This is a genomic window from Sphingobium abikonense NBRC 16140 (genome assembly GCF_001598335.1).
GTDB classification, from domain to species: domain Bacteria; phylum Pseudomonadota; class Alphaproteobacteria; order Sphingomonadales; family Sphingomonadaceae; genus Sphingobium; species Sphingobium abikonense.
On record NZ_BCYT01000008.1, the window covers coordinates 1 to 112492 of the forward strand.

111 protein-coding genes and 3 tRNA genes (1 of these 114 cut by a window edge) are annotated in these 112492 nt (G+C 63.8%); 72 read left to right on the forward strand and 42 right to left on the reverse strand.

All coding sequences use genetic code 11. The features are described 5' to 3' along the window. The first annotated feature begins 168 nt into the window (after window positions 1–168). The gene (wecB, locus tag SAB01S_RS10690) at window positions 169–1281 is read left to right on the forward strand and encodes a non-hydrolyzing UDP-N-acetylglucosamine 2-epimerase (RefSeq protein ID WP_062733122.1); all 1113 of its coding nucleotides are present in this window, start codon (window positions 169–171) and stop codon (window positions 1279–1281) included. Between the two features lie 38 nt (window positions 1282–1319). Here the strand turns inward: wecB and purQ are convergent, their stop codons facing one another. The 6 genes from purQ to sppA all read right to left on the reverse strand — a co-directional run bounded on the left by purQ (window position 1320) and on the right by sppA (window position 8594). Further along, window positions 1320–1994 (reverse strand): phosphoribosylformylglycinamidine synthase subunit PurQ, encoded by a 675-nt coding sequence (gene purQ / locus SAB01S_RS10695; protein WP_062733019.1) that lies wholly within the window; start codon window positions 1992–1994, stop codon window positions 1320–1322. A 3-nt stretch (window positions 1995–1997) separates the two neighbouring features. Continuing rightward, window positions 1998–2231 (reverse strand): phosphoribosylformylglycinamidine synthase subunit PurS, encoded by a 234-nt coding sequence (purS, locus tag SAB01S_RS10700; protein WP_021224554.1) that lies wholly within the window; start codon window positions 2229–2231, stop codon window positions 1998–2000. A gap of 126 nt (window positions 2232–2357) precedes the next feature. Next, window positions 2358–4409, reverse strand: coding sequence for a GumC family protein (locus SAB01S_RS10705; RefSeq protein WP_245646463.1), 2052 nt, complete (start codon window positions 4407–4409; stop codon window positions 2358–2360). A gap of 74 nt (window positions 4410–4483) precedes the next feature. After that, window positions 4484–5185, reverse strand: a complete 702-nt coding sequence (locus tag SAB01S_RS10710; RefSeq protein ID WP_157078331.1) for a polysaccharide biosynthesis/export family protein — start codon at window positions 5183–5185, stop codon at window positions 4484–4486. A gap of 123 nt (window positions 5186–5308) precedes the next feature. After that, window positions 5309–6604, reverse strand: a complete 1296-nt coding sequence (wecC, locus tag SAB01S_RS10715) for a UDP-N-acetyl-D-mannosamine dehydrogenase (RefSeq protein WP_031297373.1) — start codon at window positions 6602–6604, stop codon at window positions 5309–5311. 106 nt (window positions 6605–6710) lie between these two features. Further along, entirely contained in the window at window positions 6711–8594 is a 1884-nt protein-coding gene (gene sppA / locus SAB01S_RS10720) for a signal peptide peptidase SppA (RefSeq protein ID WP_062733020.1), read from the reverse strand. Window positions 8595–8763: 169 nt separating this feature from the next. Between sppA and gpmA the strand changes: the two genes are divergently transcribed. The 8 genes from gpmA (at window position 8764) to SAB01S_RS10760 (ending at window position 16602) form a co-directional block, all read left to right on the forward strand. Beyond that, window positions 8764–9450 (forward strand): 2,3-diphosphoglycerate-dependent phosphoglycerate mutase, encoded by a 687-nt coding sequence (gpmA, locus tag SAB01S_RS10725; protein WP_062733125.1) that lies wholly within the window; start codon window positions 8764–8766, stop codon window positions 9448–9450. A gap of 90 nt (window positions 9451–9540) precedes the next feature. Then, a complete protein-coding gene (gene purE / locus SAB01S_RS10730) occupies window positions 9541–10026 on the forward strand; it encodes a 5-(carboxyamino)imidazole ribonucleotide mutase (protein ID WP_021224560.1) in 486 nt (161 codons plus the stop codon). 22 nt (window positions 10027–10048) lie between these two features. Beyond that, complete coding sequence (locus SAB01S_RS10735; protein WP_062733021.1) at window positions 10049–11119, forward strand: 5-(carboxyamino)imidazole ribonucleotide synthase; 1071 nt, start codon at window positions 10049–10051, stop codon at window positions 11117–11119. Continuing rightward, a complete protein-coding gene (locus SAB01S_RS10740; RefSeq protein WP_062733022.1) occupies window positions 11116–11604 on the forward strand; it encodes a dihydrofolate reductase in 489 nt (162 codons plus the stop codon). Before SAB01S_RS10735 ends, SAB01S_RS10740 begins: the two co-directional genes overlap by 4 nt. 61 nt (window positions 11605–11665) lie before the next feature. Then, the gene (ribF, locus tag SAB01S_RS10745) at window positions 11666–12592 is read left to right on the forward strand and encodes a riboflavin biosynthesis protein RibF (RefSeq protein ID WP_062733023.1); all 927 of its coding nucleotides are present in this window, start codon (window positions 11666–11668) and stop codon (window positions 12590–12592) included. 163 nt (window positions 12593–12755) lie between these two features. After that, complete coding sequence (ileS, locus tag SAB01S_RS10750) at window positions 12756–15683, forward strand: isoleucine--tRNA ligase (protein ID WP_062733024.1); 2928 nt, start codon at window positions 12756–12758, stop codon at window positions 15681–15683. After that, a complete protein-coding gene (lspA, locus tag SAB01S_RS10755) occupies window positions 15680–16192 on the forward strand; it encodes a signal peptidase II (RefSeq protein WP_062733025.1) in 513 nt (170 codons plus the stop codon). Before ileS ends, lspA begins: the two co-directional genes overlap by 4 nt. Further along, complete coding sequence (locus tag SAB01S_RS10760; protein WP_021224566.1) at window positions 16189–16602, forward strand: DUF3035 domain-containing protein; 414 nt, start codon at window positions 16189–16191, stop codon at window positions 16600–16602. Before lspA ends, SAB01S_RS10760 begins: the two co-directional genes overlap by 4 nt. 4 nt (window positions 16603–16606) lie before the next feature. Here the strand turns inward: SAB01S_RS10760 and SAB01S_RS10765 are convergent, their stop codons facing one another. The 6 genes from SAB01S_RS10765 to SAB01S_RS10790 form a co-directional block, all read right to left on the reverse strand. Continuing rightward, entirely contained in the window at window positions 16607–18097 is a 1491-nt protein-coding gene (locus SAB01S_RS10765) for a DUF4403 family protein (RefSeq protein ID WP_062733026.1), read from the reverse strand. 96 nt (window positions 18098–18193) lie between these two features. Next, window positions 18194–20113 (reverse strand): 1-deoxy-D-xylulose-5-phosphate synthase, encoded by a 1920-nt coding sequence (gene dxs, locus SAB01S_RS10770; protein WP_062733027.1) that lies wholly within the window; start codon window positions 20111–20113, stop codon window positions 18194–18196. Between the two features lie 60 nt (window positions 20114–20173). After that, complete coding sequence (locus SAB01S_RS10775) at window positions 20174–20638, reverse strand: Fur family transcriptional regulator (protein WP_062733028.1); 465 nt, start codon at window positions 20636–20638, stop codon at window positions 20174–20176. A 47-nt stretch (window positions 20639–20685) separates the two neighbouring features. Beyond that, window positions 20686–21012, reverse strand: coding sequence for a DUF423 domain-containing protein (locus SAB01S_RS10780; RefSeq protein WP_062733029.1), 327 nt, complete (start codon window positions 21010–21012; stop codon window positions 20686–20688). Continuing rightward, window positions 21009–22799 (reverse strand): cation:proton antiporter domain-containing protein, encoded by a 1791-nt coding sequence (locus SAB01S_RS10785; RefSeq protein WP_062733030.1) that lies wholly within the window; start codon window positions 22797–22799, stop codon window positions 21009–21011. The genes SAB01S_RS10780 and SAB01S_RS10785 overlap by 4 nt, the downstream gene beginning before the upstream one ends. Further along, entirely contained in the window at window positions 22799–23221 is a 423-nt protein-coding gene (locus tag SAB01S_RS10790) for an iron-sulfur cluster assembly scaffold protein (RefSeq protein ID WP_062733126.1), read from the reverse strand. Before SAB01S_RS10790 ends, SAB01S_RS10785 begins: the two co-directional genes overlap by 1 nt. A 109-nt stretch (window positions 23222–23330) precedes the next feature. On the opposite strand from SAB01S_RS10790, the gene SAB01S_RS10795 reads away from it, so the two are divergent. Together SAB01S_RS10795 and SAB01S_RS10800 are read left to right on the forward strand one after the other, a co-directional pair. After that, window positions 23331–23786 carry a YaiI/YqxD family protein gene (locus tag SAB01S_RS10795; RefSeq protein WP_062733031.1) on the forward strand — a complete coding sequence of 152 codons (456 nt, stop codon included), beginning with the start codon at window positions 23331–23333 and terminating at the stop codon, window positions 23784–23786. After that, a complete protein-coding gene (locus tag SAB01S_RS10800) occupies window positions 23786–24973 on the forward strand; it encodes a BaiN/RdsA family NAD(P)/FAD-dependent oxidoreductase (protein WP_062733032.1) in 1188 nt (395 codons plus the stop codon). The genes SAB01S_RS10795 and SAB01S_RS10800 overlap by 1 nt, the downstream gene beginning before the upstream one ends. 18 nt (window positions 24974–24991) lie before the next feature. On the opposite strand, the gene SAB01S_RS10805 is transcribed toward SAB01S_RS10800, so the two are convergent. After that, entirely contained in the window at window positions 24992–26689 is a 1698-nt protein-coding gene (locus SAB01S_RS10805; RefSeq protein WP_062733033.1) for an ATP-binding protein, read from the reverse strand. A 137-nt stretch (window positions 26690–26826) separates the two neighbouring features. Beyond that, window positions 26827–28881 carry a transglycosylase domain-containing protein gene (locus SAB01S_RS10810; RefSeq protein WP_062733034.1) on the reverse strand — a complete coding sequence of 685 codons (2055 nt, stop codon included), beginning with the start codon at window positions 28879–28881 and terminating at the stop codon, window positions 26827–26829. A 108-nt stretch (window positions 28882–28989) separates the two neighbouring features. On the opposite strand from SAB01S_RS10810, the gene SAB01S_RS10815 reads away from it, so the two are divergent. Continuing rightward, complete coding sequence (locus SAB01S_RS10815; protein ID WP_062733127.1) at window positions 28990–29187, forward strand: hypothetical protein; 198 nt, start codon at window positions 28990–28992, stop codon at window positions 29185–29187. 26 nt (window positions 29188–29213) lie between these two features. Here the strand turns inward: SAB01S_RS10815 and SAB01S_RS10820 are convergent, their stop codons facing one another. Next, on the reverse strand, window positions 29214–30524 hold the full coding sequence (locus SAB01S_RS10820; protein ID WP_062733035.1) for an MFS transporter: 1311 nt from the start codon (window positions 30522–30524) through the stop codon (window positions 29214–29216). A gap of 155 nt (window positions 30525–30679) precedes the next feature. Between SAB01S_RS10820 and pgsA the strand changes: the two genes are divergently transcribed. From pgsA to SAB01S_RS18475, 4 genes are all read left to right on the forward strand, one after another. Beyond that, window positions 30680–31243 (forward strand): CDP-diacylglycerol--glycerol-3-phosphate 3-phosphatidyltransferase, encoded by a 564-nt coding sequence (gene pgsA, locus SAB01S_RS10825; protein ID WP_021224579.1) that lies wholly within the window; start codon window positions 30680–30682, stop codon window positions 31241–31243. A gap of 5 nt (window positions 31244–31248) precedes the next feature. After that, on the forward strand, window positions 31249–31509 hold the full coding sequence (gene moaD, locus SAB01S_RS10830; protein ID WP_062733128.1) for a molybdopterin converting factor subunit 1: 261 nt from the start codon (window positions 31249–31251) through the stop codon (window positions 31507–31509). After that, window positions 31506–31949, forward strand: coding sequence for a molybdenum cofactor biosynthesis protein MoaE (locus tag SAB01S_RS10835; RefSeq protein WP_062733036.1), 444 nt, complete (start codon window positions 31506–31508; stop codon window positions 31947–31949). Before moaD ends, SAB01S_RS10835 begins: the two co-directional genes overlap by 4 nt. An 80-nt stretch (window positions 31950–32029) precedes the next feature. Beyond that, window positions 32030–32578: a hypothetical protein gene (locus SAB01S_RS18475; protein WP_031297380.1), complete on the forward strand. Its 549-nt coding sequence runs from the start codon at window positions 32030–32032 to the stop codon at window positions 32576–32578. A 71-nt stretch (window positions 32579–32649) separates the two neighbouring features. Here the strand turns inward: SAB01S_RS18475 and SAB01S_RS10840 are convergent, their stop codons facing one another. Then, window positions 32650–33579, reverse strand: coding sequence for a hydrogen peroxide-inducible genes activator (locus tag SAB01S_RS10840; RefSeq protein WP_062733037.1), 930 nt, complete (start codon window positions 33577–33579; stop codon window positions 32650–32652). Between the two features lie 39 nt (window positions 33580–33618). After that, window positions 33619–34392 (reverse strand): sulfite exporter TauE/SafE family protein, encoded by a 774-nt coding sequence (locus SAB01S_RS10845; RefSeq protein WP_062733129.1) that lies wholly within the window; start codon window positions 34390–34392, stop codon window positions 33619–33621. A gap of 166 nt (window positions 34393–34558) precedes the next feature. Here SAB01S_RS10845 and epsC point away from each other — a divergent pair, with 166 nt between their 5' ends. The 11 genes from epsC (at window position 34559) to SAB01S_RS10900 (ending at window position 45158) form a co-directional block, all read left to right on the forward strand. Next, window positions 34559–35272: a serine O-acetyltransferase EpsC gene (gene epsC, locus SAB01S_RS10850; RefSeq protein WP_062733038.1), complete on the forward strand. Its 714-nt coding sequence runs from the start codon at window positions 34559–34561 to the stop codon at window positions 35270–35272. After that, window positions 35272–35610: a DUF2794 domain-containing protein gene (locus SAB01S_RS10855; RefSeq protein ID WP_062733039.1), complete on the forward strand. Its 339-nt coding sequence runs from the start codon at window positions 35272–35274 to the stop codon at window positions 35608–35610. The genes epsC and SAB01S_RS10855 overlap by 1 nt, the downstream gene beginning before the upstream one ends. A gap of 70 nt (window positions 35611–35680) precedes the next feature. Further along, the gene (gene uvrC, locus SAB01S_RS10860) at window positions 35681–37594 is read left to right on the forward strand and encodes an excinuclease ABC subunit UvrC (protein ID WP_062733040.1); all 1914 of its coding nucleotides are present in this window, start codon (window positions 35681–35683) and stop codon (window positions 37592–37594) included. A 327-nt stretch (window positions 37595–37921) separates the two neighbouring features. After that, window positions 37922–39280 carry an NAD-dependent succinate-semialdehyde dehydrogenase gene (locus tag SAB01S_RS10865; RefSeq protein WP_062733041.1) on the forward strand — a complete coding sequence of 453 codons (1359 nt, stop codon included), beginning with the start codon at window positions 37922–37924 and terminating at the stop codon, window positions 39278–39280. A gap of 53 nt (window positions 39281–39333) precedes the next feature. Next, window positions 39334–40068, forward strand: coding sequence for a DNA repair protein RecO (gene recO, locus SAB01S_RS10870; RefSeq protein WP_062733042.1), 735 nt, complete (start codon window positions 39334–39336; stop codon window positions 40066–40068). A 50-nt stretch (window positions 40069–40118) separates the two neighbouring features. Continuing rightward, window positions 40119–41162, forward strand: a complete 1044-nt coding sequence (gene leuB, locus SAB01S_RS10875; RefSeq protein WP_062733043.1) for a 3-isopropylmalate dehydrogenase — start codon at window positions 40119–40121, stop codon at window positions 41160–41162. An 81-nt stretch (window positions 41163–41243) separates the two neighbouring features. Next, window positions 41244–41666: a hypothetical protein gene (locus SAB01S_RS10880; protein WP_245646459.1), complete on the forward strand. Its 423-nt coding sequence runs from the start codon at window positions 41244–41246 to the stop codon at window positions 41664–41666. Window positions 41667–41727: 61 nt separating this feature from the next. Continuing rightward, window positions 41728–42726 (forward strand): threonine dehydratase, encoded by a 999-nt coding sequence (locus SAB01S_RS10885; protein WP_062733044.1) that lies wholly within the window; start codon window positions 41728–41730, stop codon window positions 42724–42726. Next, entirely contained in the window at window positions 42723–43931 is a 1209-nt protein-coding gene (locus SAB01S_RS10890; RefSeq protein ID WP_062733045.1) for a trans-sulfuration enzyme family protein, read from the forward strand. Before SAB01S_RS10885 ends, SAB01S_RS10890 begins: the two co-directional genes overlap by 4 nt. A 31-nt stretch (window positions 43932–43962) precedes the next feature. Beyond that, window positions 43963–44370, forward strand: coding sequence for a Co2+/Mg2+ efflux facilitator ApaG/CorD (gene apaG / locus SAB01S_RS10895; RefSeq protein WP_021225699.1), 408 nt, complete (start codon window positions 43963–43965; stop codon window positions 44368–44370). Then, window positions 44367–45158, forward strand: coding sequence for a LysR family transcriptional regulator (locus SAB01S_RS10900; RefSeq protein WP_062733046.1), 792 nt, complete (start codon window positions 44367–44369; stop codon window positions 45156–45158). Before apaG ends, SAB01S_RS10900 begins: the two co-directional genes overlap by 4 nt. 8 nt (window positions 45159–45166) lie before the next feature. Here the strand turns inward: SAB01S_RS10900 and SAB01S_RS10905 are convergent, their stop codons facing one another. From SAB01S_RS10905 to SAB01S_RS10915, 3 genes are all read right to left on the reverse strand, one after another. Beyond that, window positions 45167–45850, reverse strand: coding sequence for a DUF2490 domain-containing protein (locus tag SAB01S_RS10905; RefSeq protein WP_062733047.1), 684 nt, complete (start codon window positions 45848–45850; stop codon window positions 45167–45169). A gap of 92 nt (window positions 45851–45942) precedes the next feature. Beyond that, window positions 45943–47571: an alpha-D-glucose phosphate-specific phosphoglucomutase gene (locus SAB01S_RS10910; protein WP_062733048.1), complete on the reverse strand. Its 1629-nt coding sequence runs from the start codon at window positions 47569–47571 to the stop codon at window positions 45943–45945. A gap of 69 nt (window positions 47572–47640) precedes the next feature. Continuing rightward, window positions 47641–48312 (reverse strand): spermidine synthase, encoded by a 672-nt coding sequence (locus SAB01S_RS10915; RefSeq protein WP_062733131.1) that lies wholly within the window; start codon window positions 48310–48312, stop codon window positions 47641–47643. Window positions 48313–48479: 167 nt separating this feature from the next. On the opposite strand from SAB01S_RS10915, the gene SAB01S_RS10920 reads away from it, so the two are divergent. Then, a complete protein-coding gene (locus SAB01S_RS10920; RefSeq protein ID WP_031297935.1) occupies window positions 48480–48938 on the forward strand; it encodes a hypothetical protein in 459 nt (152 codons plus the stop codon). Here the strand turns inward: SAB01S_RS10920 and SAB01S_RS10925 are convergent. From SAB01S_RS10925 to SAB01S_RS10970, 10 genes are all read right to left on the reverse strand, one after another. After that, the gene (locus SAB01S_RS10925) at window positions 48914–50707 is read right to left on the reverse strand and encodes a hypothetical protein (RefSeq protein WP_062733049.1); all 1794 of its coding nucleotides are present in this window, start codon (window positions 50705–50707) and stop codon (window positions 48914–48916) included. The two genes, SAB01S_RS10920 and SAB01S_RS10925, sit on opposite strands and share 25 nt — an antisense overlap. Next, entirely contained in the window at window positions 50704–52803 is a 2100-nt protein-coding gene (locus SAB01S_RS10930) for a hypothetical protein (protein WP_062733050.1), read from the reverse strand. The genes SAB01S_RS10925 and SAB01S_RS10930 overlap by 4 nt, the downstream gene beginning before the upstream one ends. Next, entirely contained in the window at window positions 52800–53945 is a 1146-nt protein-coding gene (locus tag SAB01S_RS10935) for a BatA domain-containing protein (protein WP_062733051.1), read from the reverse strand. Before SAB01S_RS10935 ends, SAB01S_RS10930 begins: the two co-directional genes overlap by 4 nt. Window positions 53946–53950: 5 nt before the next feature. Beyond that, the gene (locus SAB01S_RS10940) at window positions 53951–54838 is read right to left on the reverse strand and encodes a DUF58 domain-containing protein (protein WP_062733052.1); all 888 of its coding nucleotides are present in this window, start codon (window positions 54836–54838) and stop codon (window positions 53951–53953) included. Between the two features lie 11 nt (window positions 54839–54849). After that, window positions 54850–55839 (reverse strand): AAA family ATPase, encoded by a 990-nt coding sequence (locus tag SAB01S_RS10945; RefSeq protein WP_062733053.1) that lies wholly within the window; start codon window positions 55837–55839, stop codon window positions 54850–54852. 37 nt (window positions 55840–55876) lie between these two features. After that, window positions 55877–56575, reverse strand: a complete 699-nt coding sequence (locus tag SAB01S_RS10950; RefSeq protein WP_062733054.1) for a DUF4159 domain-containing protein — start codon at window positions 56573–56575, stop codon at window positions 55877–55879. A gap of 16 nt (window positions 56576–56591) precedes the next feature. Then, window positions 56592–57926 (reverse strand): TldD/PmbA family protein, encoded by a 1335-nt coding sequence (locus SAB01S_RS10955; RefSeq protein ID WP_021225711.1) that lies wholly within the window; start codon window positions 57924–57926, stop codon window positions 56592–56594. A 21-nt stretch (window positions 57927–57947) separates the two neighbouring features. Further along, window positions 57948–59582 carry a TldD/PmbA family protein gene (locus SAB01S_RS10960; RefSeq protein ID WP_062733055.1) on the reverse strand — a complete coding sequence of 545 codons (1635 nt, stop codon included), beginning with the start codon at window positions 59580–59582 and terminating at the stop codon, window positions 57948–57950. Between the two features lie 269 nt (window positions 59583–59851). Then, window positions 59852–59928, reverse strand: a tRNA-Pro gene (locus SAB01S_RS10965). 108 nt (window positions 59929–60036) lie between these two features. After that, window positions 60037–60312: a JAB domain-containing protein gene (locus tag SAB01S_RS10970; RefSeq protein WP_245646460.1), complete on the reverse strand. Its 276-nt coding sequence runs from the start codon at window positions 60310–60312 to the stop codon at window positions 60037–60039. A gap of 184 nt (window positions 60313–60496) precedes the next feature. Between SAB01S_RS10970 and thyA the strand changes: the two genes are divergently transcribed. From thyA to SAB01S_RS10990, 4 genes are all read left to right on the forward strand, one after another. Then, window positions 60497–61444, forward strand: a complete 948-nt coding sequence (thyA, locus tag SAB01S_RS10975; protein WP_370309218.1) for a thymidylate synthase — start codon at window positions 60497–60499, stop codon at window positions 61442–61444. 120 nt (window positions 61445–61564) lie between these two features. Further along, entirely contained in the window at window positions 61565–62854 is a 1290-nt protein-coding gene (locus SAB01S_RS10980) for a 3-methyl-2-oxobutanoate dehydrogenase (2-methylpropanoyl-transferring) subunit alpha (RefSeq protein WP_062733058.1), read from the forward strand. 71 nt (window positions 62855–62925) lie between these two features. Further along, window positions 62926–63930 carry an alpha-ketoacid dehydrogenase subunit beta gene (locus SAB01S_RS10985; protein ID WP_062733132.1) on the forward strand — a complete coding sequence of 335 codons (1005 nt, stop codon included), beginning with the start codon at window positions 62926–62928 and terminating at the stop codon, window positions 63928–63930. A gap of 4 nt (window positions 63931–63934) precedes the next feature. Then, entirely contained in the window at window positions 63935–65200 is a 1266-nt protein-coding gene (locus tag SAB01S_RS10990) for a dihydrolipoamide acetyltransferase family protein (protein WP_062733059.1), read from the forward strand. 16 nt (window positions 65201–65216) lie between these two features. Here SAB01S_RS10990 and SAB01S_RS10995 read toward each other — a convergent pair whose 3' ends face one another. Together SAB01S_RS10995 and SAB01S_RS11000 are read right to left on the reverse strand one after the other, a co-directional pair. Beyond that, window positions 65217–65963 carry a class I SAM-dependent methyltransferase gene (locus tag SAB01S_RS10995; RefSeq protein ID WP_062733060.1) on the reverse strand — a complete coding sequence of 249 codons (747 nt, stop codon included), beginning with the start codon at window positions 65961–65963 and terminating at the stop codon, window positions 65217–65219. A gap of 66 nt (window positions 65964–66029) precedes the next feature. Continuing rightward, the gene (locus tag SAB01S_RS11000) at window positions 66030–66509 is read right to left on the reverse strand and encodes a hypothetical protein (RefSeq protein ID WP_062733061.1); all 480 of its coding nucleotides are present in this window, start codon (window positions 66507–66509) and stop codon (window positions 66030–66032) included. A gap of 145 nt (window positions 66510–66654) precedes the next feature. Here SAB01S_RS11000 and SAB01S_RS11005 point away from each other — a divergent pair, with 145 nt between their 5' ends. The 3 genes from SAB01S_RS11005 (at window position 66655) to SAB01S_RS11015 (ending at window position 68105) form a co-directional block, all read left to right on the forward strand. Then, on the forward strand, window positions 66655–67824 hold the full coding sequence (locus SAB01S_RS11005) for an AI-2E family transporter (RefSeq protein WP_370034159.1): 1170 nt from the start codon (window positions 66655–66657) through the stop codon (window positions 67822–67824). 41 nt (window positions 67825–67865) lie between these two features. After that, window positions 67866–67942 (forward strand) — tRNA-Asp (locus SAB01S_RS11010). A gap of 86 nt (window positions 67943–68028) precedes the next feature. Then, window positions 68029–68105, forward strand: a tRNA-Asp gene (locus SAB01S_RS11015). A 20-nt stretch (window positions 68106–68125) separates the two neighbouring features. On the opposite strand, the gene SAB01S_RS11020 is transcribed toward SAB01S_RS11015, so the two are convergent. The 4 genes from SAB01S_RS11020 to SAB01S_RS18480 form a co-directional block, all read right to left on the reverse strand. Then, a complete protein-coding gene (locus tag SAB01S_RS11020; RefSeq protein ID WP_062733062.1) occupies window positions 68126–68368 on the reverse strand; it encodes a DUF2842 domain-containing protein in 243 nt (80 codons plus the stop codon). Further along, window positions 68365–68952 (reverse strand): 5-formyltetrahydrofolate cyclo-ligase, encoded by a 588-nt coding sequence (locus SAB01S_RS11025; RefSeq protein ID WP_062733133.1) that lies wholly within the window; start codon window positions 68950–68952, stop codon window positions 68365–68367. Before SAB01S_RS11025 ends, SAB01S_RS11020 begins: the two co-directional genes overlap by 4 nt. 198 nt (window positions 68953–69150) lie before the next feature. Next, a complete protein-coding gene (locus tag SAB01S_RS11030; protein WP_021225724.1) occupies window positions 69151–69486 on the reverse strand; it encodes a cell division protein ZapA in 336 nt (111 codons plus the stop codon). Further along, window positions 69479–69670, reverse strand: coding sequence for a hypothetical protein (locus tag SAB01S_RS18480; protein WP_157078332.1), 192 nt, complete (start codon window positions 69668–69670; stop codon window positions 69479–69481). The genes SAB01S_RS11030 and SAB01S_RS18480 overlap by 8 nt, the downstream gene beginning before the upstream one ends. 182 nt (window positions 69671–69852) lie before the next feature. Here SAB01S_RS18480 and tkt point away from each other — a divergent pair, with 182 nt between their 5' ends. From tkt to SAB01S_RS11045, 3 genes are all read left to right on the forward strand, one after another. Next, on the forward strand, window positions 69853–71820 hold the full coding sequence (tkt, locus tag SAB01S_RS11035) for a transketolase (protein WP_062733063.1): 1968 nt from the start codon (window positions 69853–69855) through the stop codon (window positions 71818–71820). Window positions 71821–71850: 30 nt separating this feature from the next. Next, window positions 71851–72861, forward strand: coding sequence for a type I glyceraldehyde-3-phosphate dehydrogenase (gap, locus tag SAB01S_RS11040; protein WP_021225727.1), 1011 nt, complete (start codon window positions 71851–71853; stop codon window positions 72859–72861). An 82-nt stretch (window positions 72862–72943) separates the two neighbouring features. Continuing rightward, window positions 72944–74146, forward strand: coding sequence for a phosphoglycerate kinase (locus tag SAB01S_RS11045; protein ID WP_062733134.1), 1203 nt, complete (start codon window positions 72944–72946; stop codon window positions 74144–74146). Window positions 74147–74160: 14 nt separating this feature from the next. Here the strand turns inward: SAB01S_RS11045 and SAB01S_RS11050 are convergent, their stop codons facing one another. Together SAB01S_RS11050 and SAB01S_RS11055 are read right to left on the reverse strand one after the other, a co-directional pair. After that, window positions 74161–75360 carry an MFS transporter gene (locus SAB01S_RS11050; protein WP_062733064.1) on the reverse strand — a complete coding sequence of 400 codons (1200 nt, stop codon included), beginning with the start codon at window positions 75358–75360 and terminating at the stop codon, window positions 74161–74163. A gap of 70 nt (window positions 75361–75430) precedes the next feature. After that, entirely contained in the window at window positions 75431–75928 is a 498-nt protein-coding gene (locus tag SAB01S_RS11055) for a TlpA family protein disulfide reductase (protein ID WP_439646670.1), read from the reverse strand. Window positions 75929–76147: 219 nt separating this feature from the next. Here SAB01S_RS11055 and SAB01S_RS11060 point away from each other — a divergent pair, with 219 nt between their 5' ends. Next, complete coding sequence (locus tag SAB01S_RS11060) at window positions 76148–77053, forward strand: fructose bisphosphate aldolase (RefSeq protein ID WP_062733065.1); 906 nt, start codon at window positions 76148–76150, stop codon at window positions 77051–77053. A 43-nt stretch (window positions 77054–77096) separates the two neighbouring features. Here SAB01S_RS11060 and SAB01S_RS11065 read toward each other — a convergent pair whose 3' ends face one another. Further along, complete coding sequence (locus SAB01S_RS11065) at window positions 77097–78224, reverse strand: DmpA family aminopeptidase (RefSeq protein WP_062733066.1); 1128 nt, start codon at window positions 78222–78224, stop codon at window positions 77097–77099. A 99-nt stretch (window positions 78225–78323) separates the two neighbouring features. On the opposite strand from SAB01S_RS11065, the gene thiE reads away from it, so the two are divergent. From thiE to SAB01S_RS11205, 29 genes are all read left to right on the forward strand, one after another. Next, a complete protein-coding gene (gene thiE / locus SAB01S_RS11070; RefSeq protein WP_062733067.1) occupies window positions 78324–79034 on the forward strand; it encodes a thiamine phosphate synthase in 711 nt (236 codons plus the stop codon). A 15-nt stretch (window positions 79035–79049) separates the two neighbouring features. Next, the gene (locus tag SAB01S_RS11075; protein ID WP_062733068.1) at window positions 79050–79820 is read left to right on the forward strand and encodes an SDR family oxidoreductase; all 771 of its coding nucleotides are present in this window, start codon (window positions 79050–79052) and stop codon (window positions 79818–79820) included. A gap of 59 nt (window positions 79821–79879) precedes the next feature. Further along, a complete protein-coding gene (locus SAB01S_RS11080; protein ID WP_062733136.1) occupies window positions 79880–80971 on the forward strand; it encodes a L,D-transpeptidase family protein in 1092 nt (363 codons plus the stop codon). Next, window positions 80968–81546: a M23 family metallopeptidase gene (locus SAB01S_RS11085; protein ID WP_062733069.1), complete on the forward strand. Its 579-nt coding sequence runs from the start codon at window positions 80968–80970 to the stop codon at window positions 81544–81546. The genes SAB01S_RS11080 and SAB01S_RS11085 overlap by 4 nt, the downstream gene beginning before the upstream one ends. 134 nt (window positions 81547–81680) lie before the next feature. After that, entirely contained in the window at window positions 81681–82244 is a 564-nt protein-coding gene (efp, locus tag SAB01S_RS11090) for an elongation factor P (RefSeq protein ID WP_021225738.1), read from the forward strand. Window positions 82245–82261: 17 nt separating this feature from the next. Further along, window positions 82262–82594, forward strand: coding sequence for a hypothetical protein (locus tag SAB01S_RS11095; protein WP_245646461.1), 333 nt, complete (start codon window positions 82262–82264; stop codon window positions 82592–82594). Between the two features lie 40 nt (window positions 82595–82634). Then, complete coding sequence (locus SAB01S_RS11100; protein WP_021225740.1) at window positions 82635–83450, forward strand: inositol monophosphatase family protein; 816 nt, start codon at window positions 82635–82637, stop codon at window positions 83448–83450. Window positions 83451–83576: 126 nt separating this feature from the next. After that, complete coding sequence (locus tag SAB01S_RS11105) at window positions 83577–83951, forward strand: NADH-quinone oxidoreductase subunit A (RefSeq protein WP_031297954.1); 375 nt, start codon at window positions 83577–83579, stop codon at window positions 83949–83951. Next, window positions 83942–84496 carry a NuoB/complex I 20 kDa subunit family protein gene (locus SAB01S_RS11110; RefSeq protein WP_031297956.1) on the forward strand — a complete coding sequence of 185 codons (555 nt, stop codon included), beginning with the start codon at window positions 83942–83944 and terminating at the stop codon, window positions 84494–84496. The genes SAB01S_RS11105 and SAB01S_RS11110 overlap by 10 nt, the downstream gene beginning before the upstream one ends. Window position 84497: 1 nt before the next feature. After that, a complete protein-coding gene (locus SAB01S_RS11115; RefSeq protein ID WP_062733071.1) occupies window positions 84498–85334 on the forward strand; it encodes an NADH-quinone oxidoreductase subunit C in 837 nt (278 codons plus the stop codon). After that, a complete protein-coding gene (locus tag SAB01S_RS11120) occupies window positions 85334–86569 on the forward strand; it encodes an NADH-quinone oxidoreductase subunit D (protein WP_062733072.1) in 1236 nt (411 codons plus the stop codon). Before SAB01S_RS11115 ends, SAB01S_RS11120 begins: the two co-directional genes overlap by 1 nt. Continuing rightward, complete coding sequence (locus tag SAB01S_RS11125; protein ID WP_062733073.1) at window positions 86569–86811, forward strand: hypothetical protein; 243 nt, start codon at window positions 86569–86571, stop codon at window positions 86809–86811. The genes SAB01S_RS11120 and SAB01S_RS11125 overlap by 1 nt, the downstream gene beginning before the upstream one ends. Next, complete coding sequence (gene nuoE / locus SAB01S_RS11130) at window positions 86811–87491, forward strand: NADH-quinone oxidoreductase subunit NuoE (protein ID WP_062733074.1); 681 nt, start codon at window positions 86811–86813, stop codon at window positions 87489–87491. The genes SAB01S_RS11125 and nuoE overlap by 1 nt, the downstream gene beginning before the upstream one ends. Then, window positions 87488–87637, forward strand: a complete 150-nt coding sequence (locus SAB01S_RS18655) for a hypothetical protein (protein WP_169802565.1) — start codon at window positions 87488–87490, stop codon at window positions 87635–87637. Before nuoE ends, SAB01S_RS18655 begins: the two co-directional genes overlap by 4 nt. Beyond that, window positions 87637–88974, forward strand: coding sequence for an NADH-quinone oxidoreductase subunit NuoF (gene nuoF, locus SAB01S_RS11135; RefSeq protein WP_009821726.1), 1338 nt, complete (start codon window positions 87637–87639; stop codon window positions 88972–88974). The genes SAB01S_RS18655 and nuoF overlap by 1 nt, the downstream gene beginning before the upstream one ends. Continuing rightward, window positions 88971–89339, forward strand: coding sequence for a hypothetical protein (locus SAB01S_RS11140; RefSeq protein WP_062733075.1), 369 nt, complete (start codon window positions 88971–88973; stop codon window positions 89337–89339). Before nuoF ends, SAB01S_RS11140 begins: the two co-directional genes overlap by 4 nt. A gap of 222 nt (window positions 89340–89561) precedes the next feature. Beyond that, on the forward strand, window positions 89562–90110 hold the full coding sequence (locus SAB01S_RS18485; RefSeq protein ID WP_157078333.1) for a hypothetical protein: 549 nt from the start codon (window positions 89562–89564) through the stop codon (window positions 90108–90110). Further along, entirely contained in the window at window positions 90110–92116 is a 2007-nt protein-coding gene (gene nuoG / locus SAB01S_RS11150) for an NADH-quinone oxidoreductase subunit NuoG (RefSeq protein WP_062733077.1), read from the forward strand. The genes SAB01S_RS18485 and nuoG overlap by 1 nt, the downstream gene beginning before the upstream one ends. 112 nt (window positions 92117–92228) lie before the next feature. Beyond that, on the forward strand, window positions 92229–93278 hold the full coding sequence (gene nuoH, locus SAB01S_RS11155; protein ID WP_062733078.1) for an NADH-quinone oxidoreductase subunit NuoH: 1050 nt from the start codon (window positions 92229–92231) through the stop codon (window positions 93276–93278). Then, window positions 93275–93760: an NADH-quinone oxidoreductase subunit NuoI gene (gene nuoI, locus SAB01S_RS11160; protein ID WP_062733079.1), complete on the forward strand. Its 486-nt coding sequence runs from the start codon at window positions 93275–93277 to the stop codon at window positions 93758–93760. Before nuoH ends, nuoI begins: the two co-directional genes overlap by 4 nt. A 223-nt stretch (window positions 93761–93983) precedes the next feature. Next, on the forward strand, window positions 93984–94595 hold the full coding sequence (locus SAB01S_RS11165; RefSeq protein ID WP_021225751.1) for an NADH-quinone oxidoreductase subunit J: 612 nt from the start codon (window positions 93984–93986) through the stop codon (window positions 94593–94595). Continuing rightward, entirely contained in the window at window positions 94592–94897 is a 306-nt protein-coding gene (nuoK, locus tag SAB01S_RS11170) for an NADH-quinone oxidoreductase subunit NuoK (protein ID WP_009821720.1), read from the forward strand. Before SAB01S_RS11165 ends, nuoK begins: the two co-directional genes overlap by 4 nt. A gap of 8 nt (window positions 94898–94905) precedes the next feature. Continuing rightward, the gene (gene nuoL, locus SAB01S_RS11175) at window positions 94906–96999 is read left to right on the forward strand and encodes an NADH-quinone oxidoreductase subunit L (protein ID WP_062733080.1); all 2094 of its coding nucleotides are present in this window, start codon (window positions 94906–94908) and stop codon (window positions 96997–96999) included. Next, window positions 96999–98552, forward strand: coding sequence for an NADH-quinone oxidoreductase subunit M (locus SAB01S_RS11180; protein ID WP_062733081.1), 1554 nt, complete (start codon window positions 96999–97001; stop codon window positions 98550–98552). Before nuoL ends, SAB01S_RS11180 begins: the two co-directional genes overlap by 1 nt. Continuing rightward, window positions 98552–99988 carry an NADH-quinone oxidoreductase subunit NuoN gene (nuoN, locus tag SAB01S_RS11185; protein WP_062733082.1) on the forward strand — a complete coding sequence of 479 codons (1437 nt, stop codon included), beginning with the start codon at window positions 98552–98554 and terminating at the stop codon, window positions 99986–99988. Before SAB01S_RS11180 ends, nuoN begins: the two co-directional genes overlap by 1 nt. 2 nt (window positions 99989–99990) lie before the next feature. Then, entirely contained in the window at window positions 99991–100692 is a 702-nt protein-coding gene (locus SAB01S_RS11190; RefSeq protein WP_083951301.1) for a biotin--[acetyl-CoA-carboxylase] ligase, read from the forward strand. A gap of 11 nt (window positions 100693–100703) precedes the next feature. After that, window positions 100704–101486 carry a type III pantothenate kinase gene (locus SAB01S_RS11195; RefSeq protein ID WP_062733138.1) on the forward strand — a complete coding sequence of 261 codons (783 nt, stop codon included), beginning with the start codon at window positions 100704–100706 and terminating at the stop codon, window positions 101484–101486. Beyond that, complete coding sequence (locus SAB01S_RS11200) at window positions 101483–103120, forward strand: ribonuclease J (protein WP_062733083.1); 1638 nt, start codon at window positions 101483–101485, stop codon at window positions 103118–103120. Before SAB01S_RS11195 ends, SAB01S_RS11200 begins: the two co-directional genes overlap by 4 nt. A gap of 9 nt (window positions 103121–103129) precedes the next feature. After that, window positions 103130–103399 carry a DUF1467 family protein gene (locus SAB01S_RS11205; RefSeq protein WP_062733084.1) on the forward strand — a complete coding sequence of 90 codons (270 nt, stop codon included), beginning with the start codon at window positions 103130–103132 and terminating at the stop codon, window positions 103397–103399. 78 nt (window positions 103400–103477) lie between these two features. Here SAB01S_RS11205 and SAB01S_RS11210 read toward each other — a convergent pair whose 3' ends face one another. Next, window positions 103478–106150, reverse strand: a complete 2673-nt coding sequence (locus SAB01S_RS11210; RefSeq protein ID WP_062733085.1) for a coiled-coil domain-containing protein — start codon at window positions 106148–106150, stop codon at window positions 103478–103480. A gap of 80 nt (window positions 106151–106230) precedes the next feature. On the opposite strand from SAB01S_RS11210, the gene SAB01S_RS11215 reads away from it, so the two are divergent. From SAB01S_RS11215 to SAB01S_RS11225, 3 genes are all read left to right on the forward strand, one after another. Beyond that, window positions 106231–106533 carry an Hpt domain-containing protein gene (locus tag SAB01S_RS11215; protein WP_021225760.1) on the forward strand — a complete coding sequence of 101 codons (303 nt, stop codon included), beginning with the start codon at window positions 106231–106233 and terminating at the stop codon, window positions 106531–106533. Window positions 106534–106605: 72 nt separating this feature from the next. Continuing rightward, window positions 106606–107772 carry a hypothetical protein gene (locus tag SAB01S_RS11220; RefSeq protein ID WP_062733086.1) on the forward strand — a complete coding sequence of 389 codons (1167 nt, stop codon included), beginning with the start codon at window positions 106606–106608 and terminating at the stop codon, window positions 107770–107772. A gap of 55 nt (window positions 107773–107827) precedes the next feature. Then, complete coding sequence (locus SAB01S_RS11225) at window positions 107828–109201, forward strand: sensor histidine kinase (RefSeq protein ID WP_062733087.1); 1374 nt, start codon at window positions 107828–107830, stop codon at window positions 109199–109201. A 72-nt stretch (window positions 109202–109273) separates the two neighbouring features. Here SAB01S_RS11225 and SAB01S_RS11230 read toward each other — a convergent pair whose 3' ends face one another. Next, on the reverse strand, window positions 109274–110560 hold the full coding sequence (locus tag SAB01S_RS11230) for a citrate synthase (RefSeq protein ID WP_021225763.1): 1287 nt from the start codon (window positions 110558–110560) through the stop codon (window positions 109274–109276). A gap of 20 nt (window positions 110561–110580) precedes the next feature. Beyond that, complete coding sequence (gene gltX / locus SAB01S_RS11235) at window positions 110581–112038, reverse strand: glutamate--tRNA ligase (protein ID WP_062733139.1); 1458 nt, start codon at window positions 112036–112038, stop codon at window positions 110581–110583. 49 nt (window positions 112039–112087) lie between these two features. On the opposite strand from gltX, the gene SAB01S_RS11240 reads away from it, so the two are divergent. After that, on the forward strand, window positions 112088–112492 hold the beginning of the coding sequence (locus SAB01S_RS11240; RefSeq protein ID WP_083951303.1) for a ComEC/Rec2 family competence protein. Its footprint extends 1737 nt past the window's final position; only the first 405 of its 2142 coding nucleotides appear in the window; it begins with the start codon at window positions 112088–112090; its stop codon lies beyond the right edge, outside the window.

Sequence of the window (112492 nt, forward strand, 5' to 3'; positions counted from 1 at the left end):
GCGATCTTCCCCGCTCCACCCTTGAGAATAAGCCCGTGCGGCGCGACAGTCCCATAGCGTGTCGCCCGTGCCGCTTGCTGCATTGCAGCGCGGAAATACACAAGATGTTCAGCGGCTGTATACCAATTTCTGCGACAGGCGGTGCAGGACATGATGAGGGAGCGTGATGTGAAGGTGGCCATTGTGTTCGGGACGCGGCCCGAAGCGATCAAGATGTTCCCCGTCGTCCATGCACTGCAAAGACGCAAGGGCATCGATACGCGCGTGATCGTGACGGCGCAGCATCGCGGCTTGCTGGACCAGGTGCTGGAGATTGCGGGAATCGTGCCGGATATCGACCTGGACGTGATGGTGCCCAACCAGACGCTTGACGGGCTGACAGCGAAGCTGATCGTCGAACTTGGCAAGGCGTTCGACGCGGAAAAACCCGACCGGGTGGTGGTGCATGGCGACACGCTGACGACGATGGTGGCGAGCCTGGCGGCCTATTATCGCAAGATTCCGGTCGCGCATGTCGAAGCGGGGCTGCGCAGCGGCGACATTCATCATCCTTGGCCCGAAGAGGTGAACCGGCGGGTCGTCGCCTGCATCGCCGACATGAATTTCGCGCCGACGCAGGCCGCGGCGGATGCGTTGCGGAAGGAAAGTCGCGATCCCGCCTCCATCCATGTGACCGGCAATACGGTGATCGACGCGTTGCTGGCGACGCGCGACCGGGTGCGCGACATGCCCGCCATGGCGCGGGGGCTGGACGAACTGGCGGCGCGCTTTGCAGGCAAGCGGATCGTTGCAGTGACGACGCACCGGCGCGAGAATTTCGGCGGCGGCATGGAATCGATCGCCGGCGCGATCGCCGACATCGCCGCGCGGCCGGATGTGGCGGTGATCTTTCCGGTTCATCCCAATCCCAATGTCCGGCCGGTCATGGATGCCGTGCTGGGCGACCTGCCCAATGTGGCGATGATCGAGCCGCTGGATTATCCGCATTTCGTACGGCTGATGGACATGAGCCATCTGGTGCTGACCGATAGTGGTGGGGTGCAGGAGGAAGCGCCCTCACTCGGCAAGCCGGTGCTGGTCATGCGCGAGACGACCGAGCGGCCCGAGGGCGTAGACGCCGGCACGGCGCGGCTGGTCGGCGCGGATCGCGAGCGGATCGTGCGCGAAGTGCTGGCGCTGCTGGACGATGACGCCGCCTATCAGGCGATGGCGCGGGCGCATAATCCGTTCGGCGACGGGAAAGCAGCCGAACGGATCGCGGCGGTGATCAGCGGGGCGTGATGGGGCGGCCGGGCCGATGCCCGGTCGCGAAATACACCTCAGGCGCGGGCCATCAGTCCTTCGACCAGGCCATCGAACAGGCGTTTCCCATCGGTAGAGCCATGGGCGGGTTCGATGACGCGTTCGGGGTGCGGCATCATGCCAAGCACATTGCCCGTTTCATTCAGGATGCCGGCGATGTTGCGGGCCGATCCGTTGATATTTTCCGCATAGCGCAGCGCGACGCGGCCTTCGCCCTCCAGCCGGTCGAGCGTGGCGTCGTCGGCGAAATAATTGCCGTCATGATGGGCGACCGGATAGTGGATCGTCTCGCCGGCGGCATAGCGGCTGGTAAAGGCGCTTTGCGCATTTTCGACTTTCAGCGGGACGTCGCGGCAGACGAAATGCCCGCCGGCATTGCGCAGCAGCGCGCCGGGCAGCAGGCCGCTTTCGGTCAGCACCTGAAAGCCGTTGCAGACGCCCAGGACAAATGCGCCGCGCGACGCCGCCTGCGCCACCGCCTGCATGACCGGCGAACGCGCGGCCATGGCGCCTGACCGCAGATAATCGCCATAGGAAAAGCCGCCGGGTACGCCGATGAGGTCGATGTCGGCGGGCAGATACGTGTCCCGATGCCAGATCATGGCAGGCTTGACGCCGGTGGCCGCTTCGAACGCCACCGCCAGGTCGCGGTCGCAATTGCTGCCGGGAAAGACGATGACGGCGCTTTTCATGGCTCAGGCGACCTTTTCGATGCGATAATTTTCGATTACCGTGTTGGCGAGCAGCTTGCGGCACATGGCGTCGATATCCTCGTCGCTCGTCCCGTCGGCCAGGTCGAGCTCGATGAGCTTGCCGGCGCGCACGTCATTGACGCCGCCAAAGCCCAGCCCTTCGAGCGCATGATGGATCGCCTTGCCCTGGGGATCGAGGACACCGCCCTTGAGGGTGACGAAGATGCGGGCTTTCATGGCGTGCTGCTCCTTGGGATCAAGCTGGGCCGCGCGGCGGGCGGCGGCCGATAATGCGGCACCCCCTAGGCCCGGCGCGCGCGCGAGGCAAGCCATTATGAGACGGGTGCCGAGCGAGGCGCGGGCCTAGTCGCCGCGATGATAATCATAGTCGAAGGCGCGCCCCTGCTGCTTGGTCAGGATGGCGCCGATGATGACGCCGCCGGTTCGGCGCAGCCGGTCGACCGCCGTGCGCAGCCCGCCATGATGGTTGCGGCCCCATTCGACCACCATTAGCGTCGTCTGCGCGCGGGTGGCGAGCAAAGGCGTGTCACCAAGGCCCAGAATCGGCGGCGCGTCGATCAGGATCGTGTCATAGCGATCGCGCACCGACGCCAGCAGATCGTCGAGCGCGGGGGTGGCCAGCAATTCGGTGGGGTTTGGCGGCACCGCGCCGCACGGCAGCAGCGAAACGCCGGGCACGCTGGTCGCGATGACCGCGTCGGCAGCGTTCGCCTGACCCGTCAGCACTTCGCTGATCCCCTTGCCGGGCGCGACGCGGAACAAGGCGTGCTGGACTGGGCGGCGCATGTCGCCGTCGACCACCAGAACCGTCTTGTCGAGCGCGGCCAGCGCGCGGGCGAGGGCGTTGAGGGTCAGCGACTTGCCTTCCCCTTCCTGCGCGCTGGTGACGAGGATGGAGCGCGGCAGCCCGCCGGTCGATGCAAGCAGCAGCGAGCGGGCGATGGGGGCGAAGACTTCGGACGGTTGTGGATTGTCGCCCGTCACCGGCACCGCGCCGAGCAGCGGGAGGTCGACCCGTTCCGCCAGCGTTTCGGCCGATGTCACCGCATCGTCGAAGGCGTGCCGCGCGCCCACCAGCAGCAGGCCGAGCACCAGCCCGCCGAGCGCGGCGAACAGCATCGTTTCCCCGACCTTGGGCGAGAAGGGGCTGTCGGGCGGGACCGCGCGGTCGAGCGGCTGGATGCGCCCTGCCTGAAAGCCGGCTTGCGAGGCCATGTCGCGATAGCGTTGGAGCAGGCTGTCGTGCAGCATGCGATAGGTTTCGACCGAGCGTTCATACATGCCCATCTGCACGCTGCGGCCGCGCGCGGCCTGCGCATCCTGCTCCACATCGGCGATCTCGTCGGCGATCTGCTTTTCGCCACGCCGGGCCACGTCATAATCCTGCCGCAGCGAGGCGCGGATGCGATTGGCCATCTGTTGCGCCTGATCGTCGAGCGCGGCGAGCCGGGCCCGTGCTTCGCGCATTTCCGGGTGCGCATCCTTGCGGAATTGCCGTTCTTCGACCAGCTCGGCCCGCGCCTGCGCCCGCTGCGCCATCAATTCCTGCATTGCGCCATTGCCGAGCACTTCGGGCAGGGTTTCGACCGAAGCGGCGCGCGCGCTTTCCCACCGCTTCTGCGCGGCGATGCGTTCGGCGAGCGCCTGGGCGCGCAGGCTGTTGAGCTGGGCCAGCCTGCTGTCTACTTCGGACCCTGAAGGGGCCGCCGGGCTGTTTGTCGAGGACGCCCCTTCCATGTCCGCGCCGAGTGGAATCGGGGCACCGTTGCGCGCGGCATAGACCGCCAGTTCGCGCTCGGCCCGTTCCAGATCGCGCCGCGCGCCGTCCAGTTCGCCCAGCAGGAAGCGCCGCGCCTGAACGCCGGACTGGAAGCCGCGCTTGAGGTCCGATCGGATCAGGCTGTCGGCATAGCCATTGGCGATGCGGGCCGAGAGCGCGGGATCGGCGCTGACGAAATGAATGCGGATGACGCGCGACTTGCCCGGCAGGTCGACTTCCAGATGGTCGCGCAGCAGGGTGATGGTCCGCTCCTCATCGGCCTGGCGCTGGCTCTGGCCGCCGGCGGCAAGTTTCGGGCGGCTGACGCCCATGCCATGGAAGAAAGCGGGCGTGCCGACCAGCGAAAGGCTGCGCGCGACCTCCTGCGCCAGCGCGCGGCTGCGCAGCACTTCGAGTTGCGTCTGCATGAGCGTTTCTATGTCGTCGGTGCGGGACGGCGTGGGCGCGCCGGAGCCAGCCGCGCCGGCGGGCACATCCTGCACCTCGACCGAGGCGGTGGCGCGATAGTCGGGCGTGGAAAGCAGGATGTAGAGCAGCGCCGCAAGCAGACACAGCGCCATGGTGACGAACAGGATGACCCGATGCCGGCGCAGCAGCAGCCCATAGTCCCGCATGCCACGCGTCAACCGCGCGCCAAGGCCCAGGCGTTCCGGGCGGTCGTGCAGAGGGGGCGTCGTGGCGGCCATGGTCAATCTCCGTCCAACGCGATGAAGCCGGCGGCAAGCGCGGGCGCGGCGATGAGCGCGCCGCCCAGGATCGCCTTGGCGCGCGACAGGCCGACGATCAGCTGATCGCCCGGCAGAATTTCAGGATCGGCCGCCTCGCCCTTGCGAATGGCGGCAAGGTCGAACATCGCCGCCTGCCGCTGGCCGTCGAGCCGGCGGATCACGACGATCTGGCGCATGTCGGCAAGGCGGGTCGGCCCCTTGCCCAGCGCAATCGCCTGCGACAGGGTGAGCCGCCCTTCGACCGGATAGAGGCCCGGTTCGCGGATTTCACCGTCCAGCGTGATGCGGCGGCCGACCGCTTTCTTGACGAACAGGCTGACCTGCGGCGAGACGAGATAGCGTTCGCCCAGACGCCCGGCGATGACGTCGGCGGCTTCGCTGGCGGACAGGCCCGCGACCGGCACCGCGCCGATCAGCGGCATGCGCACCATGCCCTGCGCATCGACGCGCGCATCCTCCAGCGACAGGTCGGGCTCGTGATAAACCTGAATGCGCAGCACGTCGTTGGGGGAAAGGCGATAGTCCATGCCGATAGCGGGCGGTGGAGGCATGATGGCATAGGCCTGCTCCCCGCGCGGGGCGTCCTCGACCGTGGCGCAGGCGGTGACGCTGCCCAGCAACAAGACGGCGATGATCGCGCGTGGCGCTGGCTGTCGCATCATGCCTTATGTCCCCCGTCGGCCGTTGCTTTCGCACGTGCAAAAAGGCCGTGCCTGGCGGGGGTTAGCGGCGGGGCAGGGCGATGGCAACCGCGCGCGCGACGGGGTGCGCCGTCGCGGCCCTGGTCATACCGCGATGCGCCCGCTGTTCGACGCTGCCTGCCGGCGGGGCTGATCGGGCCAGATTCCCCGCGTGTCATAGACAGCCTTGTCGGCGCGTTCGTCGACGGGGACGGATTTGAACATGTCATGATCGACCAGAATGACGAACACGCCACATTGTTCCAGAGCCGTATCGAGATCGATGAGGTCTGCGCCCGTGCCGGCAAATTCCATCGGCAGTTCCTGCGCATAGGGTTCGACCAGCTTGATGCGGCGGCCATAGCGGCGGGCGAGGCGGGCGGCGATCTTTACCGCCGGGCTTTCGCGGAAATCGTCGATATTCGCCTTGAAGGCAAGGCCGAGGCAGGCAATGTCCTGACCGGCATGATCGTCGATCAGGTCCGACGCCTTGGCCACGACATAATCGGTCTTGCCGTCATTCACTTCGCGCGCGGTGCGGATGATGCGGGCATTTTCGGGATCGCCATGGACGATGAACCAGGGATCGACCGCGATGCAATGACCGCCCACGCCCGGGCCGGGATTGAGGATGTTGACGCGCGGATGGCGGTTGGCGAGGCGGATCACTTCCCACACGTCAATGTCCATATTCTCGGCGATCACGGACAATTCATTGGCGAAGGCGATGTTGACGTCCCGGAAGCTGTTTTCGACCAGCTTGACCATTTCGGCCGCGCGCGCCGTCGTCGTGATGCAGGCGCCGCGCACGAACTGGCGGTAGAAGCCCAGCGCCTTGCGCGCGCAGCGGGGCGTGATGCCGCCGATGCAGCGATCATTGTCGATCAGCTCCACCAGGATGCGGCCGGGCAACACGCGTTCGGGGCAATAGGCGATGGCGACGTCGCCCTGCGCGCCCATGCCCGGCATCTTGAGGTCGGGGCGCAACTGCGCGAAAATGTCGCGCATCGCTTCGGTCGTGCCGACGGGCGAGGTGGATTCAAGGATGACGGTATCGCCGGCCTTGAGCACCGGGGCGACCGTGCGGGCGGCCTTGAGCACGTAGGAAATGTCGGGCGCGCGGTCCTCCGCCACGGGCGTCGGGACGGCTATGATGAAGACATCGCTTTCCTCCACCGTCAGGCTGGCGCGCAGATTGCCGCGTGCAACAACGCCCTGCACCAGGCCGTCGAGATCGACCTCCTCGATATGGACGCGGCCGGAATTGACGGTTTCCACGACATGGGGCGACACGTCGATGCCCACCACCTGGCACCCGCCGCGCGCGATGAGCGCCGCGGTCGGCAGGCCGATATAGCCCAGGCCGATGACGGAAACCTTCTGCTTGGTGTCGACGGGCATGGAGCGACAAGTCCCTTGTTCAGCGGCAATGATTAGCGGCTTTTGGCCGAAATTGCTGAAGAATTCGGTAATGGCGGGATGGGGCGGCCGCGCGCCGCCCCATCGGTCAGCGCCAGAGCGTCGCAAGCACCGCCATCAAGCCATGCTCATCTGCGGCCTGGCGCGGGTGCGGCGCGCCATAGCCGCGACATTCCAGGCAGTCCGCCCGCACGCCCGCGCCCGAAACCAGCCCGCGCACGTCGCTGACCGCCTGCAACGCCCAGCCGCGCTGGAGCCAGGCCTGACGCGCCAGCATGTCGCGCGGGGCCGTGGCGTCGTCGCTTTCCCGCTCAGCGAGGTCCTGCAACCATTCGGCCCATTTGTCGGGCTGTTTTTCGATGCGGAAGGCGCGGGCCTTTGCCGGGTCGATCTTCGCGCGGCGGGCCGCTTCGGCAATCGCGTCCTCCAGCCCGCCAAAGCGGTCGACCAGGCCCAACTGCCGTGCGGTGCCGCCATCCCAGACGCGGCCCTGCGCAATCTGGTCAATCTGCTCGGGCGTCTTCTTGCGGGATTTGGCGACCAGGCCGACGAAGCGGCGATAGATATCCTCGACCCCCAATTGCATGATCTGGTCGAATTCGGGCGTGGTGCCGCCCGCCAGATCGGGCTGGCCCGACAGGGGCGTGGTGCGCACGCCGTCGGTCGTGACGCCGATCTTCGCCAGCGCCCCTTCAAAACTGGGCAATATGCCGAATACCCCGATTGAGCCGGTGATAGTGTCCGGCTCGGCAAAGATGACGTCGCCTGGCGTCGATACCCAATAGCCGCCGCTCGCCGCGACATTGGCCATCGACACGACGACGGGCAGGCCATCCTCCTTCGCCTGCATGATGGCGCTGCGGATCTTTTCCGACGCCATGACCGAACCGCCCGGCGAATCGACGCGCACCACCAGCGCCTTCAGATTGCCCTTGTCGAGCGCGCTCAGCAGCAGGTCCGAAATCGTATCACCCGCAGCGGTGCCGGGGCCAGCTTCACCATCGACGATATCGCCCGCGACCGTCAGTACGCCGATCTGCCCGTCATTGGCCGGCGCGCGGGCCTTCACATAGGATCGCAGGTCGATGGCGGCAAAGCCGGTCGCATCGCCGGCGGCCGAATCCCCGGCGATATCGGCGACATGATCGGCAAAGGCGGTCGCGTCGCCCAGCTTGTCGACCAGCCCGGCGGCGAGCGAAGCCTTGGCAATATCACCATTGGTGGCGCGGGCGGCGGCGGCGGGATCGCCGGCATAAGCCGCGACTTTGGCGCGGGGACGGGCCTTGGACACATCATCCTGCCATTGCTGCCACAAGGCGTCGGCCAGCGCCTGATTGGCCTGGCGCGCTTCGGGCGATTGTTCGGTGCGGATGAAGGGTTCGACGAAGCTCTTATAGGTCCCGACGCGATAGACATGGGTGTTGACGCCCAGCTTGTCGATCAGCCCCTTGTAATAAAGGTTGGAGCCGCCCCGGCCCAGCAGCGCCACGCCGCCGAGCGGATCGGTCCAGATTTCGCTGGCATGGGCGGCGAGTTGATAGCTGTCGTCGCTGTAGAGCGTGGCATAGGCCAGCACGGGCTTTTTCGCCGCCCGCACGGCATCGAGCGCGGCGCCGATGCGGCCGAGCGCGACCTGTCCGCCGCCCATAAACCCGTCGAGGTTGAGCACCACCGCCTTGACCTTCGCATCGCCCTTCGCCGCTTCCAGCGCGGTGACGATGTCGGACAGTCGATATTCCTTCGACTCCGGCGCGCCGCCGCTCAGCAGCGCGGTCGGGCTGATTTCGGCGGGCTGTTCAACCACCGTGCCATTGAGTTCCAGCAGCAATGCGCCGGTGCTGACCGCCTTTGCCGGCTTGGGCGAATAGGAGAGGGCGGTATAGAGCGCGCCGAAGAAGAGCAGCAGGAACAGAAGGACGAGCCCGTCCTTGATCGCGACCAATATGCGCCATGCGCCCTTCACAAATGCCAAGTCGGCTGCTCCTTGAATGTCTGGACCCGCGATCCGTGCCTGTGGCGCTATCGCATCAACGCTCGCGCTGCAATGTGGGGCATGCGTCGCTCGCGACAAGCTTGCACGCGCGATTTTGCCCGTTATGGGAAAGCGCATCATTCGCCGCTATCGTGCAGGAGACGCGCCCATGCCCACCCTAGTCCTTATCCGCCATGGCCAGTCCGCCTGGAACCTGGAAAACCGCTTCACTGGATGGTGGGATGTGGACGTGACCGAAAAGGGCGTGGAAGAAGCCCGCGCGGCGGGTCGCCTGATGGCGGAAAAGGGGCTGGATTTCGACCAGTGCTACACGTCGCTCCAGACCCGCGCGATCAAGACTCTGAATCTTGCGCTGGAGGAAATGGGGCGGCTCTGGCTGCCGGTCGAGAAGGACTGGCGGCTTAATGAACGCCATTATGGTGGCCTCACTGGCCTTAACAAGGCGGAGACGGCGGAAAAACATGGCGAGGAGCAGGTGAAGATCTGGCGCCGCAGCTTCGACACTCCGCCGCCTGCAATGGAGGCGGGCAGTGCATTCGACCTGTCGGCCGACCGCCGCTACGCCGGCATCGACGTGCCGATGACCGAGAGCCTCAAGGACACGATCGCGCGCGTTCTGCCCTATTGGAACTCGGTGATCGCGCCGGACCTCAAGGCCGGCAAGCGCGTGCTGATTTCCGCCCATGGCAATTCGCTGCGCGCGCTGGTCAAGCATTTGTCGGGCATTTCCGACGACGAAATCACCGGTCTGGAAATCCCGACCGGCCAGCCGATCGTCTATGAGCTTGCCGACGACCTGACCGCCACCGACCGCTATTATCTGTCGGAGCGTTAAGTCGCGGCGTCCGCAAAGCACATTGCCCCCTGACGGTACGGCCGCTAAGGGGCTTTGCTTTCCGCGCCATCAGGGGACATCAGCACGGTCATGAGCGCTATCGACGTCGGCATCATCATGGGCTCCCGTTCCGATTGGGAGACGATGCGCCATGCGGCCGAGACGCTGGAGGCATTGGGCGTCGCGCATGAATGCAAGGTGGTGTCGGCGCATCGCACGCCCCAGCGGCTGTATGACTATGCCAGTGGCGCAGCGGCGCGGGGGCTGAAGGTCATCATCGCAGGCGCGGGCGGGGCAGCGCATCTGCCCGGCATGGCGGCGGCGATGACGCGCCTGCCGGTGCTGGGCGTGCCGGTCGAATCCAAGGCGCTCAAGGGCATGGATTCGCTGCTGTCCATCGTCCAGATGCCCGGCGGCATTCCGGTCGGCACGCTGGCGATCGGCAAGCCCGGCGCGATCAATGCGGGCCTGCTGGCGGCGGCGATCCTGGCGACCGGGGACGACGCGCTGGCGCAGCGGCTGGACGATTGGCGCGCGCGGCAGACGCAATCCGTCGCCGATACCGTCGAAGACTGACCCAAACCAGAACAGGACCGCCATGACGACCATCCCGCCCGGTTCCACCATCGGCATCCTTGGCGGCGGCCAGCTGGGCCGGATGATCGCCGTTGCCGCCGCGCAGCTGGGCTATCGCACCCATATTTTCGCGCCCGAAGACAGCGGGCCGGCGGCGGACGTATCGCCCAACTGGACGCGCGGCGCTTATGAGGATGCCGCAGCCCTGTCCGCCTTTGCCGACAGCGTCGATGTCGTCACCTACGAGTTTGAAAATATCGACCCGTCCGCCGTCGATACGCTGGCGCGGCACGGGCTGGTGCGGCCGGGCGCGCAGGCGCTGCGCGTGGCGCAGGACCGGCTGGCGGAAAAAAGGTTCGTCTGCGACCTGGGCGGACTGACCGCGCCCTTCGCGCCGGTCGAAAGCCTGGATGATCTGGAGGCAGCGATCGAGACGATCGGCAGCCGCGCGATCCTGAAGACCAATCGCATGGGCTATGATGGCAAGGGGCAGGCGCGCCTCTCCGAGCCGGGCGATGCGGTGGGCGCGTGGAATGCGATCGGCCGGCAGAGCGCGATCCTGGAAGGGTTCGTGACCTTTGCCGAGGAATTTTCCGTCATAATGGTGCGCGGCGCGGACGGCGCGGTGCGCTTCTGGGATTCGCCCGCCAATGTCCATGTGGACGGCATATTGTCGACATCGACCGCGCCGGCCGGGCCACTGATCGAGGGGCAGGTCGAACAGGCGCGCGCGCTGGCCAAGCAGGTGGCCGACGCGCTGGACTATGTCGGCGTGCTGACGCTGGAATTTTTCGCGAGCGCGGACGGCCCGGTCTTCAACGAAATGGCGCCGCGCGTTCATAATAGCGGGCACTGGACCATCGAGGGCGCGGTGACGAGCCAGTTCGAAAATCATGTGCGCGCCATTTGCGGCCTGCCGCTGGGCGACACGGGGCTGGTTGCCCCACGGGTCGAGATGCGCAACCTGATCGGCGACGATGTGGCGGCGTGGGGGGCGATATTGTCCGACCCGGCCAACCATTTGCACCTATATGGCAAGCATGAGGCGCGACCCGGCCGCAAGATGGGGCATGTGACGCGGCTGATGCTGTGAGCGAAATCACCCTGGTCCTCGCCCGCGCCGACAATGGCGTGATTGGCAGGGACGGCGACTTGCCCTGGCGGTTGCCGGCGGACCTCAAGCATTTCAAGGCGGTCACGGCCGGGCATCCGATGCTGATGGGACGCAGGACGTTCGACAGCCTGCCCGGATTGCTGCCGGGCCGCCGCCATATCGTGCTGACGCGCGACCGGGCGTGGCGGGCCGAGGGGGCGGAGGTCGCGCATGATGTCGAAAGCGCGCTGGCGCTGGCCGACGCAGCCACCGTCATGGTGATCGGGGGCGCGGAGATATATCGGCTGTTTCTGCCGATCGCCGATCGCATCGAACTGACCGAAGTGCATCTGAATGCGGAGGGTGACACCAGCATCGCCTATCCCGATGGTGCGGACTGGCGCGAAGTCGCGCGCGCGGATCATCCGGCGACAGGCGGGCGTCCGGCCTACAGTTTTGTGACCTTTCATCGGCGAACGCTGTGATGATGGGACGGCCCAAGCGGCTCCATTGCCAGTTTTTAGTCCTGTCCCTATAGCGCGGCGCATGGAGCGGCTTTCCAGCAGCGCCCCGGTCCCGCCGCATCTGCGCGGGAGCGTCATGGCGCTCGGCAATTTCGATGGCTTTCATGCCGGGCATCAGGCGGTGGTGGGCCGCGCGATCGCGTGCGCGCGAGCAGAGGGGCGGCCGGCGATCGTCGCGACATTCGATCCGCATCCCATGCGGCTGTTCCGGCCCGATGCGCCCAATTTCCGGCTGACGACGCTGGACCAGCGGGAGGGCTTGTTCGCCCGCGCCGGCGCGGATTCGATGATGATATTCGACTTCACGCCTGCATTGGCGGCGCTGGAGCCGGCCGACTATGTCCGGCTGCTGATCGAGGATATGGGCGTCGCGGCCGTCGTGACGGGCGAGGATTTCACCTTTGGCCGCGCGCGCAGCGGCACGATCGACAGTTTCGCGGCGCTGGGCCTGCCAGCGCAAGCGGTGGGGCCGGTCAGCGACGCGCAGGGCGTCATTTCCTCGACCCGCGTGCGCGAGGCGCTGCGCGCGGGCGACTGCGAGATTGCGTGCCGGCTGCTGACGCGCCCCTTCGCCATTCGCGGCGTGGTGCAGCATGGCGACAAGCTGGGCCGCACCATTGGCTTTCCCACCGCCAATATCGACATGGGGCCATATCTGCGACCGGCCTATGGCATTTACGCGGTGCGCGGCATCCTGCCCGACGGGCGAGTGCTGAACGGGGCGGCGAACCTGGGCATCCGCCCCAGTTTCGATCCGCCCAAGGAATTGCTGGAGCCGCATTTCTTCGACTTTGCCGAAAGCCTCTATGGCCAGGAGGTGGAGGTGCAATTGATCCGCTATTTGCATGGCGAGCGCAAATATGACGGGCTGGACGCGCTGACCGCCGGTATCGCGCAGGACTGCGCCGACGCGCGGCAAATCCTTGCGGGAACGCCCATGCTCGCGTAGGGCACGCTTTCCATTCACCCCGTTCGTCCTGAGTGGCCATTGAGCGAAGTCGAAATGGCGTATCGAAGGACTGGGCCTTGGCGCGAATGCTTCGATACGGGCCTTCGACAAGCTCAGTCCCAACTCAGCGCGAACGGTTTTGCGTTTTAGTGCCGGACCCATCATGACCGACCAGCCTGCCCAGAAAACCGAAGACTATAAGTCCACCGTATTCCTGCCCCAGACCGACTTTCCGATGAAGGCGGGGCTGGCGGCGAAGGAGCCGGCCATCGCCGCGCGGTGGGAGGCGATGGATCTCTATGGCAAGCTGCGCGAGAAGCGCGCGGGGCGCGAACGCTTCATTCTGCATGACGGCCCGCCCTACGCCAATGGCGACATCCATATGGGCCATGCGATGAACAAGGTGCTGAAGGACATCATCGTTCGCTCGCAATCCCTGCTCGGCAAGGATGCGCCCTATGTGCCCGGCTGGGACTGCCACGGCCTCCCGATCGAATGGAAGATCGAGGAAGAGTATCGCAAGAAGAAGCTGAACAAGGACGAGGTTCCCGCGCAGGAATTCCGCGCCCAGTGCCGCGCCTATGCCGACAAATGGGTCGACGTGCAGCGCGAGCAGTTCAAGCGGCTCGGCATCATGGGCGATTGGGAAGATCCCTATCTGACCATGAAGTTCGATGCCGAGGCGACCATCGTGGGCGAGTTGCTCAAGTTCGCGGTGAGCGGCCAGCTCTATCGCGGGGCCAAGCCGGTGATGTGGTCGCCGGTCGAGAAGACCGCGCTGGCCGAGGCGGAAGTCGAATATGAGGATGTCACCTCGACCCAGATCGACGTGGCGTTCGAGATCGTGGAAGCGCCCCATGCGCCGGAGCTGGTCGGCGCGCATGCGGTGATCTGGACGACGACGCCCTGGACGATCCCGGTGAACCAGGCTTTGGCTTATGGGCCGGAGATTGAATACGCAGTCGTCACCTATCCCAATTGTCGATTTCTGGTGGCGCGGGAGTTGGCCGCAGAATTTATCAACCGCATTGGTAGCGCGCCGCAGGGTGATCCGATTGCCCCCTTCCCGGAAGCGGACATGTGGGATGCAAAGCTCCATATTGTTAAGGGCTCCGACCTAGCCGGTGCCGTCGCGCGTCACCCGATGCACCATCTCGGCGGCTTCTTCGCCAAGCCCCGCCCCTTCCTCCCCGGTGATTTCGTCACGACCGATGCGGGCACCGGCCTGGTCCACATGGCCCCCGACCATGGTGAGGATGATTTTACGCTGTGCAAGGCGCATGGCATCAACCCCGTCTTCGCGGTCGAGGGCGATGGGAAATATCGCGCCGACTGGCTGTGGCTCGGCGGGCAGGGGAGTGTCATCAACCCCAAGTTCGTAAGCAAAGACGGACCGATCTGCACCGACCTGCGCGACGCGGGCGCGCTGCTCGCCGCGTCGGACGATTTCCGGCACAGCTATCCGCATAGCTGGCGGTCGAAGGCGAAGATCATCTTCCGCGCGACGCCGCAATGGTTCATTCCGATGGATGCACCCCAGAATGTCATGCCAGCGAAGGCTGGCATCTCAAGCGGCGGCGCACAAACGCCTGAGACCCCAGCCTCCGCTGGGGTGACGGCAACGGGTGGCAACGGCGCAACCCTCCGCGAAATCGCCCTCGACGCGATCGCCCACACCCGCTGGGTGCCCGAGCGGTCGACAAACCGCATCCGCTCCATGGTGGAGGGACGCCCGGACTGGGTCATCTCCCGCCAGCGCGCCTGGGGCGTGCCGATCGCGCTCTATGTTCATCGCAAGAGCGGCCACTATCTGGTTGATCCGGCGGTCAACGCTCGGATCGTCGAAGCCTTCAAGCAGGGCGGCGCAGACGCCTGGTTCGGCGCGGATCATCAGGCGCTGCTCGGACCCGACTATGACCTCGCCGACTACGAAGTCGTCAACGACATTCTAGACGTCTGGTTCGACAGCGGTTCGACCCACAGCTTCGTGGTCGAGGGCCGCTATGGCGAGGGAGCCCGCGCGGACCTCTATATCGAGGGGTCGGACCAGCATCGCGGCTGGTTCCAGTCGTCGCTGCTGGAAAGCTGCGGCACGCGCGGGCAGGCGCCTTACAAGGCGGTGCTGACTCACGGCTTCGCGCTCGACGGCACGGGCAAGAAAATGTCCAAGTCGCTCGGCAATGTGGTCGATCCGCTCAAGATCATGAGCGAGAGCGGGGCGGACATTTTGCGCGTCTGGGTCGCCAGTACTGACTATTTCGACGATGTGCGCATCGGCAAGGAAGTGCTGGCCGGGGCGTCGGACGCCTATCGCAAATTGCGCAATACATTCCGCTACATGCTCGGCGCTCTTTCCGACTATGATGAAGAGACGGAGGCGGTCAGCTATGGGGAGATGCCGGAACTGGAGCGCTATATGCTCCACCGGCTGGCCACGCTGGACGCGGAATTGCGTGCGGTGGTGGACAAGAGCCAGGGGAGTGACAGCTGGCTGGAATTCAGCCGCTACAGCCGGGCGATCTTCGATTTCGCCAATAGCGACCTCAGCGCCTTCTTCTTCGATATCCGCAAGGATTGCCTCTATTGCGATGCGAAGTCGGACCCCAAGCGCCGCGCCTATCGCACCTTGCTCGACACACTCTTCCATGCGCTGGTGCGCTATGTCGCGCCGATCATCCCCTTTACCGCCGAGGAAGTATGGCAAAGCCGTTTCCCAAGTGACGAGGACAGCGTGCATTTCCTCGAATGGCCGGAGGTCGATGCGCGCTGGATCGACACGGGGCTGGCGGACAAATGGACCGAGCTGCGCGACCAGCGCGAGCAGGTGAACGAGGCGATCGAGCCGCTGCGCCGCGACAAGATCGTCCGGTCCAGCCTGGACGCGGACGTGACCATGGGCGAATTGCTGCCGGTCGGCGACGTCGATTTCGCCGAGGTGGCGATCGTCGCGCGCGTGACCATGGGCGAGGGCGACGGCATCGTCGTGCGGCCGAGCGAGTGGCATAAATGCGGCCGCTGCTGGCGCAAGCTGCCAGAGGTGAGCGAAGACGGCACGCTGTGCGACCGTTGCGCCACGGTGCTGAGCGCATGAGCGCGGTCAATCACCGGCCGCTGGGCCTGACGGTCGCGATCGTAACGCTCGCGCTCGACCAGTTGATCAAATATACCGTGACCTATCCGCTTGCGCTGCAAAGCCGGGCGGATGAGGGCATCGACCTGCTGCCGTTCTTCCGCCTGCGCTGGCTGGAAAACAGGGGCGTGTCGATGGGCTTTTTCCACGCCGATACCGACGCGATGCGCTGGGCTTTGGTGGGCATGACCTTCCTCATCGCAACCTTCGTCGCGATATGGATGTGGCGGGAAAAGGCGCGGCAGGACGTCGCGGCGCTGGGCCTGGTGCTGGGCGGCGCGATCGGCAATATCGTCGATCGGGTGCGGCTGGGCTATGTCATTGATTATGCAGATTTGCATTTCGGCGAATGGCGGCCCTTCCTGATTTTCAACCTGGCGGACGCCGCCATCACCATCGGCGTGCTGATCCTGCTTGCACGGGCGTTGCTGCTGCGCGACAAGGGCGCAAAGACGGAGACTTTGAAGTGAAGCGTAAACTGATCCTCGCTGCCGGCCTGATCGCAACCCTGTCGGCCTGTGGCGGCGGCCGTGGCCTGATGGGGCGCGACCGTCCCGACGAATTCGCCGTGTCGCGTCAGGCGCCTCTTGTCGTGCCGCCTGATTTCGCGCTGGTTCCGCCCGCCCCCGGCACGCCGGCCGCCGCGTCGGTGGACGCCAGCCAGGAAGCGATGCAGGCGATGTTCGGCGGCCCGGCCCAGCGCAGCGCCGCCGAAAGCGGCACGCTGACCCAGGCCGGCCGCGCCGATGCCGCCGCCGGCATCCGATCGCAAGCGGGCGACCCCGACACGCAGGTCGTGAACAAGGGTAACACCACCCGCGACATCATCGCCGCGCCCGAAGGCGACGGGCAGGACGCCCGCGCGGCCGTTCCGCAATAATCGCTCAACGCGGCTGATAGAGGATCTGCGCCTTGCCGGTCGCCCGGACCGGCAGGTGCAATCCCCGGCCATAGGCGTGAATCTGGCCGATATCATAGCGGTCGGCCCTGGCACGGATGACGAAGTCGCCTGTCCGCTTATCGGCGATGGCGCGGCCGATCTTGCCATTCAACTCCGCAATGTCCTTGGCGAAATTCTGCCCCAGGGCGGCGGCGATCATGTCGGAAAAGCCCGGCGCCTGGGCGATGGCTAGGGCCGTGTCGCCGCCTGCTCCATCGGTGTCGCCAGTGATGACTGGATCGACGAAATCAATCCTGGGTGAATTGGGCGCGTTGACCGGCCGGGCCGCGAGCCAGATGCGGCCATGGGTGTCTTCACCATCCACGCGGGCGGCGATATCGACGCCAACGGCGATGCGGCCACCGGTCGCGCCATAACAGTCTATGTTGGAAAAACGCGCGCGCACGGAACCGATGCCGGGCAGGGTGAAGGGGCGTGCGGATCGCTTGTCGAGCGCCCGCTGAATCACCGGTTCCAATGTGCGATAGTCGGATGTGACCGGCAGATAGAGATGGAGTCCGTCCTTGATATCGGACCGGTCGAGCGAGGGAAGCGGCGTCGGTGACGGCCGCTTTGGCCGGGGGACGCCGACCAGCGTCTGCGTTACCGCCTCCAGCCCCAGGTCCAGCCGCAGCCTGCGCCCGTCCATGCGATAGCCGTTGTAGAAAATGCGTTTGGGGGCGACTCGCATCCAGACCGGCGGGTTGCGCCTGTTGAGTTCCAGGGTTGCAAATGCCTCTTGCCAGAGCGTTTCCGCCTTGGCGCGAAGGTTGAGTTGCGCCAGTTCGCGCGGCAGATCCCGTTCCAGGCGCGCGACGATGGGGCGCAGCTTCTCATCCGCCTCATCGGTGAAGCGAATGCGCTGGCCCAGAAAGTCGATGCCCGGCGGCGTCGTCCAGTCATAATGAAGGTCGATCTTGCCGGTGGGCGTCCAGTCGGGCCTGATGTCGAGCCGGATGCGCGCCTGCACCCGTGCCGTGCCGGTTGCGGTTTCCCCTTTCAATATGCCGGCGACATCGCGCGCGCTGATCCGGGCGTGGACGGGCAGGTCGGCGATGATAATTTGCCCGTCACCGCGCAAGGTGACTGGCCCGCGGGTGACTTCACCGATGATGGTGCAGCCGATGGGCGGCGTGACGTTCAATTCCTCGCCGAACACGCGCACTTTCTGGGGCGCGATGCAGCGTGGCTCGCGGCGGTTGATGGTCCAGAGCGTGCGCGGCACGCCCCTTTCAATCGCCTGGCGCAGCGCGTCGGCATCGGCATCTATGGGGACAGACAGGATGGATGTTTCGCGCGGGGCGGGGACGGGATCGGTCGCGCGCTGCGGCGCGAGATCGACGGGTTTTTGCTGACAGGCAGAGGCGAGTAAAAGCAGGGCGAGCGGCGTTCCGCGACGAAAGGACGGCCAAGCCGCCCGCAGAACGCTGTGCAATTGCCCCTTCTCCTCTCCTCTGGTCCGCGACGGCGCATGGCCGCCGCGGTGAGATCAGGACAATCGAGCGGTGATTTGGTTCCCGACTTGCTGGTGTCAGGCCCGCGCTTCGGCACCCACGCTGTTGTGGCGCAGCGCGGTCAGCACCGTGTCGATGATGGCGTCGGCGTCCAGACGGGCCATTGCATATTGTTTTTCCGGCTTGTCCTGATCCTGAAACAGGTCGGGCAGGCGCAAAGTACGTAGTTTCAGGCCATTGTCGATCAGGCCAAGGTCACTCGCCAGCGTCAGCACATGCGCGCCAAGGCCGCCCACCGCGCCTTCCTCGATCGTGACGGCGACGTCATGGCTGGTCAGCAGCTTGCGGATCAGCGCTTCGTCCAGCGGCTTGGCGAAGCGCAGGTCGGCCACGGTGGTGGACAGGCCCTTTGCCTCCAGCGCGTCGGCGGCCTTCAACGCTTCCTCAAGGCGAGTGCCAAGCGAGAGAATCGCGACCTGCCGCCCTTCGCGCACGACGCGGCCCTTGCCAATTTCCAGCGCCTGCGGCTGTTCCGGCAACGCGATGCCGGTGCCATTGCCACGCGGATAGCGCACGGCGATGGGGCCGCTGTCATGGATGGCGCAGGTGTGGACCATATGGACCAGCTCCGCCTCATCCGCCGCGGCCATCACCACCATGTTGGGCAAGGTGGCGAGATAGGTGACGTCAAAGCTGCCGGCATGGGTCGATCCGTCCGCGCCGACCAGGCCCGCGCGGTCGATGGCGAAGCGGACGGGCAGGTTCTGGATCGCCACGTCATGCACGACCTGGTCATAGGCGCGTTGCAGGAAGGTGGAATAGATGGCGCAGAAGGGGCGCATCCCCTGCGCCGCCAGCCCGGCGGCAAAGGTGACGGCATGCTGTTCGGCGATGCCGACGTCAAAGATGCGATCGGGGAAGGCGACCTGGAACTTGTCCAGCCCCGTGCCCGACGGCATGGCGGCGGTGATGGCGCAGACGGCGGGATCGCGCTGCGCCTCGGCGATCAGCGCCTGGGCAAAGACATTGGTGTAGCTGGGCGGGCCGGGCGGCGCCTTGTCCTGCGTGCCGGTGATGACGTCGAATTTCTGGACGCCATGATATTTGTCCGCCGCCGCCTCTGCCGGGGCATAGCCCTTGCCCTTTTGCGTGACGACATGGACGAGGCACGGCCCTTGGGCTGCGTCACGGACATTTTCGAGCACCGGAATCAACTGGTCGAGATTATGGCCGTCGATGGGGCCAACATAGTAGAAGCCCAGTTCCTCGAACAAGGTGCCGCCCATCGCCATGCCGCGCGCGAATTCGTCGGTCTTGCGCGCTGCGTTGTGGAGCGGACGGGGCAGCTTGCGCGCCAGTTTCTTGGCAAGGTCGCGCAGGCCCAGAAATTCGCGACTGGAGACGAGGCGGGCGAGATAGGCGGACAGGCCACCGACCGGCGGGGCGATCGACATGTCATTGTCGTTGAGGATGACGACCAGCCGGTTGCCCGCATCGCGCGCATTGTTCATCGCTTCATAGGCCATGCCCGCCGACATGGCGCCGTCGCCGATCACCGCGATCGCCTTGCCCGGCTTGTCCTGCATCTTGTTGGCGATGGCAAAGCCAAGCGCCGCGCTGATGGAGGTGGAGCTGTGCGCCGCGCCGAACGGATCATAATCGCTTTCCGCGCGCTTGGTGAAGCCGCTGAGGCCGCCGCTTTGCCGCAGGGTGCGGATGCGGTCGCGCCGGCCGGTCAGGATCTTGTGCGGATAGCATTGATGGCCAACGTCCCAGATGAGCTTGTCGTCGGGCGTATCGAACACATAATGGATCGCGGCGGTCAGTTCGACAACGCCCAGCCCCGATCCGAGGTGGCCGCCGGTGACGCCGACGGCAGCGATGGTTTCGGCGCGCAGTTCGTCGGCCAGCTGTCGCAGCTGTTCGGGTTTCAGCTTGCGCAGGTCGGCCGGCCAGACGACCTGGTCGAGCAGTGGAGTTTCGGGGCGATCAGTCATGATAAGGCATAGTCTCCGCTGCGCGCCCGGCCTTGCGCGGGCCGGGCGTCCTTGTCGTCATCAGGCCGCGCACTTGGCGCACAGGCCGAGGATTTCGATGACGGGGCGTTCAGGGTGAAATCCATCCTGCTGCGCGATGGCGCGCACCTGGCCCGTCACCTTGTCATCATCGACATGGGTCGCCTGCTTGCAATTGCGGCAGACCATGAAGATGCAGTCGTGGTGGCAGCCCGGATGGGCATTGGCGATATAGGCGTTGGCGCTTTCCACCCGCATCGCGACATTGTTGGTCACGAAGAGGTCGAGGATGCGATAGACGCTATTGGGCGCTACGCGCTTTCCGCGCGCCTTCGACACGGTGTCAGCAATGTCATAGGCCGAAGCAGGACGTTCCTCCGACGCCAGCGCATCGAAGATGGCGGCGCGCATCGGCGTCCATTGTTCATTCTGCGCCTCCAGCGTCGCGCGGGCGGCATCCGCCAGCTTCGCGCCGGTCGGTTCATGATGATGGTGGTGGTCGGCCATAGGGGTCCAATCTATGCGCAGGCGGCGGATCGGGCAAGGGCGGCGCGTCAGCGCTGCCCGAAGGTCCATGCGGCCCACAGCCAGGCCGCGATCATCAGCGTGCCGCCGATCGGAGTCACGGCGCCCAGCCAGCGCGGTCCGCCCAGCGCCATGATGTAGAGCGAGACGGCGAACACCGCCGCGCCCGCCAGCATCAGCGCAGCCGCGCCGCGCGCCGTGCCCATCACCGCAATCGCCGCGACGGCGTGAACCAGCTGATAAAGCCCGCCGGTGCGCAGCCAGTCGGCAGCCTTCGGGTCAGCCACGCCATGCGCCCCGAACGCGCCCGCGCCGATGGCGATTGCCGCCGAAAGACAGGCCAGTGCCCCGATCATGCGCCGTCTCCATCCCCGCGACTGAGCAGCCGCATGCCGTTGCCGGGCCGATACATCAGGTCCTTGGCCGCGAGCAACGTGCCATGTTCGATCTGGAGCGCCATGCGCTGATCGTCATTGTCCCGATATTGACGCTCCACTTCCTCCACCTCCTTGGGTGGGACGCCGAGCACCTCCATTGCCTGCACGCCCATGCAGATGGCCGATTCATAGACTTCGCGCACGACGCCGGCGAGGTCGATGTCCTTGAGCGCTAGCACCTGCCGACGGTCAAAGGCGCGGACCATGATCGCGGCCTGCGGGAAGGCTTCGGCAATGGGCTGGAGCGCGCGCGAATCGAGGCTGGGATCGTCGATGCAGAAGGCGATCAGCCGCGCTTCATCCGCGCCCGATCGGCGCAGCAGGTCGATGCGGGTGCCGTCGCCATAATAGACCTTCATGTCGAACTGGCTCGACACCTCGATCTGGGCGGGCTTCTTGTCGATCAGCACGACGCCAAAGCCATGGCCCATCAGCATCTGCGCAACGGTCTGGCCAAAGCGGCCATAGCCAACGATAATCGCCGATCCGCGCTGCGCATCTTCTGGCCCCGGCAGGTCGTGGCGCTCCTTGTCCCTGGCAAATTCGAAGCGGCGGGCAAACAGCATCAGGAATGGCGTCGTCGCCATCGAGAAAGTGACGATCGCGCTGAACAGGCTGGCCGCTTCGGGTGCGATCAGCAACGCATTTTGCGCCTGGGTGAACAGGACGAAGCCGAATTCACCGCCCTGGCTCAGCAATAGGCCCGCGCCCAGCGCCTGTTGCCAGGTCATGCCGAACAGGCGGGCGAGGCCGGTGATGATCGCCGCCTTCGTCGCGACCAGGATGGCGGCCATCGAGAGGACGAACAGCGGATTGGAAATGACGGCGCGCAGGTCCAGCACCATGCCAACGGCGAGGAAGAAAAGGCCGAGCAGGATCGAGCGGAAGGGTTCGACGTCGGCCTCTATCTCGTGCCGATAGGGCGAATCGGCCAGCATGACGCCGGCGACGAAGGCGCCCAGCGCGGTCGACAGGTGCAGCGCGTGCATCAGCGCGGCGGCGGCCAGCACGGTGAACAGGCCCACGGCGACGAACAGTTCGCGCTCGCCCATGCGCCCGACCAGCGAGAGGAGCGGGCGCAGGATGAAGCGGCCGGCCAGCACCAGCCCGGCGATGGCCGCGACGGTATAGCCCGCCATCACCCATCCGGGCGGGCCGCCGGCATCGGCCGGATTGCGCGAAAGGGCGGCAATGATGGTGATGAGCGGAACGATCGAAAGATCCTGGAACAGCAGGATCGAAAAGACCTTTTCACCGAAAGGCGAGTTGATGCGGCCGCTGGACTTGAGGCCCGGCAGCACCTGCGCGGTTGAGGAGAGGGCAAGCGGCAAGCCGAGCGCGATCGCCGCGCCCCAGGTAAAGCCGGTCGAATAGAAGATGATCGCGGTCAGCACGCAGCCGCAGGTGACGACCTGCGCCAGGCCGAGCGCGAAAATGTCGCGCTTCAGTCGCCACAGCCGCGCGGGGTGGAGTTCCAGCCCGACGAGGAACAGCAGCAGCACGATGCCGATTTCCGCGATGGCGAGTTTCGATTCGCCGCCACCCACCAGGCCAAGCCCCTGCGGCCCCACCAAAGCGCCTGCGACGAGATAGCCCAGCACCGCGCCAAGCCCGAAGCGGCGGAACAGCATGACAAAAGCGACGGCCGCGCCGAGCAGGATGACGCCTTCGCTCAGCAATATGTCGGTGGCGCTGGTCGTTTCCATCAGGCGTCCGCCATCCGTGCGGCTTCCGCGATCGCTTCAAAGCCCAGGCGAATGGAGGCGTGCCGTGCAGGATAGCCGCGCGCGGGCGCCAAAACCGCAAGGCCGGGCCAGAAATCCAGATCCTCGCTCTCTCCCGCCAGATAGGCTGTCAGCCGATCGCGCGCCTCTGTCAGTTCATCGGCCGTGAGGCCGATCGCCTGCGCGGCCATCAGCGCGGCCGATGCCTGCCCCAGGGCGCAGGCCTTGACGTCCAGGCCCAGCTGCTCGACCCGTCCATCGGCCATGCGCACGTCCGCCGTCACGCGCGAACCGCAGGTGGCCGACCGCTTCTCCACACTGGCCTGTGGGTCGGCCAGGCGCTGATGATGCGGAATGCTAGCGGCGAGCCGCAATATGTCTGTATTGTAGAGGGGGGCGCTCATGCCGCCGATGTAGGGCAGGAATGCGATTTGCGGAAGGCGCGGATGGGGGCCGCAACGAAATAAGCCGCCGCCATTGTTTCGCGGGGTCACGCGGCCTATCGCGGGCGGCATGCATATTCTGGTCGATGCCGATGCCTGCCCCGTCAAGGACGAGATCTACAAGGTCGCCTGGCGCCATGCGGTGCCGGTCACCATCGTCAGCAACAGCATCATCCGCGTGCCCGCGCATCCGCTGGTGGAACGGGTGGTGGTGAGCGATGGGTTCGATGCGGCGGACGACTGGATCGCGGAGCGGGCGGGCGCGGGGAGCATCTGCATCACCGCCGACATTCTGCTGGCGGACCGGTGTCTGAAGGCGGGGGCGCAGGTGATCGCGCCCAATGGCAAGCCCTTCACCACCAGTTCGATCGGCGCGGCGGTGGCGACGCGGGCGATCATGGCGGATTTGCGCGCGGGCGCGGTGGGCGATCCGGTCGGCGGGCCGCCGCCCTTTTCCAAAACGGACCGATCGCGATTCCTCTCGGCTCTGGACGAGGCGCTGGTGCGCCTGAAAAGGGGCCACTGATGGGGGGGCAAGCGGAACAGTCATGGGATGCGATCATCCTGGGCGCGGGCGCGGCTGGCATGATGTGCGCGGCGGTTGCGGGGCAGCGGGGACGCCGCGTGCTGCTGGTCGACCATGCCGATGCGCCGGGCAAGAAAATCCTGATTTCGGGCGGGGGGCGGTGCAATTTCACCAATATCCACACCGCCGCCGACCGCTATCTGTCGGGCAATCCGCATTTCGCCAAGTCCGCGCTGGGCCGATACAGCGCGCAGGATTTCCTGGCGCTGGTCGAACGCCATGGCATCGCCTGGCACGAAAAGACGCTGGGCCAGCTGTTCTGCGACGGATCGGCGCGGCAGATCGTGGCGATGTTGCAGTCCGAATGTGATGCCGGTGGCGTCACTATGTCACTGGGCATGGCCATGACGGATATCGACCATGGCGATGGCCAGTATCGCGTTCGCATGGGCGATCAGGAGCATCGTGCGCCCGCGCTTGTGCTGGCCACGGGTGGGCCGTCGATCCCCAAAATGGGCGCGAGCGGTTTCGCCTATGACGTGGCGCGGCATTTCGGCCTGTCGGTGGTTCAGCCGCGCCCGGCGCTGGTGCCCTTCACGCTGGGGCCGGACGACGCTCTGTTCCAGGCGTTGTCGGGCGTATCGGCGGATGTGAGCGTGCGATGGGGCAAGACCCGCTTTCGCGAAGCGGCGCTGTTCACGCATCGCGGCCTGTCGGGGCCGGCGATGCTCCAGATCAGCTCCTATTGGCAGCATCGCACGCCGATCCAGGTCGACTTCCTGCCGGATCGGGCCACGGACTGGCTGTTGGAGGAAAAGCGGGCGCGGCCGCGCATGCAGCTGCGCAAACTGCTGGCGCAGGCCCTGCCCGAACGGCTGGCCGATGCGCTGCTGGAGCGGGCCGGCGCGCAGGGCGAACTGGGCGCATTGAGCGACAAGGCGCTAAGGCAGTTGGGCGCGCGGCTGGCGGACTGGCCGTTCACGCCCACGGGGACGGAGGGCTATGCCAAGGCGGAGGTGACGGTGGGTGGCATCGCCACCGCCGGCCTGTCGTCACGGACGATGGAGGCAGCGAAAGTGCCGGGCCTGTACGCCATCGGCGAAGCCGTCGACGTGACCGGATGGCTGGGCGGCTATAATTTCCAGTGGGCCTGGGCGAGCGGCTGGGCGGCGGGCCAGGCCATCTGAGCCGGCCGCCGCGCACCGTCAGGCGCGCTGGGCGCGCGCGGCCGAGATACTGGCTTGCAGATGCGAGGGGCGGAAAGGCTTGGACAGGCGCACGATGTCGGGCGCGATCAGGTCGATGCCCTGATAGCCCGATATGATGAGCAGGGCGATATCCGGATGGTCGCAACGCAGCCGGATCGCCAGTTCCGCGCCGGTCATGCCGGGCATCACATAGTCGGTGACGACGATGTCGGGACGGTAGCCCGCATCGATCATGCTGAGCGCCAGTTCGGCATGATCGACATCGACGACATCATAGCCCATGTCCGCCAGCATGTCGCGCGTGCTGGCGCGAACCAGCGCATTATCGTCGACGAGGAGGAGCTTGCCGGTCTGGCGGCGTTCGGCCGCTTGCGGTTGATCGGGGTCGCCGGTGGTCGCGCGATCCTGATCCACTGGTAGCCATAGCAGGATGGAGGTGCCCGCGCCGGCTTCGCTTTCGATCTGGAGCGTGCCGCCCAGCTGGCCGGCAAGGCCGTGCGCCATCGACAGGCCCAGGCCATGACCCGCCGTCTTGGTCGTGAAAAATGGCTCCATCGCGGCCTTGCGCACATCGGGCGTCATGCCAACGCCCGTGTCGCGAATGGCGATGCGGACATAGTCGCCGGGAGCAAGCCCTGCAGGCGGCGACAGCCGCTCCGCCTCGATCATCAGCGATCCGCCGTTCGGCATGGCATCGCGGCTGTTGATCGCGAGGTTGAGGATGGCGAGTTCCAGCTGGTTTGCATCGGCGCGCACAGGGGGGAGGTCGGCGGGCAGATCGGTCGCCAGTGTAACGCGCGACCCAAGCGTGCTGGCGAGTAGCGCCTGCATCCCGGCCAGCAGGTCGGGCAGGTTCACCGCCGTGGGCGAAAGCGGCTGGCGACGGGCGAAGGTCAGCAGCCGCTGCACCAATATCTGCGCTGTCTCGGCCGCCTGCATCGCCATGCCGGCATGGCGGTCGATCGTTTCGGGCGTGCGTCGTGGCGAAAGGATAAGGTCCAGACCGGCGATGATCGGCGTCAGCAGGTTGTTGAAGTCATGCGCGACATGACCGGTGAGCTGGCCCATCACCTCCATCTTCTGAAGCTGACGCAGCATGTCCTGCGACTGTTCCAGTTCCTGCGTCCGCTCCTGCACCCGCTGGTCAAGCTGGTCGTTGAGCGATTCCAGCGCGGCGAACAGCCGGCCATTTTCCAGCGCTGTGGAAGCGGCGCGGGCCAGTGCCTCCAGCAGGGCAACCTCATTGTCCGTCGGTTCACCCTGTTCGGACCAATAGGCGCCGACCGCCGCCGTCGCTTCGCTGCGGCCGATCGGCACCATCACCATCGATCGCACGAAGGTCTGCTCATAAGCGGCGACGGGCACCCGCGGATCGTTGTATATGTCCGGGATGATAGCGGTTTCGCCATGGCGCATGGCCCAGCCCGATACGCAATTGCCGGCGGGAAAGCGCTGCCCCGACCAGAGCGGCGCCATCGAATCCTCCGCGACATAATGGCACAGGCCACCTTCGCGCAGGATGACCGCGATGCCGTCCGCCCCCACGGCGCGCCGGGCGAAGGCGCGCAGCACGTTGACGATCGCGTCGAGCGATCGCGCGCCGGCCAGTGCTTCCATGGCTTCTGCGGCGATCGTCCATCGCGCAGCCAGCGCCTTCTGCTCCGAACTGCGCACGCTCATCAGTTCCCTGGTCATGGGCTGCCCTCTTTCAAAGAGTCGGCAGCCCTTATATCATTGAAATTGCTTGAATGTGAAATCGGATAGGCGGCGGCGGACAGCACCGCAACTCCTCAAGTACCGGTTAACCACGCAAAACAGTGCGAAACCTTGGATCAGGGACCCTCGTCCTCGCTGGAAGGCTGGGTGCGCACGGTCGGCGGCGGGGGCGCATTGGCCGGCGGACCAGGGAGCGGTGGGTCGGACGGGATGCGCAGCTGATTCGGGCCAAGATTGACGGTCATGCCATCTTCATCCACGCCCAGCCCGACATTGCCGATACCGGTTTCCACTGTGATGTTTGCGATGGCGTTGACCAGATCGGCGTCCTGCGTCTCCTCCGGCGCATCCTCGACCGGTTCGTTGATCGCGCCGCTCATGAAATTGCGCCAGATGCGTGCGGGCACGCCGCCGCCCGCCGCGCCGCCGGGTAGCGGGGCATTGTCGTCATTGCCGATCCACACCGCCGTCACCAGCCCGCCGGCATAGCCCACGAAAATGGCGTCACGGCTGTCCTGCGTCGTCCCGGTCTTGCCAAAGGTGCTGGTGCGGAGCGCCGCGGCGCTGCCCGTGCCGCGATTGGCGGCGGAGGAGAGGAGATCGCGGATCATGGCGAGCTGATTTTCGCTGAACCGGCGCTGGCGTTGCATCAGGCGCGTGAACCAGCCTTCCTCCTCGGGCGGCAGGCCGTGGGCGACGACGGGGTAGGCGCCCGCCGCCACCGCCGCATAGGCTTCGGCCAGTTCGATGAGCGGGATTTCCGACGTGCCGAGCGCCAGGCTGAGATCCTCGGTCAGGGGTGCGGTAACGCCCAAGTCGCGCGCGACCTTGATGACATTGTCGACACCCACCTGCTGCGTCAGCCGCACCGCCGCGACATTGCTGGAGGCGGCGAAAGCCTGGCGCAGGGTGATGCGGCCGCGATATTTGCCGCCATGATTGGCGGGCCGATAGCTGCCGGAGGTGAAGGGCGTGTCGTCCACCATGTCGTCGGGCGTCATGCCTGCGCGGAAGGCGGCGAGATAGACGAACAGCTTGAAGGTCGATCCGGGCTGACGTCTGGCCTGCACCGCACGGTTGAAGCTGCTCTTCGCGTAATTCTTGCCGCCAACCATCGCGACGACGCTGCCGTCGGGCTTCATCGCGACGAGCGCAGCCTGCGCCTGGCCCAGCGGCGCGCGTCGCACCGCCGCTTCGGCCAGGCGCTGGATGCGCCAGTCGAGCGTGGTTTCGATTCGCTGTTCGCCATAGACCGCGCCGGCGCGGTCGCGCGCGATCGGCAGCACCCAGTCGGCGAAGTACGTGCCGCTGGTCGCGTCAGGATCATCATGGACGTCGAGCCGCGCGGGCCGCAGCCGGTTGCGCTCGGCCTGGGTCAGATAGCCCGCATCCACCATCGCCTGAGTCACCAGCGCTGCGCGCGCGCGTGCGCCGGCCAGATTGCCAGTGGGGGCTAGGCGCGACGGGGCCTTAAGCAGGCCGGCCAGCATCGCAGCCTGCGGCACGGTCAGCCGAGCGGGCACGCGATTGAAATAATGGCGCGCCGCCGCGCGCAATCCATAGACATTGTCGCCGAAATAGACGTTGGAGAGGTATCGCTCCATGATCTGGTCCTTGGTCAGCCAGACCTCCAGCCATAGCGCGATCAGCGCCTCGCGCGCCTTGCGGCCGAGCGTCCGGTCGCTCGACAGGAAAACGCCCTTGGCGAGTTGTTGCGTGATGGTGCTGCCGCCCTGCGACGCGCCATCGGACCACAGGTTATGCCACATCGCCCGCGCGATGCCGCGTGGGTCGATGCCCCAATGGGTGGGGAAGCGCCGATCCTCGATCGCCATGAACGCCTGGGGCACATGCGGCGGCAATTCGGTCATCGTTACCGGCGTATCGATGACGGCCCCGCGCCGCGCGATCAGATGACCATCGGCCGACATCAGGCTGATGCTGGGCGGGACGATGGGTTTCAATGATCGGGACAGCGGGGCAGTGATCGCCAGCCAGGCGACGAGGATCATCACCAATGCCAGCAACACCGCGAGTATCCAGCCGACAATCTGTATTCTTCGCCGCCAGGGGGTAGGCGGGGCAAAGGCGCTGGGCGGGCCGGCGCCAAAGGCGCGCGGCGGCAGCGGAGCCGGCTCGACGGGGCGGGTGTCGTTCATCGGTTCGCTCATGCTGTGTTATTCATACCATACAGTCAAGCCTGTCCCGTGACGGGACATTGGCAAATTGCCGTCACGAAGCCATGGCACAAATGGTAAATTATTCGTTAACGACGCATGATGCGAAACCGTCCTCTCGTCCTCACGACCGAATCGGCCCGCCACCCCTTCCGGCAGAGACTGCCCGCCCATGTGCTGCGCGTACGCGACGACGGCGCGCCGCCGACCCGCAAGCTGGCGGATGACGACAAGGACTGGAAATTGTTTGCGTTGAGCTTCTGCGCCTTTTTCACTGCCTTCTACAGCTTCATCTTCTGAAGCCTGGCGCGGCGGCTCTGCCCGCGTCAGTGACAAATCGGGTCGTCGCATGCCTTGTGCAGTTTCCAGGCCATCGCCGCGCAGGGCAGCGACAGGATGGCGACCAGCAGCAATTGCATCACCACCGACACGCCCGCGATGCTGAGGCCGATGGCACAGAGCGACCCGATCACCATGGCGCCGCTGTTGACGATGTTATTGGCGGCAACGGTCCGCGCCGCCTCGCATTTTTCGACCGTGGTGGTGAGGAATGCGTAGAGCGGCACCACGAACATGCCGCCAAAGGTCGCCACGCCCAGCAGGCAGAGAGAAAGCGGCAGCGCCAGCGGGTGCGCCATAAATTCCGACAGCGACAGCATCTGTCCGTTCGGCGCGGGCGCCCACAGGTCGCACACGATGTGGAAGGCGACGATGCACAGCCCCATGCCGATCACCGAGGCGGGGGCATATTTGGCCGACACATGCCCCTGCAACAGGCGGTTGATCGCAACCGACCCGATGGCGATGCCGATGGAAAATATGGCGAGGAACAGGCTGGCGACCGGCTTGTCGGCGGTCAGCACATTTTTCACCAGCGGGGGAAACTGGATGAACAGGATCGATCCGACTGCCCAGAACAGGCTGATCGCCATGATCGCCAGGAACAGGCGGCGGATATGCATGGTGCCGCGCACCAGCGCGATGGACGAGCGGATGATGTGAAAGTCGATCGGCTGCGCGTCCAGCATGGATGGCGCCGATGGCACCTGACGCCCGGCGATATAGCCGATCAGCGCGGTCGCAATGATGCAGATGGCGGCGACCTCGACCGGGATGAGGCCGGCCAATATGGTGCCCGCCAGGATTGCGATATAGGTGCCGGCCTCCACCAGTCCGGTCCCCCCTAGCACTTCATCCTCATGCAGATGCTGCGGCAGGATGGCATATTTGATCGGGCCGAAGAAGGTGGAATGGATGCCCATGGCGAACAGCGCCGCCAGCAACAGCGGGATCGCCAGCGTGTGGACCGTGATGCCGCTCCAGATCAGCGCCAGCCCGACCGCGCCCACGGTCATGATCGCGATTTCGGCCCCTTTCACCCAGCGGATGATGACCGCCTTGTCGCGCTGGTCGGCCAATTGGCCGGACAGGGCCGACAGCAGGAAGAAGGGGAGGATGAACAGGCCCGTCGCCAGCGCACTGAACCAGGTTTCCGACTTTTCGTCATTATAGACCTGATAGACGACGAACAGCACCATCGCGTTCTTGAACAGATTGTCGTTGAACGCGCCAAGCAGCTGAGTAACGAAAAGCGGCAGGAAACGGCGCTTGTTCAGGAGCCTGAGAGAGGCTTGCATGTATGGGGGATCTTCTTTCCCGTTAGCGACCGGGGCGGGGTCTAGCGGTTGGCGGCGTCCATGTCCAATGCTTGCGCCGCGTTGGCCGGGCGCGCCATTTTCGCGTGGCTTAGCTGCTGCTTGTGCGCAGCGCCGGACTGTGGCAGTCCGCGCCCATGCTGACGCTGCCCAACCTGCTGACGCTTTCGCGCATCCTGACCGTTCCGTTGCTCGTGGCGCTGCTGTGGCCGGCGGAACTGGGCGCGCGCTGGACGACCGGCTATACGCTGGCTTTCGCGCTCTACTGCCTGATGGGCATCACCGATTATTTCGACGGCTACCTGGCCCGCGCGCAGGGCACGGTGTCCAAACTGGGCGTGTTCCTGGACCCGATCGCCGACAAGATCATGGTCGGCGCGGTGATTTTGATGCTGGCGGCGACGCGGGATATTGCGGGGCTGCACATCATCGCGGCGATGATCATATTGCTGCGCGAAATCGCTGTGTCGGGCCTGCGCGAGTTTCTCGCCGGATTACAGGTGTCGGTGCCGGTGTCCCGGCTCGCCAAGTGGAAGACGACCTTTCAGTTGATCGCGCTGGGTGCGCTGATCCTGGCGGGCGCGGTGCCGCAATTTCCCTTCGTCCAGATGGTCGGAATAGCGACCCTGTGGGCCGCCGCGATCCTGACGTTGATCACCGGCTGGGATTATCTGCGCGTCGGCATCAGTCATATGGATTGATGGCTATGGCGACGCTCACCATCGTCTATTTCGCCTGGGTGCGCGAAGCCATCGGCCGCGACGAGGAGCAGGTGGAGCGGGCGCAGGCCGGCGCCACCGTCGCGGACTTGGTCGCGATGCTGGCGGCGCGCGGCGGCGGCTATGCGCAGGCGCTGGGCGATCCCGCCCGGCTGCGCGCGGCGATCGACCAGCGGTTCGCGCCGCTCGACACCCCGATCGGCGACGCGCGGGAGATTGCGCTGTTTCCACCGGTGACGGGCGGATGAAACGGCTCGCGATCCAGGCGAAGGATTTCGACGTCGCGGCTGAACTGGCCGCGCTGGAGGCGCTGGGCGGCGGCGGGGTCGCCAGCTTCACCGGCGTGGTGCGCGGGGGCGATGGCCTGCTGGCGCTGGAACTGGAACATTATCCGGCAATGACGCAGGCACAGGTGGCGCGGATCGTCGAGGATGCCATGGCGCGCTGGCCGCTGCTGGGCGCCAGCGTCATCCATAGGGTCGGCCGGCTGGAGCCGGGCGCGCGCATCGTGTTCGTCGGCACTGCCTCCCGCCACCGCACAGCCGCGCTGGAAAGCTGCGCCTTCCTCATCGACTGGCTGAAATCCCACGCCCCCTTCTGGAAGAAGGAACATTTCGAAGGCGGCGCGACGCAGTGGGTGGAAGCACGCGCGGAAGATGAGGCGAAGGCGAAGAAGTGGGGTGGCTGACGGCCGGATACGACCATTTGCGGCCGCTTATGGATCTCTTGTGTGGTGTCCATAGCGGACATCGCAAATAATGCTAGATAATGAGTATGACCCGTTTCTCAGATGCCTTATCCAGCGCTTCGGCACACCTAATCGCAGGACGCCTAGCCGGCTGGGCGGTTGTCGCTGCAACCGCGCTACTGGCGGCGTGTTCCTATGTCTACACAGTTGAGGCCCTGTTTATCGACGGTAAGCTATCTTTTGTCAGCGAGGAGGTTAACGAAACAGGTTCGCCATACTGCCTAACCTCGTTCAAAGTAAGCGACGCTGCTGGCTCGGCAGTCTGGGAATTCGACGCATACGATCTTTATAAGAGCGCTACCAAATGCGGCCCGAACTTCCCCCTTCGATACGGTCAGGCACCACAGGGTGCAGTTACCGTGACGCCAGCTAAACCACTCAAAGCTGACGAACTCTATACTATCGAAGGCAACGCCGGGAATGCGCTTCAAGGTAGCTTTCGCTATCAGGTGAAGCGGATCACTACTGTCGAAAATCTCGACATGAAATCGCCAGAGGTAAGGGCTGCTCAGCAGCGCGGCTGGGACCGGCAAAGGGCTGATCGTGACCGTCCGATCTCGCATTTCTGAGCCGGTAGGCAGTCAGTCCCCTTTCCACCCATTCTGTTTGTGGAGCTCACCTTCAACTGTATGCGTCCCCCTCACGCGGCCTCGGGCAAGCGGCAGCTCTTCGCGGCGGCGTCGCGTAATATTTCCGCGAGCATGTGGAATTCCTTTTCGCGCGGGCTGTTGCGCCGCCATACCAGCGCGATGTCGCGCGCAGAGCGGTCGGACTTGAGCGGGCGGGCGGTGATGCGGGTATGGTCCAATATGCCGCCGGCAATCGCCATTTCCGGGATCATGGTGACGCCCAGGCCATTGTCGACCATCTGAATGAGCGTGTGCAGCGACGTGCCCATCATCGTCGCGCTCGCACGCAGGTCGGGGCGGTTGCACGCGGCGAGCGCATGGTCCTTGAGGCAATGGCCATCCTCCAGCAGCAACAGCTTGCTCTCGTCTATCATGCCGGGCTTGATCCATTCGGGCGGATTGGACGGATCATCCTGCGGGAAGGCGACATAGAGCCGATCCTCGAACAGGATTTCGCTGTCCAGTTCGCCCATGGGGAAGGGCAGGGCCAGCAACACGCAGTCGACATTGCCGTGGCGCAGCGATTCGATGGCGGCCTGACTGGTTTCTTCCCGCAGATAGAGTTTCAGTTCGGGACGATCGGCGCGCAGCCGGGGCAGCATGCGCGGCAGCAGGAAGGGCGCGATGGTCGGGATGACGCTCATGCGCAATTCGCCGGTCAGCGGCTTGCCCGACGCTTCGGCGATGGCGGCCAGTTCCTCCGCCTCCCGCAGCACGCGATGCGCCTTTTCCACGATGCGGTCGCCCAGCGCCGTGAAGCGGACCACGCGGCGCGTCCGCTCGACCAGGGTGACGCCGATCAGCGATTCCAGTTCGCGGATGCCGGCCGACAGGGTGGACTGGGTGACGAAACAGGCTTCGGCCGCCTTGCCGAAATGCCCCTGTTCCTTCAGCGCCACCAGATATTGCAACTGTTTGAGCGTCGGCAGGTAACTGGACATTTATCGGCTTCCTCGATCAGAAAGCCGAATATAAGAAAGTCACCCGATAAATCCAAGCCATTTGCCAATGCCGAACGCAGATGTGAGGGTCAGGATGACGCCCACGGCCGAGAACAGGAAGCGCGGGGCGATCCGCCGCGCCAGCATCGCGCCGAACGGGGCGGCCACCACGCCGCCGATCAGCAGGCCCACGGTGTAGGTCGTGAATGTCTCCCAACCCAGATGGAACAGGAAGGTGAGGCTGATCGAGAGCGTCAGGATGAATTCGACGCTGTTGACCGTGCCGATGGTGTGGCGCGGGCTGGACCCTTGCAGCAGCAGGTTGGACGTCACGATCGGCCCCCAGCCGCCACCGCCGGTCGCGTCCATGAAGCCGCCCGCCAGACCCAGCGGCGTCACCCATTTGGGATCGCGCGGCTTGGGAGGCAGATGGAAGCCGCGCCAGATGAGATAGAGGCCGATCGCCGCCAGATAGACCTGGACGAAGGGCTTGATGACAGATCCGTCGATGTTGGACAGCAGATAGGCGCCCGCGATGCCGCCGACGACGCCGGGAATGATGAGCCGCGCGAACAGCCGCCAGTCGACATTGCCGTGCAGGATATGGCTGATTGCCGATACGCCGGTGGTGAAGGTCTCCGCGGCATGGACGCTGGCCGACGCGCGACTGGGCGGCACGCCCATCGCCAGCAACAGCGTGCTGGAAATGACGCCATAGGCCATGCCCAGGGCACCGTCGATCATCTGCGCGCCAAAGCCGATGAGGATGAAAGGCAGGATTTCGCCGAAATTGGCCAGCAGCGCGTCAATCATCCGTCGTCCTTTGGTTTGATTGTCTACCGCATTGATAGGCATATCTTCGAAAGCAAAGCAAGTTTCTCTTTCCGGCAGGAAAGCGCGGACGCGGGGCTGCTCTGGAAAAAGTGCTGCGGGGGGCCTATGTTGGCGCACATTGGGTTCAGGATGGCAGGGACGCGGGATGCTGCGCAATCTTATTGGCTATATCGATTCCGTTAAGGCGCGCGATCCTGCGCCCCGATCCCGCGCCGAAATCCTGCTCTATCCCGGCGTCTGGTCGCTGGCCTTTCATCGGGTCGCGCACCGGCTGTATCGCGCGCGGCTGTTCTTCCTGGCGCGCCTCGTCAATCACATCGCGCGTTTCCTGACCGGCAACGACATTCATCCCGGCGCGCGGATCGGCAAGCGCTTCTTCATCGACCACGGCTTTACCGTGATCGGCGAGACGGCGGAGATTGGCGATGATGTCACGCTGTACCAGAATGTCACGCTGGGTGGGACCGATCCCGCCAACGGCATCGCTGGCAAGCGTCACCCGACGCTGCATGACGGCGTCATCGTCGGATCGGGCGCGCAGGTGCTGGGGCCGGTGCAGGTGGGCGCGCGGGCGCGGGTGGGGGCCAATGCGGTCGTCACCAAGAATGTGCCCGAAGGTGCGACCATGGTCGGCATCCCTGCGCGACAGATGCTGGTCGACGTGACCGCCTATCAGCGCGACTTCGTCCCCTATGGCACGCCCTGTTCGGACTGTTTCGACCCGGAAAAGCAGAAGCTGGAAATGCTCCAGTGCGAGGTCGAGCAGTTGCAGAAGCGGCTGGCGGAACTGATGGTCGAGCGGCAGACGCCGCGCCTGCCCGACGCTGACACGCTGTTCGAGGATCGCGACCGCGCCTGATGACCAATGTGACGCCGTTTCCCGCTGCGAATCCCGGCCAGGTCGGTTTTGAACGGCAGGAATTGCAACGGATCATGGACCTGTATGGCCGGATGGTCGCCGCGGGTCACTGGCGCGACTATGCCATGGACATGGGCCGCGATGCGGCGATCTTCAGCGCCTTTCGCCGCTCCGCCGAACGTCCGGAATATCGCATTGAAAAGCGCCCCGCGCTCCGCAACCGCCAGGGCATGTGGGCGCTGGTGGGGGAAGGCGGGGCGATATTGAAGCGCGGCGCGGACCTGCACAATGTGCTGGCGCCGGTCGAGCGCAAATTGCTGCGGATCGTCGAGGACTGACGCGCAAGCCGCTGGACGATCATGACAGCCCGCCATTGCGAAACAGGACGGGAACGCTATCTCTGCCCTGATGTCCGGTCCCCAATCCCCCGATCGTTTCCACGAAGACAAGGCAACCTACACCGTCACTGGCAGCCAGCCGGATATCGACGCTGGCGTGGAGGCGATCCGCACCGTCCTTAAAACCCTGCCGATCCGGCCCGGCGTCTATCGCATGCACGACGCGCGGGGCGACGTGCTTTATGTCGGCAAGGCGCGCGCGCTGAAGAATCGCGTGGCCAATTACACGCAGGTCGATCGCCTGCCCAAGCGGCTGCAGCGCATGGTCGCGCAGACCCGCAGCATGACGATCGTCACCACCAATAGCGAGGCCGAAGCGCTGCTGCTGGAGGCGCAGCTCATCAAGCGATATCGCCCGCCCTATAATGTCCTGCTGCGTGACGACAAAAGCTTCCCCTTCATCCTGCTGCGCGACGACCACGCCTTTCCCCGCGTGCAAAAGCATCGTGGCGCACGCAAATATCAGGGGCGCTATTATGGTCCCTTCGCCAGCGCCGGTTCGGTGACGCGCACGATCAACGCGTTGCAAAAGCTGTTCCTGCTGCGGTCCTGCACCGACAGTTTCTTCGCCAATCGCTCGCGGCCCTGCCTGCTCTATCAGATCAAGCGTTGTTCGGCTCCCTGCGTCGACCGCATCGACGAGGCGGGCTATGCCGAACTGGTCCGGGATGCGCAGGATTTCCTGGGCGGCAAATCGACCGCCGTGCAGAAGAAGCTGGGCGCGGCGATGCAGCAGGCGTCGGACGCCATGGACTTCGAGCAGGCGGCGGTAATCCGGGATCGGTTGAAGGCGCTGACCTTCATTCAGGGCAGCCAGGCGATCAATGCCGAGGGGCTGGGCGATGCCGACATTTTCGCGCTGGCGGAAAAGGGCGGGGCGATGTGCATCCAGGCCTTTTTCATTCGCGGCGGCCAGAATTGGGGGCATCGCAGCTTCTTCCCAGTCCATACCGCCGATGTCGCGACGGAGGAGGTGCTGGAAAGCTTCATGGCGCAATTTTACGAGGAAGTGCCGCCACCGCGCCTGATCCTGGCCGACCGCCAGCCCGCCGAATGCGAGCTGATGGCGCTCGCATTGTCGGAGCGCGCGGGCGGGAGGGTGCGGATCGAGGTGCCCCAGCGCGGCGAGCGCACCCGCCTCATCAAACAGGCGCAGCGCAATGCGGTGGAGGCGCTTGACCGGCGGCTGGCGGAAACCACCAGCCAGGCAAAGATATTGGACGAAATGGTCGACGCCTTCGGGCTGGAGGGCGTGCCGGATCGGATCGAAATCTACGACAACAGCCATATTCAGGGTGCGCATGCGCTGGGCGCGATGGTGGTGGCGGGGCCGGAGGGCTTCCGCAAGAACGCCTATCGCAAGTTCAACATGAAGAATCCGGAGACGAGCAACGATGATTTCGCGATGATGCGCGAAATGTTCGAGCGCCGCTTCGGCCGCGCGGCGCGCGAGGACCCTGATCGCGACAGCGGCGAATGGCCTGATCTGGTGCTGATCGACGGCGGCAAGGGCCAATTGTCGGCCGCCCGCGGCATATTGGAGGATCTGGGGATCGAGGATGTGTGCATGATCGGCGTCGCCAAGGGGCCGCATCATGGCCGCGAAGGGCGTGAGGTGTTTCACCTGATGGACGGCCGCGCAATCACGTTTCCGCTGAACCATCCGGTATTGTTCTACCTTCAGCGGCTGCGCGACGAGGCCCACCGCTTCGCGATCGGCGCGCACCGCGCCAAGCGCAGCAAGGCGATCACGGTCAGTTCACTGGACGAGGTGCCCGGCATCGGCCCCGCGCGCAAGAAGGCTCTGCTGATGCATTTCGGCACGGCGCGGGCGGTGCGCGACGCGGCGCTGGAAGACCTGGCCAAGGCCCCCGGCGTGTCCAAGGCCGTGGCGCAACAGGTCTATGATTATTTTCATGGCTGATTTGGGATAAGATCGCAGGCCAGCCTATAATCGCATGCCGCTGGCAATGTTGGAAAATCTTTGATCTACGCTGCGCAATGAGCGCCCTCGATACCCCCCAATCCGGTTTGGCACGCGGCCGTGGTCGTGCAGGTCTGGGCGGGGTGCCGACGGGGTGCGGTCTGTCGCGGAAGTGTCGCTTCGTGGTCGCCTTATGGTCGCTTCGCAGTGGCTTCGGGCTCAAAATCGCCGACGACACTGTGAACTTCGCTCCGGCGATTTCGTTGTGATCTCGCGCGGGTATCGACGTTCCCGCGCTATCGCGAATCACAATATCCGGAGCCACGCATGAAGAGCATCAATCCCGCCACCGGAGAGGAAATCGCCACTCACCAGGAGATGACGAAGGCGCAGATCGACACCGCGCTCGACCGGGCGGCGACGACCTTCGCAACCTGGCGGGAAACGCCGATCGCGGAGCGGACCACGCTGCTATCCGCGCTGGCCGACGCCTATCACGACCATCGCGATCGGCTTGCCCGCATGGCGACGATGGAAATGGGCAAGACGCTGAAATCCGCGCTGGCGGAGGTCGACAAATGCGTCGCCGCCTTCCGCCATTATGCCAAGGAAGGGCCAGCGATGCTGGAAGGGGGCAGCATCGCGCTGGCGTCGGGCGGCAAGGCCGATCTGGTTTGGCTGCCGATCGGGCCGGTGCTGGCGGTGATGCCTTGGAATTTCCCCTATTGGCAGGTGGTCCGCTTCCTTGCTCCCTGCATTCTGGCGGGCAATGTCGGCCTCCTCAAACATGCCAGCAATGTGCAGGGCGTCGCCGCGCTGATGCAGGATATGATGGGCGCGGCCGGCGCACCCGACGGGCTGTTCCAGAACTTGCCCATTCGTTCGAACGCGGTGGCGGACGTCATCGCCGACGACCGGGTGGCTGCCGTCACCTTGACCGGTAGCGAGGGTGCAGGGCGCGCCGTGGCGGAACAGGCGGGCAAGGCGCTCAAGAAAGTCGTGCTGGAACTGGGCGGGTCCGATCCGTTCATCATCATGCCCTCGGCCGATCTGGACGCGGCGGTCGAGCAGGCCGTGACCGCCCGCATCCAGAATACAGGCCAGTCCTGTATTTGCGGCAAGCGGATGATCGTCCATGCCGATATCTATGATGAATTTCTGGAGCGCTATGCCGCCGCGATGGCCGCGGTGAAGCCGGGTGATCCCTTTGCGGCGGAGAGCGACATGGGGCCGCTTTCCAGTGCAGAGCAACGGCAGACAGTGCTGGATCAGATTGACAAGATCACGGCGGCTGGCGCGACGCTGATCGGCGGGGAAAGCATGCCGGGGCCGGGCGCCTATATCCGGGCGGGTATCCTGACCGACGTGCCGGTCGACCCGGCGTTGATGGGCGAGGAAATTTTCGGTCCAATCGCGATGCTGTTCAAGGCGAAGGACATGGACGACGCCATCGCCATCGCCAATGCCATCCCCTTCGGCCTGGGATCATCTGTGTGGACTGAGGAGCCCGAGGAGGAAGAACGCTTCGTCCGCGACGTGCAGGCGGGGATGACGGCAGTGAACCAGATGCTGGCCTCCGCGCCCGAAGCCCCCTTTGGCGGCGTCAAACGGTCCGGTCATGGCCGTGAACTGGGACCGTTCGGCCTGCACGAATTCATGAACTTGAAGAGCGTCTATCGCAAATAGGCTGAACCCATCATCGTTGAGAGCATGGGCATCAAGGAGTAGAGACTGGCCCCATGCCGCACCTCTCCACCTCCGCCATCGTCTGCGCCGTGCGCGCCCATGGCGAACATGGGGCAATTGCCCGGCTGCTGACGCCCGACCACGGGCTGACGGCGGGCTATGTGCGCGGTGGCCGGTCGCGGGCGATGCGGCCGGTGCTGCTGCCGGGCAATGTGGTGAAGGCGGATTTCCGGGCGCGGACGGAGGATCAGCTGGCAGGGCTGACGGTCGAACTGGCGCACAGCCGCGCGCCCCTGCTCGCCGAACCGCTGCCCGCCGCTGCCATCGACTGGAGCTGCGCGCTGACCGCCGCCGCCCTGCCCGAAGCGACGCCCTATCCGGCGCTGCATCAGGCGCTCGCCGGCTTGCTCGACGCCGTGGAGGCCGCGCCGGCGGCACGCGGCTGGGCCGTGGCGCTGGTACGCTACGAATTGCTGCTGCTGGCGGAACTGGGTTTTGGCCTCGACCTGAGCCGCTGCGCCGCGCTCGGCGACGTCGATGACCTGGCTTATGTCAGCCCGCGCAGCGCGGCGGCGGTCAGCCGGGCGGGCGCATCGGGCTATGAACAGCGCCTGCTGCCGCTGCCGCCCTTCCTCATTGCCGGCGGCACAGGGGAATGGGCGGAGATCGTGGATGGCCTGCGCCTCACGGGATTCTTTCTGGAGCGATCGGTGCTGACCGACCGCCGCGCCGACGTGCTGGCGGCACGCGAAAGACTGGTTGAGCGACTGAAAAGGGCGGTTGCGTGAAACCTCCTGTCTCCATAAGGCGCTGCCACGCAAGATAAGGAGTTTTCGCCATGTTGATCGCCCTGTTCCCCGGAGACGGTATCGGACCCGAGATCGTCGAACAGGCAAAGCGCGTGCTTGATGCGTTGGCGATCGACGGGCTGACATATGAGGACGGGCTGGTCGGCGGTGCCGCCTACAAGGCCGTGGGCCATCCGCTGCCGCCCGAAACGCTGGACATTGCGAGGCGCGCCGACGCCATCCTGTTCGGCGCGGTGGGCAACCCGGACTGTGACGCGCTGGAACGGCATTTGCGGCCTGAACAGGCGATCCTTGGCCTGCGCAAGGAACTGGGCCTGTTCTCCAACCTGCGCCCCGCAAAGGTCTTTCCCGAACTGGCGCACGAAAGCGCGCTGAAACCCGACGTTGCTGGCTCGATCGACCTGCTCATCGTGCGGGAAACCAATGGTGACGTGTATTTCGGTGAAAAAGGCTTCCGCACGACCGCGGAGGGGCACCGTGAAGGCTATGACATCATGTCGTATAATGAAGCGGAAGTCCGGCGCATCGCCCATGCCGGTTTCCAGGCTGCGCGCGCCCGTCGCGGCAAGCTCTGTTCGGTGGACAAGGCCAATGTGCTGGAAACGAGCCAATTGTGGCGTGACGTAGTGATCGAGGTTTCGGCCGACTATCCGGACGTGGCGCTCAGCCATATGTATGTCGATAATGCCGCGATGCAGCTGGTGCGCAATCCCGGTCAGTTCGACGTGATCGTGACCGGCAACCTGTTCGGCGACATATTGTCGGATCAGGCGAGCATGTGCGTCGGGTCGATCGGGATGCTGGCGTCGGCCACGCTGAATGGCAGCGGGCAGGGCCTGTATGAACCGATCCACGGGTCCGCGCCCGACATTGCCGGTAGCGGAAAGGCCAACCCGCTGGCGACGATCCTGTCTGCCGCGATGATGCTGCGCTATTCGCTGAACCTGCCCGAACAGGCGGATCGGATCGAGGCGGCGGTGGCGCGGGCGCTGCGCAATGGCGCCCGGTCGGCGGATCTGGGCGGCACAATGACGACGGTGGAGATGGGTGACGCAGTGCTGGCTGCGCTTTGACGGCTCGATCCGTCGCAAAAGCCCCCTTCGCGCTTAACTTTCCCGGCCTCGGTCCGATTTAAGGATAAAATGGGGTCGAAGATGATGATGACGGATTTGCGGCACGATCATGATGGTCTGCGCCGGATGATGCAGGATTTCGCGCTGATGATGCGCAGCGCGCGGCCCGAGGACATGCTTGAGGTCACGCGGCGGCGGATCGCCTTTTCCCAAGCTTTTCGCGAGCATATGGCGCGCGAGGACGGGATGGTGCAGCAATTGCGCAAAATGCCACTGTCCCCAGAGGCAGGCCAGGCGCTGCGCGAGCATGGCCGTGCGATCGTGGCCCTGTTTCTGCGCTATAGCGATCATATCAAGATATGGACGCCAGCGCAGATCGAGGCGGATTGGGCAGGTTATCGGACTGCGGTCATGGGCTTGCAGGATGGCTTGCGCGAACGGATGGCGTGGGAGGAACAGTATCTTCACCCGCTGCTGAGGCCAGAGGTTCGCATCGCGGCCTGAGGGGCCAATCGGCGCGCATCGGTCCTATGCTGGTAAATGCCGGCAGCCTAAAAGCGCAAGGATGACCGATCTATCGCTCCCTTCGCTTCGCGCCGCCGCCGCCATGGTCCATGCGCAGGTGCCCCCGACGCCGCAATATGCCTGGCCGCTGCTGGCGGCACGAACGGGGTGCGATGTCTGGGTCAAGCATGAGAACCACACGCCCACCGGCGCGTTCAAGGTGCGCGGTGCCATTCCCTATATCGACTGGCTGCGGCGCACGTATCCCCATGTCACCGGCATCATCACCGCGACGCGCGGCAATCACGGGCAGGCGCAGGTGCGCGCGGCGCGGGCGGCTGGGCTGTCCGTGACCATCGTCGTGCCGCACGGCAATGCGCTGGAGAAAAATGCCGCGATGCGCGGACTGGGCGCCACACTGATCGAACATGGCCATGATTTCGACAGCGCCAAGGCGGAGGCATTGCGCCTCGCGCAGGATAAAGGGCTCTATATGGTGCCGGCCTTTCATGGCGAATTGGTGCGCGGGGTCGCGAGTTACGGGCTGGAGTTGTTCGATGCGGTGCCCGACATCGACACCGTCTATGTGCCCGTGGGTTGCGGATCGGGCCTCTGCGGGACGATCGCGGCGCGTGACGCGCTGGGTCTGGATACCAAGGTCGTGGGCGTCGTATCGGCCCATGTAGACGCCGCCAAGCGATCGTTCGAGGCCGGAAAGCTGCTGGCCAGCCCCACCGCCCACACCTTCGCCGACGGCGTCGCCGTCTGCACACCGGTACAGGAAGCGCTTGATTATTTCGGACCGCGCGCCGACCGGTTCGTCGCGGTCAGCGATGATGAAGTCGCCGACGCAATCCGCATCTACTGGGAAGATACGCATAATCTCGCCGAAGGGGCGGGCGCGGTGGCGCTGGCGGCGCTGATACAGGAAAAGGAGCGAATGCGCGGCAAGACGGTTGCGGTAATTCTGTCGGGCGGTAATGGCGACAGAAGCCAGATGGCCGAAATATTGAGCGGCGCGACGCCGCGCGTTCAGCAGGATATGCGAAGGGCGATATGAAGCGGAAGAGCGGACAGAATCCCGACATCACGAAGAACTGGAAACCGGCGACGCTGGCAGTTCGGGGAGGGACCGCGCGCAGTGAATATGGCGAAACGTCCGAGGCGCTCTTTCTGACCAGCGGTTATTGCTATGACCGGGCGGAAGACGCCGCCGCGCGCTTTGCCGGCGAGCAGACGGGCATGACCTACAGCCGGCTTCAGAACCCCACGGTCGAGATGCTGGAACAGCGCATTGCCCTGCTGGAAGGGGCGGAGGCCTGTCGCGCTACAGCCACGGGCATGGCCGCCATGACAGCCGCCTTGCTGTGCCAGCTTTCGGCGGGGGATCATGTCGTTGCGGCCAAAGCGGCGTTCGGCTCCTGCCGCTGGCTGGTCGATACGCTGCTGCCCAAATTTGGCATCGCGACGACAACGATCGACGGACGCGATACCGCTGCCTGGGAGGCAGCGATCAAGCCCAACACCAAGGTATTTTTCTTCGAAACGCCTGCCAATCCGACGATGGATGTGGTGGATATCGCAGCGGTGTGCGCCATCGCCAAGGCGCGTGGAATCACGACCGTGGTGGACAATGCCTTTGCCTCGCCCGCCTTGCAGCGCCCCATGGAATATGGCGCCGATGTCGTGGCCTATAGCGCGACCAAGATGATGGACGGGCAGGGCCGCGTATTGGCTGGCGCGATTTGCGGCACGCGGGACTGGATCGATTCGGTGCTGCTGCCCTTCCATCGCAATACCGGGCCGACGCTGAGCGCGTTCAACGCCTGGGTCGTACTCAAGGGGCTAGAAACGCTGGACCTGCGCATCCGGCGGCAGAGCGAAAATGCGCTGAAGGTGGCGCGCTTCCTGGAAGGCCGCCTGCCCAAGGTCAATTATCCGGGATTGGAAAGCCATCCCCAACATAAGCTGGCGATGCGGCAGATGGAGGCGGCGGGGCCGATCTTCTCCCTTTATGTCGGTGGCGGTCGCGCGGAAGCCCATGGCCTGCTCAATGCGCTGGAACTGGTCGATATCAGCAACAATATCGGCGATTCCCGGTCGTTGATGACGCATCCTGCGTCGACCACCCATTATGGCATGGCCGAGGAAGCACGGCTGGAAGTCGGCATTACCGAGGATATGCTGCGCCTGAATGTCGGGTTGGAAGACCCGGACGATGTCATTGCCGATTTCGATCAGGCGCTGCGGGCGATAGGCCGTTGACCTTATCGGGGGCAGGGCGCATCTGTCGGCCATGACGACCAGCTTTGCGCTTTTCCCCTTCCACGCGACGACGCGCGATATCGGCGTGCATGTGGCCGTCACTTATCTGCCCGAACAGTCGGAACCGGACCGGGGGCGCTGGTTCTGGGCCTATCATATCCGGATCGAGAACCGGGGCGATCACCCGGTACAGTTGCTGACCCGCCACTGGATCATCACCGATGGGCGCGGCAATCAGCAAAGCGTCGATGGCGACGGCGTGGTGGGCGAACAACCGGTGGTCCAGCCTGGCAAAAGCTATGATTATGTGTCCGGTTGCCCGCTCGCCACGCCCACCGGGTCGATGAAGGGCAGCTATCGCATGATCGGGCTGGACGGCGAGATATTCGAGGTGAAGATCCCGCATTTCGCGCTGATTGCCCCGGCGGTCGCGGAATGAAGCGCACGCATCTGCCGTTGAATGGCCTACGCGTTCTGGACGCGGCCGCGCGGCATCTGTCCTTCACCCGTGCCGCCGACGAACTCGCCGTGACGCCGGCAGCGGTCGGGCAGCAAATTCGCGCGTTGGAGGATATGCTGGGCGTCGTGCTGTTTCGGCGCACGCCCAAGGGGCTGGAACTGACGCCGGAAACCGAAGCCGGGCTGGAAGCCCTGCGCGCCGGCTTCCTGCAATTTGAGGAAGCGGTGCGGGCGATGCAGGCCGGGCAGTCGAGCAGCGCGCTCACCATCGCCGCGCCGCGCGACATCACCGCCAAATGGTTGCAGCCGCGCCTGGCGGCTTATGCCGCGAGCCAGCCCGACCTGACATTTCAGCTGATCGCCGCGGACGACGCGCTCGATTTTACCGAGGCCAATCTGGACCTGGCGCTGCGGCTTGCGGATGGTCCGGGCGAGCATGAAGGGGTCAAGATCGGCGAACCCGCCTATGTGACGGTCGAGGCGGCCACCGGCGGCCCTGATCTGAGGATCGATTGGCCGGGATGTCCGGCTGGCGACCGACCGGCGGTCATCCGCGTCGCTGATGGCGGCCTGGCGATCGAGGCGGCGGCAAATGGCTTTGGACGCGCGCGTGTACCGCAATTGCTGGCGCATGCGGACATCGCCGCCGGACGGGTGCGTCAGGTCGGGGAGGCCGCGCCGACGCTGCTTGCTTACTGGCTGATCGCGCCGCTGCCGCAATGGCGGCAGAAGAAGGTCAAGGCACTGGTGGAGGCCATGACGGTCTGACCCCCTGGTCAGTGACGGAAGAACAGCGTTACGGACGCAACATGATTGACGCGCGTGTTTCCGCCGCGCTGATTGATGATCTGGTTGAGATAGCCCACTTCCAGCGTCGAGGCACCGGGCAGGCCCACCTCCGCCCCGATGAAGCTGCGTAGCTGATCGAAGCCGTCGCGCGCACCCCAGTCGGTGTCGTTCAGTGCGACGAAACCTTCGGCATAGACCAGCGCGTTGAGCGCATCGCTGTTTGGCTCAAGCGGCTTTTCATAGCGGAGCATTTCGCGCAGCCGCCAGCCCATGTCATTGCCGTCAGACCGCCAGCGTTGCTCAAGGCGGGTGCGAGACGACAATTCGCCCGCCCAGGGTTTGCCAAGCGTCCAGTTGAGTTGCTGGAAGCTGCGTTCCTCATTGACGTCCTTGCCGCTCTCGACCGGCGCGACGATATGGGCAAAGCCCTGATAGAGCGTCACCGAAGGCGAGAATTTCCAGCCGAGAGCCCCGCGAAACAGCGCCTGGTCGATCCGGGATACGCCATCGCCTACGCGCGGCTGTATTTCGGCGAAGTAGACAAGGTCGTCCTTGATCGATCCCATGCCGGTGAGGTTGAGCCAGAATTGTTCGTCCTGGCGCGTTTCGGCGGAAGCGGGCGCGCTGACTAGCATCAGGGCGGCGGTAAGGCATGGAAACAGGCGGTGCATGATGGTCCGGGGCAAGGGGCAACAAGGCAGCAGCCTTTAGCCCCCCGATGTTTCCCGGCCATGTCTGCGTGGTGACTTACCGTGCCAGGCGATCAGGTAATGACGCTGGGGCTGTCCATGCCCGTAAAGCCGCGGATGTCGGCAATCTCCTGCGCCGCGGCGATCAGCGGCGCCAGCGCGTCGGCGGTTTCCATGGCCAGATTGCCATCCGGTCCGACATAGCGTTCGATATAGACGCGCAGGGTCGCGCCCTCCGTGCCGGTGCCCGACAGGCGGAAGACGACGCGCGACCCATCGTCGAACAGAATGCGGATGCCCTGGTGGCGGCTGACCGACTGGTCGGTAGGATCGCTATAGGCAAAATCGTCGGCGCTGCCGATTGTGCCGCCGCTGTTGCTGGTGCCTGGAAGAGCATCCAACTTGTTCCGCAGGGCCGCCATCAGGGCATCGGCCTTGGCCTTGGCGATCGCTTCATAATCATGCCGGGCGTAATAATTGCGGCCATAGGTCGCCCAATGATCCGCCATGATGGCAGCGACGCTTTGTTTGCGCGCAGCCAGGATGTTGAGCCACAGCAGCACCGCCCAGATGCCGTCCTTTTCGCGGACATGGTCAGATCCGGTGCCCGCGCTTTCCTCACCGCAGATCGTCGCCATGCCCGCATCAAGCAGGTTGCCGAAGAATTTCCAACCCGTGGGCGTTTCATACAGCGGGATGCCGAGTTTTTCCGCCACGCGGTCCGCCGCGCCGCTGGTCGGCATGGACCGGGCGATGCCCTTCAGCCCGGCGGCATAGCCGGGGGCGAGATGAGCATTGGCCGCTAGCACCGCCAGGGAGTCGGAGGGCGTGACATAGCAATGGCGGCCGATGATGAGGTTGCGGTCGCCATCGCCGTCCGACGCGGCGCCGAAATCCGGCGCGTCCGCCGCCATCAGCCGATCATAGAGGTCCTTGGCGTGAACCAGATTGGGATCGGGATGGTGATGGCCGAAGTCGGGGAGCGGCGTGCCGTTCATCACGGTTCCAGATGGCGCGCCCAGGCGGCGCTCGAATATCTCGGTCGCATAGGGACCGGTCACGGCGCTCATCGAATCGAAAGCCAGGGTGAAATCACCGGCGATCATCGTCTTGATTGCAGCGAAGTCGAACAGGCTTTCCATCAGGTCCGCATAGGCCGCGACGGGATCGACCACCTCAACCACCATGTCGCCAAGCTGGCGGGTGCCAAGGCTGTCGATATCGACGTCCGCTGCGTCAAGGATCTTGTAGCGATCAATGACGAGGGAGCGGGCGGCGATCGCGTCCGTCACCTTTTCCGGTGCGGGACCGCCATTGCCGATATTATATTTGATGCCGAAATCCTCGTCAGGGCCGCCCGGATTATGGCTGGCAGACAGAATCAGGCCGCCAAAGGCCCCGGACGACCGGATGAGATGCGACGCGGCAGGTGTCGAAAGAATGCCGCCCTGACCCACGAGCACGCGGCCAAAGCCATTGGCGGCCGCCATCTTGAGTACCGACTGGATGACTTCGCGGTTGAGGTAGCGGCCGTCTCCGCCGACGACCAGCGTCTCGCCTTCAAAGCCTTCCAGGCTGTCGAACACCGACTGGATGAAATTTTCCGCATAATGGGGCTGGGCGAAAACACGCACTTTCTTGCGCAGGCCCGAAGTGCCAGGTTTCTGGTCGGTGAAGGGGGTAGTGGTAACGGTCTGGATCACGCCGGCATCCTTCGCATCATTGAATATGTCCTTTTCGCGCGGCCCACCGCGTCCTGCAATGGCGCATGTTCAGCCTTTTTGCGCAAACCAGATGACATGGCGCGGCCCTTTGCCATTATCACGGGCACGAACGGCGACTTCGTCGACACGAAAGCCGGCGCTGCGCAGGCGGCGGGTGAACGCGTCATCCGATCCTGCCGACCATATGGCGAGAATGCCGCCTGGACGAAGCGCCGCGCGCGCGGCTTGCAGGCCCTTTGCATCATAGAGCCGGTCGTTGGCGGCGGCAGTGAGGCCGTCGGGTCCATTGTCGACATCGAGCAGGATCGCGTCATAGCTGCCCTGTGCGTGGGCAATTACGGCCACGACATCGTCAATCACCAGACGCACGCGCGGATCGTCGAGGCATCCGGCCGCAAGCTCCGCCATCGGGCCGCGCGCCCACTCGATGATTTCGGGCACCAGTTCGGCCACGGTGACGCGCGCGTCCGCCGACAGCGCGCCCAGCGCCGCACGCAGGGTGAAGCCCATGCCATAGCCACCGATCAACAGATGCGGGGGCTTCCCACCGCGCAGCCGGTCGATCGTCATCAACGCCAACTGCTTTTCCGATCCGCTCATGCGGCTGCTCATCAGCTCGTTTCGGTCGAGCACGATCATATGGTCGCCGCCGCGCCGATAGAGTTTCAGTTCCTGCCCGCCCGGAACGATGGCGGAGCCCAGATATTCGCGCGGCGTCATCATGATGTCCTAACAGCTTGAAAAAATCGTCTTGCGCATGGCAGCTTGGCTTGCGTCGCGCAAATGCTACCGGCCGTCGCGCGTTTGGACCGCCGCTTGGCCGACTGGCGCCGGCGATGCTATCCGCCGCTCATCCCCCCGAATCGACACAGGCAAATGTCCCCTCCATGCGCTATTTCCTCGACACAGAATTTAACGGTTTTGGCGGCACGCTGATCAGCGTTGCCCTGGTGCCCGAACATGGCGACCAGGAATGTTATGTTTCGCTGCCGTTGCCCGAAGTGATCGAGCCGTGGGTGGCGGGGCACGTCATTCCTTATCTGCGGCATGTGCCGCCGGGTATCGATCATGAACTGGATCGCGTCGAGGCGGCCGATCTCGTCGCAGCCTATCTAGCCGGCGATTCCGACCCGGTGATTATCGCGGATTGGCCGGAGGATTTGGCGCATTTTTGCGCGCTGTTGGTGACGGGGCCGGGACGGATGGCGGGCGTCGATTTCGGCCTGAAGCTGGAACTCATCAACGCAGCGGGCTTCAGCGCGGCCGCCAACAGCCGCGTGCCGCACAATGCACTGCACGATGCACGGGCGCTGCGCGATTTCTACATGCTGGACCGGGCCGGCTGAGCCCTGCCGATCCGGCTGCGCTCCAGCCACCAGAGCAGGGCGCTCACCAGCAGCCAGGCGGCGGCGAAGGGCCAGGCGGGACCAGGCGCTTGGCGGGTCGCTTCGGCGGCGGTTGTCGGGGCGCCGCGCAGCAACAATGTTGCGTCCCTGTTACGGGCGCTTTTCATGGCAGGCAGGGCGTCGCCCGGCTGGACGTAAAAGGACATGCCTCCCGTCTTTGTGACGAGCCGATGCCATCCCGACTGCGCTGGCCAGAAGGCGGCGCAATCCGCGACAGGTTGCAGAGCAATAGCGCGACCGGCGGGCTGCTCGACCGAGGCGCGCGGAGCAATTCCGCACAGCGCTACACGTTCGCCTGCCCAACTGATCGCTGGGGGTGAGAGCAGCCTTGGTGCGGGGCGGACGACCGCGCGAATGAGGCCTCTCCACCAGTCGTCATAGAGGGGTGTTCGGCCGGTAAGAACCAGTGCGTAGCTGTCGACGCCCGTAAAAAGCGCGACACGCCCCCGTCCCTGCGGTCGCCATGCCGCGATGGGCGCGTCGCCCGCATCGTGCAGCAGGGCCACAGACGTTCCGCTTGAGGGCGACAGCGCCAAACGGCTGACGTCCGGAAGGAAATCGGCGGGCAGACGCAGATCATCAGGCAAGATTTCAGTCGGGATGCCAAGGCGCGTGCGCGCAATTGGAGCAGGGGCCGCTTTTGGCAGGGCCAGCGGGGCAATGCTGTTGGCGCCGGTGAGCGCGAACCCCAGATTGCGCCACTGGGATCGGGTCGCGGCGTCCAGCGGGCCGGTGGGGCGGAGTATCAGGCCCAGGCCGTTGCGCACCGCGGCCATGAGGGCAGCTCGCTGGCCGCCCAGCGCCGTCCAACTTCGGTCGTCGATGACCACAATGTCGAACTGGCCGAGGGTGGCGGCATTGATGGCGATCGGGGCATCCCCCAGCGAGATGCCGCCGCCTGCGCTGATCTGGCTCGTGACGTCGAACCCTGCGTCGGTGGCCCAGCGGCGAAGATATTTGATTTCGGGTCCAGGCGCGGCGGCAAGGAGCAGGAGGCGCTGCGGCTTTGGCTCCAGGACGACCAGCGGGACCGAAGCCTGCGCCATAGTGCGGTCTTTAGTCCGAACACGCAAGGTGAAGAGGCTGTTTCCTGCGGCGCGTGCCGTGCCGGTCAGGCGCACGTGCCCCTGCTGGTCGGGCGTTGTCCTGTCTGTCACACGTCCGGCCGGATCGAGCAATTCGACGATTGCGTTGTTCGTCGGTGAGACTGTGGCGCCCACATCGAAGCTGTCTCCGGGAGCGGCGGCAGTTGGTGGCGTCAGGGAGAGGATACCGCTTCCTTGGGCGGGCGGGTCGAAGCGCACTGCAAGGCCCGATGCGGCCTCGATGTCGCGGGGGGTGAGGCCAGCCCCCAGCACCGTGATGCGTCGAGCCTCCGGATGGCGGCGCAGGCCGGTGGCGAGATCGGGCACATGCTCGGCGCCCTGGACAGGGCCGGCTTCCGGCAGGGCCAGCGTGAGTGCGCCAGCATTGGGAGTGAAGCGAGGGGCACCGGCGGTCGCAATGATGAATGTGCCGCCCTCGACCGGAATGGGCGGCGGGTACAAAGCCAGGAACAGCAATGCGGCGCAGGTGGGTTGCAAGACGAGCAACGCGGCTAATCGCAGCCAATGCGGATGGGGCGATGCGCGATGCCACAGGATGAGGCGAATGGCTGAAATCAGGACGGCGATCGCCAGGATCGCGGCAGTGACATGCTCCATCGTCATGAACCGCCCCCCTGTATCATTTGCAGATAGCGGGCGCCCATGTCGTCGGGACGTCTCCTTGGCAAGGCTTGGCCCATCGGTCGTTCCATGGCGGTCCAGAGCAGGGATTGCAGACGGGCGCGACAAGCTGCGCAGCGCGGACTCTGGCGCAGGGTGTCGATTGCGGCGGTAAGCGCCAGCGGATCGGGTAGCCGTCCTTCATTGGCGCGGACCCAGTTGCCAAGCGCTGTCAGGTCGGGAGCGGCGCTGCCCTCCAGCGCACGCCATGCCGATGCGGCGGGGCCATCGCTGCTTTTGACGCTGGCAAGGGGAAGCGTCCGGCTCGCAATGCCGTCCCGCTCGCCCGTCATGCGGCGGGTGGGATCGATGGGCGGAAGTTCCGGGCCGACTTTCGACAGGAAGACGCGTGTTGCCTGCTGCACTTCCTTGATGAAGCGCAGGGCGCGGTTGGCATAAGGCAGGGCAAGGTCTGGCCGTCCCTGCTTGAGTTCGCGTTCCGACCCCCACATTTCATCGACCGCTTTTTTCAGGGTCGCACGCGTCTCCGGGTCGAGGCTGGAGGCAGGGGATTCGTCATGAGGGTGGCCAAATTCCGCCAGCACATCTTCGGGGGCGCCGAAACCTGCGCTCGCTTTGGCGGGCGGGCCATGATCATGGCCATCCCCATCGGAGTGACCCTGCGCATCGGCGGTTGGCAGCGTGGGTTCGCCCTCCTCTTCGCCGCCAAGAAACTGGCTGTAGCGGCCGCGCAGAATTTGCTGATCGTTGCCGATCGTGCCGGAATTGACGAGGTAGCGATCGGCCGAGAGGCTGCCCTTGCGTTTGAGAAGGGCTTCGGCATCGATGATGATTTGACGCTGGCTGCGGAAATAGGCGGGCAGGGTGGTGTTCACCATGCCTTCCAATCCGCTGCTTTCCGGCGCGCGGGCCGATGGCCACCGCAGAATGACGCTGGGGCCGCGTACCTCCTGCGGGGCGGGGCTGCGATTGTCGCGGACGATGAGTTGCACCACCATGTCTCCGCCTGCCGCAAAGCCGAATCGGGCGAAATCGAGGCTGGGGGCGAAACGGCGATCGCGGGCCGCGCCGGTGCCGCTGACGGGAATTTCTCGTTCGGAAAAGGTCACATTTTCGCCTTCGCCAATGGCAAGCGTGACGCGCAAGCGGGCGGACGCCGCGACCCCATAATCATCGGTCGCGGCAAAGGCAGGGGTCCAGTTGCGCTGGCCCGGTTTTACGAGGGTTAGCGCCGGGCTGAGCGCTTTCACCTGCGGCGGGTTGTCGGATAGCGCATCGATGCGATGAAGCGGCGGGGTAGGGCCGCGACCGGCGGCGGCATCGACCCGGTACAGGAAGGACCGATCCAGCGTCATGCCCGTGACCCAGCTATCGCCATCGCGGCGGAGCGTCAGCGGCTTGCCATCGACCAGCAGCAGGCGGGGGGCCTTCGCTGCCGGATCAAATCGCAAGGTCCATTCCAGCCGCGAACCGAGCGGCGCTTGCGCATCAAGCCTGGCGGAGTCGCGCCTGGGAAGCGCGGTATAGGCAGGTGGCAGGATGCGGAGATTTTGGGCAATCAGTCGCGGAAGGCCGGGCGCGGCGGCGATGCCTTCCTGGCTGGGCGCAAGGGGCGGCGGACCTTCGCCGGGGCGCGGCCACAGCACCATGGCGACGACGATGAGGACGGCTGCGCACGGCAGTGCAATCAACCACCCCCTTGACCAAGGGGCAGCGAGGTCGTGCGGCGAGCCTTGGTCGAGGCGATCGGCGATCCGTGCGCGCTGAAGCGCCTGAAGGGGGGTCGGTGTTGCAGGGGGTAGGAAAAGCAAGGCACTGCTGTCCTCCAGGTCCGGGCGGGATGCATCCAGGCGGCGGATGAGCCAGGCGCGGTCATGGCTAATGGCCCGTTTGCGGGCGATGAGCAGCGCAAGTCCGCCCCCGATCACAGCCATCGCGAGCGCGACAGAAGGGCCGAAGACGCGCCAGGCCATAGCCGAAAGTGCGGCAAGGACAGGCAGGGCGAGGCCAATTATATCAAGGACCGACCGCTGGCGCGCCGGGGCGACCCATTGTGCAAAAAGACTCTCGGCGCTCATGGCGACGGGTTCCGGCTGCGTCGGGTCGCCAGCCAGCGTTCGACGCCGAAGAGCAGGGCGATGAGCAAAGCAAGCCAGGGCGTCAGCGGCTGTGGCGGCAGGTCATAAGCGCGCGCGACCGGCAAAGGCGCATAATCGCGGGCGGCAACGCGATCCGGTGGGCTGGATGCCGGGTAAAGGGCATCGCGCAGTTGGACCGGGAAATCCGCGTCCAGGAGCAGCGGCATGGCATCGGCGCGAAGCGGGCGCGTCAGGCGAAGGACGAAGCCTTGGCCAAGACGCGCGGCCTCGCCCAGAGGCAAGCCCAGTTCGTCGCGCCAGACGCTAACGAAACGGACATTTTCCGGCAAGCGGGCGTCATGGGGCAGCAGCAAGGTGCCGCCCTGAGAGGTCCAGTCCTCAACGCTTTTTGGGACTGCGCCAGCCCCCAGCCACGCGAGCGCCCGGCGACGATCGGGAAGGGGGGCGGTCAGATCGCCACTATCGGAAGCGGCTTCCTTTTCAGTCTGCCACGCCTTGGCGACCGCGCGCAGATAGCGTGCGCCATCCTGATGCGCCCTGTCATGGCGTATCGCAAGAGATGTCGCAGGCGGTTTGGCGGGAGGGCTTGACGGCATGGCGCCCGGCTGAATTCGCCACGTTGCCGTGCGCGACAGCTTGATGCGATCGGCGTCCGCGCCACTGATGATTTGAGGGGTCACGATGGTAAGGGCCGCGCCCTGCGGCAGATCAGCGTCCAGTTCCCGGATCAGGCTCGCGACGGAAATGGGACCGCGCGGCTTTTCGGTGTCGATTTTCGGGAAGCCGGGCGCAAGCCAGTGAAGCCGCGCTTCGGGATAAGCGGTGGGGTCGATCCCGGCGCCGGGAATGACCGCGACATAGGGGGAGTCATCGGCAGCGCCCCACAGCACGGGCCTGGCGAGGAAGAGCGCAAACAGCGTGAGCAAAGCCAGCCGGACGAGCAGCAGAGGCCATTCGTCGAACCGCAAGCGCGATCGAGGGCGGGGCCTTTGCCGCAGCCAGCGCAGCGCGGCGAAATCGGTTGGCTGTTGCTCGCTGCGGCGCGCGATATGGATGACGAGCGGAACGATCAACGCGGCCAGCGCAGCCAGCGCGGCGGGAAATAAGAGACCGAGACCCATCGCGCTTAGCCCACCGTGCCCTGCGCCGAGAACAGGCGACGCAAAGGCAGATCGACCGGCTCATCCAGCACATGCGTCACATGGCCTATGCCCACGGCATCCAGACGGGCGTGCAGCGCTTCCCGCGCTGCACGAAAGCGCGCCAGAAATTCGGTGCGGAGCGCAGGGCCGTCCGCCAGCAATTCCTCGCCTGTTTCCGGGTCGCGAAACCTATAGCCTCCGGTAAAGGGAAAATCCCTTTCGGCGACCGTCAGCATTTCGATCACCAATGTCTCGCGCCCTGCCGAAGCCAGCTTTTCGGCCAGGGCAATGGCTTGTTCGTCGAAAAAATCGCTGAGCAGGATCACCAGATCATGCGTGCCGACCCTTTCCCATAACGGGCCAAGCTGTTGGTCCGAAGCGAATGCCCGATCGGCGCTGACGTCCAGCAATTCCAGCATCATGCGATCGCGCTGACGCAATCCTGTCGCGGGGGGCAGCAGGCGAAGGCCCGCGTCACCGAGCGCCATGAAGCCGAACCGATCGCCTTGCTGCATCGCAAGCTCTGCGATGGCCGCGGCGATCGCCTTTGCAGCGTCAAGGCGGCTGTAGTCGGGCCGGGTGGCATCGCGCTGATCCATCGATGCGCTGGCGTCGATCAGAATCCAGACCGCGACAGGGCTTTCACGCTCAGCCTCACGCACGAAGAATTTGTCGGAGCGGGCGTACAGCTTCCAGTCGATCTGACGCAGTTCGTCGCCTGGTTCGTACGCGCGATATTGTGCGAATTCTAGGCCTGCACCCCGGCTATGACTTTGATGTAGGCCGATGCCATGCGAGCCAACCGCCCTGCGCGTGACGAGGCGAAGGCCGCGAAGGCGGCTGCGCACGTCTGTGGGCAGGAAATCGACCATGGCGGGGCGGATCAGGCCAACGGAACCGCGCGGACGAGCGCAGCGACAACGTCGTCGGCGCTGCGACCCTCCGCTTCTGCCGCGAAAGAGAGCAGCAGGCGGTGGCGCATCACCGGCGCAGCCAGCGCGGCAATGTCGTCGCGCGTGGCGGCGAGGCGGCCGTGCAGCAGGGCGCGTGCCTTGGCGCAGAGGATGAGCGACTGGCCGGCGCGCGGGCCGGCGCCCCATTTGACATATTTGCGAATGTCTTCGGGCGCTGTTTCGCCCGGGCGACTGGCGCGGACGATGCGCGTGACCCAGCCAAGCAGTTCGTCGCTGAGATGAACGTCGCGCACCATCCGTTGCAGCGCCAGAACTTCCTCGCCAGCCATCACCATCGGCACCGCGCCGCCGTCCGCGCCGGTGGTCTGGGCCAGGATCGCCCGTTCCTCCTCCTCGGATGGGTAATCGACGCGGACATGAAGAAGGAAGCGGTCAAGCTGCGCTTCGGGCAGGGGGTAGGTGCCCGCCTGCTCCAGTGGGTTCTGGGTCGCCAGCACGAAGAAGGGGCGGGGAAGCTGATGCGTGACGCCGCCATAGCTGACGGTCTTTTCCTGCATCGCCTCCAGCAGTGCTGCCTGGGTCTTGGGCGGCGTGCGGTTGAGTTCGTCGGCGAGCAGCAGGTTGGTGAAGATCGGGCCTTGCTGGAAACGGAAGCTGCGATGGCCGGTGCCATGGTCCTCCTCCAGCAATTCCGTGCCCAATATGTCGCTGGGCATCAGGTCGGGCGTGAACTGCACGCGGCGAAAATCAAGTTTCAGCGCTTCGCCCAGCGAGCGGACGAGCAGCGTCTTGCCCAGGCCCGGAACGCCTTCGAGCAGACAATGCCCACCGGCCAGAAGGCCGATCAAAAGCTGCTCCACGACATCGGCCTGGCCCACGATCGCCTGGCCAATTGCGGCGCGCAGGTCGGTGAGGCGTGCGAGGCGAGCCTGGATATCGGCTTCGGTAAGCTCGGTCATGATAGTGATGGCCCTTGTTTGACGCGCGATTGAAAAGTTACACCGACAGCGCGTACATCACGATGTTGACGGCGAATTTCGTGTTGTCTTCGGCCAGGAAGCGCTTGTTGCGCCAGTCATAATCCCATTCGCAGCCATAATCCTTGTTGCTGTAGAGAACGCCCAGGCGGCCGTTGACCTCTATGCCCTTGAGATATTTATGGACGAGGTCGTCGCCCCAGCCATTGAGTTCGAGCGCGGTGTTGGGCGGCCCGTCGAATTTGAAGAAGCTGCGGTAAATGCCATGGCTGTCGGGCAGTTCGATCATGGCTTTGGGGCCGAAGATCTTGGCCATCTGGGCTTCGAAAGATCGGGCGAACAGGCCGTCAATGTCATGGTTGCAATCATCGACCATGACAAAGCCGCCACTGCGCACATAGCGTTCGAAATTCTGACGCTCGGCCGGCGAAAATTCGACGAGCTTATGACCGGCCATATAGCAGAAAGGCGCGGTCAGCATGCGCGGGTCGGACAGCGCGATCACATGCTCCTTGGGGTCGACGCGCAATGTGGTGTAATCAATGAGCGAAGTGATGATGTTGGATGGGGTGCGCTGGTCAACGTCCCAGTCACCTGAATCGTAGCGCAGCCGGGTAAACCAGAAATCATATCCGCCCGTTGCTGCGGACAGCGGCCCGGCCAGCATTGTGCTGGACAGGCCGCCCGCCATCAGCCGGAGAAATTCGGCGCGCGTCATCCTCCGGCCGTCGTCCTTACACCGCGTCCGACAGCGACGTGAAGGTGAAGTCGCGCAGCTTCATCGGCGGAATCACCATAGTCGTATCCGATTCGTCGCTCTTCACCCGCACCGGCTTGCCGAATTCCTCGACATTGTTGAGCATGATGACGGGGCTTTCGTTGAAGCGGAAATTCTTGATCGGATATTTGATCTGGCCATTTTCGATATAGAAAGTGCCGTCGCGGGTCAGGCCGGTCAGCAGGACGGTCTGCGGATCGACCATGCGGATATACCAGGTGCGCGACACCAATATGCCGCGCTCGGTCGTGCGGATGAGGTCGGCGGTGGATTTGGTGCCGCCTTCCATGATGATGTTGCCAAAGCCGGCCTGTTCGGGCTTTCCCTGCTTTTGCGCCCAGTAGCGGCTATAGTTCATGTTCATAAGCTTGCCGTTCTGGATGATCGGCATTTTCTTGCGCGGCAGGCCTTCATCGTCCCAGGGGTAGACCGCCGCACCGGGATAGGCCGGGTCGGTAAACATCGTCACCTGCGGACCGTAGACCTGTTCGCCCAGCTTGTTGCCGCCGCCCTTCTTGGACAGGAAGCTGCGCCCTTCGTCCGCAGACCGCGCGTCGAAGAAATACATCATGAAGGCGACGAGACCAGCGGCTGCGGCAGGCTCCAGGATGACGGTGTATTTGCCCGGCTCCAGCGCCTGCGCGCCTGCAGAGGCGCTGGCCTTGCGCATGGCGACGCGAATATCCTCGCCCGCGTTGAACTGGGCGACGTCCTGGACATTATGACCGACCCAGCCTGAGCCGCGGCCGTCCTGCGTGCGAACGGTGCAGGTATAGTCGCTGCTGGTCGAAGTCTGATAACCGTAATTGCCCTTGCTGTTCATGAAGGCGACGAATCCCGCCTGATCTTCCAGATAGCCTGCGGCCACCAGATTTTCCGCGCGGCACGGTCCGATCGAATCGCTGGCGACCTTGGCGCGATAGGCCGGGTCGATGGCGGCGGTCGGCGCGCTGAACGTGTCGGTCTTGAGGTAGGTCTGCTGCGGTACGGCAGGCATGAATTCGGGGTTTTCCGGCGCCAGTCGCGCCAATTCCTCGGCGCGCCGCACCACGCGCTGGAGCGAGGCGTCATCGAACTGGTTGATCGTGGCGGTGCCTACGCGCTTGCCGAACGCGACCTGCACGGCAAGCTGGACGTCATCGGTCACACCGGCGGTCGACACGTCGTTGCGGGCAAAGCGGACATTGCCGCGCGTCGCGCCATTCAGTTGCGCGGTGCATTCGTCGGCCTGCGAAAAGCCCACGACCTTGGTCAGGATCGCCTTGGCCTGCGCTTCGGGAAGGATGCTCATCTGTTTATCTCCTAAAGCGTATCAGCCGAGCGAACGCGCGGTGTTGATGACATTGATGCCGTTGAAGCGCGCGGTCGAGGAGCCGTGCGATACGGCGGACACCTGCGCAGGCTGGCCCTTGCCATCGAAGAAGGAACCGCCGAGGCGATAATCGCTGGCGTCACATATGCCCGCGCACGCATTCCAGAATTCGGGCGTGCGAATCTGGTAGGCGACATCCTCGATCTGCTGGCCGATCTTGCCATTCTTGATTTCGTAGAAAAGCTGACCGCCAAATTGCGCATTGTAGCGCTGCTGGTCGATCGAGAAGCTGCCGTCGCCGATGATGTAGACGCCGTCTTCCACATCGGCGATCATGTCGGCCACGCTCATCTTCTGCTTGCCGGGTTCCAGGCTGACATTGGCCATGCGCTGAAACTGCACGTTGGACCAGCTGTCAGCATAGCAGCAGCCGTCCGACTCCGTCTTGCCCTCGATATGCGCCTGGTCGCGGATCGCCTGATAGCCGACGAGCTTGCCGTCGCGGATCAGGTCCCATTTCTTGGTCTTCACGCCTTCATCGTCATAGGCGACGGCGCCCAAGCTGCCGGGCTGGGTCTTGTCGGCGACGATGTTCACCTTGTCGCTGCCATATTGGAAATGGCTTTGCAGCTTGTCCATCGTGGCAAAGCTGGTGCCGGCATAATTGGCTTCGTAACCGAGCACGCGATCGAGTTCGAGCGGGTGGCCGACCGATTCGTGGATGGTGAGCCAGGTGTGCGACGGATCGAGCACCAGGTCATATTTGCCCGGCTTGACCGAGGGGGCGGCGATCTTCGCCCTGGCCTGCTTGGCCGCGGCGATCGCATCCTCCTTCATGTCATAGGACTGGCCATAGACCGTCACGCCGTTGGGCAGCACGGTTTTGCCCGACGCCGCGCCGTCGAGATACTCAAAGCCAAGGCCCATGGGAGCGGAAAGGCCTTCGCGCGTGCGGAACTTGCCGCTCGCCTGATCGACGGCGGTCACTTCCATCGGTGCCCAGATGCGGTGCACATCCTGGTCGATATAGCTGCCGTCGGTGCTGGCGAAATATTTCTGTTCGTTGACGAGGAACAGCGTGGAGCGGATGAAGCTGGCCCCCGCATCCAGCGCGGCGGCGTTGACGCCCATCAACAGATTGACCTTGTCCTTGATCGGCACGGTCATGCTGTTCTTGACGATCGGCGTGCGCCAGCTGACTTCGCCCACACCCTTGACGGGCGCGAGTTGCACCGGTGCGCTCTGGCCCGGTGCATTGGCCCTGGCGATGGCGACGGCTTCCCGCGCGGCCTTGGCGACGGCGTCTGCCGTCATGTCGTTGGTTGCGGCAAAGCCCCATGCGCCGTCTGCGATGACGCGTACGCCGACGCCCGTCGATTCGGTGTTGACGATGTTTTCCACATTACGTTCGCGCGTGATGACGAACTGGCGCAGATATCGGCCGATCCGCACGTCGGTGTAGGTCGCGCCGGCGCTCTTGGCCGCATTCATCGCGGCGTCCGCCAATTGCTTCTTCACCGCCACGTCGATGGCGCTATCCAGCGCTTCTGCGGCGATGACCCGCCCGAAAGCGGCCGGCAGCACGAGGCCGCCCACGCCCATGGCCCCGAAGGCCAGAAAATCGCGTCTATGCAAGATGTGTCTCCCACCTGCCCATGCCCGCATGATGCGGGTCGGATTATGCCGAATATCTGGCCACCGGCCGTATTGGCTTGATAAGACGGCATCATTGCCGCCCGGACGGGCGGGGGTCAAATATCTTTTACGGTCGAACAATTTTGGTTCCGCCGCTTTCGACACATGTCATCTGTCGAAAATAGATAGGCAGGATGAGAGCGCGCCGAACGATCGAAAGCGGACGCGCCAAAGAGCCGGCCCGCAATGAAGTTTTGTGAGAAGAAATGTGGTCGGGGAAAGAGGATTCGAACCTCCGGCCCCTGCCTCCCGAAGACAGTGCTCTACCAGGCTGAGCTATTCCCCGACCGATGCCGAAGCCGCTTTTTGACGGCGACCCCGTAAGGCAGGAGTGCGCCTATAGAGAGGGCGTTCCGGGCTGGCAAGCGGGCAGCGCCGCTTTTTTTGCGGGGCTTTAGAGAAGCCCGGCCGCGCGAAAGCTGAACCACTGATCGCCCGCGGCAATGAGGTGATCGGCGACATGAAGGTCGAGCGGCTTGATGCTGCGGATGACTGCGCGCGTCAGGATGATGTCATCGCGCCGGGGCGTGGCCGCCTCGCCGGCCGGGCGACGTTGCAGGAGGGCGATCCAGCGATGGTCGTCGCTTAGCAGGCTGTGCAGGAGCGTCGTCCAGTTGTCGATTACCGGCAGCAGACGACAGGGTCGCCAGCCTTCATCCAATACCGTCACGCACAGGGCCGCTGCTTCCGACATGGCGCAACAGTGCGATCAACAGAAGACGCCGCACCAGACAGAAGCCTCTCCGCTTTGGAGTTAATCGGCCGCAACAACCTCCATATTGAACCACGATTGGCGGGCGGGGCTGGCTGCGTTAGAGCCACATGCGCCAGAGTCATTTATGCAGGACATCATCTTGACCGAGACACATGCTTCGTCTGCGCCCCATTATGAGCAGCAATATCTCGACCTGATGCGCCACATCTGGTCGCATGGCGACGAGCGGATCGATCGGACCGGCATTGGTACGCGGTCGATATTGGGGGCGACGCTGCGCTTTTCACTGGCGGATGACGCGGTGCCGTTGCTGACGACCAAGCGGGTCTACTGGAAGGTCGCCGCGCGCGAGATGCTGTGGTTTCTGACCGGCGACACCAATATCCGCGAACTGGTGCGGCAGGGCGTGCATATCTGGACCGACTGGCCGCTCGATGCCTATCGCCGGGCCACCGGTGAGGCGATCGACCGCGACTCGTTTGAGGCGCGCATTATCGAGGATGCCGAATTTGCCCGCCAATGGGGTGATCTGGGGCCAGTTTATGGCGCGCAATGGGTGAATTGGCCGATCTATGAGCCGGTCGGCGATGGGCTGTATCGCAAGGCGGAGAAAGGGCGCAACCAGATTGCTGATCTGATAGAAGCAATCCGCTCGACCCCTGGATCACGCCGGTTGCTGTTTACCGGCTGGAATGTAGCGGAGGTGCCGCAAATGGCGCTTCCTCCCTGTCATATGACCTATCAGTTCCAGGTGGCGGAGGGGAAGCTCAACGGCCTGCTCTTTCAGCGCAGTTGCGACCTGGGCCTGGGTTTTGCGTTCAATATTTTCGGGCTGACCATGATAACACGGATGCTGGCACAGCAATGCGACCTGCTGCCTGGCGAGGTCATCTGGCAGGGCGGCGACGTGCACCTGTATCTCAACCACGCGGCATTGGTGGAGGAGCAATTGTCGCGCGTTCCGCAAGGGGCGCCGAAATTGCGGATCCATCGGCGGCCTTCATCCATTTTCGATTACAGGATCGAAGATTTCGAGGTGCTGGATTATAGCCCGCAAGCCCACATTGCTGCGCCGGTCGCCGTCTAAAAGCGAGACCTTAAGGCGACAGTAAAAGAAGAAATTGGGTCAGCATGGCTTGCCTTTTTCGGCGCTGAAACATAATATCTGCACGAAGCAATATTATTGCAATGCACCATAGGAGCCAGGATGAGCGATCCCCTTGGATCAGTGGAGGGACAGGCGAGGCGCAATCTGCCTTCGCTGAAGCTGCACGTACCCGAACCGCCGGCGCGGCCGGGTGAGGCGGCCGACTTCACCCATTTCGATATTCCCGCCGCCGGCGCGCAGCCGCGACCCGATGAGACTGCTCAGCCCGCTGACATGCGGGACATGGCCTATGGTCTGGTGCGAGTGCTGGATGACGGTGGACAGGCGGTGGGCCCCTGGGACCCGCGACTACCGGCCGAGACATTGCTCAAGATGCTGCGCTACATGGCGCTGACCCGGGCGTTCGACGCCCGGATGTTTCGCGCCCAGCGACAGGGCAAGACCAGTTTCTACATGAAGTCGACGGGCGAGGAGGCGGTGTCGATCGGCGCTGCGATGGCCTTGTCACGCGACGACATGTGCTTCCCCAGCTACCGCCAGCAGGGCATATTGATCGCGCGGGACTGGTCCCTCGTCGACATGATGAACCAGATTTATTCCAACAAGGGTGACCGGATGAAGGGCCGCCAGCTGCCGATCATGTATTCGGCGCGGGAGGCCGGCTTTTTCTCGATCTCCGGCAATTTGACGACACAATATCCCCAGGCCGTCGGGTGGGCGATGGCGAGCGCGGCCAAGGGCGATACGCGCATTGCCGTGACTTGGTGCGGCGAGGGGTCTACGGCGGAGGGGGATTTCCATTCCGCCTGCACTTTTGCGAGCGTCTATCGCGCGCCGGTCATCATGAATGTCGTGAATAATCAATGGGCTATCAGCAGCTTTTCAGGCTTTGCCGGAGCGGAGGCGACGACCTTTGCCGCGCGCGCCGTGGGCTATGGCATCGCCGGCCTTCGCGTCGATGGCAATGACGTGCTGGCGGTCTATGCCGCGACGCGCTGGGCGGCGGATCGCGCCCGCGCCAACGCAGGTCCGACGCTGATCGAACATTTCACCTATCGCGTCGAGGGCCACAGCACGTCGGACGACCCCAGCGCCTACCGCTCGGCCGAGGAAAGCAGCCAATGGCCGCTTGGCGATCCGATCGCGCGGCTCAAGGCGCATTGCATCGCGCTGGGCATCTGGGATGACGATCGCCACGCCGCGATGGACAAGGAACTGGCAGAGCATGTCCGCGATGCCGCGCGCGAGGCAGAGAAGAACGGCATTTTGGGTCATGGGCTGCACCATCCGATGGAGAGCATGTTCGAGGACGTGTTCGAGGAAATGCCCTGGCATCTGGAGGAACAGAAGCAGCAGATGCTGGACGAATGGAAGGCGGCAGGCCTGTGACGGAGACACATGATATCGATGCCGTGAATGCAGTCATGACGCAGGATGAAGCGCAGGCCGACGTGCGGCAAATGAACATGATCCAGGCGATCAACAGCGCGCTGGACGTGATGATGGACCGGGACCCGGACGTCGTCGTCATGGGCGAGGATGTCGGCTATTTCGGCGGCGTGTTCCGCGCCACGGCGGGCCTCCAGCAGAAATATGGCAAGAACCGGGTGTTCGACACGCCGATCACCGAATGCGGGATCATCGGCGTTGCGGTGGGAATGGGCGCCTATGGCCTGCGCCCGGTGCCCGAAATCCAGTTCGCCGACTATATCTATCCCGCGCTCGACCAATTGGTGAGCGAGGCGGCGCGTCTGCGCTATCGGTCGGCGGGCGAGTTTGTTTCGCCGATGACGGTACGGTCGCCTTTTGGCGGGGGCATCTTTGGCGGCCAGACGCACAGCCAGTCGCCCGAAGGCATCTTCACCCATGTGTCGGGCGTCAAGACGGTCATCCCGTCAACGCCCTATGACGCCAAGGGGCTGCTGATCGCGGCGATCGAGGATAATGATCCGACGATCTTTTTCGAACCCAAGCGCATCTATAATGGTCCGTTCGATGGCCATTATGATACGCCCGCCAAAAGCTGGGCCGGTCATGCGCAGGCGCAGGTGCCGCAGGGCTATTATCGCATCCCGCTGGGCAAGGCGCGCACAACGCGAGCGGGCGAGGCGCTGACGATCCTGTGCTATGGGACGATGGTGCATGTCGTCGAGAACACGGTCGCGGCAATGGGCGTCGACGCGGAGATCATCGACCTGCGCACGCTGGTGCCGCTAGATATCGAGGCGATTGAGGCGTCAGTGCGTAAAACGGGCCGCTGCCTGATCGTGCATGAAGCAACGCGCACCAGCGGCTTTGGCGCGGAACTGCTCGCACAGGTACAGGAACGCTGCTTCTACCATCTCGAAGCGCCGATCGAGCGCGTCACCGGCTTCGACACGCCTTATCCGCACAGCCTGGAATGGGCCTATTTCCCCGGACCCGTGCGCATTCGCGAGGCCATCACCAAGATCATGAAGGATTGAGCGCATGGCTCTCTTTACATTCAAGCTGCCGGATATCGGCGAAGGCATTTCCGAGGCCGAGATTGTCGGCTGGCACGTCAAGGTGGGCGACCGGGTCGAGGAAGACCAGCCCATCGCAGACATGATGACGGACAAGGCAACGGTCGAGATGGAAAGCCCGGTGGCGGGCACCGTCGTGCGGCTGGCAGGCGAGCCGGGCGATCAGGTGCCGATCGGGTCGATGCTTGTCGAAATCGAGGTGGAGAGCGATGCCCCCGCTGCGCCCCCGCCGAGCGAAGAGACGATCGAAGCGGAAACGCCGGGCGAGGCCATGGTGGAGGAGGCTGCCGCGCCGGAAGCACCGCCCGCGCCGACGCCGACGGCAACGCCGACGCCTGCGCCCACACCTGAGCCGGCCGTCGCGAAGGACGAGCCTGTGCTCGCGTCGCCCGCCGTGCGCGTCCGGGCGAAGGAACTGGGCATTGATTTGGGTCAGGTGAAGCCGAGCGGGGATCGAATCCGCCACGCCGACCTCGATGCCTATCTGCTTTATGGCGCGGGGCAGGGCTATGCGCCCGCTGGGCGGTCTGCGCGCCGCTCCGATGAGCAGGTCAAAGTGATCGGCATGCGTCGCCGGATTGCGGAAAATATGGCCGCGTCCAAGCGTCACATTCCGCATTTCACCTATGTCGAGGAAATCGACGTGACCGCGCTGGAGGAGCTGCGCGAGCAGCTTAACGCCGGTCGCGGCGAACGGCCAAAATTGACGATGCTTCCCTTGCTGATCGTCGCGATCTGCAAGGCAATCCCCGATTTTCCGATGCTCAATGCCCGTTATGATGATGAGGCGGGCGTGGTAACACGCCATGGGTCGGTGCATCTGGGCATGGCGACGCAGACCGATGCAGGCCTGATGGTGCCGGTGATCCGCGACGCGCAGGATCGTAACGTCTGGCAATTGGCGTCCGAAATCCGTCGACTGGCGGAAGCGGCGCGCAGCGGCAAGGCCAAGTCTGAGGAACTAAGCGGGTCGACGCTGACACTGACATCGCTCGGGCCATTGGGCGGGGTGGCCACCACGCCCGTGATCAATCGGCCAGAGGTTGCGATCATCGGTCCCAACCGCGTGATCGAGCGGCCGGTGTTTCGCGGCAAAGAGGTCGTCGCGGCGAAGCTGATGAACCTGTCGATCAGTTGCGACCACCGCGTGGTCGATGGCTGGGACGCCGCGAGTTTCGTGCAGGCGGTGCGCAAGTTGCTGGAAGCGCCGGCATTCCTCTTCGTCGATTAACGGAAAGGTTGGGCGCCTATTTCGTCATCACGACGACGGCGCCCTCCCGCACGTCCGGCTGGAAGATCATGCGGGCCGCACGGGCCAGCATCTTCCACCGGCGCTTGCTGAGCCAGCGGCCCGAATAGTCGCGCGGCTGGTAGAAGGTGCTGTAAAGTAACGAGGGCATGGGCAGGACGCGAAAGCCGGTAAAGCCCGCCTCCCGGCCGCGCGCCATGATGAGATGAGGCGGCATGTCGCGTTCGTTGACGCCGAACCGCGCCATCGCCTCTATCGATTCCTCGGACTGGCTGTGGCCTTCGCCCGGCTCATGGGTGATCAGTATGCCGCCGGGCCTCAGCGCGCGCCAGGCGGAGCGGATGGCGAGCGCTTCATCCTCGGCATGATGCAGCGAATCGAAGAAGATGGCGGCGTCATATTGGCCGTTCAGATCGAGATGCTCAAAGTCGCCGCAGACGAAGTCCGTGCGTGGCTCCACGTCGTTGAGCCGGGAATTGTCGCGCGCCACGGCGATCATGTCCGGCGCGATATCCTGCCCTGTCACCTGATAACCCAAGCGCGCATAGAAGATGCTGGTCCAGCCGCCGCCACAGCCCAGGTCAAGGATGCGGGCAGGCGGGGGCGGCAGCAGCCGCATGATGAAGCCGATCGCCGCCAGGTGAATGCCGCATTCCGGATCGGAAAAAGGCTTGTTGAGCGAATGTTCGACGCCCTGTGCGCCAAGATTGGCGAGATAGGCGCGCTCGGCGTCTTTGGGCATCATGGGGTCTCCGGTCGGCGCATCGCCCTAGAATAGCTGGCGACCGGCCTCAAGCCCCTGAAGATGCCTTTAGCGCAGGAGCAGGCGATAGCTGAGGCGGCCTGACTGGCCGGGCGCGGCATGCGGCAGTGGCCAGCGTATATGGGTCACATCTGCGGGAACGGCCCGGCGCACGCCACCAAGCGGCGTTGGCAGCCATAGATCCTCCAGCCGTCCCCAATGAGCGCCGCCGTCGACTGACATCTGCATTATCGGGTTATCTATGTCCGGTTCCAGCCCCCGTGGGACAGGGCGGGTGATGGCGACATTGCGCAGCGGGGCAGGGCCATCGTTGCGCCAGTCCAGAATGACGATCAACTGGTCGCCGGGCGCTGCCTGCCTGGCGCTAGCGACGATTCGACGCGGGCGCCCATTAATGTCCGCAGCCACACGTTCGACGAAGGTCTGGCTCGTGAGCCGCAGCGGCGGTTGCGCGGAAGCCGGGGCGGCCGACGCCGCCAGCCCCTGCATCGCCATAAGGACGGCCAGCCGCAACGATATGATAGTCATGCCACGCCCCCCAATTGCCGGCACGGCCCCAGATAGCGGCTGGAAACGAAAAAATGGTTAAGTGGCTCTTTTCCCTGTCAACAGTCCTTAGGCTTTGCAAATTGACGTAGGGCAGCGGTCAGCGCACATCCCTGGTGTGAGCAGCATGAGAGAATCGGGCGTGACGGCGGCGGAACAACAGGAAATAAACCGCAGGCGCGACCGTCTGCTCGCGTCGATCGCGCTGTCGACCGGACTGGGACTGATCGTCGCCTTGCCCTTTGCCCTGCGCGCGGGCGCGGAGTTTTTCCTGCCGTTGACGGCCGCGCTGGTGATCGCGATCGCCCTGGTGCCATTGCTGGAATGGATGGAGCGGCGCGGCCTGCCATCGGGACTGGCGGCGTTGCTGGCGGTAATCGGGTTCCTGCTGGTGGCCAATACGGCGCTGGTCCTGATTGTCGTGCCGGCGACCGACTGGTTCAGCGCGCTGCCTCAGCGTCTGCCGCAGATCCAGGCCAATCTGGCTCCAGTCATTGACCTGTATTCCAATTTGCAGCGCTTCGTCGATGAAACGGTGCAGATGCTGGCGACGGGGCCGGTGGCGGCTGCGCAGACGGCGGTGGTCGACGCGCCGCGATCGCTGCTGCAATTTGCTGCGACGTCGGCGCCAGCGGCGATCATCCAGATGGTCTTTGCCTTGCTGATCATCTATTTTTTCCTGGCGGGGTGGACCCGGCTGCGGCGGCGGACGATCAACAGCCGGGGCAGTTTCGACGGGGCTTTGGCGGTCGCCCGTGTGATCCAGAATGTGGTCGATGCGACATCGGCCTATGTCATCACGATCGCGACGATCAATCTGTGCCTTGGCCTGGCCGTGGCAGTGGCGCTGTGGCTCATCGGCATGCCCTCGCCATTGATGTGGGGCGGGATCGTCGCCCTGCTGAACTTCGTGCCCTATTTCGGTCCGATGCTGGCGGCCGCCTTGCTGGCGCTGGGCGGTTTGATGGTGTTCGATGACGTGTGGTTCGCGCTGCTGCCCGCCGCCTTGCAGATCGCGTTTCATCTGGTCGAGGCCAATGTCGTCACGCCGATGCTGCTGGGGCGGCGATTGACCATGAACCCCCTGCTGATCCTGGTGTCCCTCACATTTTGGGGATGGGTATGGGGAACGCCCGGCGCACTGCTGGGGGTGCCGTTGCTTATCATCCTGCAAACTGTCGTGGCGGCGGCTGGAACGCCCGATATCGCGGGTTTCCTGTTCGAGCAGGGGACGCTGACGGTGCCGCGCGTGAAAGAAAATGCGGATAAGGACGAAACAGATGGCGCGGACGGTTGACAGTATCTTCTGTCCCGCATAGACGGCCGCCCACACCGAACGCGGGTGTAGCTCAGTTGGTTAGAGCGCCGGCCTGTCACGCCGGAGGTCGCGGGTTCGAGCCCCGTCACTCGCGCCACTTTTCCAGGTTTGGGAAAGCGGAACAAAGGTTTTCAGATATGCATCGTCTGGCGACCATAGGGTCGCGATGAGATGCCGCCCTGCGCGGGTGTAGCTCAGTTGGTTAGAGCGCCGGCCTGTCACGCCGGAGGTCGCGGGTTCGAGCCCCGTCACTCGCGCCATTCCTGCCATGGGCAGGACATCAATATTTCTGCCAGATCCCGGTTTCCATCCACCGCATCAATTGCTTGAGCGGCAGGAGCCAGATCCATACGACGCCCAGCACGACATAGACCGGGACCTGCGCCCAGACGGGCATGCTGCCGATCCAGCCGGACAGGCTGCCCACCATCACGGCCCATGCCAGAATGAGCCCTACGATCGCCAACATGCCCACAGGCTTGCGCCAGCTGGGTTGGTGATGGTGGCGGGGGTCGATGGTCATGCTTCTGTCCCCTCGATCATTTCCACTTCGGTCAGGATCATATGCAGCGGCAAATCCCAGGGGTCTGCCGGCACGGCCTCCAGTTCCTGAACCGACCAGCCCATCCCAATGCGCAGCGCATCGGGAAAGCGCGCGAAGGCGCGATCATAATAGCCGCCGCCCTGACCCAACCGGTTCATCGCGCGGTCAAAAGCGACAAGCGGCGCCATGATGGCGTCCGGACTTACGGGGGCGCTTGCCGCGCCTGGATGGCTGGTGCCATAGAGGCCGGGCACCAGCGTGTCATCGCCATTCCATGCCAGAAAATCCATGCCGCCCAGTCGGTCAAGGACGCGCGGCAGGGCGACCACCTTGCCCATGGCCAATAGCTGCGGCGCGAGCCGCTGCGCCGGCGCTTCATCGTCGAGGCCCATGTAGAGCGCCACGACGTGGGCGTCGGCGAGGCCTCGCGCCAGCGGCGAGGGCATGGCCTTGAAGGCGAAGCGGTGAGCAAAAGGATCAAGCGCCGTGACGAACTCACGCCGACGCAGGCGGGCCGTTGCGCGCAGGCTGACCTTGTCGGCGGCGGGGCTCTGGTCGCTCATCATCGGCTTTCGTTCAGGCTGGGGAGGGTGACGGGACCGCCTCGGTCGTTTGCTGGAAAATCCTCTGACGCCTCAACGTCAGGTGGGGACCATGTAGATCGGGCCTGAACCCGCCCAGGGACAGCCCCCGTGGATGTGATTATCGCCTCAGGGATGTTCGCTAAAGCTCGTGCCGCGCAGTGCCCGTCGTCCTATAATCTAAGCGGCCGCGGCCGCCGCGGCAAGGGTCTCGCGCAGCTTTTCGATACGGCCCGCCAGTTGCTCGACCGCCTGCGCCGCCTGATCGTCGTCGGCCTCTAGGCTCAGCTTTTCCTGGCGGCCCGCTTCCGCCTTGCGCAGATCGGTCAGTTCGTCGGCCAGAAACAGCGCGGCGAACAAAAGTGTGCGCACTTCAGTCAGGCCCGGCGTAGATCGCTGAGCGACCCGAGCTTTTTCCTCTATCAAGTTTGCCAGCTGCGCGAGATGCGGTTCGTCCCCGTCGCGGCAACGGATGTCATAGTGACGCCCAGCGATTTGCAACGTCGTTTCAGCCATCGCTGCGCCCCTTAAGTTCGCTGATTAACGCATCGAGCGAGCGGAGCGCGGCATGGGCCGCGGGCACGTCGATCGATGGGTTGGGGGACGCGGCGGCCGACATATAGCGTGCCACATCCTGCTCAAGGCGGCCGACAGCCCGTTCCAGCGCACCAATCGCCTGCATCATCCGCTCACTTGCCATGGACTCGTCATAGCCAAAGCGCAGCCTTCGCAAAAGCCCGCCAGCACGCGGACGGGCGCGGCTTTGCCCCCGGCCATGGTTGACGCATGGGACTTGACGCGACAAAGGAAAACGCAACTCGACTCGCCGACTTGCGCGCGCCCTTTTGCAGCGCGCCAGCCCAGGAAAGACGCCCGCCTACCATGACCGTTTCCGAAAAATCGCTCGCCAACGCCATCCGCGCGCTGTCCATGGACGCCGTGCAGGCCGCCAACAGCGGGCACCCCGGGATGCCCATGGGCATGGCAGATGTCGCGACGGTCTTGTTCAACGACCACATGAAGTTCGATCCGAGCAAGCCCGACTGGGCCGATCGGGATCGCTTCGTCCTGTCGGCTGGCCACGGATCGATGCTGATCTACAGCCTGTTGCATCTGACCGGCTATGCCCGCCCGACGATCGAGGACATTGCCAGCTTCCGACAACTGCACAGCCCCTGCGCCGGGCACCCGGAAAATTTTGAACTGGCTGGCGTCGAGGCCACCACCGGGCCGTTGGGTTCGGGCCTTGCGACGGCCGTCGGCATGGCGATTGCCGAACGCCATCTGAACGCCCAATTCGGCGACGATCTGGTCGACCATCGCACCTGGGTGATTGCAGGTGACGGCTGCCTGATGGAGGGCATCAATCATGAAGCCATCGGGCTGGCCGGTCATCTGAACCTGGGGCGCCTGATCGTCCTGTGGGACGACAACAAGATCACCATCGATGGCGCGGTCGACCTGTCGAGCAGCGAGGATGTGCTGGCCCGCTATGCTGCAACCGGCTGGCATGTCGTGTCGTGCGACGGCCATGACGTCGCCGACGTGCGCCGCGCGCTGGCGGAAGCCGTGGCCGATCCGCGTCCGTCGATTGTCGCCTGCGCGACCAAGATCGGTTACGGCGCGCCGAACAAGGCGGGCACATCGGGCGTGCACGGTTCTGCGCTTGGCGAGGATGAAGTCGCCGCCGCGCGCGCATTCCTCGGTTGGGGCGCCGAACCGTTCGTTATCCCCGACGATGTCGCCGCCGCCTGGAGGGCGATCGGCGCGAAGGGGCGCGATCGTCGCGCCGCCTGGGAGGAACGGCTGGCAGGTCACGCGCAAGGCGGCGAATTTTCCCGGCGGATGGCCGGCGAACTGCCCGCCGACTTCTCGCTGGATGCCTATATCGATAGCCTGATCGCCAATCCGCAAAAGGTCGCCACGCGCAAGGCGAGCGAGCTGGCGCTGAGCGCGATCAACGACTTGCTGCCCGAAACGCTGGGCGGCTCGGCTGACCTTACCGGATCGAACAACACCAAGACCAAGTCGACCGGCCCGCTGACCCGCGACGACTATGCCGGACGCTATGTCTATTATGGCATCCGCGAATTTGGCATGGCCTGCGCGATGAACGGCATGGCGCTGCATGGTGGCGTCATCCCTTATGGGGGCACGTTCCTGGTGTTCTCCGACTATATGCGCGCTGGCATTCGCTTGGCGGCGCTTCAGCAGCAGCGGGTGATCCACGTCCTGACCCATGACTCGATCGGTCTTGGCGAGGATGGCCCGACGCACCAGCCGATCGAGCATGTCATGTCGCTGCGCATGATTCCCAACTTGGACGTCTATCGCCCGGCGGACATTGTCGAAACGGCTGAGTGCTGGGAACTGGCGCTCAAGGATGCGACCGGCCCGTCGGTGCTGGCGCTGACCCGCCAGAACCTGCCGCAGCTTCGTACCGAAAAGAGCGAGAATTTGTGCGCGAAGGGTGCTTACCGCCTGATCGCGGCAACGGCAGAGCGCAAGGTCGTGCTGATCGCCACGGGGTCGGAGGTTGAAATCGCCGTCGCCACCGCGAAGGCGCTGGAAGACAAAGGCATTGGCGCGGACGTCATTTCCATGCCCAGCTGGGCGCATTTCGAGGCGCAGCCGCAATCCTACAAGGACGATCTGCTGCCGCAGCATGTGCTGCGCGTGTCGATCGAGGCGGGAACGACCTTTGGCTGGGAACGCTATACCGGCATTGCGGGTCTGCGCTTCGGCATCGACAGCTTTGGCGCGTCTGCGCCCGCGCCTGCGCTTTACGACCATTTCGGCCTGACCGCCGCGAAGATTGCGCCGCAGATTGAAGCGGCGCTCAATTCCTAACCGACAACAACACACCAGGAGGCTAGTGCAGTGGCAACGAAGGTAGCAATTAACGGTTTTGGACGTATCGGCCGCCTGGTGGCGCGCGCCATCCTGTCGCGCACGGACCATGACCTGGAACTGGTCAGCATCAATGACCTGGGCGATGCCAACGCCAATGCCCTGCTTTTCAAGCGCGATTCCGTCCATGGCAACTGGGCCGGGGACGTGAGCGTCGACGGCGATTTCCTGGTCATCGACGGCAAGAAGATCAAGGTGACGGCCGAACGCGATCCCGCCAACCTGCCGCATGCCGAACTGGGCGTCGAAATCGCGCTGGAATGCACCGGCATCTTTACGTCCAAGGACAAGGCGGGCGCCCATCTGACCGCCGGCGCCAAGCGCGTCGTGATTTCCGCGCCCGGCACCAATGTCGACAAGACGATCGTGTTTGGCGTCAACCACGACCAGCTGACCGCCGATGACATCGTCATTTCGAACGCCAGCTGCACCACCAACTGCCTTGCCCCGCTCGCGAAGGTCCTCAACGATGCCATCGGGATCGAAAAGGGCTTTATGACCACGATCCACAGCTACACCAACGATCAGAACACGCTGGATCAGATTCACAAGGACATGCGTCGCGCCCGCGCCGCTGCCCTGTCGATGATTCCGACCACCACGGGCGCTGCGCGCGCGGTCGGCGAAGTGCTGCCTGAACTCAAGGGCAAGCTCGATGGATCGTCGGTGCGCGTGCCGACGCCGAATGTGTCGGTCGTGGATTTGAAGTTCATCGCCAAGAAGGCGACGACGAAGGAAGAGGTCAATGGCCTGCTCAAGGCGGCGTCGGAATCCGGTCCGCTCAAGGGCGTGCTCGGCTATTCGGACGAGCCGCTTGTGTCGATCGACTATAATGGCGACCCGCGCAGCTCGACCGTCGACAGCCTGGAAACGGCGGTGATCGACGGGTCGCTGGTTCGCGTGCTCAGCTGGTATGACAATGAATGGGGCTTTTCCAATCGCATGATCGACACCACTGGCGTGATGGCGAAGTTCCTGTAAGCTTCTCATGAACCCCGCCGGATCAGACCGGCGGGGTTTTTCGCCTGCGGTACGATATTCAAGAATGATTTTAGGAGCGATCATGGCCAAGCCGTTCAAGACACTCGACGACATGGGCGATATCACCGGCAAGGTGGTGCTGGTGCGCGAGGATCTGAACGTGCCGATGCAGGATGGGTCGGTGACGGATGACACGCGGCTGCGCGCCGCCATGCCCACGGTGCTGGAACTGGCCGATCGCGGCGCCAAGGTGCTGATCCTGGCGCATTTCGGTCGTCCCAAGGGACAGAAGAACCCGGAATATTCGCTGAGCAAGATCACGCGTCCGCTGACGCAGGTGCTGGGGCGCGAGGTGCAGTTCATTCCCGACTGCCAGGGTGAAGCCGCCATCGACGGCATCAAGGTGATGCGGAACGGCGACATCGCTATCCTCGAAAATACGCGTTTCCATGCCGGTGAGGAAAAAAATGATCCGGCGTTGATCGCTGCGATCGCCGCGATCGGCGACCTCTATGTCAATGACGCCTTCTCCGCGGCCCACCGCGCCCATGCGTCCACCGAAGGTCTGGCGCATAAGCTGCCCGCCTTTGCCGGGCGGTCGATGGAGAAAGAGCTGGATGCGTTGCAGGCGGCGCTCGGCGAACCGGTCAAGCCGGTTGCGGCGGTCGTCGGCGGCGCAAAGGTGTCGACAAAGCTGGACGTGCTCAACAATCTGGTCGCAAAGGTCGATCATCTGATCATCGGCGGCGGCATGGCCAACACATTCCTTTATGCGCGCGGCGTCGATGTTGGCAAATCGCTTTGCGAGAAGGAGTTGAGCGATACCGTCGATACGATCTTCGATCGCGCCGAAGCGGCGGGATGCACCATCCATTTGCCCTATGACGTTGTCGTGGCCAAGGAATTTGCCGCAAATCCGGCGTCGCTTCGAACCTGCAATGTGCATGAAGTCGCCGACGATGAGATGATCCTGGATGTCGGCCCGGCCGCCGTCGAAGCGCTGGGCGACGCACTCAAAAATTGTCGCACACTGGTGTGGAACGGGCCATTGGGTGCGTTCGAAATCACGCCCTTCGACGCGGCGACGGTTGCCCTTGCCAAGACTGCCGCGGCGCTAACCAAGGAAGGGCAGTTGACGTCCGTAGCTGGGGGCGGCGATACCGTGGCGGCGCTCAATCATGCCGGGGTGGCGGACGATTTCAGTTTTGTATCCACGGCTGGCGGCGCCTTCCTCGAATGGATGGAAGGCAAGGACCTGCCGGGCGTAAAGGCGCTTATGGGCTGAACCAGGTCAGTGCGTCAGCACGATGCACTGGCGCCCCGGTCGAACAGCAGGAAGCAAAGGGTTGCGGTGCCGCCGATGACCGCGCCGGCGAGAGCGCTGGCCGACCACCCCCCTGCTTCGTAGGTGGCTGATCCGATGACCGAGCCCAGCGCGCCGACTACGAACATGACAGTCATATAGGCCGCGTTGATCCGGCCGCGCGCGTCAGGGTCGATGGAGAAAATCAGTTTCTGACCGGTGATCTGGCTCAATTGCACCGCCGCATCGATCAACACCGCCATCACCGTGAAGCCGATGAGACTGCCGGCCGCGACGGTCCAGTCCGCCAGCAGGAATCCGATCGACAGGCCGGCAAGGCCAACGAGCGAAGTCGGGCGGGTGAGGCGGCGGTCCGCCAGCCAGCCGGCGACGGGTGCGACCAGCGCCCCGCCCGCGCCAGCCAGGGCAAACGCTCCGATTTCGGCATGACCCAGATTGAATTCCCGGATCAGCGCCAGAGGTGCTGCGGTCCAGAACAGGTTGAAGGCCGCAAACATCATCGCCTGATAGAAAGCACGCATCCGCACGACGCGATGCTGCTGCAACTGGCTGAAGGTCGAGGCCAGCGCCTCGCCATAGCGCATGTCGCCGCGCGGCAGCCGTTGCGGGCAGAGGAGCCATATGGCACCGCCGATCAGCACCATCGCGATGGCAGAGAGAATGAATATCCACCGCCAACCCAATGACCCGGCAAGGAAATTGGCAACGGGGCGAGCGAGCATGATACCGAAGAGCAGGCCGCTCATCACCGTGCCGACGACGCGACCCTGCCGTTCGGGCGCGGCCAGATGCGATGCAAGCGGGACCAGCACCTGCGCGCCGGTGGCGCCGACGCCAGTGACGATCGAGGCGACGAGGAAGCTGAGCGGCCCCTGCGAAGCCGCAACCGCAAGGCAGCCAATGACGGTGACGCCGATCGAAGCCAGAACGATGCGCCGATTTTCGAACAGGTCGGCGATGGGGACAATCAGGAAGAGTCCCAGGCCATAGCCCAATTGCGTGAGCGTCGTGATCAACCCCGCCATGCCGGCGGACATGCCGATTTCCGGTCCGATCACGTCGATCAGGGTCTGGGCATAATAGAGGTTCGCGACAATGACCCCGCACGCCAGCGCCATGAGGAAAATGGCTGGGCGGCCAAGGTCGGTTCGCGGCGAAGCGGGATATGTCGTCATCAGCGCCTAATGGGTGGTCATGCGAAACCAATCAAGGTTACGTCATCAGAAAATTGTGCGCTGCAACAATTCAGGATGGCGCCGGTTCCCGCAAAAGCGGAATGAGGACCCGGTTGAGATCTTCCAGATCGAAGGCACCCGATTGCGCATAGCGCAGCACGCCGGACCGATCGATCACGAAGTTGGTCGGGACGCCGGTCAGCGGTCCATAAGGCCCCTTTATCCGCCGTGCCGAGGGGATGTGCATGGCGGCGAACAGCTTTTTCAGGCGCACCAAGGGCACCGAATCCTCGGTGGTGATCGCGAAGACCTTGAGGCCGTGGGCCTGCTGGATCGCATAATAGCTGTCCAGCGTCGGCAATTCCTTGCGGCAGGGAACGCACCATGTCGCCCAGAAATTCAGAACGACGACCTGACCCTTGAGGTCGGCGAGGGATATTTTGCGGCCGTCGACCAGCGTCAGTTCGAAATCTGGGGCGGCGGCGCCGATGACAGGCCTGGTCGCGGCTTGGGTCGGCCATGCCAGCAGCATCGCCGTCACCAGCATGAATTTACGCATTGCCTGCATGAATATTGCCCCCTTCACACCCCGTCCTGTCGCTAGCAGGCGCGGTTCCGGCCGCAAAGGCCAAAAGGGGCGAACATTCTTGCGGTGCGGCATGGCGCTCGCTAACAGCTTGGGCGGGCAGGGCGGACTATCCGTCCGTGCGGTCCCCGCGGCTAAAGCAGTGGATCGCCCGATTTTGCGCTGCCGGAGGGGTAGCGCCATGAGAGAAGGTATGTGCAGATGCTGGATCAGGATATGAGGCAGAAGATCGCCGAAGGAAACGGCTTCATCGCCGCGCTCGACCAGAGCGGCGGGTCGACGCCCAAGGCGCTCAAGGGCTATGGGATCGAGGAAGGTGCTTGGTCGAACGATGAGGAAATGTTTGGCCTGATCCACGCGATGCGCAGCCGCATCATCACCGCGCCGGCCTTCAGTGGAGAGAAGGTTCTGGGCGCGATCCTGTTCGAACGGACGATGGACGGCACGGTCGACGGCAAGCCGACCCCGGCGGCTTTGATTGATCGGGGCGTCGTGCCCTTTATCAAGATCGACAAGGGCCTGGAGAATGAAGCCAATGGCGTCCAGATGATGAAGCCGATGCCGGAACTTGACGCGCTGTTGGCGCGCGCAAAGGGCCTGGGCGTGTTTGGTACCAAGGAGCGCTCGGTCATCAATCTCGCCAATCGTGAAGGCATTGCCGCCGTCGTCGCGCAACAGTTCGAGATCGGTCGCCAGGTGCTGGCCGGCGGCCTGATGCCGATCATCGAGCCGGAAGTGAACATCAAGTCGCCTGAACGCGCCGAGGCTGATCAGATCCTGCTGGAGGAAATCCTCAAAAATCTGGATGGCTTGCCCGAAGGCGAGCAGGTCATGCTCAAATTGTCGCTGCCGGCGAAGGCGGGGCTGTTCGATCCGTTGGTCGATCACCCCAAGGTGCTACGCGTCGTCGCCTTGTCCGGCGGCTTCAGCCGCACCGAGGCGTGCGCCGAACTGGCGAAGAACCGCGGCATCATCGCGAGCTTTAGCCGGGCGCTGTTGAACGACCTGCGCCATCAGATGAGCGACGAGGAATTCAACGCGGCGCTCGCCGAGGCGATCGACGAAATCCACGCCGCGTCGACCGCAAAACAGCCGGTCGCGGCCTGATCCCATAAAAGGTGTTGGCGGCGATCGACCGTCGCCAACGCTGTTAGGGCTTCGTCTCCAGCATAGGCAGCACCTTGTCCAAGGGCAGGGCCTGCGCGGTGCCGCGATGGCCTTCGATGGTGCGCGCCTTGAACAGGGCGTTGAGGACAGCTTCCTCGGTCGCTTCTATCGTCGCCTGAAAGATCGGCGAGATATCATCGTTGGGCAGGTCCTCAACATTGGCCACGCCCTTGCGCCTCTCGGAGGTTCGCCGCACGGCCTGTGCCGTCGAAAATGCCAGCGCATAGTCGCCTGAGCCGTTGGAGAAACTCGACCCGGTCCGGGCGATGCCGGCAAAAGCGCGCTCGGCGACCCGGCGCAGGTTGCGATCGGACAAGGGCGCGTCGGTGGCGATGACGATGACGACGGAGCCGTCGGCTTTCCTGTCCTCCACCTGTTGCCGATAGTCGTAGCGGCCAAGCTTCACGCCCACGGGAACGCCTGCAATGGTCAGGACGCCGCCATAATTGGCCTGGACAAGGACGCCGATCGTCCATCCGCCCAGCGACGCCGGCAGGATGCGGGACGCGGTTCCGATTCCTGCCTTGAACCCGAAGGCGACAGTGCCGGCGCCAGCGCCGATCGCGCCTTCCTCCACCGGGCCAGTGGCTGCCGTCTCGATCGCGCGGCGGGCATCGGCGATGCTGACATGGCGCGCGCGAATGTCGTTGAGCAGGCCATCATTGGTTTCGCCCACGACCGCGTTGACCGACCGGACTTCTTCATTGCCCGGTTGCGCCAAGGTCCATTCGACGGCAGCGGCGGCGGCTTCCGCCACGTTCAGGGTATTGGTCAGCAGGATCGGCGTTTCGACTTCGCCCAGTTCCACGACTTGGGTCGACCCCATGAACTTGCCGAACGCATTATAGGCGACGAAGCCGGCCGGCACCTTGTCCTGAAAGAGGTTGCCGCCATGGGGCAGGATGGCGGTGACGCCCGTGTTCACGTCGCGGCTGCGTGGCAATGTCACCTGGCCGACCTTGACGCCTTTGACATCGGTGATGGCATTGAGCGGGCCGGGCTGGAGGATGCCGACGGTGACGCCCGCTTCGCGCGCGCGGGGCCGGCCATCGGTCTCAGCCTGGATCGGCACGGCGGGCAACAGGAGTAAAAGGGCCAGAACGCAGCGCATGGAAACATCCCCCTAAAATTTGCGATCATGCTATCAGCGGGCTGTGGTTCGATCCATAGCCGGCCTTGGCGCGGGCGGCGGAGCAGCTATAAGGCGGCCATGACCGATTTTACCGACGAGGAACTGGCGCTCGACCCGCAATTCGCAGCCCAGTTCGAACAGGGCTTTCGCCCCGCCTGCCAGCTTTACCTGATTTCGCCTCCGGCGATCGACGCGAGCTTCGTCGATCGGCTTGCGACGGCCTTCGATGGCGGGCACGTCGCCGCTTTTCAGCTGCGGCTGAAAGGAATGCCGGACGATGACATCGCGCGCGCGGCAGAGCCTCTGCAGGCATTGTGCGTGGACCGGAATGTTGCCTTCATCATCAATGACAGCGTGGTGCTGGCGCAGCGTCTGGGCGCGGATGGCGTGCATTTGGGGCAGGGCGATGGCGACCCCAAGACCGCGCGCAAGCTGCTTGGCCCCAAGGTGCAGATTGGCGTGACATGCCATGACAGTCGGCATCTGGCCATGGAGGCCGGAGAGGCGGGCGCGGATTATGTCGCTTTCGGGGCCTTTTACCCGACGACGACCAAGGAAACGATGCACCGCCCGGAGCCGTCGATCCTTGGCTGGTGGACGACCTTGTTCGAACTGCCCTGCGTGGCGATTGGCGGCATCACGGCGGATAATGCTGCCCCCCTGGTAGCGGCGGGCGCGGATTTCCTGGCGGTCAGCGGGGCGGTGTGGAACCATCCGGCAGGGCCGCGCGCTGGGGTCGCAGCGTTCGCGGACGTTCTGGCGAGCAAGCCGCCGCCCCCGCGCGCCTGACGAAAGGAAGGCATCATGACCCGGACCGGCATCGTTACCGGCGGCGCGCAGGGCATTGGCAAGGGCATCGTTCAGCATCTGATTGCCGAGGGGTGGCGTGTCGTCGCGATCGACAAGGATGGCGAAGCTGTCCGTGATCTGACGGCCGAGATGCCCAGTGATCGCCTGCTGGCGCTGGAAGCTGATGTCAGCGATGAAGCGGCGGTGGCAAAGGCGTTTGATGCCGTGAGTGACTGGATCAAGGACGATGCGCAGCTCGGCCTGGACCTGCTCGTGTCCAATGCGGGGCTGGCCGATCCGGTCAGCGGGCCGATCGACAAGCTGGCGCTCGAGGATTGGCGGCGATGGCAGGACAGTCATGTGACCGGGGCATTTCTGATGACGCGCGCCGCCGTGCCATTGCTGAGGCAACGCAAGGGCAGCATCGTGCTGATGGCGTCCACGCGCGCGATCCAGTCGGAGCCGCATTGTGAGGCCTATGCGGCAGCCAAGGGCGCTCTCTTGGCGCTCAATCACGCACTTGCCATCAGCCTTGGCCCCGATATTCGGTGCAACGCCATCCTGCCCGGCTGGATCGAGACGGGCCCATGGGCCAAGGCATCGGAGCGCGCGCCGGCGGACCATCGCGATATCGACCGCGAGCAGCATCCAGTTGGCCGTGTCGGCGAGCCGGGGGATATTGCCGCCACGGTGGCGTTTCTGGCTTCGGAAGGTGCTGCGTTCATCACCGGGCAGCAGATCGCGGTCGATGGCGGGATGACGCGCAAGATGATCTACGCGCATTAGGGCCGCGCATCCCTTTTCTCCATGCGGCGTTGGTGCTCCACCGAAATGGAGAATATGCCTTGCGAAATACTGTCCTGCTTGCCGCCTTCCTGTGCAGCGCCTGCAACGTGACCGTCACCGACGCCAATGACAGCCAGCCGGCGCAGGAGGCCGTCAAGTCAGGCAATGACGCGGCAGCCCAGATGGCGGCAAAAAATGCGGCCTATGATTTTGAGGTCGTTCCCGAACAGACCCCCAAACAGCCCAATCGCATTTTGATGGCGCAGGTGGCGCTTGATCGGTGGGGATTTTCGCCGGGCGTGCTCGATGGAAAGGACGGCATGAGCTATAAGGCGGCGCTGCGCGGTTTCCAGGAAGCGCATGACCTGCCGGTGACGGGGGAATTTGACCAGAAGACCGCCAATATGCTGCTGGAAGGCGAAGCACGGCCGACCACATATCTGGTCAAAATCCCGGCGGATTTCGCGCGCGGACCGTTTTTCACCATCCCCACGGGATTGAACGAGCAGGCCAGCTTGCCGGCGCTGACCTATCGTAACTTGATGGAGAAGCTGGCCGAGCGCTTTCATACGACGCCCGAGGCACTGGTGGCGCTCAATTCACCCACGACAAAGGTCGGAGCGGGTGCCACCATCCGCGTGCCCGCCATCGACAATCAGCCGGTCGCGCAGATCAAGGGCGATGAACGCGGCTGGGGCGAAACGCTGGCAAGCCTGGGCGTCGCCAAGGACCAGCCACAGGCCGACCATATCGTCGTGGACAAATCAGAAGGGCTGTTGAAGGTCTATAACGCCGACAATCGCATGATCGCGCAATTTCCTGTGACCACCGGGTCGCAGCATGACCCGCTGCCGATCGGTGAATGGAAAATCAAGGGCGTCAGCCGCAATCCGGACTTCCATTATAATCCCGACCTCTTCTGGGATGCGTCATCGAAGGACGAGAAGGCGGTATTGAAGCCGGGGCCCAACGGCCCGGTCGGCGTCGTGTGGATCGACCTGTCCAAGGATCATTATGGCATTCACGGCACGCCTGAACCGCAGACGATCGGTCGGACGGAAAGCCATGGCTGCATTCGCCTGACCAATTGGGATGCCGCACGGCTTGCGCAGATGGTGAAGACCGGCGTCAAGGCGAAGTTCCAGGCGTGAGCCGCCGGGCGTGGGGCGGGGGCGTTGCTGCGCTGCTCCTTTGTATCGCATTTGCCCAATTCTGTGTGCGCATCATGCCCGCCGATGCGCCGTCGTCACCGGCATCTCCCCGATCGTCCCAACCTCCACAATTGGCTGAATCCGGCGGGCTGGTCGTTCCGGTCGAGGGCGTGTCGCCGTTCGCTCTGATGGATACGTTCACGCAGGCGCGTGCGGGTGGCGCGCGACCGCATGATGCGATCGACATCATGGCCGCGCGCGGGAGGCGGGTTGTCGCTGCCGCGAACGGCCGCATCGAAAAACTGTTCTGGAGCGAGGAAGGTGGCCGGACCGTGTATCAGCGCTCGCCCGATGGCAGGCGCATCTATTATTACGCCCATCTCGACGGCTATGCGCCGGGGCTGAGGGAAGGGCAGGGGCTGCGGCGTGGTCAGACGATCGGGACGGTCGGAAGCACAGGCAATGCAGACGACGCGGCGCCGCACCTGCATTTCGCCATTCACGAGATGCGGCCGGGCGAGGCCTGGTATGGCGGAACGCCGATCAATCCCTATCCCCTGCTTCATCGCCAATGAAGGGTGTTTGCCCTGGCAGCGTGGCGGCAGAACGCGGCCCCCCTTGCCCTGTTGCCGATCACCGGGTAAAGGCGCGCCCAGCCTCCCACGAGGCCGGCTCTTTATCCATTCAGACATATAGGCAGGCTCTTCCAATGAAGATCAGCGGCGTCGAGATTCGTCCCGGCAACAACATCGAATATGACGGCGGCCTGTGGCGCGCTGTGAAGATCCAGCATACCCAGCCCGGCAAGGGCGGTGCCTATATGCAGGTGGAACTCAAGAACCTGATCGACGGCCGCAAGAATAATGTGCGCTTCCGTTCAGCCGAAACCGTCGAGCGCATCCGGCTTGATACCAAGGATTTCCAGTATCTCTATGCCGAAGGCGACATGCTCGTCTTCATGGACACCGAAACCTATGAGCAGATCAACCTGCCGCAGGATCTGGTGGGTGAGGCATCGGCCTTCCTGCAGGACGGCATGATGGTCATGCTGGAAATGTATGAAGAACGGCCGATCAGCGTGCAACTGCCCGAAACGGTTGAAGCGACCGTTGTGGAAGCGGACGCCGTGGTGAAGGGGCAGACCGCCTCGGCCAGCTACAAGCCCGCGATCCTCGACAATGGCGTGCGCGTCATGGTTCCGCCGCATATTGTCACCGGCACGCGCATCGTGGTCGATGTCTACGAACGAGAATATGTGAAGCGGGCCGAGTAATGGGCATGGGGCGCGGCATGATGCTGGCGGGTGCGCTGGCGGCGGGCCTGTTCCCGGCGACGGTTCACGCGCAAGCCGGACCGTCCAAGGCGCAGCTTGCCAATGCAGCGTTCGTGCTGCGGGTCATGAGCAGCGCGCTCCAATCCGATGAGGTCGAACAGCCGGTGAAGAACAAGCTGTTCGAATGCCTCTACAGCAATTCGGTGTCTCAGATCAGCGGCGCGGTGGACAAGGTCGTCGCTGCCAATCCCGGCAAGGTCGACCGCAAGGATGCGTCGCAGATGCTGGCGGTAATCGCCGGCGCCTGCGGCTATCGCCCGCCCGCCGCGCCTGCCGCCGCGCCCAAGTAATAACCCAGCAAGCCGCCGGTACGGGCGGCGGAGAATGAACATGGTATCGCATTCCGGCCTTCTCACCGTCATGGAGCGCGCCGCGCGCAAGGCGGGTTCGAAACTGCGTCGCGACTTCGGCGAGGTCGAGCATCTGCAGGTCAGCCGCAAGGGGCCGGCCGATTTCGTGTCGAAGGCCGATGAGCAGGCCGAACGCACATTGGTGGAGGAATTGCAGAAGGCCCGGCCTGACTGGGGCTTCCTGCTGGAGGAAGGCGGCGAAATTGCCGGCGACCCGACCAAGCCGCGCTGGATCATCGACCCGCTCGACGGCACGACCAATTTCCTGCACGGCATTCCCCATTTCGCCATCTCGATCGCGGTCGAGGAGCCGCTCTATGGCGGCAACAAGCGGGAAGTGACGACCGGCCTTATCTATCAGCCGGTGACGGATGAAAGCTATTGGGCGGAAAAAAGCCGGGGCGCCTGGCGTCATGACCAGCGACTGCGCGTGTCGGCGCGGCGCGACATGGCCGATTGCGTCATCGCGACCGGCATTCCTTTCATGGGCCATGGCGACATGGCGCAATGGTCGCGCATCTTTGGCGCGGTCGCGCCTTCTGTCGCGGGGCTCCGCCGCTTTGGCGCGGCGTCGCTCGACCTCGCCCATGTCGCGTCCGGTCGATATGACGGCTTTTGGGAGAGCGGTCTGCAACCCTGGGACGTGGCTGCGGGCATGTTGCTGGTGCGCGAAGCCGGTGGTTTCGTCAGCGATTTTCGCGGCGGCGACCAGATGATCGACCGCCGGGAAGTGATCGCGGGCAATGACGCGATCCATTCCAAATTGCATAAATTGGTTGCTGGCGCGTTGCGATGACCGACAAGGGCCAAGCGCTTCAATGACTTGGCCTTTTTGCGATTCATTCTCATGCCCTTGGCCCCTTGCTTCGCATATGCAGCGGGCCTAAAGCGCGCCCACAACCTTTTCGCCCAGGGGACTCCGTTGGTCGATCTTGCCCAATATCTGCCGATCCTGATTTTTCTCGGGATTGCCTTGCTGCTTTCCGGCACCTTCGTTTTTCTGCCGATGCTGGTCGGCCGCCTGACTGGCGCGCATCAGCCAGACCCGGCAAAGCTCAGCGAATATGAGTGCGGTTTCCCCGCATTCGAAGAGCCGCGCAGCCAGTTCGACGTGCGTTTCTATCTGGTCGCCATTCTCTTCATCATCTTCGATCTTGAAGCGGCGTTCCTGTTTCCCTGGGCGGTCAGCCTGGACCAGATCGGCTGGGCCGGCTGGGCGACGATGATGATCTTCATAGCGGAGCTGGTGCTCGGCCTCGTCTATGCGTGGAAGAAGGGAGCACTCGATTGGGAGTAGAACTTGAGCGGCCCATCCCCGGCACCATGCCGCCGGTGGGCACCCAACCCGACCAGGACTTCTTCAACGCGCTGAACGGCGAAGTCAGCGACAAGGGCTTCCTTGTCACCTCGACCGAGGAGCTGTTTCAGTGGGCGCGCACGGGATCGCTGTGGTGGATGACCTTTGGCCTGGCGTGCTGCGCGGTCGAGATGATCCATGTGAACATGCCGCGTTACGACATGGAGCGGTTTGGCGCCGCGCCGCGTGCGTCGCCGCGCCAGTCCGACGTGATGATCGTTGCGGGCACGCTCTGCAACAAGATGGCGCCGGCCCTGCGCAAGGTCTATGACCAGATGTCCAACCCGAAATATGTGATTTCGATGGGCAGCTGCGCCAATGGCGGTGGCTATTATCACTACAGCTATTCGGTGGTGCGCGGCTGCGATCGCATCGTGCCGGTCGACATTTACGTGCCGGGTTGCCCGCCGACCGCCGAAGCGCTGCTCTATGGCGTGATGCAGTTGCAGCGGAAGATCCGCCGCATCGGGACGATCGAGCGTTAATATGGGCCATTCTGCACCCCGCATTGCGACCATCGATGGGATCGCCGAGGAAATCGGCACCCTTCTTGGGTCGATGCTGATCGAAACCGTCGACCATGCCGACGAACTGAGCTTCACGGTTGCGCGTGAGGAGCTGGCCAACGCCATGGTCGCGCTGCGCGATGGGGCGCATTATCAGCAGTTGATGGAGATTGCCGGGGTCGATTATCCCGATCGGGCCGAGCGGTTCGAGGTCTGTTATCATCTGCTGAGCGTCACGCGGAATCACCGCATCCGCGTGAAGGTGAGCACGGACGAAAATATGCCGGTGCCGACCGTCACGCACATCTGGCCGGTCGCCGGCTGGCTGGAACGCGAAGTGTTCGACATGTATGGCGTCGTGTTTGAAGGAAATACCGACCTGCGCCGCATCCTGACCGACTACGGGTTCAGGGGCCATCCGCAGCGGAAGGACTTCCCGCTGACCGGCTATGTCGAATTGCGCTATTCCGAAGAGGATAAGCGGGTCGTCTATGAGCCGGTCCGCCTGGCGCAGGATTTTCGCAGTTTCGATTTCATGAGCCCGTGGGAAGGCGCGCAATATGTGCTGCCGGGCGACGAAAAGGCCGGCCAGGCGCCCGGCGCGCCGACGCCTGCGCCCGCTCCACCGCCGCCGCCGGCCGCGCCCAAGGGCGATGCGAAGGGCGGCACGCCCAAGACGACCGAGAGCAAGAGCGATACGGGGGCTGGTGAGCCGGCCAATGCGAAGGCAGCCGCCAAGTCGGATGATGCGCCGGTGAAGCCGGAAGAGCATACTGACGAAGGCAAGGGCACAGCCAAGCCGGAGGACAAGGCGTAATGGCCGATTATCTGGACGAACTGGAGCACCGCACCGACGCCAGCGATCCGACGCTGGGCGATACGGACATCCAGAATTACACGATCAACTTCGGTCCGCAGCACCCGGCGGCGCACGGCGTGCTGCGCCTCGTCATGGAGCTGGACGGCGAGATCGTTGAGCGTTGCGACCCGCATGTCGGCCTGCTGCATCGCGGCACCGAAAAGCTGATCGAGTATAAGACCTATCTGCAGGCGCTGCCCTATTTCGACCGGCTCGACTATTGCTCGCCGCTCGGCATGGAGCATAGCTATGTGCTGGCGGTCGAAAAGCTGCTGAACCTGGAAGTGCCGCTGCGCGCGCAATATCTGCGCGTCTTCTTCGCGGAGCTGACCCGCATCTGCAATCACATGCTGAACCTCGGGTCGCACGTGATGGACGTGGGCGCGATGACGCCCAACCTGTGGCTGTTCGAGATTCGCGAGGATTGCCTCAACTTCTTCGAGCGGGCGTCGGGCGCGCGGATGCACTCGGCCTATTTCCGGCCGGGCGGCGTGCATCAGGATGTACCGCTGAAGCTTTTGACCGACATCGCCGACTGGCTCGACACGCGTTTGCCGCGTCTGTTCGAGGACGCGATGAGCCTGGTGGTTGACAACCGCATCTTCAAGCAGCGCAATGTCGACATTGCCGTGGTGAGCAAGGAAGACGCGCTGAAATGGGGCTTTTCCGGCCCGATGATCCGTGGGTCGGGTATCCCGTGGGATATCCGCAAGGCGCAGCCCTATGACGTCTATGACCGAATGGAGTTCGACGTTCCGGTCGGCACCAATTTCGACTGCTATGACCGGTTCATGGTCCGCGTCGAGGAAGTGCGCCAGTCCGCGCGGATCATGAAGCAGTGCCTCAATGAAATCCCCGAAGGGCCGATCGCGAGCTTCGACCGCAAGGTGGTGCCGCCCAAGCGTGGCGAGATGAAGCGATCGATGGAGGCGCTGATCCACCACTTCAAGCTTTACACCGAGGGCTTCCACGTCCCCGCCGGCGAAGTCTATGTGGCGACCGAAAGCCCCAAGGGCGAATTTGGCGTCTATCTGGTCGCCGACGGCAGCAACAAGCCCTATCGCTGCAAGATCCGCCCGACCGCTTTCTCGCACCTGCAGGCGATGGACTTCATGATGAAGGGCCACATGCTCGCCGACACCACCGCCGTTCTGGGCGCGATGGACATCGTGTTCGGGGAGTGTGACCGGTGATGACCGCGAAGCGCGCCGACATTTTTGGCTACCGTCGCATGTGGGCGGTGCTGCCGAAATGGGTGCGAGCCTACACGCTGTTCCTGGGACTGCCTGCTTGGGCGGTGTTTGCGCTCATGATCTTTTCGGGCCAAATTTTTGAATATGAGACATTGACCATGCTCGCGTTTGGTATCTTCGGGTCCGCTGCGGCGATCCAGACTTTCTTCGTTGCGAAAGCAACTTGGCGCGGTGAAATCTGATGGCTGACGCACCCCATATCCCTGATGAGGCCGAAACCCGCGCGCGCTGGGGCGCGTTCGAGTGGACCGCCGAAAATGCCGAACAGGCCAAGAAGGTCATCGCCCGCTATCCCGCCAGCCGCCAGCAGTCCGCCGTGATGCCGCTGCTCGATCTCGCCCAGCGGCAGGTCGGCGCGGAGACGCAGACGCAGGGCTGGCTGCCCGTGCCGGTGATGGAATATATCGCCCGCCAGCTCGATATGCCCTACATGCGCGTCTATGAAGTCGCGACCTTCTACACCATGTACAACCTCGCGCCGGTCGGCCGCTATCATGTGCAGGTGTGCGGCACGACGCCCTGCATGCTGCGCGGGTCGGACGATGTGTTTTCGGCCTGCAAGAATAAGGGGCTGGTGAAGGGGTCGACCACGCCCGACGGCCTGTTCACTCTGACCGAGGTCGAGTGCTTGGGCGCCTGCGCCAACGCGCCGATGGTCCAGATCAACGACGATAATTTCGAAGATTTGACCTATGACAGCATGAGCGCGATCCTGGACGACTTGGCAGCTGGAAAACAGCCGAAGATCGGTCCGCAGATCGAGCGGCAGACCAGCTGCCCCGAGGGAGGGCCGACCAGTCTGAAAGAGATGGTCGAGGACAATCATGATTATCGCGGCCAGTGGGGAGCCACCGCCGCATGAGCGCGCTTGTCTCCATCATCCTCGCGATCGTCGTCTTTATCATCGCGCTTAAGATATTGGGCGCGGTGCTGGGCCTCGTCCTCGGGCTGGCGGTGGCCGTGCTCGCCTATTTCGTTGCTGAAAAACTGATCGGAAAGGGCCGATAATGGCCGAAGATACCGCGCCCCCCGCGCCGCCGCCGTTTGTCGGTCCGCTGGCCGACAAGGATCGCATCTTCACCAACGTCTATGGCTTCCAGGATTGGGGCATTGACGCGGCGATGAAGCGCGGCGACTGGGACAATACCAAGGCCCTGCTGGAGATCGGCCAGGACGAGATCATCAACCGCATCAAGGCGTCCGGCCTGCGCGGTCGCGGCGGCGCGGGCTTCCCGACCGGCATGAAGTGGAGCTTCATGCCCAAGGAAAGCAAAGACGGCCGGCCGAGCTTCCTGGTCATCAACGCCGACGAATCCGAACCGGGGTCTTGCAAGGACCGCGAGATCATCCGCCACGATCCGCACAAGCTGATCGAAGGCGCGCTGATCGCCGGTTTCGCGATGCGCGCGCGCGCGGCGTACATCTATATCCGCGGCGAATTTATCTATGAGGCGAAGGTCCTCTTCGCCGCCGTCGAGCAGGCCTATGCCAAGGGCTTCCTGGGCAAGAATGCCTGCGGGTCGGGCTATGATTTCGACGTGTTCGTCCATCGCGGCGCGGGCGCCTATATTTGCGGCGAGGAAACCGCACAGATCGAAAGCCTGGAGGGCAAGAAAGGCCAGCCGCGCCTGAAGCCGCCCTTCCCGGCGGGCGCGGGCCTTTATGGATGCCCGACAACGGTCAACAATGTGGAATCGATCGCGGTCGGCCCGACGATCCTGCGGCGCTCGCCCGAATGGTTCGCCTCCATCGGGCGACCCAATAATCTGGGCACCAAGCTGTTCCAGATCAGCGGTCATGTGAACAAGCCCTGCGTGGTCGAAGAGGCGATGGGCATTCCATTCCGCGAGTTGATCGACCGCCATTGCGGCGGCATTCGCGGCGGCTGGGACAATCTGCTGGCGGTGATCCCCGGCGGTTCGTCGGTGCCGCTGGTGCCGGCGAAGGAGATCATGGACGCGCCGATGGACTTTGACGGGCTGAAGGCGCTCGGATCGGGTCTTGGCACCGCCGCTGTCATCGTCATGGACAAGTCGACCGACATCGTCCGCGCCATTTCGCGCCTGTCCTATTTCTACAAGCATGAAAGCTGCGGGCAGTGCACGCCGTGCCGCGAAGGCACCGGCTGGATGTGGCGGGTAATGGAGCGGCTGCGCACCGGCGACGCCGACCAGAGCGAAATCGACATGCTGTTCCAGGTGACCAAGCAGGTCGAAGGTCACACCATCTGCGCGCTGGGGGACGCGGCCGCCTGGCCGATCCAAGGCCTGATCCGCCATTTCCGCCCTGAGATCGAGCGCCGGATCGCCGAACGCGGCGCGCCGGTGATGGAGGCTGCCGAGTGATCGAGCAGCCTGTCACCGGCTACAAGACGCTGCGGGTGTTCGGATGGGGTTTCGCCCTTATCTGGGCGGCCTTCTTCGTCACGCTGGTGTTCGCGCTGGCGGACGCGCCGTCGCTTTATGGCGAACCGATCGTCATCGCGACGCTGGTGGGGATGGTCATGGCGGTGTTCGGCGCTTACCTGACCGGACTGGCCAAGGCGCTTGGCGTCTATCTCTATGTGGCTGGCGCGGGCATTCAGGTCATCAAGGGCTTTTTCCTGTCCCAGACATGGGGCTTTACCTGGGGCTATGCCCTGTTTCTTGTCATGTTCGTCGCGGTCGTCGTGCCGAACTGGAATCTATTCCGGGGTCGTCCCAATGCGTGAGGCGTGGATTATCCAATCATTGCTCAGGCGCCACGCGCAGGCTGTGGAGACTGCTGAGTGAGGTCGAGAACCGCCTCTATCCTTTTGATTGCGTTAGCCTGCGCGGGACAGCCCGCGTGGGGCCAGGCGCGGCTGGAAACGGAAACCGGTTCTCTGATTCGCCAACCTCGACAGGCTCGCATTCCCGATAAAATTGGCTTGTCAGACGCTGAACGTGGACGCGTGGCAGCTGAGGAATTTGCAGATTGCGTGGTTGAACGCCGGAAAGACGATGTTGCCCAGCTTTTAGGCGCGTTATATGGCAGCGCAGACGAGCGACGCGCTTTGAAGCGTATGGCAGTCGATCGTTGCTTATTCAGCGGACAACTAACCATGCCCAGCAGTCTGATGCGCGGGGCTGTTTTTCGTTCTCTCTACAAAAAGGATTTCGGTGATCGTAGCCCTGGATTGGCGCCTGCCGCTCCGGATTATACCGTCTATGTCAACGATCCGACGAGCAATGGTGGGGCAGTCCAGATATTGATGCTGGATTTCGCAAGTTGCGTCATTCGGGCTGATGTGAATGGTGCGAGAGGCTTGCTGCTTGCTCAGGCCGCAAGCGAAAAAGAAACACAGGCTTTTTCCTCTTTGGTTCCATTCATGGGAGCCTGCTTTCCAAAAGGGAAAAGCGCTCAGTTAAGTAAGTCAACGGTGATGGCAGTGATAGCCGAAGCCATGTATCGGGAGGCGCAGGCCGGCATGACCGACCCGACTCCTTCGGGGAAAATGTAATGCCCAAGGTCAAAGTAGACGGCGTAGAACTTGAAGTGCCGGCAGGGGCGACTGTCCTGCAGGCCTGCGAGTTGGCGGGGAAGGAAATCCCCCGTTTCTGCTATCATGAGCGGCTTTCGATCGCCGGCAATTGCCGCATGTGCCTGGTCGAGGTGAAGCCCGGGCCGCCTAAGCCGCAGGCCAGCTGCGCGCTGCCCGCTGCCGACAATCAGGAAATCTTCACCCAGACCGAAATGGTCAAGAAGGCGCGCGAGGGGGTAATGGAGTTTCTGCTCATCAACCACCCGCTCGACTGCCCGATTTGCGACCAGGGTGGTGAATGCGATTTGCAGGACCAGTCCGTGGCCTATGGTCGGGGCGGTAGCCGTTACGACGAGAATAAGCGGGCCGTTACCGAGAAATATATGGGGCCGATCGTCAAGACGGTCATGACCCGTTGCATCCAGTGCACCCGCTGCGTGCGCTTTGCCGAGGAAGTCGCGGGCGTGCCGGAGATCGGCGCGATCTATCGCGGCGAGAATATGCAGATCACCACCTATCTGGAACATGCCGCCAAGAGTGAGCTGTCGGGCAATGTGGTTGACCTTTGCCCGGTCGGTGCGCTGACGTCCAAACCCTACGCCTTCGAAGCGCGTCCCTGGGAGCTGAAAAAGACCCATGCGATCGACGTCATGGACGCGGTGGGGACCAATATTCGCCTCGACAGTCGCGGGCGTCAGGTGCTGCGCGCGGTGCCGCGCATCAACGATGACGTGAATGAGGAATGGGCGTCGGACAAGACCCGGCACAATGTCGACGGGCTGGTGCGCAAGCGGCTCGACAAGCCATTCGTCCGTAAGGACGGCAAGCTGATCGCCGCGACATGGGAAGAAGCGTTCCAGGCGATCGCCGCTGTCCAGCATGGCGGCAGCGTCGCGGCGATCGCCGGCGACCTGCTCGATTGCGAAACGATGTTTGCAGGCAAGCTGTTGGTCGAAAAGCTGGGCGGCACGATGCTGGAAGGGCGGCAGACCGGCCTTGCCTACGATGTGTCGAGCCTTTCGTCGGTGGTGTTCAACACGCCGCTCGCTGATCTGGAGACGGCGGACGTCATCCTGCTCGTCGGCACCAACCTGCGTTGGGAAGCGCCGCTGGTGAACACCCGCATCCGCAAGGCGATCAAGCGTGGCGCCAGGATTTTCGCGGTCGGACCGGAAGTCGACCTGACTTACAAGGTCGAGTGGCTGGGCAATGATGCCGGGCTGCTCGCCAAGCTGCCCCAAGCCGTGCTCGATGCCTTCGGCAAGGCCGCGCGTCCGGCGATGATCGTCGGCGGCGGCGTGCTGGCCAAGGACGGCGCCCATGGCGACACGCTGGCGCTCGTCGAGACGCTGGGCCTGATCAAGGACCAGTGGAACGGCTATAATGTTCTGCACTTCGCTGCCTCGCGCATGGGCGGGCTGATGCTGGGCTACGCGATGGATGGCGGCATCAAGGCGATGGCGCAGGCCGCGCCCAAGCTGCTTTTCGCGCTGGGCGCGGACGAGGTCGACTATGCGGCGTTCGGCAGCAGCTTCAAAGTCTATATCGGCCATCATGGCGACAAGGGCGCGCATGCGGCGGACGTGATTCTGCCTGGCGCGAGCTATGCCGAAAAGCCTGGCACCTATGTCAATCTGGAAGGTCGGGTCCAGCGCGGTGAAAAGGCCGTGTTCGCGCCGGGGGATGCGCGCGAAGACTGGTCGATCCTGCGGGCGTTGTCGGATGTGATGGGTGTGACGTTGCCTTTCGACAGCTTCGAGCAGTTGCGGGCTGAAATGGCCAAGGCCGTGCCGGCGCTGGGCAGCGAAGGGCTGGTCGATTTCGGCTGGTCAATGCCGAGCCTGCCCACCGGCGCGACCGGCGAGTTCGGTTCGCCGATCAAGGATTTCTACCTCACCAATGCGATTTGCCGCGCCAGTCCGACGATGCAGCAATGCTCGGCCGAGCTGATCCATGGTGAAAGCTACGCGGAGGCTGCGGAATGATGGTCGCGCGTCAATCTCCGTTCGCCCTGAGCTTGTCGAAGGGCTGCACTTTTCTTGAAGAAGGACTGGGCTTCGACAGGCTCAGCCCGAACGGTTCTGGGGTCGGGGAAGCATGACCGCCTTTTTCCAAAATCTTGGCCTGCCGTTTGAAGGCGCCTGGCTGCTCTCCACCGTCATCGGCATCTTGCTGATCGCGCTGCCGGTCATGCTGGCCGTGGCGATGATCATCTATGCCGACCGGAAGATATGGGCGGCGATGGCGTTGCGCCGCGGCCCCAACGTCGTCGGGCCGTTTGGCCTGCTCCAGTCCTTCGCGGATGGCCTCAAGGTCTTCCTGCAGGAAACCATCATTCCCTCGGCCGCGAACAAGACCCTGTTCCTGATCGCGCCGATCATCACCTTCACCGTGGCGCTGATGGCCTGGGCGGTAGTGCCGTTTCAGGTGGGCGTGGTGCTGGCGGACATCAATGTCGGCCTGCTCTACATCCTCGCGATCAGTTCGCTTGGCGTCTATGGCGTCGTGTTGTCGGGCTGGGCGTCCAACTCCAAATATCCCTTCTATTCCGCAATCCGCGCCAGCGCGCAGATGATCAGCTATGAAGTCTCGATCGGCTTCATCCTGATCTGCGTCGTTTTGTGGGCGGGCAGCTTCAACCTGACCGCCATCGTGGAGAGCCAGAAGGGTTATTATGGCTTTCTGAACGGCAACGGCTTCAACCCGCTGCTCTTCCCGATGGCGATCATGTTCCTGATTTCGGCCATGGCGGAAACCGCGCGTGCCCCGTTCGATCTCACCGAAGCGGAAAGCGAATTGGTCGCGGGCTACCAGACCGAATATTCGTCGATGGCCTTCGCGCTGTTTTGGCTGGGCGAATATGCCAACGTCATCCTGATGTGCGCGCTCAACGCGGTGTTGTTCTGGGGTGGCTATCTGCCGCCGTTCGACTGGGCGCCGCTCTATCTCGTGCCCGGCATCATCTGGCTGTTTGCCAAGATCCTGTTCTTCTTCTTCGTCTTCTCTTGGGTGAAGGCGACGGTGCCCCGTTACCGTTATGACCAACTGATGCGGCTGGGCTGGAAAATCTTCCTGCCGACCTCGCTGCTGTTCGTGTTCCTGGTGTCGGGCTTCCTCATGCTGACGCGCTATGGAGGCGCACAATGAGCCTCGGTTATTACGTCAAATCCTTTACCCTCTGGGAGTTCGTGAAGGCGCACGTCCTGACCTTGAAATATTTTTTCAAGCCAAAGGCGACGATCAACTACCCCTATGAGAAGAACCCGATTTCACCGCGGTTCCGGGGCGAGCATGCGTTGCGGCGCTATCCCAATGGCGAAGAACGCTGTATCGCGTGCAAGCTGTGCGAGGCGGTGTGTCCGGCGCAGGCCATCACCATCGAAGCGCAGCCGCGCGAGGATGGCAGCCGCCGCACGACGCGTTACGACATCGACATGACCAAGTGCATCTATTGCGGTTTCTGCCAGGAAGCCTGTCCGGTGGACGCGGTCGTGGAAGGGCCGAATTTCGAATTTTCGACCGAAACCCGCGAGGAGCTGATCTACGACAAGGCCAAGCTTCTTGAAAATGGCGACAAGTGGGAACGCGCGATCGCCGCGAACCTTGCCGCCGACGCACCCTATCGGTAATGGGCGTGCGGAATCTCCAAGAGCCGTTCGGCCCGAGTAAGGACCGAGCTTGTCGAGGGCCTGTATCGAAGGCTCTGTGCGCGTCCTTCGATACTCGATCAGGTGAACCATCCCCCGGATGGTTCAGGATCGTCCGGGGGACGATCCGACCTGATCGACTTCGACAAGCTCAGCAGCCACTTAGGATGAACGGGGTAGGGGCCGAGGGGGCCGAGTATATCCAATGATCCATGTAATCGCCTTTTACCTGTTTGCCACGATCGTGGTGTGCAGCGGCGCGCTGACGATCCTGTCGCGCAACCCCGTCCATTCGGTCCTGTGGTTGATCCTGGCCTTCTTCAACGCCGCTGGCCTGATGATCCTGCTGGGCGCCGAATTCATCGCGATGCTGCTCGTAATCGTCTATGTCGGCGCCGTAGCCGTGCTGTTCCTGTTCGTCGTCATGATGCTGGACATTGATTTCGCCGAATTGCGGGCGGGCTTCGTCAGCTATCTGCCCTTCGGTTTGCTGGTGGCGCTGGTCCTGCTGGCCGAAATCGTGCTGGGTATCGGCCTGTGGAGCGTCGGCCCGATCGAGCTGGCGCAGCGCGCCGGCCCGGTGAACCCGGAGCTTTCCAATATCCAGGCGATCGGTGCGCTTCTCTACACGCGCTACATCTTCCTGTTCGAAGCGGCGGGCATCGTTCTGCTGGTGGCCATGATCGGCGCCATCGTCCTGACGCATCGCGCCCGCGGCGGTGTTCGTCCGCAAAATATCGCGCGCCAGAACCAGCGCCGGCCGCAGGATGCCGTGCGCAATGTCAATCAGCCCGTGGGGCAGGGGGTGGAGCTGTGATCGGCCTGCAACATTATCTGGTGGTCAGCGCCATCCTGTTCGTGATGGGGGTGCTGGGCATCTTCATCAATCGCAAGAATGTCATCATCATCCTGATGGCGATCGAGCTGATCCTGCTGAGCGTGAACATCAATCTCGTCGCGTTCAGCGCCTTTCTGGGCGACCTTGTCGGGCAGGTGTTCAGCATGTTCGTGCTGACCGTCGCGGCGGGTGAGGCGGCCATCGGCCTTGCGATCCTCGTCATCTATTTCCGCGGTCGCGGCACCATCGCCGTCGATGACATCAACCAGATGAAGGGCTGAGCCGTTTCATGATCCAGCTTATCGTCCTTCTCCCGCTGCTGGCGGCTGCCATTGCCGGCCTTGGCAACAAGGCCCTGGGCAAGCTCCCCGCCAAGATCGTAACCACTGGCGCGCTGTTCGTTGCCTGCGCGATGAGCTGGATGATCTTCATCCCGTTCGTCACCGGCCAGGCCGAAGCAAGCGTGACGCCGCTCTTCACCTGGATCGAAAGCGGCAGCTTCGATGCCCAATGGGCGCTGCGCGTGGACACGATGACGGCGGTGATGCTGGTCGTCATCACCAGCGTATCCAGCCTCGTTCACCTCTATAGCTGGGGCTATATGGACGAGGAGCCGGATCAGCCGCGCTTCTTCGCCTATCTCTCGCTCTTCACCTTCGCGATGCTGATGCTCGTGACCGCGAACAATCTGTTGCAGATGTTCTTTGGCTGGGAAGGCGTGGGTCTGGCGTCCTACCTTCTCATCGGTTTCTGGTTCCGCAAGCCCAGCGCCAATGCCGCCGCGATCAAGGCATTCGTCGTCAACCGCGTCGGCGACCTTGGCTTCATGATGGGTATCTTCGGCACCTATCTGGTGTTCAATACCATATCGATCCCGGAAATTCTGGAGGCCGCGCCGTCGATGGCGGGTTCGACCATAGGGTTCCTGGGTCATCGTTTCGACACCATGACCGTTCTCTGCCTGCTGCTGTTCGTCGGCGCGATGGGCAAGTCGGCGCAGCTTGGCCTTCACACCTGGTTGCCCGATGCGATGGAAGGCCCGACGCCTGTGTCGGCGCTGATCCATGCCGCGACGATGGTCACGGCCGGCGTGTTCATGGTGTGTCGCCTGTCGCCGATGTTCGAAACCTCGCCGACGGCTCTTGGCTTCGTGACCTTCATTGGCGCTGCCACCTGTCTGTTCGCGGCGACGGTCGGCACGGTGCAGACCGACATCAAGCGCGTCATCGCCTATTCGACCTGCTCGCAGCTGGGTTATATGTTCTTCGCCGCGGGCGTTGGCGCCTATGGCGCGGCGATGTTCCACCTTTTCACGCACGCCTTCTTCAAGGCGCTGTTGTTCCTGGGCGCGGGCTCTGTCATCCATGCGATGCATCATGAACAGGACATGCGCTATTATGGTGGGCTGCGTAAAAGCATCCCCATCACCTTCTGGACGATGACGCTCGGCACGCTGGCGATCACAGGCGTTGGCATCCCGCTTGTTGGCGTTGGCTTTGCCGGCTTCTATTCGAAGGATGGCATCCTGGAAGCGGCCTTTGCCGCTGGTGGAGCGGGCGTTGGCGCCTATTATGTCGGCGTATTCGCGGCATTGCTCACCAGCTTCTACAGCTGGCGCCTGGTGTTCCTGACCTTCTTCGGCAAACCGCGCTGGGCCGCGTCGGAGCATATCCAGCATGCGCTTCACGACGCGCATGGACATGACGATCATGACACGCACGGCCATGGGTCGGAACATGATAATGCGCCTGCGCAGGAAGATGCAGGGGATGAGCCGCATGCGCATGGCGCCGCAGCACATGCCTTGCCGACGGGAACCGGCGGCTATCATCCGCATGAAAGCGGCTTGGTGATGCTGATCCCGCTAGTCGTGCTGAGCCTGGGCGCAGTCTTTGCCGGCTTTGTGTTCCATGATCAGTTCATCGGCGCGGAAGGCGGCATGGAGTTCTGGAAGGGGGCGCTCGCCTTCAACAGCCATCTGATGCACGCTGCCCATGAGGTTCCGACCTGGGTCAAGTTCGGTCCCTTCACGGTGATGGCGATCGGGCTGCTGATCGCGTGGCTTTCCTACATCAAGAATACCGACTGGCCGCAGCGCTTCGTCGCGACCTTCGGTGCGCTTTACCAGGTCCTGCTCAACAAATGGTATTTTGACGAACTGTATCATTTCCTGTTCGTCAAACCTGCCTTTGCCATCGGCCGCTTCTTCTGGAAGTTCGGGGATGTCGGCTTCATTGACCGCTTCGGGCCTAATGGCCTGGCTGCGCTGGTCGTGCAGGGCAACAAGATCACGCGTCGGATCCAGTCCGGCTACCTTTACACTTACGCGCTGGTGATGCTGATTGGCCTCGCCGCAGCCGCAACCTGGGCGATGACACGATAATGGACGGCTTCCCCATCCTTTCCCTGATGATGGCAGTGCCGATGGCGGGGGCCATCGCCTGTCTCTTCGCGGGCGCAAACAGCGCACGCTGGATCGCATTGATCGCGACGCTGGTCGATTTGCTGCTCGGCATCATGCTCTGGGCGAATTTCGACCAGGCTGGCACCGCTGCGCAATGGCAGTTCCAAGAATATGCCCCGATCTTCGGCCGCTTTGCTTGGGCGCTGGGCATTGATGGCATCGCGTTGATGCTGATCGTCCTGACCGTCTTCCTGATGCCAATCTGCATCGGCGCGAGCTGGCAGGCGATCCAGAAGCGCGTCGGTGAGTATATGGCGGCGTTCCTGTTCATGGAGGTGCTGATGATCGGCGTCTTCACGGCACAGGACATCTACCTCTTCTACGTGATGTTCGAAGCCGGGCTCATTCCGATGTACCTCATCATCGGCATTTGGGGCGGCGCGGATCGCATCTACGCCAGCTACAAATTTTTCCTCTATACGCTGCTCGGCTCGGTTCTGATGCTGATCGCGATGATGTGGATGGTGCATGAAGCCGGCACGACCGAAATTCCGGCGCTGATGGCCTATAATTTTGCTCCGGGTGCGCAGACCTGGCTGTTCCTGGCCTTCTTCGCCAGCTTCGCGGTCAAGATGCCGATGTGGCCGGTCCACACCTGGTTGCCCGACGCGCACGTTCAGGCGCCAACCGCAGGGTCGGTCATCCTGGCGGGCGTGCTGCTCAAGATGGGTGGCTACGGCTTCATCCGCTTTTCGCTGCCGATGTTCCCTGAGGCGTCGGCGCAACTCGCCTGGCTGGTCTGGGGCCTTTCGATGGTCGCTGTGGTATACACCAGCCTTGTCGCGCTCGTGCAGTCGGACATGAAGAAGTTGATCGCCTATTCCTCGGTCGCGCATATGGCGATCGTGACGGTTGGCCTGTTTGCCTTCAATCAGGCGGGTATCGAAGGCGCGATGATGGTGATGCTGGGACATGGCCTAGTGTCGGGCGCGCTGTTCCTGTGCGTCGGCGTCATCTACGACCGGCTGCATACGAGGGAAATCAGCCGCTATGGCGGACTCAGCATCAACATGCCCAAATATGCGGTGCTGTTCCTGCTGTTCACCATGGCATCCGTCGGTTTGCCGGGCACATCCAACTTCGTTGGTGAATTCCTGTCGCTGATGGGCATTTACCAGGCGTCGAGCTGGGTCGCGCTGGTCTGCACCACGGGCATCATCCTGGGCGCGGCCTATATGCTCTACCTCTATCGCCGCATCGCCTATGGCGAGCAGGTCAATGCCGACGCGGCAGCGATGCCTGACCTGTCGATGCGCGAAATTGCGCTGTTGGCCCCGATCGCCGCGGCGGTGCTGTGGATGGGCGTCTATCCCGAAAGTTTCCTCGCGCCGATGCGATCCGATATTCGCGCGCTGGAAGCGCGCCTCGCTCCTGCGGCGCCCGCAGGTGATTCCCATATCAAGATGGGCGCGTCGAAGCCTGCTGGCGGCGCCACCCATGAAGAAGCAAGCGCGCACGGGGAGGCGCATTGATGATCGAATCCGCTTCCCTTCTGGCCGTCGCGCCGGAACTGGTCCTGACCGTTGGTGGTCTGGTGCTCATGCTCATTGCCGCCTGGGGCGGAGAAGCGAGCAGTCGTTTTGTGAACTGGCTCGCTGTGCTGACGCTGGCGATTGCGGGCTTGGCTCTGTCGACATCGCTGGCCAACGGGCCGGTTGCTTTCGACGGCCTGGTTCGGGCAGACGCGTTCTCCGCGTTTGCCAAGGGCATGATCTACGCAGCCGCTGCTGCCGCCATCCTTCTTGCCCCCCGCTATTTTCAGGCGGACGGAAAGGAGCGGCCCGAATATCCGGTGCTGATCCTTTTCAGCGCCGTCGGCATGGGCATGATGGTGTCCGCCGGTGACCTTCTGACCCTCTATGTCGGGCTGGAAATGCAGAGCCTTGCCGCCTATGTGCTGGCCAGCTTCATGCGCCAGGATGCGCGCTCGTCTGAAGCGGGCCTCAAATATTTTGTGCTGGGTTCGCTGGCGAGTGGCATCCTGCTCTATGGCGCGGCGCTGCTGTACGGCTTTACCGGCACGACCGCCTTCGACGGTATTGCGGTTGCCATGGGTGATGGCGTGTCGAACGGCGAACTGTTCGGCATGGTGTTCCTGCTGGCCGGCCTTGCCTTCAAGATGAGCGCGGTGCCGTTCCATATGTGGACGCCCGACGTCTATGAAGGCGCGCCCACCCCGGTCACCACCTTCTTTGGCAGCGCGCCCAAGGTAGCCGCAATGGCGCTGGCGGTCCGCGTCGCCATCGAAGCGCTCGGGCCGGCGGGCCTCGACTGGCAGCAGATCGTCATTTTCGTCGCACTGGCATCCATCATCCTCGGTGCTGTCGCGGCGATTGGCCAGTCGAACATCAAGCGACTGATGGCCTATTCGTCGATCAACAATGTCGGCTTTGCGCTGATCGGCCTCGCCGCCGGCACGCCGGCTGGCGTTGCCGCGACCATGAGCTACATGGCGATCTATGTCGTCATGACCATCGGCGCCTTTGCCTGCATCCTGCAGATGCGTGACGCGCAGGGGCGCCCCGTCGAAACGATCGCCAGCTTGGCAGGCCTGTCGCAGTCGCGCAAAGGGCTGGCGGCCGCCTTCGCGATCTTCATGTTCTCGATGGCGGGCATCCCGCCGCTCTTCGGCTTCTGGGCGAAGTTCCTAGTGTTCGACGCCGCCGTGGCCGCTGATCTGACCGCGCTCGCCGCCTTTGGCATCGCCGCGTCGGTGATTGGCGCCTTCTATTATCTCAAGATCATCAAGACGATCTATTTTGACGAGCCTGCGGCCGCTTATGAAGCAAAGGGCGGGATGGTTGAAAATGTCATTCTGACCGCTTGCGCAGTCGTGATCGTCTTTGGTTATCTGCTGAACCCCGCGCTCGATGCTGTCAGCGCCGCCGCTGCGGCGTCGCTCTTCTGACATTGATCCGCTTCGTCGCCGAAACCGGCTCCACCAATGCCGATATGCTGGCTTTGGCGGAGCAGGGCGCGGCCGAAGGCAGCTGGTTGCGCGCCGGCAGGCAAACCGGCGGGCGCGGGCGGATGGGCCGGCATTGGGAAAGTCCGGCCGGCAATCTCCATGCGTCCACTCTGGTTCGCCTGACAGCGGGAGATCCGCCAGCGCATAGTTTGGCGCTGGTCGCTGCCAATGCGGTCCATGCGCTGATTGCGCCCCTGTGTTCGGGGAACGCCCGGATCAAATGGCCCAACGACATATTGGTCGATGGCGCAAAGATCGCCGGCATATTGCTGGAGAGGGCAGGAGACGCAGTCATTGTCGGGATCGGCGTCAACGTCACCGGCTACCCCGAAGGACTGGAGCGTCCCGTCACGAGTCTGCATGCGCAGGGCGCGAGCGAAGCCGAAGCCGGCGACCTGATAGAGCGCCTCGCTCCATTATTCGCGCACTGGTTGTCCGTATGGCGCGCGCACGGGCTGGACCCTGTGAGGACGCACTGGCTGCTCAACGCGCATTCCCGGGGGACCGCGATGCGCGTGCTCCAGCCGGATGGAGAGCAGGTGGATGGGACTTTCGACACGCTGGATCGCCAGGGTATGCTGATCCTTCGCTTGGCGGATGGGCAGAGCCGTGCCATTCACGCGGGCGACATCATCCTCAATTGAAGGATCGGACCATGCTTCTCGCGATCGACGCGGGCAATACCAACGTCGTGTTTGCCCTGCTGGAGGGCAGCACGATCAAGGCGCGCTGGCGGATTGCAACCGATCCGCGCCGCACGGCCGACGAATATGCCGTATGGCTGAACCAGCTTCTGATGCTGGAAGGCTTCACGATTGCCGATGTCGATGCGGTCATCATCGCGACCGTGGTGCCCCGGGCACTGCATAATCTACAAGTGCTGGCCGACAAATATTTCAAGACGACGGCGCTGATCGCCGGGCAGGGCGCAGTGCCATGGGGCATCCGTCTCGATGTGGCGGAACCGGCCTCTGTTGGCGCGGACCGGGTTGTAAACGCAATCGCCGCCCACCATCTCTATGCCGAAGATTTGATCGTTATTGATTTCGGCACGGCCACGACGTTCGACGTCGTCGATTATACAGGCGCTTACAAGGGTGGCATTATTGCCCCCGGCATCAACCTGTCCCTTGATGCGCTGGTCGCCGCAGCGGCCAAGCTCCCCAAGATTGCGATCGCGCCGCCGGAAAGCCGATCGGTAATTGGCCGGACGACAGAAGCTCAGATGCATATCGGCGTTTTCTGGGGATATGTGGCGATGATGGAAGGTCTGGTCGCGCGCATCCGCGCGGAAATTGGCCGGCCCGCCAAAGTGATTTCGACCGGGGGCCTGGCGGTCCTCTTCAATGACAATAGCGATATTTTCGATGCGATAGCGCCTGACCTGACCATTCAGGGCCTGGCGCTGTTGTACGAACGGAGTTTGAATACAGAATGACACCTGGAAATGAGTTGCTCTTCCTGGCCCTTGGTGGGTCGGGGGAGATTGGGATGAACGTCAATCTCTATGGCTGCCAAGGCAAATGGGTGATGGTCGATCTGGGCCTCACTTTTGCCGACCCGGCCTATCCTGGCGTGGAACTGATCCTGCCGGACCTCAGCTTCATCGAGGAGCGGCGCGACGATCTGCTCGGCATCGTGCTGACGCATGGGCATGAAGATCATATCGGCGCGATCCCTTATCTGGCGGCCGATCTTGGCGTGCCGCTTTATGCAACGCCCTTCACGGCCGGGCTGATCCGGCTGAAACTGGAGGAAGAAGGACTGAGCGATGACGTCGAACTGAACGTCATCGATAATGAGGGGAGCTTCGCTCTTGGCCCCTTCGGCTTTCGCTACGTTCCGCTGGCGCACTCCATTCCGGAGGGCAACGCGGTCCTGATCGATACGCCTTATGGGCGCATATTCCACACCGGAGACTGGAAGCTGGATGAGCGGCCTTTGCTGGGGCAACCGTCCACGCCCGAGGAACTGACGGCTATCGGAGACGACGGTGTGCTTTCGCTGGTGTGCGACAGCACCAATGTCTTCAATTCGGAGGCGAGCGGATCGGAAGGCGATGTCCGTGAAGGTTTGATGCAGACTGTCGCCAGTGCAAAAGGTCGTGTTCTGGTAACGACCTTCGCGTCCAATGCGGCGCGCTTGCAGACATTGGGCGAGGTCGCCAACGCCGCCGGCCGCAAATTGTGCGTCGCCGGCCGTTCGCTTGATCGGATTATCGGGACCGCAAAGGCTGCGGGCTATTTGAAGGACTTTCCGCCGACCATTGACTGGGATGATGCGATGGCACTGCCGCGCAGCGAGGTTATGATCATCGCAACCGGCGGGCAGGGGGAGGCCCGGGCCGCACTGTCGCGCATTGCCTTCAACAGCCATCCGATCAAACTGGCGGAAGGCGACATGGTCATCTTTTCGTCTAAGCAGATCCCTGGAAATGAAATCGCGATTGGCCGCATCCAGAACGCGTTGGCAACCGCCGGCGTTCTGATGGTCACCGATCGCCAGGCCGAGGTGCATGTGTCCGGCCATCCCGGTCGTCCCGAACTGGAGGCGATGTACCGCTGGATCCGGCCGGAGATATTGCTGCCGGTCCATGGCGAACGCCGGCACATGGCGGAACAGGCGCGGCTGGGTCTCGCATCGGGTATTCGCCATGCGCCGGTCCAGTCCAATGGCGATATGCTGCGTCTGGCGCCCGGCGCACCGGAGATTATCGGGCGGCAGGATACGGGCCGGCTGGTGCTGGATGGCGACGTCATCCTGCCTGCGGACGGAGCGACCATCAACGAGCGTCGCAAGCTCGGTCTGCATGGCCAGATCAGCGTGGCGGTCGCGATCGATCGCAAGGGCAAGTTGATCGGGACGCCCGTGCTGCGAACGCAGGGTGTGCCCGTGGAAGAGGATAAGGCCGCTTTTCTGGACGAGGCGGCGCAGGAAGCCGGATCGGTGATGGCCAAAGGATCACAGGAAGACGAAGCCTTGCGGGAGCGCATTCGCCTGGCGGTGCGGCGGACGGCAACCCGCTGGACCGGCAAGAAGCCTCTGGTGGACGTGCTTCTTATTCGCGCCTAATGAATGCCCATGAACTGGTACGCGGTCTTTGCCATCTATTTTCTGATGTGGGTGATCTGCGCCTTCATCATGCTGCCCTTCGGGCTGCGGACGCCTGACGAAACGGGCGAGACGTTGATGCGGGGGCAGGCCGACAGCGCGCCCAGCAATTTCCGACCGGGGGTGGTAGTCCTGCGGGCTACCATCCTGTCGGCGCTGCTATTTGCACTTTATTATCTGAATTACACCCAAGGTTGGATCACGATCGACATGGTACCGGGCTATCAGTCCGCGTCATAATCGGCCGCGTCGGTTGGCGCCTCCGGGTCTCAAAAGGATGTGCCCCTGCTTGATCGTGCGAGGATCATAGGCGGGGGTTTATTGCCGGAGGCGTTCGATCGCCTGCGCAAGGGCGACATACAGCTTGCCCATGTCGGAAGACAGAATCGCGACGCCGAGTGCATTGCCATCCCGCGCGGACAGGATTACCCGCAGCATGGCTTCAAAGTCGTGGATATAGCGGTTTACATGATCGCGAAATTCCGCGTCCTCGTCATAGTGCAGGGCAATCTCGCGCGATTCCCCCGCATCGAGCAGCTTGACCGCCCGACGGGTGAACACGCCGCGGTCGCCCTTCAGATAGGCCGACCATGCGGAGTCCGTGACATCATTGGACAGGATTTTGGCGACGTCGATCGCGGTGCTGTTAAGCGATTCGATCAGCAGCGCTGAACGGCGCGCGAAATGATCGCGGTCGCGTTGCTCTGTCGCCTGGCGTGCTTCCTCGATGCGGTGATCAATGCTGGCGCTGGTATCGGCAATGGTCAGAAGCTGGCGGGTCAGGCGCTCCGACGCCTGTTGTGCAGCCTGAACGGCTTGATCGGCAACCTGCGCGATCTGAGCGATCTGGGCGCTGACCTTTTCGTTGATGACGCTTTCAACGGCTTCCTCACTGGCGTCTGCCAATTGCCTCGCCGCGTCCGGGATGGCGCGCCCAAGCGCCTGGCGCGCCCGTTCGGCCGCTTGCTCTGCCGTGTCCTTGACGCGCAGGAGCGCCGTGACGAGAAGCGGGCCGGCGCCTTCGGTAATCCGGGTGGCATCCTGATGCGCCGCGTCCAGCGCGCTACGCAACCGGTTGACGAGGTCGCGATTGGCTTCCAATCCGCCCTGGGTGCTTTCCAGCCATTCGGTCAGTCGTGCGCCCTGACCCCGCAACAAGGCTTCGGCTTCCTCCGCGCGGCCGACAAGGGCCTGAGAAATCGCTTCCAGCCGCTCCATCTCGGGCGCTGCGCTGCCCAGCAGATTGCGGCTTTGCTCCATCCGGTTGTCGAACCGGTCGAGCGCAGCAGGATAGGTTTCGTCCAGTTCGCGAACGCTGGCATCAAGCGCGACCATCAACGTTTCTGCATTGCCGATCAGCCTGTCCGCCGTCGTGCCACCAGCGCTCAGGGCCTCGTCAATGCGTCGCGTTTCCGCCGCCAGTCGCTCCAGCGCTTCGGTCAGCCTCTGGTTTCTGGCGATTGCCGACTGCTCCAGAGCCTCGAACCGCGTCTCGGCGGCGCTGGCGCTGTCCTGCAGTTCTCCATGAAGGCTGGTGAGAAGCGAGCGCTGGCCTTGGACGATATCATTGATCTGATGCAATCGGCCTTCGACATCGCCAATCGCTTCGGTCAGGCCGCCGACGGTCCGGTCGCCGATCATGTCGAGATGCGCGCGCGAACGGGAAATAAGGTCGGTGAGCGCGTCGGACTGGAAGCTCAATCGCCCATCGGTGAGCGCCAGCGCTTCCTGCGCCTGATCCAGCGCCGCGCCCAAACGCCCACGCAAATCCTGCTCGATCTGGTCCATGTCGCGCGCCAATGTGGCGAGAGCCTGTTCGCTGCTGGCTTCGATGCCCGTTTGAGCCGCCGCCACAAGGGCCGTCAGCGAATCGGCGCGCCGGGTCAGGCTGTCGTCGATGGTCGACAGCGTCTGCCGCGCTTTCTGCGCCACCGCGTCCAATCGCTCGTCGATCGCGGTCTGGGTCGTTTCCAGGTCATGGACTAGGGCGGTCCGCACCTTCTCACTGGAGCGCACAAGTCCGTCCTGCATATTCTGCATCAGCTGCGACAGCGCCGCGCATTGATCTTCCAACTGCGCGCGGCTTTGCTCCATCGCCTGACGCGCGCCGGTGGCAGTGGCCTCGATCCGACTTGCGGCGATATCGGCCATCCCCGCCACTTCGTCGGTGGAGGCGCGGGTCGCTTCCTGGAGCTGGCTCAGCTGGCTGGTGAGGCTCTTGGTGGCGGCCAGCATGCGCGCCCGGGCGTCGTCGGACAATTCGGTCAGCGTGTGCAACCTGGCTTCGAGCGTATCGATCCGCTCGCCCAGCGCATGGCCATTGTCCATGATTTGCGCGGCAATGCGCGCACTGCGTTCTTCCAGCGCCGGAATGGATTCGATCAGCGCGTCCATCCGATGGATGAGCGCTGTGCCAGCCTGTTCAGCCGCCTCGGCGCGTTCCGCCGTTACCTGAGCGCGGCTTGCGATCAATTCGGCGGATGCTTCCATATTGCTGCTGGCCGCAGCGCCGTAGCTGTCGAGCAATTGGGCCTGATCCTGCATCGTCCGGCGCGCGGATTCCAGCTGGGTCACGATATGCCCAAGGCGCAATTCGAGCAGGTCGGCTTCCGCGCGCATCGCCCGCGATGTGTCGCGATAGCGCCTTGCTTCCGTCCTGCTGTTTCGCATGAGCAGCATGTAGAGAACGCCAAGGAGGATAAGCGGGGCAGCTAGGGTGGCGATGGCCTGGCTCCAGCCGGCCGGGCCGGTCCCCGTGACATCCGACGCCACAATGCCCCAACCGGCAAAAGCAACCCAGCCTATGGCCACGACACCCAGGGCGACAGACGCCGGCCCCATCCATTTGGTGTCGCTATCATCCGCCGTCGGGGCGTCATCAATGTCCATAACCGCCTGCTTAAGAAGCAGGATGTCATCGGATTGCGGCTGTGAGTCCGTCGCGATCGGTTCATCGCGCCAAAAGTCGACGATTGTGCTGCCCCCTGTCATTTCACCACCTTAACAGCTTTTGCGCGCAGGCAAATGCCCCGTTACCAAAACTTAACGCAAGCCAGATAGAGTTGGTCGCCATGTCCTATGATCCTGGCGCTCTCGATGCGGCACTGGCCGCGGCCGTCGGCGACGATACAGCGCTCGTTGCCGATCTGCGCGTCGCGTTCCTGGAAAGCGCCGCCCGTCAGATAGACCTTTTGGGGCGTGCGCGCTGTGACGCCAACTGGCATCTGGCCGCATGGCGGCTGAAAGGCCTGGCGGCAAGCTTCGGACTGACATCCCTGATGGCACTGGCGGACGAAGCAGCGCAATCTGCCCCCGGCGATCCGAAAATCTTGCGGCGATTGCAGGCCACGCTGGATATGCTGGCGCGCGATTGACACTGGACTTGCGTCCAGTGCTTGCCCTTGCGAAAAGATGGCCAGTTAAAAACGGGTCCTCGTCATCATATCATGAGTTTCGCCGCCATTTTAAGCGCCAGCCGCGCTTCGGCTGATTCGTCGGGGGGGCTGCGCGCCTGTCTGCATTTTGCGGGGCAGACGCTGGTGGAATATCAGGCGCGACAGGCGGTACGCGCCGGCGCGGACCGTATCTTCGTGATGGTAAGCGTCATCACCCCCGCCTTGTCGCAGGCCGTGGACAGGTTAAGCGCTGACGGGATCGCCGTCGCGCTGGTGCGGGATATGGTGTCGATGGTGCGCGATGCACCGCGCGACACCGATATTCTGTTGATCGCGGACGGGACGATCGTCGCCCAGGCGCATGTCGATCATATGGGCTCGGCGGCCGGGGATACGTTGCTGGTCGCGGACGATTCCCGCGCCAGCGCTCCGCTTGAACGGATCGATGCAGGTCAACGCTGGGCCGGGCTCGCCCGGATCAGTCCCGGCCTGTTGTTCGGAACGCTCGACATGATCGGCGACTGGGACCTTGCGCTTACCTTGGTGCGCAGCGCGGTCCAGAAGGGCGCGAGGCGCATCACGGTGCCGGAGGCCGACCTGCTGGAAGGCAGGGCAGCGATGGTCGAGAGCCAGCAGCAAGCGGACCTCGTCGCGCAGGCCGTCACCTCCGTCGAGACGACACGCGCCTATGATCGCGGCGGCGTGGAACATTATGTCTTCGCCCCGGTCGCGCGATCCCTCGGCGCGACCCTGATGCGCCTGCAGGTGCCGGCTTTTCAGGTGCGCATCGGCGCGATGGCGTTGGCCGCCATCGCTTTGGTGCCGATCGAATTGACCTGGATATTGCCGGGTTTCTGCCTGATGCTGCTGGCAATCCTCCTTTCCGACTCCGCCGACCGTCTGGATGAACTGGCACTGCGCCCGCCGCCGAAGGGCTGGACCGCTTTTGCCACGCCCGCCCTGGCCCTCATCGGTATCACCCTGGCTGGCGCCAGCGCGGTGGCGTTCGACCTTGCCTTGCTCGTGATGGTGCTGCTCGTCGCGCTGCGCTGGCGACGTCTGGGCGGAGCAATGCCATGGATGGTGCTGACGCCCGCCACGCTGCTGATCCTGTTGATCATCGGCGGCGCGCTTGGCTTCATGCAGGAGGCTTATCGCTTCAGCATGCTCGCCGCCATCGCGTCTGCCGGTGCGCTCATCCTGCGCCGGCGCGCCTGAATTTTCTCCTGCACGGTTTAGTGCATTTTAACGACGTACATTTATGGTTCGGGTCATGAGCGGCCCCTCAACCATTTTGCGCGCCAGCCTGTCGGCGGACAGGCGGCTGCTCAGCGCGGACGCCCCCATATTAGGGCTGCAAAGGGAGGCGGGCGGCGACATTGGCACCGCGATGGCCGTGCCGCAACTCGCGGCCATCGCGCGTCTGGTCCAACGGATGGATGCGGCGGTGTCCCGTCCCGTCATCGCGGCGACCGAGCGTGGTCTGATCGATATGTGGGTGAGGGCGCGCCCTGACGCGGGCGGCGTGGCGATGGCGATCATCGACTGGCACGAACGCCCAGTTGAAGGCGAGTCGACGGAAACGCTCCGGCGAGAGGCTGACCTGGCCGCGCTCGCCGAAGGGTGGACGTGGCAGATCGATACCGAATTGCGGTTCGAAATGACGGCGGCCGGACACGGGCCTCAGGGCGTCTTGCCCGCATCGCCACCTTTGGCGGGGTCGCGCTTTGCCGGCTTCTTTGACCTGCGTGCGGAAGAGGATGGCGACCTGCCGATGCTGCGCGGTGTCGCGCAACGCCGCGCCTTTCGACATCAAGTCGCAGCGCAGGCGAGTGATCCTGCGCGGCTGTTCCAACTGTCCGGCTATCCCCTGTTCGATCTGGCAGGCCAGTTGATCGGATATCGCGGAGCGGCTTTCCCCTTGGATCACATGGTGCTGGCACCCTTGGCCCGGGAGCCTGACGTTACACTTTATCCCGCCGAGTTTGGCAAGCGGCTAGACCGGTCCTTGCGGCAGCCATTGGGGCGCATCATCGCCAATGCCGACACGATCAGTGCGCAGATGGAAGGACCATTGCGGGCCGATTATGCCGGCTATGCCAATGACATTGCGTCGGCCGGCCGTCATCTGATGGCATTGATTGACGATCTAGCCGATCTTCAGGCGATTGATCGCCCGGATTTTTCCGTCATCCTGGAAGACGTGGATCTGGCCGATCTTGGTCGTCGCGCGGCCGGTCTGCTTCGCGTCAAGGCGCTGGATCGCCAGATATTGATCGTTCCACCGCCCGAAGATGCCAGCGCGATGGCGACCGGCGAATTTCGACGTGTTTTGCAAATTCTGGTCAACCTGATCAGCAACGCAGTCCGCTACTCGCCCGAAGGCAGCATGGTGCGGGTGGTCACCGAACAGGCGCGTGGCCAGGCCCGGATCATGGTGATCGATCAAGGCAATGGTGTGGCCATGGCGGACCGGGAACGTATTTTCGAAAAGTTTGAACGGCTGGGGCGTGACGACGCTGGTGGCAGTGGCCTTGGCCTCTATATTTCCCGGCGTCTGGCGAGAGCGATGGGCGGAGATATCGAAATTGGCGGCGCGGTCGGCGAGGGCGCGCGGTTCATCCTCAGCTTGCCGGCGAAGAATTAGCGTCACGACCCCTCAGCGCGAAACAAAAACGGCGCCCGAACCGGACGCCGCCTTCGTTGGATGGTATCCCGATCAGCGCTTGTCGACCGGCACATAATCGCGTTGCGTCGGCCCAGTGTAGAGCTGGCGCGGACGACCGATCTTCTGCGCAGGATCGGAGATCATTTCGTTCCACTGCGCAACCCAGCCAACGGTGCGCGCGAGGGCGAACAGTACGGTGAACATTTCCGTCGGGAAGCCGATGGCCGACAGGATGACGCCCGAATAGAAGTCGACATTCGGGTAGAGTTTCTTTTCGATGAAATAAGGATCGTTGAGCGCGATCTGCTCCAGTTCCTTGGCAACGTCGAAAATCGGATCGTCGACGCCCAGCTTTTCCAGCACGTCCTTTGCCGTTTTCTGCATGACGGTCGCGCGCGGATCGTAATTTTTGTAGACCCGGTGGCCAAAGCCCATCAGGCGGAACGGATCGTCCTTGTTCTTGGCGCGGGCGATATATTCCGGAATCCGGTCCACCGTGCCGATTTCACGCAGCATGTTGAGCGCGGCCTCATTGGCGCCGCCATGCGCGGGACCCCACAGGCAGGCGATGCCGGCGGCAATGCACGCAAATGGATTGGCACCCGACGAGCCGGCAAGGCGCACGGTCGACGTCGAGGCATTCTGTTCATGATCGGCATGCAGGATGAAAATTTTGTCCATCGCATCGACGATGACGGGATCGACTTCATATTCTTCCGCCGGGACCGAGAAGGTCATCCGCAGGAAATTGGCGGTGTAGCTGAGGTCATTGCGCGGATAAACGAAGGGCTGACCCACCGAATATTTATACGCCATCGCCGCGATCGTCGGCATCTTGGCAATCAACCGATGGCTGGCGATGCGGCGCTGTTCCGGATCGTTGATGTCGGTCGAATCGTGATAGAAGGCCGACAGGGCCCCCACCACGCCGCACATGATCGCCATGGGATGGGCGTCCCGGCGGAAGCCGCGATAGAAGGTCGTCAGCTGTTCGTGGATCATTGTGTGACGCGTGATCGTGCGCGTGAACTCGTCCAGTTCCTTGGCCGACGGCAATTCGCCGTTCAGCAACAGGTAGCTCACCTCCATGAAGCTGGATTGTTCGGCGAGCTGGCCAATGGGGTAGCCACGATGCAGCAGCACGCCTTCATCGCCGTCGATATAGGTCAGCCCCGAGTCACAGCTGGCGGTGGACGTGAAACCCGGATCATAGGTGAACATGCCGGTGTTGGCGTAAAGCTTGCGAACGTCGATGACCTGGGGGCCCATCGTGCCATCCATGATGGCATAATCCTGGGCATCGCTCCCGATTGTCAAACTGGCCTTGTTATCCGACATGTTTTTCTCCTTGAGTGCCATCAACCGGCCGCAGCGTGCCCTGCTGCAGTCAGCCGTTCCAAGCTTTCCTCTCTTCCCAAAAGGAAGAGGACGTCAAAAATGCCCGGTGAGACCGTGCGGCCGGTCAGGGCGGCGCGCAGCGGTTGCGCCACCTTGCCAAGCCCCAGGCCAGCATCCTCTGCCACGCGGCGTATCACGTCTTCGATCGCTTCGACTGTCCAGGACGGAGCAGTCCGCAGAGCGTCGGCTGTCTTTGTCAGCAGCGCACGCGCGGGCTCATCTAGCAGAGCGGAGGCCTTCTCGTCAAAGTCGAGCGGGCAAGATTTGAACAGGAACTCCGCGCCCTCCGCAATGTCATCGAGCGTTTTGGCACGCGGCTTGAGCGGGGTCATCGCCAGGCGCAGAATATCGGTCTGCGCAGGGGTGAGTTGCGTATTGAGACGCGACTCGACGCGGGGCGCGACGAGGGCAGCGAGGCGCGCATCGTCAGCTTCGCGCAGATAATGACCGTTGAGATTTTCCAGTTTCTTGATGTCGAACCGTGAAGGAGAGCGGCCGACGCCGTCGATGTCGAATAGTTCAATCGCGCGATCGATCGAGATGATCTCCTCGTCGCCATGCCCCCAGCCAAGCCGCAAAAGATAATTCAGCACCGCTTCGGGCAGCATTCCCATATCGTCGCGATAGGCATCGACGCCGAGCGCGCCATGACGCTTGGACAGTTTCGCCCCGTCCGAGCCGTGGATCAGCGGAATGTGTGCATAGACGGGTTCGCCCCAGCCATCCTCGATCCTGGCCATGGCCTTGATGATCGTCAGCTGGCGGAAGGCGTTGTTGAGGTGATCATCGCCACGGATGACGTGCGTGACGCCCATGTCGCGATCATCGACAACGACAGCCAGCATATAGGTAGGGGTGCCGTCAGACCGCAGCAGGATCATGTCGTCAAGCTCGGCATTCTGGACGACAACGCGACCCTGAACCGCATCCTGGATGACGGTTTCGCCCTCTCGCGGCGCCTTGATGCGGATTACATAGGGCGCGCCTTCGGGGGCTTCGGCTGGATCGCGGTCGCGCCAGCGGCCATCATAGCGCATGGGCTGCTTTGCGGCGCGCTGCTGTTCGCGCAGCTCGGCCAGTTCTTCGGGCGTCGCGAAACATTTATAGGCATGCCCGGCCGCAAGCAGTTGGGCGGCGACTTCGGCATGGCGTGGCGTGCGTTCAAACTGAAAGACCGCCGGTTCGTCGCCGCCGAGGCCCAACCACTCCAATCCGTCGAAAATGGCGGCAACAGCATCGTCGGTGGAACGGGTCCGATCGGTATCCTCAATCCGCAAAAGGAACTTGCCACCATGGTGGCGCGCGAACAGCCAATTGAAGAGCGCGGTCCGTGCGCCGCCAATATGCAGATAGCCAGTGGGGGACGGGGCGAAACGGGTCACCACCTGCTTGTTCTTTCCCGTTGCGCTCGCCGTCATATTCTTTGACATTCGCCTTATCTGATCCATGAATCCGACGCCCCCTAGCATGGCTTTTGAGCCACGACAAACCTCCTATCGCGGGCGGATCGTGACGCATGCGGCGCGAATTTTTCCAAAGCTGGAAACCTGGCTGGAAACAGAGCGTGAGCAGGTCGCGCTGTGGGCGCCGGTCGGGCTTGGCGCGGGCATCGTTGCTTGGTTTCTGCTGCTCAATCCCGCGCAGTGGCTGGCCTTTTGCTGTTTTGCGCTGGGCGTCGCCGCGCTCGGGGCATTGTCGCCGACATCTGGCCGTCTGCGCCATATCCTGATCGCCGGCGCCGTGCTGGCGACCATCGGGTGCCTGTTGATATGGGGGAAGGCCGCGCTGCTGGGGCAACCTCCCCTGGCGCGCGTGGCGTTCGTGGATATGACCGCCAGGGTGCAGTCGGTTCGCGCCGTGCCCGCGCAAGAT

What these genes read in the sequence shown, in the direction of transcription:
- SAB01S_RS10845 (WP_062733129.1), bottom strand. Translation starts at nt 34,392, where the DNA reads ATGATTGACGCGCTGCTGGCCAATTTCGGCGAAATCCTGCCTTTCATC.
- SAB01S_RS11005 (WP_370034159.1), top strand. Translation starts at nt 66,655, where the DNA reads ATGAGAGAATCGGGCGTGACGGCGGCGGAACAACAGGAAATAAACCGC.
- SAB01S_RS10865 (WP_062733041.1), top strand. Translation starts at nt 37,922, where the DNA reads ATGAAGAGCATCAATCCCGCCACCGGAGAGGAAATCGCCACTCACCAG.
- SAB01S_RS10810 (WP_062733034.1), bottom strand. Translation starts at nt 28,881, where the DNA reads ATGAGCGAACCGATGAACGACACCCGCCCCGTCGAGCCGGCTCCGCTG.
- SAB01S_RS10855 (WP_062733039.1), top strand. Translation starts at nt 35,272, where the DNA reads ATGACCAATGTGACGCCGTTTCCCGCTGCGAATCCCGGCCAGGTCGGT.
- SAB01S_RS10935 (WP_062733051.1), bottom strand. Translation starts at nt 53,945, where the DNA reads ATGGGTCTCGGTCTCTTATTTCCCGCCGCGCTGGCTGCGCTGGCCGCG.
- SAB01S_RS11000 (WP_062733061.1), bottom strand. Translation starts at nt 66,509, where the DNA reads ATGACTATCATATCGTTGCGGCTGGCCGTCCTTATGGCGATGCAGGGG.
- SAB01S_RS11230 (WP_021225763.1), bottom strand. Translation starts at nt 110,560, where the DNA reads ATGTCGGATAACAAGGCCAGTTTGACAATCGGGAGCGATGCCCAGGAT.
- moaD (WP_062733128.1), top strand. Translation starts at nt 31,249, where the DNA reads ATGGCGACGCTCACCATCGTCTATTTCGCCTGGGTGCGCGAAGCCATC.
- SAB01S_RS11225 (WP_062733087.1), top strand. Translation starts at nt 107,828, where the DNA reads ATGAGCGGCCCCTCAACCATTTTGCGCGCCAGCCTGTCGGCGGACAGG.
- wecC (WP_031297373.1), bottom strand. Translation starts at nt 6,604, where the DNA reads ATGCCCGTCGACACCAAGCAGAAGGTTTCCGTCATCGGCCTGGGCTAT.
- thiE (WP_062733067.1), top strand. Translation starts at nt 78,324, where the DNA reads ATGACCGATTTTACCGACGAGGAACTGGCGCTCGACCCGCAATTCGCA.
- SAB01S_RS11060 (WP_062733065.1), top strand. Translation starts at nt 76,148, where the DNA reads ATGCTGGATCAGGATATGAGGCAGAAGATCGCCGAAGGAAACGGCTTC.
- SAB01S_RS10950 (WP_062733054.1), bottom strand. Translation starts at nt 56,575, where the DNA reads ATGACGCGCGCCGAATTTCTCCGGCTGATGGCGGGCGGCCTGTCCAGC.
- ribF (WP_062733023.1), top strand. Translation starts at nt 11,666, where the DNA reads ATGGAGCGGCTTTCCAGCAGCGCCCCGGTCCCGCCGCATCTGCGCGGG.
- SAB01S_RS10790 (WP_062733126.1), bottom strand. Translation starts at nt 23,221, where the DNA reads ATGAGCGCCCCCCTCTACAATACAGACATATTGCGGCTCGCCGCTAGC.
- SAB01S_RS10955 (WP_021225711.1), bottom strand. Translation starts at nt 57,926, where the DNA reads ATGAGCATCCTTCCCGAAGCGCAGGCCAAGGCGATCCTGACCAAGGTC.
- SAB01S_RS11050 (WP_062733064.1), bottom strand. Translation starts at nt 75,360, where the DNA reads ATGACGACATATCCCGCTTCGCCGCGAACCGACCTTGGCCGCCCAGCC.
- SAB01S_RS10990 (WP_062733059.1), top strand. Translation starts at nt 63,935, where the DNA reads ATGGCTCTCTTTACATTCAAGCTGCCGGATATCGGCGAAGGCATTTCC.
- epsC (WP_062733038.1), top strand. Translation starts at nt 34,559, where the DNA reads ATGCTGCGCAATCTTATTGGCTATATCGATTCCGTTAAGGCGCGCGAT.
- SAB01S_RS10890 (WP_062733045.1), top strand. Translation starts at nt 42,723, where the DNA reads ATGAAGCGGAAGAGCGGACAGAATCCCGACATCACGAAGAACTGGAAA.
- SAB01S_RS11120 (WP_062733072.1), top strand. Translation starts at nt 85,334, where the DNA reads ATGGCCGATTATCTGGACGAACTGGAGCACCGCACCGACGCCAGCGAT.
- SAB01S_RS10840 (WP_062733037.1), bottom strand. Translation starts at nt 33,579, where the DNA reads ATGTCCAGTTACCTGCCGACGCTCAAACAGTTGCAATATCTGGTGGCG.
- SAB01S_RS10775 (WP_062733028.1), bottom strand. Translation starts at nt 20,638, where the DNA reads ATGGCCGACCACCACCATCATCATGAACCGACCGGCGCGAAGCTGGCG.
- gpmA (WP_062733125.1), top strand. Translation starts at nt 8,764, where the DNA reads ATGCCCACCCTAGTCCTTATCCGCCATGGCCAGTCCGCCTGGAACCTG.
- lspA (WP_062733025.1), top strand. Translation starts at nt 15,680, where the DNA reads ATGAGCGCGGTCAATCACCGGCCGCTGGGCCTGACGGTCGCGATCGTA.
- SAB01S_RS11220 (WP_062733086.1), top strand. Translation starts at nt 106,606, where the DNA reads ATGAGTTTCGCCGCCATTTTAAGCGCCAGCCGCGCTTCGGCTGATTCG.
- SAB01S_RS10820 (WP_062733035.1), bottom strand. Translation starts at nt 30,524, where the DNA reads ATGCAAGCCTCTCTCAGGCTCCTGAACAAGCGCCGTTTCCTGCCGCTT.
- nuoE (WP_062733074.1), top strand. Translation starts at nt 86,811, where the DNA reads ATGGCTGACGCACCCCATATCCCTGATGAGGCCGAAACCCGCGCGCGC.
- nuoN (WP_062733082.1), top strand. Translation starts at nt 98,552, where the DNA reads ATGATCGAATCCGCTTCCCTTCTGGCCGTCGCGCCGGAACTGGTCCTG.
- SAB01S_RS10900 (WP_062733046.1), top strand. Translation starts at nt 44,367, where the DNA reads ATGAAGCGCACGCATCTGCCGTTGAATGGCCTACGCGTTCTGGACGCG.
- SAB01S_RS10920 (WP_031297935.1), top strand. Translation starts at nt 48,480, where the DNA reads ATGCGCTATTTCCTCGACACAGAATTTAACGGTTTTGGCGGCACGCTG.
- SAB01S_RS11025 (WP_062733133.1), bottom strand. Translation starts at nt 68,952, where the DNA reads ATGAGCGACCAGAGCCCCGCCGCCGACAAGGTCAGCCTGCGCGCAACG.
- SAB01S_RS11195 (WP_062733138.1), top strand. Translation starts at nt 100,704, where the DNA reads ATGCTTCTCGCGATCGACGCGGGCAATACCAACGTCGTGTTTGCCCTG.
- nuoH (WP_062733078.1), top strand. Translation starts at nt 92,229, where the DNA reads ATGACCGCCTTTTTCCAAAATCTTGGCCTGCCGTTTGAAGGCGCCTGG.
- SAB01S_RS10735 (WP_062733021.1), top strand. Translation starts at nt 10,049, where the DNA reads ATGACGACCATCCCGCCCGGTTCCACCATCGGCATCCTTGGCGGCGGC.
- SAB01S_RS11180 (WP_062733081.1), top strand. Translation starts at nt 96,999, where the DNA reads ATGGACGGCTTCCCCATCCTTTCCCTGATGATGGCAGTGCCGATGGCG.
- purE (WP_021224560.1), top strand. Translation starts at nt 9,541, where the DNA reads ATGAGCGCTATCGACGTCGGCATCATCATGGGCTCCCGTTCCGATTGG.
- SAB01S_RS11200 (WP_062733083.1), top strand. Translation starts at nt 101,483, where the DNA reads ATGACACCTGGAAATGAGTTGCTCTTCCTGGCCCTTGGTGGGTCGGGG.
- SAB01S_RS10805 (WP_062733033.1), bottom strand. Translation starts at nt 26,689, where the DNA reads ATGACCAGGGAACTGATGAGCGTGCGCAGTTCGGAGCAGAAGGCGCTG.
- SAB01S_RS18655 (WP_169802565.1), top strand. Translation starts at nt 87,488, where the DNA reads ATGAGCGCGCTTGTCTCCATCATCCTCGCGATCGTCGTCTTTATCATC.
- SAB01S_RS10915 (WP_062733131.1), bottom strand. Translation starts at nt 48,312, where the DNA reads ATGACGCCGCGCGAATATCTGGGCTCCGCCATCGTTCCGGGCGGGCAG.
- SAB01S_RS10835 (WP_062733036.1), top strand. Translation starts at nt 31,506, where the DNA reads ATGAAACGGCTCGCGATCCAGGCGAAGGATTTCGACGTCGCGGCTGAA.
- SAB01S_RS10780 (WP_062733029.1), bottom strand. Translation starts at nt 21,012, where the DNA reads ATGATCGGGGCACTGGCCTGTCTTTCGGCGGCAATCGCCATCGGCGCG.
- SAB01S_RS10815 (WP_062733127.1), top strand. Translation starts at nt 28,990, where the DNA reads ATGCGAAACCGTCCTCTCGTCCTCACGACCGAATCGGCCCGCCACCCC.
- SAB01S_RS11215 (WP_021225760.1), top strand. Translation starts at nt 106,231, where the DNA reads ATGTCCTATGATCCTGGCGCTCTCGATGCGGCACTGGCCGCGGCCGTC.
- SAB01S_RS11115 (WP_062733071.1), top strand. Translation starts at nt 84,498, where the DNA reads ATGGGCCATTCTGCACCCCGCATTGCGACCATCGATGGGATCGCCGAG.
- uvrC (WP_062733040.1), top strand. Translation starts at nt 35,681, where the DNA reads ATGTCCGGTCCCCAATCCCCCGATCGTTTCCACGAAGACAAGGCAACC.
- apaG (WP_021225699.1), top strand. Translation starts at nt 43,963, where the DNA reads ATGACGACCAGCTTTGCGCTTTTCCCCTTCCACGCGACGACGCGCGAT.
- SAB01S_RS10800 (WP_062733032.1), top strand. Translation starts at nt 23,786, where the DNA reads ATGGGGGGGCAAGCGGAACAGTCATGGGATGCGATCATCCTGGGCGCG.
- SAB01S_RS11045 (WP_062733134.1), top strand. Translation starts at nt 72,944, where the DNA reads ATGGCCAAGCCGTTCAAGACACTCGACGACATGGGCGATATCACCGGC.
- SAB01S_RS18475 (WP_031297380.1), top strand. Translation starts at nt 32,030, where the DNA reads ATGAGTATGACCCGTTTCTCAGATGCCTTATCCAGCGCTTCGGCACAC.
- SAB01S_RS10885 (WP_062733044.1), top strand. Translation starts at nt 41,728, where the DNA reads ATGACCGATCTATCGCTCCCTTCGCTTCGCGCCGCCGCCGCCATGGTC.
- SAB01S_RS11065 (WP_062733066.1), bottom strand. Translation starts at nt 78,224, where the DNA reads ATGCGCTGCGTTCTGGCCCTTTTACTCCTGTTGCCCGCCGTGCCGATC.
- SAB01S_RS10795 (WP_062733031.1), top strand. Translation starts at nt 23,331, where the DNA reads ATGCATATTCTGGTCGATGCCGATGCCTGCCCCGTCAAGGACGAGATC.
- nuoF (WP_009821726.1), top strand. Translation starts at nt 87,637, where the DNA reads ATGGCCGAAGATACCGCGCCCCCCGCGCCGCCGCCGTTTGTCGGTCCG.
- SAB01S_RS11075 (WP_062733068.1), top strand. Translation starts at nt 79,050, where the DNA reads ATGACCCGGACCGGCATCGTTACCGGCGGCGCGCAGGGCATTGGCAAG.
- SAB01S_RS18480 (WP_157078332.1), bottom strand. Translation starts at nt 69,670, where the DNA reads ATGGCAAGTGAGCGGATGATGCAGGCGATTGGTGCGCTGGAACGGGCT.
- SAB01S_RS11100 (WP_021225740.1), top strand. Translation starts at nt 82,635, where the DNA reads ATGGTATCGCATTCCGGCCTTCTCACCGTCATGGAGCGCGCCGCGCGC.
- SAB01S_RS11205 (WP_062733084.1), top strand. Translation starts at nt 103,130, where the DNA reads ATGAACTGGTACGCGGTCTTTGCCATCTATTTTCTGATGTGGGTGATC.
- SAB01S_RS10705 (WP_245646463.1), bottom strand. Translation starts at nt 4,409, where the DNA reads ATGCGGGACTATGGGCTGCTGCTGCGCCGGCATCGGGTCATCCTGTTC.
- dxs (WP_062733027.1), bottom strand. Translation starts at nt 20,113, where the DNA reads ATGACTGATCGCCCCGAAACTCCACTGCTCGACCAGGTCGTCTGGCCG.
- nuoI (WP_062733079.1), top strand. Translation starts at nt 93,275, where the DNA reads ATGAGCCTCGGTTATTACGTCAAATCCTTTACCCTCTGGGAGTTCGTG.
- SAB01S_RS11210 (WP_062733085.1), bottom strand. Translation starts at nt 106,150, where the DNA reads ATGACAGGGGGCAGCACAATCGTCGACTTTTGGCGCGATGAACCGATC.
- recO (WP_062733042.1), top strand. Translation starts at nt 39,334, where the DNA reads ATGCCGCACCTCTCCACCTCCGCCATCGTCTGCGCCGTGCGCGCCCAT.
- SAB01S_RS10880 (WP_245646459.1), top strand. Translation starts at nt 41,244, where the DNA reads ATGATGATGACGGATTTGCGGCACGATCATGATGGTCTGCGCCGGATG.
- SAB01S_RS11125 (WP_062733073.1), top strand. Translation starts at nt 86,569, where the DNA reads ATGACCGCGAAGCGCGCCGACATTTTTGGCTACCGTCGCATGTGGGCG.
- purS (WP_021224554.1), bottom strand. Translation starts at nt 2,231, where the DNA reads ATGAAAGCCCGCATCTTCGTCACCCTCAAGGGCGGTGTCCTCGATCCC.
- SAB01S_RS10925 (WP_062733049.1), bottom strand. Translation starts at nt 50,707, where the DNA reads ATGACGATGGAGCATGTCACTGCCGCGATCCTGGCGATCGCCGTCCTG.
- SAB01S_RS10985 (WP_062733132.1), top strand. Translation starts at nt 62,926, where the DNA reads ATGAACATGATCCAGGCGATCAACAGCGCGCTGGACGTGATGATGGAC.
- ileS (WP_062733024.1), top strand. Translation starts at nt 12,756, where the DNA reads ATGACCGACCAGCCTGCCCAGAAAACCGAAGACTATAAGTCCACCGTA.
- SAB01S_RS10785 (WP_062733030.1), bottom strand. Translation starts at nt 22,799, where the DNA reads ATGGAAACGACCAGCGCCACCGACATATTGCTGAGCGAAGGCGTCATC.
- pgsA (WP_021224579.1), top strand. Translation starts at nt 30,680, where the DNA reads ATGCTGACGCTGCCCAACCTGCTGACGCTTTCGCGCATCCTGACCGTT.
- SAB01S_RS11030 (WP_021225724.1), bottom strand. Translation starts at nt 69,486, where the DNA reads ATGGCTGAAACGACGTTGCAAATCGCTGGGCGTCACTATGACATCCGT.
- SAB01S_RS10930 (WP_062733050.1), bottom strand. Translation starts at nt 52,803, where the DNA reads ATGAGCGCCGAGAGTCTTTTTGCACAATGGGTCGCCCCGGCGCGCCAG.
- leuB (WP_062733043.1), top strand. Translation starts at nt 40,119, where the DNA reads ATGTTGATCGCCCTGTTCCCCGGAGACGGTATCGGACCCGAGATCGTC.
- SAB01S_RS10995 (WP_062733060.1), bottom strand. Translation starts at nt 65,963, where the DNA reads ATGATGCCCAAAGACGCCGAGCGCGCCTATCTCGCCAATCTTGGCGCA.
- nuoG (WP_062733077.1), top strand. Translation starts at nt 90,110, where the DNA reads ATGCCCAAGGTCAAAGTAGACGGCGTAGAACTTGAAGTGCCGGCAGGG.
- SAB01S_RS11020 (WP_062733062.1), bottom strand. Translation starts at nt 68,368, where the DNA reads ATGACCATCGACCCCCGCCACCATCACCAACCCAGCTGGCGCAAGCCT.
- SAB01S_RS10945 (WP_062733053.1), bottom strand. Translation starts at nt 55,839, where the DNA reads ATGACCGAGCTTACCGAAGCCGATATCCAGGCTCGCCTCGCACGCCTC.
- SAB01S_RS10980 (WP_062733058.1), top strand. Translation starts at nt 61,565, where the DNA reads ATGAGCGATCCCCTTGGATCAGTGGAGGGACAGGCGAGGCGCAATCTG.
- nuoL (WP_062733080.1), top strand. Translation starts at nt 94,906, where the DNA reads ATGATCCAGCTTATCGTCCTTCTCCCGCTGCTGGCGGCTGCCATTGCC.
- SAB01S_RS10710 (WP_157078331.1), bottom strand. Translation starts at nt 5,185, where the DNA reads ATGATGCGACAGCCAGCGCCACGCGCGATCATCGCCGTCTTGTTGCTG.
- SAB01S_RS10940 (WP_062733052.1), bottom strand. Translation starts at nt 54,838, where the DNA reads ATGGTCGATTTCCTGCCCACAGACGTGCGCAGCCGCCTTCGCGGCCTT.
- tkt (WP_062733063.1), top strand. Translation starts at nt 69,853, where the DNA reads ATGACCGTTTCCGAAAAATCGCTCGCCAACGCCATCCGCGCGCTGTCC.
- SAB01S_RS11095 (WP_245646461.1), top strand. Translation starts at nt 82,262, where the DNA reads ATGATGCTGGCGGGTGCGCTGGCGGCGGGCCTGTTCCCGGCGACGGTT.
- SAB01S_RS11055 (WP_439646670.1), bottom strand. Translation starts at nt 75,928, where the DNA reads ATGCAGGCAATGCGTAAATTCATGCTGGTGACGGCGATGCTGCTGGCA.
- SAB01S_RS11165 (WP_021225751.1), top strand. Translation starts at nt 93,984, where the DNA reads ATGATCCATGTAATCGCCTTTTACCTGTTTGCCACGATCGTGGTGTGC.
- efp (WP_021225738.1), top strand. Translation starts at nt 81,681, where the DNA reads ATGAAGATCAGCGGCGTCGAGATTCGTCCCGGCAACAACATCGAATAT.
- SAB01S_RS10905 (WP_062733047.1), bottom strand. Translation starts at nt 45,850, where the DNA reads ATGCACCGCCTGTTTCCATGCCTTACCGCCGCCCTGATGCTAGTCAGC.
- gltX (WP_062733139.1), bottom strand. Translation starts at nt 112,038, where the DNA reads ATGACGGCGAGCGCAACGGGAAAGAACAAGCAGGTGGTGACCCGTTTC.
- purQ (WP_062733019.1), bottom strand. Translation starts at nt 1,994, where the DNA reads ATGAAAAGCGCCGTCATCGTCTTTCCCGGCAGCAATTGCGACCGCGAC.